Raw genomic sequence first — 110,789 nt, forward strand, 5'->3', positions numbered from 1 at the left:
AAATTTCATCGCTCGACTTGCATGTGTTAGGCACGCCGCCAGCGTTCGTCCTGAGCCAGGATCAAACTCTCAATAAAAAGTTTAATCTTTTAGCTCTTAAAACTTACTTATAAAAGAATTGCTGGTTTAAGTTTGCTTATATATTATTCTGTTCAATTTTCAAAGACCATTTTTTCTTATCGCCTTCAATCGACTTCTTTATGTTATCACTGTTTTGATTACTTGTCAACAACTTTTTAAAAACTTTTTTTATTTTTTTGAGTTGTTGTGTTTCGCATCAGCGACGAGATTTATATTATCATGATATACAATAATATATAATTTAATATGTTTCATTTTTTAAAATTATTATAATATTACTTCTATTTTCTATTTTTATCTATCTTTTTTATATAAAGATACGCCAGGCAAAGAGTATTGCAAGTTGAATGTATTTATATGTATTTGTTTACTTTTATAAGTAAATAATTTAAATTTTTTATATTCTTTCTATCTATATTTTTATATTTTAACTGATTATAATCTAGATTTTATTATTTCTTAGCTCTATTTTTAATAGCTTAAGTTTTTAATTACATCTTTTTTCTATACTATATAAACTATAATATATTTAATTTTTATCAATATAAGTTGTTATAATTATTACTTTAACTATATCTTATTATCAAATTTTATTTTTGTCGTTTAAGAAAAATTCTCTTATCAATTATCGTATATAAAAATCTTTATTATAAAATTTAACTTTTAATAGAATGGAAATTATTTTCTTATATTAATAATTTTCTTTATATCTATTAAATTAGCTCTCAAACTTAATTTTAGATTATACTTATATATCCAATATTAAAGCTATTACTTTCACTCTCCAACATTTAGATACTTTAAAAATTTATATACTTACACAAAACAAAGTTATTTATATTTAAATTTTATTATTTATAAAAAAAGACCACTTGATTTTCATCAGTGGTCCTTTTTAAATTTATTTTTCTGTATCTTCATCCATAGCTCTATTTAATAATTCATCTAAAGATGAATTATTTGATGAATCATTGTCTTCTTCATTAATTGATATTTGTGAATTTTCTAGTGAAATTTGTTCTTCTTTCTCATCAGATTCTTCATTACCAGTAATTTTAGCTATTGTTACAACTTGCTCTTCTTCAAGAGTTCTCATAAGCTTAACTCCCATAGCAGCTCTACCTGTAATAGATATATCAGAAACATTTATTCTTATTGCAATACCGTTTGAGTTTATAAGCATAAGCTCATCATCACTCTTACAAACTGTTGCGCCTATGACTTTACCTGTTTTTTCTGTAATTTTGTAAGTGATAAGACCTTTTCCACCTCTATTTTGTACCTTATATTCTGATGTTGGTGTTCTCTTACCATATCCATTTTCACTTACAACTAATAACTCTTCATCTGGAGTAGCTATATCCATACAAACAGCAATATCATCTTCTTTTAAAGTTATAGCTTTAACTCCTGATGCAGTTCTACCCATAGGTCTAACATCAGTTTCATTAAACTTAACTGCCATACCATTTTGAGTAACAACTATTATATCTGCATCTCCTTTAGTCATTTTAACTTTAAGAAGTTCATCACCATCTCTTAATGTTATAGCATTTAATCCATTCTTTCTAAGGTTTTTGAACTCTTCTAGTTTAGTCTTTTTAACTATACCATTCTTAGTTCCCATAAATAAGAATCCACCTTTATAGATATCATTTACTGTTAGAACAGTCTCTATCTTTTCATCAGCTTCTATAGAAATAAGGTTAATTATATTTGTACCTTTTGCTGTTCTACCCGCATCTGGAATTTGGTATCCTCTTAATTTATATACTCTACCTCTATTTGTAAAGAATAGTATGTCTGAATGTGTAGAAGTAACCATAGCATGCTCAACAAAGTCATCTTCCTTAGTTGACATAGCTTGAATTCCTTTTCCACCTCTCTTCTGTGCTGAATAAACATCAGAAGATATTCTCTTAATGTATCCTGAATGAGTAAGAGTTATAACTATTTCTTGCTCTTGAATAAGATCTTCTACATCAATCTCATCTGCATTTGATTCAATAGCAGTTCTTCTCTCATCACTGTATCTTGCCTTAATTTCTAGTAATTCTTCTTTTATTACTGAAAGTAATTTTTCTTCACTTGCTAAAATTGATTTTAGATAAGCAATCTCTTTCATAAGCTCATTGTACTCATCTTCAATTTTATCTCTTTCTAAACCTGTAAGTCTTCTTAATCTCATATCAAGAATAGCTTGACTTTGCTTATCCGAAAGATTAAATTTTTCAATCAATGTATTTTTAGCTATTTCTGAAGTTTTTGAATTTCTAATTATAGAAATAACTTCATCTATATGGTCTAAAGCTATTCTTAATCCTTCTAAGATATGAGCTCTAGCTTCCGCTTTATCTAACTCAAATATAGTTCTTCTTGTTATAACTTCTTTTTGGAAATCAACATAATGAACTAATACTTGTTTTAAGTTAAGAATTTGAGGTTCATTATTAACAAGAGCTAACATAGTTACTCCAAAAGTATCTTGCATCTTTGTATGTTTATATAAAAGATTTAAAACTACATTTGGATTTGCATCTCTTTTAAGCTCTATTACAATTCTCATACCCTCTCTATCTGATTCATCTCTTAGATCTGAGATTCCATTTATCTTTTTATCTTTTACTAAGTCTGCAATACTTTCTATAAGCTTAGCTTTATTAACCTGATATGGTAATTCATTAACAATAATTCTATGTTTATTATTTTCCTCTTCTATATTTGCTAATGCTCTAACTACAATTTTACCTCTTCCAGTTTCATAGGCAGATCTTATTCCTGATTGCCCCATTATAATACCTGCAGTTGGAAAATCTGGTCCTTTTATAGCTGTCATTAATTGAATTATTGATATGTCTGGATTATCAATCAGCATTATAGTACCATCAATAATTTCTCCTAAATTGTGTGGAGGAATATTTGTTGCCATACCAACTGCTATACCTGATGAACCATTGACTAAAAGGTTTGGAAATCTTGAAGGTAGTACTGAAGGTTCTTTCTCTTCACCGTCAAAGTTTGGTATAAAATCTACTGTGTTTTTACCAATATCTCTGATCATTTGCGCTGCTATCTTATTCATTTTCGCTTCTGTATATCTCATAGCTGCTGCACTATCACCATCAACTGATCCAAAGTTTCCATGCCCATCAACAAGCATATATCTCATTGAGAAATCTTGTGCCATTCTTACTAATGCATCATAAACTGATGAATCCCCATGTGGGTGATATTTACCTAAAACTTCCCCAACTATTCTGGCACATTTTCTGTATCCTTTTTCTGGTGCTAATCCAAGTTCATGCATTGAGAATAATATTCTTCTATGAACTGGTTTTAATCCATCTCTAACATCTGGAAGTGCACGACCAACAATTACACTCATGGCATAATCAATGTAACACTTCTTCATTTCGTTTTTTATATCTACGGGTATTACTTTTCCCTCATTAAAACTCATGTACTTCACCTCATAATTAGTACTAAATATCTAGATTACTTACTTTACTAGCATTTTCTTGGATAAATTCTCGTCTAGGCTCAACTTTTTCACCCATAAGAATAGTGAATATTTCATCTGCTGCCATAGCATCTTCTATAGTTGCTTTTAATAGAATTCTTTGTTCTGGATCCATTGTTGTATCCCATAATTGATTTGCATTCATTTCTCCAAGACCTTTGTATCTTTGAATATTAGTAGAGTTATCTTTTCCTCCCATTTCAGCTAAAATAGAATCTAACTCCTCATCTGAATATGCATATCTATCTTTTTTATTCTTAGTTACCTTGTATAAAGGTGGTTGAGCTATATAAACATGACCTCCATCTATAAGTTCTCTCATATATCTATAGAAGAATGTTAATAATAGAGTTCTTATATGAGCTCCATCAACATCGGCATCTGTCATGATTATAATTCTGTTATATCTTATCTTTGATATATCAAAATCTTTTCCAATTCCAGCTCCAAAAGCAGTAACCATAGATCTTATGGTATCTGAATTTAATATTTTGTCTAATCTCTGCTTTTCTACGTTCATTATCTTACCTCTTAAAGGTAAAATAGCTTGGAATTTTCTATCTCTTCCTTGCTTTGCTGAACCTCCAGCAGAGTCTCCTTCTACTATATAAATTTCACATTCTTTAGGGTCTTTTGATGAACAATCAGCAAGTTTTCCCGGTAAAGATGATCTTTCTAAAACAGATTTTCTTGTTAATTCTCTTGCTTTTCTCGCAGCATCTCTTGCTCTTGCTGCCATTAAAGCTTTATCTATTATTGCTTTAGATATATTAGGATTTTCTTCAAGGAATATTCCTACACCTTCACCAACTATAGAATCAACAACACCTCTAACTTCACTATTTCCTAACTTTGTCTTTGTTTGCCCTTCAAATTGTGGTTCACTTATCTTTACTGATATTACAGCTGTTAGACCTTCTCTTATATCATCTCCTGAAAGATTCTTATCATTTTCCTTTAAATGACCAAACTTTTTGGCATAATCATTAAATACTCTAGTTAAAGCTGTTTTAAATCCAACTAAGTGTGTTCCACCTTCTATAGTGTCTATATTGTTAGCAAATGAAAATAAATTCTCATTGTATCCATCATGATATTGAAGTGCGACTTCAACCATGATACCTTCTTTATTTCCTTCAACATATATAGGTTCTTCATGAAGTGTTTGCTTATTTCTATTTAGATAAGATACAAATGATTTTATTCCTCCTTCATAGAAATAATTTTCTGATTTTTCACTTCTTTTATCTGTTAATGTTATGTTTATTCCTTTATTTAAGAATGCAAGTTCTCTTAATCTTTGTGATAATATTTCAAAATCATATATAAGTTCATCAAAGATTTCTTCATCTGGTTTAAAATAAACTGTTGTTCCTGTTTTTTCAGCTGTTCCAATTTTCTCTAAAGGAGTAACAACATTTCCTCTCTCATAAGATTGTTTCCACATTACACCTTCTCTTTTAACTATTACAGAACATTTCTCTGATAAAGCATTAACAACAGAAGCCCCAACTCCATGAAGACCACCAGACACTTTGTATCCGCCGCCTCCAAATTTTCCTCCTGCATGAAGAACAGTCATAATTACTTCTACAGTTGGTTTGTGCATTTTAGGGTGCATTCCTACTGGCATACCTCTTCCATCATCTTCAACAGTTATTGAGTTATCTTCGTTTATACATACATTTATATTTTTGCAGTATCCAGCTAAAGCCTCATCAATACTATTATCAACGATCTCATATACTAGGTGATGAAGTCCTCTAGAACTAGTACTACCTATGTACATTCCCGGTCTTTTTCTAACGGCTTCTAAACCTTCAAGAACCTGTATTTGACTTTCGTCATAACTTTGCTTATTTCCTTCCAACATAGATTCCTCCTATTTTTTATAATTTAACTTTAGATCAAAGGCAATGTTAGTCTTTTAAGGATTGTAATCTAATCCCGTTCTTTTAGTTAAAGTTGATGATGATATTGGTGATAAATATATCTTACTCATCTTATCAACCTCAGCTATAACAAACGACTTTGGTTTATCATCAGTTATTCTTTCAACAAATCCATCTTCTTCTGCCATTCTTAAAAATTGTATTGTATCCGAACTATACATAGTTGTTTGTAAATCAAAAATACCAATAACATCTTTTATAGGAACTACAACATTTTCTCCTAAATGTAAAAACATAAAGAATCCTCCTTTACATCGAAATTACTCCATCTCTAACCTTAAACAATTTAGAATTATTATCTAAATAGTCATCTAAATCCTCTATTCCTGTACATGTAATAATAGTCTGTATCTCACCAATTGAGCTAAGAACATATCTTTTTCTGTTAAAATCAAGTTCTGATAAAACATCATCTAAAAGAAGTACTGGATATTCTCCAGTTATCTCTTTTATTATTTTTAAAGATGCAAATTTCATAGTTAATACAGCAGTTCTTTGTTGTCCTTGCGAACCAAAGCTTTTTGTATCAACATCATTTATTAAAACAGAAAAATCATCTCTATGAGGACCATAACATGTTATACCTTTTTCTAAATCTTTTTTTCTATTTTTTTTCAAAATTTCATAAAAATCATTTTGTACATTTTCATAATTTTTAATAGATGAAATATATTTAAATTCTATTTTTTCTTTCCCTGATGTTATATCATTATGTATTTCAATAGAATGAGTATTTAATTTATTTAAATATTCGATTCTCTTATTAATAATATAAGTTCCAAATGTAGAAAGTTGAATGTCATATATATCTAAAATATCTAAATCTATTTCTCTATTTTTTAATACTATATTTCTTTCATTCATTACTTTATTGTACTGAACTAAATTATAATAATATTTATGGTCAAGTTGGCACAATTCCATATCTATAAACTTTCTTCTTATACCTGGAGAATCTTTTATGATTTTTAAATCTTCTGGTGAAAACATAACAACATTGAATGTTCCAAAGAGTTCACCTATTTTATTTATTTTTACAGAATTTACTTTTACAACCTTTTTACCATCTTTCAAGATATTTATATCAATTTTCTTATCTAATCTATTTCTTCCTACAGAAACACTTATAAAGGCAATATCACCATTCCAATTGATTAACTCTCTATCTCTTGATGTTCTATGAGATTTTGCAAATGCACAATAGTATATAGCTTCTAAAACATTTGTTTTACCTTGAGCGTTATCTCCCATAAATACATTTACGTTTGGACCTAAATTTATTTCTAAATTATCATAATTTCTATAATTTATTAACTTTAGCTTTTTTACATACATTTATAAACACCCATTTAATTATATCATAATAGACGAATAAAAGCTTTTTATATCTTCCCAATAAAGTATTTTAAACAATTTTGTAAGTTTCACCTTCAAATTCCACTATGTCTCCTGATCTTAATTTTTTTCCTCTTTGTGTACAAATCTCACCATTAACTTTAACCATTTCTTCTAAAATATAAATTTTAGCTTCTGAACCTAGTGAAGCAACTCCAGTCCACTTTAAAAAAGCATCTAATTTTATATATTCTGTGTTTATTCTAATTTCTTGCATAATTATTCAAGAATAAAAGAGTACATATTTAATTTTCCAATTTGCATAATTATGCACCCTTTATTCATCCTCCTTTATCTAACTACTCTTACTGGTAATACTAAGTATCTATAATTATCAGCCATTTTTCCTTTTATTATACAAGGAGTAACACTTGATGTCATTTCTAGTATTACCTCTTCATCATCTAATGATTTTAAAACATCTAATAAATATCTTGAGTTAAATGCAATTTGTATTTTATCTCCTTGCAGATTTATATTAACTTCTTCTCTTACCTTTCCCAATTGAGAATTAGAACTTAAAATAATAACCTCATCTTCGATATCTAATTTTATTAAATTGTTGTTACCATCTTTAGCCATTAAAGATGCTCTTTCAATTCCATTTTGTAATTCTTGTTTTTTAACAGTAATAGAGATTTTATGTTCTTGAGGTAAAAGAGATCTATAATTTACAAATTTACCTTCAAGTAATCTTGATATAATTTTAGTTTTATCTAAATTAAATAATATATGATTATTAGTAAATGTTATTTGAACATTTTGATCTACATCTTCTAATATTTTTGATACTTCGTTTAATGTTTTTCCTGGAATTACAACCTCAATATCTATATCTGAATCTAGATATTCCTTCTTTAGTGCTAATCTATATCCATCTAGTGCAATTAAGTTTAAGCTTTTATCTTTTACTTCAAATAAAACCCCTTGAAGTATAGGTCTAGTCTCATCTTGAGCTATTGCAAAAGTTGTAGATTTTATCATATTTTTTAATATGTTTTGAGGTACTTCAATTTTCATATCTTGATTTAACTGAGGTAATTCTGGGAATTCATCAGCTTTCATATATCCAAGATTAAATACTGATTTTTCACATGTTATTTGAATAGTATCATTTTCTAATGTTTCTATTTTTATATCTGAATTAGGTAATTTTCTTATTATCTCTCCAAATATTTTTGCGTCGATAACAACTTTTCCTTCTTCAAGTATATCTGCATCTACTTTTGTTTCTATACTTACATCAATATCAGATCCAATTAAAGTAATATTTGAGTTTGAAGCATTTATGTAAATACCTTCCAAAATAGGCATTGTTGTTTTTCCTGTAATAGCTTTTTGAACTATTGAAATACCTTCTAATAATTTTTGTTTTTCACATATAAATATCATTATGAAATCCTCCTTATTTATTCACAGGTTTTTTTGTGTTTTTTAGTGTAGGTATATATAATTTACTAGTAATAATAGTAATAGGGGCTGTGGATTTGTTGAAAAGTGGTTCTAGCTATTGAAAATACTAAGAAATTTAGAAAAAAATATTGTGGATAAGTAAGTAACTAATTGTGTACCTTATCCACAGTTATTAACAAGCAAATCTTAAGTAAGAGTTATCCACAGTTTATTAAGCATAAATTATATACAGATGTTGATAGATTAATTTTGAGTTATTTTTTTAGTTAATTCTTCTATAGTATGTTGAAGACTTTCATCTCTATTTAAATTATCAGAAATTTTTTCGTAGGCATGAATTACAGTAGTATGATCTCTTCCACCAAACTCTTCTCCTATCTTTGGTAAAGACATATCAGTAAGTTTTCTACTTAAATACATTGCTATTTGTCTAGGATATGAAACATTTCTAGTTCTTCTTTGAGATTTTAAATCTTCTATTCTTAAATTAAAGTAGCTTGCTACTATATCTTGAATAATTTCTATAGTTACATGTTTGCCTTGTTTTTTAGAAATTATATCTTTTAATGCTTCAGAAGCTAAATCAACTGTTATAGACCTATTTGTTAGAGATGAATATGCAATTATTCTAGTTAATGCACCTTCTAATTCTCTAATATTTGATTTTATTTTAGTTGCAATATAAACCATAACTTCGTTTGCAACACTTAAATTTTCTACGTCTGCTTTCTTTTTTAAGATTGCCATTCTAGTTTCAAAATCAGGAACTTGAATATCAGCTATTAATCCCCATTCAAATCTAGAACGTAATCTATCTTCTAATGTAGGAATTTCTTTTGGTGGTCTATCTGATGATAAGATAATTTGTTTATTTGCATCATGTAAGGCATTAAAAGTATGGAAAAATTCTTCTTGAGTTCTTTCTTTTCCAGCAATAAATTGAATATCATCTATAAGAAGTACATCTATATTTCTATATTTGTTTCTGAATTCTTCATTTTTATCATCTTTAATAGCATTGATTAATTCATTAGTGAATTTCTCAGAGGAAACATAAACAACCTTTGATTTTGAGTTATTTTGCAAAATATAATGACCTATTGCATGCATTAAGTGAGTTTTTCCAAGTCCAACTCCTCCATATATAAATAGAGGGTTGTATGCTTTAGCCGGAGCTTCTGCAACAGCTAATGATGCAGCATGAGCAAATCTATTACTATTACCTATAACGAATGAATCAAATGTATATTTAGGATTCAAGTTAGTGCTCATTTCATCAGATGGATTTTGATTTTCTTCTGATTTTTCTTTTTTTATTTTTTGATTAGTTACCGTTTCTTCTGTACTTTGAATTTCTGACGCAACTAAAAACTCTATCTTATAAAGCTTAGAACAACTAGCTTTGATGGAGTTTACTACTAAATCTTTATATCTTTTTTCTAGTATATCTTGAGTAAAGGTATTAGGGACACTAATTTTTATAGTATCTGAAGACATTGATATAGGCTCACAACTTTTTATCCAAGTGTTGAAGCTTACTTCACTCATCTCGCCTTTTATAATACTTAATGTTTTTTCCCATAATTGCTTTAAATCAGAATCCATTTCTTATCCTCCAATCGGATTTTTAAAAAAATTTTTTATTTAAATTTACATAGTAATTTGTGTTAATAACATATTATAAACATAGTTATTAACAATAAACATAATCAGTTAAGTTATGAATATAATTTTATCCACATGTTAATAATTATGTTGAAATAAAATATGTATATAAGTTATCCACAATTAATGGTTAATGAGATATAAACATATAAAAACATACCAAAAACTAGGATAAATCAATATAATTTATCTAAATATCATAAAATATTAATATAAAAGCAACAAGTTATCAACAAGTTTATCAACAGGTGTGGATAACTTCTTATTAATAACAAGTTATCAACAATATATTTAATATGATAACATAAGTGAATAGAGGGATTCAATAAGTTATCCACAAAAAGTAATAAGCTTTTTATTATTTATCAACAATTATCCTTATTCTTGACAGATTAGTAAGAGGTATATATAATGGTAAAGTAAAAAGAAAAGTATAAGTATTTTTCTATAATAAAAATTCGAAGGGGGTGTAGTGCAAATGTTCATGACATACCAACCTAAAAAAAGACAAAGAAAAAAAGAGCATGGTTTCAGAAAAAGAATGAAAACTTCATCTGGAAGAAACGTGCTTAAAGCAAGAAGACAAAAAGGTAGAAAAAAATTAACAGCATAAGGGCCGCATTTTAGTGGCCTTTTTTCTACAATAGTAGGAAAAAAGGAGTATTGAATTACCTATGATATATAGATTAAAAAAAAATAATGAATTCAGACTCGTATATAGAAGAGGAAAATCTCTGGCTAATGATTTATTGGTGTTATACAGATATAAAAATAACAGAAATAAAGATAAAGAAAACCTACCTTATAATAAGATAGGAATTTCTGTTAGTAAAAAAGTAGGAAATAGTGTTGTAAGAAGTAGAAGTAAAAGACTAATATTCGAAAGCTATAGATTAAATAATATAGATTTAAAAAAGGGATATGACTACGTCTTTGTAGCTAGAACAAAAATAAAGGATAAGAATTTTCATGAGGTTGAAAAAGCTATGCTTAATTTGTTTAAAAAGGCAGGTCTATTAAATGAAGAGAATCATAATATGTCTAATTAAATTTTATAGATTAAGGATATCACCTATGTATGCTCCATGTTGCAAATATAGACCAACTTGTTCAGAATATGCACTTCAAGCTGTAGAAAAGCATGGTGCAATAAAAGGAAGTCTTATGGCTATTTGGAGAATATTACGTTGTAATCCTTTTAGCAAGGGTGGTTATGATCCTGTTAAATAAGATATGGGAGGATAGTTTTAGATGCAAAATTTTATTCAGCCAGTAATCAATGTATTTGTAGCAATATTTGATGCAATACATAACTTTATAGTATCTTTAGGTGTTACAGATAAAGGACTTGGTTACGTGCTAGCAGTTATAATTTTAACTGTTATTATAAAAACACTTGTTTTACCATTTAGTATTAAATCGGTTAAGTCAACAAGAAAAATGCAAGAATTTCAACCTATGATAAAGAAGGTTCAAGAAAAATATAAAGGGGACCCTCAAAAAGCAAATATGGAAGTTATGAAAATTTATAAGGAAAATAACATCAGTATGACTGGTGGATGTTTACCAATGTTAATTCCACTTCCTATATTAATGGCTTTATATTGGACATTTTCAAATCCATCAATATCTTCACAAATTAATGGTGTGAGCTTCTTATGGATACCAAACTTAAATGGGCATGATCCTTTATATATTTTACCTATATTATCAGCAATATTTACTTTTATTCCATCATACATGATGACTAAATCAAATCCTGCTGGTGATGCTTCAGGTATGAATATGATGCCAATGAATATTGGGATGGCTGTAATGATGGGATTCATTTCATTAAGATTCCAATCATTATTAGTTATTTACTGGGTAGTAAGTGGAGTATATCAATTAATTCAAACTTATTTCTTAAATGTTAGACCACTTCAAAAGCAAAAAACTGCTCAAGCAATTGAAGAAAAACAAAAAGATGCTTCAAAAGATAAATTTGGTCTTTTAGAAAGTATTGATGAGGCTAACAATAAAAAGAAAAAGAAGAAAAAATAATTCTTAATTTATAATAAGTGAGAGTAGGTGTCTAGGGCAAATGAAATTTATTGAAACAACAGGGAAAACAGTAGATGAAGCTTTAGAAAAAGCGTTAAATGAGCTTAATGTATCTAAGGAAAGAGTTATTATAGATGTTATTGATGAAGGTTCAAAAGGATTTTTAAGTATTATAGGTAGTAAGCCTGCAAAAATAAAAGTAACATTAAAATATGATTATATACGTGAAGCTAAAATATTTACTCAAAATCTTTTAAAACATATGAATGTTAAAGGGACTGTTGATATTTCAGAAGAAAATGATACTGTAAAAATTGATGTATCAGGACCTAAAATGGGAACGATAATTGGATATAGAGGAGAGACTCTGGATTCAATACAGTATCTTATATCATTAGTTGTAAATAAAGATCATGAGATAAACTATAAAAAAGTTATTTTAGATACAGAAAATTATAGAGCAAAAAGAGAAGAAACTCTTAAAAGAGTTGCTTTAAAAACAGCAAGAAAAGTTATTAAAACTGGAAAACCATTTAAGCTTGAACCTATGAATCCTTATGAAAGAAGAATAATACATGCAGCGCTTCAAAATGAAAGTAAAATTTCAACTTATAGTGAGGGAGAAGATCCTTATAGAAAAGTAGTGGTTGCATTAAAATAATACGTAAAAAGAAAGCCATTAAAGGCTTTCTTTTTTTTGCTTTATTTACTATATTTATTATTTTGACTTATTAAGTATATTTCTGTAAAATTGATATTAGTTTGTTAGAGTTAAATGTTTATAAAACGATAAAATAATACATAATTTAAAATAAAGCAAAATTTAGAATATGATAAATATTTAAGGAGGTTAAGATATGAAAGAGTTTGATACTATTTGTGCAATAGCAACAGCTCAAGGTGAAGGCGGAATTGCTATTATAAGAGTTTCAGGAAATAAAGCACTTGAAATTGTTTCAAATATATTTAAACCTAAAAATAAATTTGATATAAAAGCTATGAAGACATATACAATGAAGTATGGAAATATAGTTGATAAAAACAATGATGTAATAGATGAAGTTATTATAAGTTACATGAAAGGACCTAGAAGCTTTACTGCTGAAGATGTTGTTGAAATAAACTGTCATGGAGGAGTTGTTTCTACTAATAGGGTTTTAGAAGAAGTAATAAGAGCAGGAGCAAGACTTGCAGAACCGGGGGAATTTACTAAGAGAGCATTTTTAAATGGAAGAATAGATTTAAGTCAAGCTGAAGCAGTTATAGATATAATAAGAGCTAAAACTGATTTAGCTATGAAGTCTGCAATGATGCAAAGTTCGGGTAGACTTTCCCAGGAAATAAATAAGCTTAGAGAGTATTTATTAAATGTATTAGCTTTAATAGAATATGCTGTTGATTTTACTGAAGATGATGAAGAACCGGATGAAACTATACCAGTTAGAGTTGGAGAGGGATTAGATAAAGCTATATTAGAAATGAATAGACTTTTAAAAAGTGCAAATGAAGGAAAATTAATAAGAGATGGATTAAAAATGACTATAATCGGAAAACCAAATGTTGGTAAATCATCTCTGATGAATGCTTTACTTCAAGAGCAAAGAGCTATTGTTACAGATATTCCAGGAACGACTAGAGATGTTATAGAAGAGTTTATTAACTTAGATGGAATCCCTGTTAAGATAACTGATACAGCTGGTATAAGAGAAACAGAAGATATAGTAGAAAAAATAGGAGTTGAAAGATCTAAGGAAAAGCTAGAAGAGGCTGATTTAGTAGTTCTTATGATAGATACTTCTAGAGCTATAGAAGCTGAAGATAGAGAGATTATTGAAGTTGTTAAAGATAAGAATACAATAGTACTTTTAAATAAGGTTGATTTAGAGGAAAAAATATCAAGAGATGAGTTAAAAGATTTCAGTAATTTCATTGAGATATCTGCTAAAACAGGTTTTGGAATAGAAGATTTAAAAGCAAAAATAAAGGATATGTTCTTTAGTGGGGAAGTTGATAGTGAAAGTTTAATTATCTCTAATAATAGACATAAGCAAGCTTTAATAAGAGCTTTAGAGAATTGTATAGAAGCAAAAGATAGATTAGATAAAAATGAATTCCTAGATTTAATATCTATATATGTAACTTCAGGAATGAAATCTCTTGGAGAAATAACAGGAGCAGAACTTGAAGAAGACTTAGTAAATAAGATATTTAGTGAATTCTGTTGTGGAAAATAGGAGGAAACAAATGAGATATAATGGTGGAAATTATGATGTTGTAGTTATTGGTGGGGGCCATGCTGGATGTGAGGCTGCCTTAGCTTCAGCAAGAATGGGATTAAAAACGCTAATTTGTACTATAAATTTAGAATCAATTGGAATGATGCCTTGTAACCCTAATATAGGTGGAACTGCAAAAGGGCATTTGGTTAGAGAAATAGACGCATTAGGTGGAGAAATGGCTGTAAATATAGATAAAACATTTATCCAATCAAGAATGCTTAATACTTCTAAAGGGCCAGCAGTACATTCATTAAGAGCACAAGCTGATAAACATGCTTATCAAAAAAGAATGAAAAGTGTATTAGAAAGAGAAGATAATCTTTATGTAAGACAAGTAGAGATTATTGATTTAGTAGTTGAAGATGGAACTATTAAAGGAGCAGTTTCAAGAAATGGGGCTGTATTTAATTGTAAAGCTGTTATTTTAGCTACAGGAACATATTTAAAGGCTAAAATAATAATTGGAGATGTGAGTTATTCTGGGGGACCTAATGGATTATCAGAAGCTAAAGATTTATCACAAACTTTATTAGATTTAGGAATAGAACTTAGAAGATTTAAGACAGGAACTCCAGCTAGAGTTAATAAAAGATCTGTAGATTTCTCTAAAATGATAGAGCAAAAAGGTGATGATATAATAATACCTTTCTCATTTATGAATGATAATGTTGATAGAGAGCAAGTATCATGTTATTTAACATATACAAATGAAGAAACTCATAAAATTATAAATGAAAATATAGGAAGATCACCTATTTATAATGGAACTATAAAAGGAATAGGACCAAGATATTGTCCTTCAATAGAAGATAAAGTAATGAGATTCCCAGATAAGGGAAGACATCAAATATTTGTAGAGCCAGAAGGTGATGATTCACAAGAATTATATATAGGAGGGCTTTCATCATCACTACCAGAAGATGTTCAAATACAAGTTATACGAACATTAGATGGATTAGAAAATGCAGAAATAATGAGAGCTGCTTATGCTATAGAATATGATTCAATAAATCCACTTCAATTAAAGCCAACTTTAGAATTTAAACATATAAAAGGTCTTTATGGAGCTGGACAATTAAATGGTAGTTCAGGATATGAAGAGGCAGCAGCACAAGGAATAGTTGCCGGTATTAATGCAGCACTTAAAATAAAAGGCGAAGAGCCTCTAATATTAACTCGTTCAGATGCTTATATAGGAGTTTTAATAGATGACTTAGTTACAAAAGGAACTAATGAACCTTATAGAATGATGACATCTAGAGCTGAATATAGACTATTATTAAGACAAGATAATGCTGATTTCAGATTAACTGAAATTGGACATAAAGTTGGATTAGTAAATGAAGAGAGATATAATAGATATTTAAATAGAAAAGCTAATATTGAAAATGAATTAGAAAGATTAAAGAATTTACAAATAACTAATAAAACTGAAAATAATGAATTCTTAGAAAGCTTAGGTTCAGCTGCATTAAAGAAACCAACAAGATTATATGAGCTTATAAAAAGATCTGAATTAGATTATTTTTCATTAGCGCCATTAGATGAAGAAAGACCAGATTATGATTATAGTGTTGGAGAACAAATAAATATAATAGCTAAATATGAAGGATATATTCAAAGTCAATTAGAGCAGGTTGCTCAATTTAAGAAGTTTGAAAAGAAAATATTACCTAAAGATATTAATTATTATGATGTAAAAGGGCTTAGAACTGAAGCAATGCAAAAATTATCAGATATAAGACCTGTTAGTATTGGTCAGGCTTCAAGAATATCTGGAGTTTCACCAGCTGATATATCAGTGCTTCTAATATATTTAGAAATAGGATATGGAAAAGATAAAGAAAATAAATAGCCCTTGGGAGGATAATATGGAATTTTACAATATAATGAAAACTGCAGCAGATGAAGTAAATGTTGAGTTTAATGAAGAAAAATATGAGAAATTCATAAAATATATGAGACTTGTACAAGAGTGGAATCAAAAGATAAACTTAACAGCTATAACTGAAAATGATGAGTTTATAAAGAAGCATTTTATTGATTGTATAAAAGCGTTTAAAAGTGATGAACTTAAAAATGCAAAGACTGTAATAGATGTAGGGACAGGCGCTGGTTTTCCAGGTCTTCCTATAGCTATTATGAATGAAAATACTGATGTAACGCTTTTAGATTCTTTAAATAAAAGAATTAACTTCTTAAATTTAGTAGTAAAAGAATTAGGACTTAAAAATGTAACTACTATACATTCTAGAGCCGAAGATGGGGCAAGAAAAAAAGAATTAAGAGAAAAATTTGATGTTGCTACATCAAGAGCTGTTGCTAATATGGCAGTTTTATCAGAATTTTGTCTTCCATATGTAAAAGTAGATGGATTCTTTATAGCTTTAAAAGGCCCTGCAATAGATGAAGAACTTTCTGGAAGTAAAAATGCTATTGGAACTTTAGGTGGAAAACTTATAAGAGTTGATGAAACAATTGTTGAAGGAACTGACTTAAATCATAATATTGTAGTTGTCAAAAAAATAAAAGAATGTCCTAAGGCATATCCAAGAAAAGCAGGTAATGTTACAAAGAAACCAATAAAATAATGATAAATATATATAAATTAAAGGCAATATTTCCTATATAAAGATAAAGGGAAATAAAATAGAATGTAGAATTGATATATATATGAAAATAATGGAATTTTATAAGGGATGGGTTGCATAATGAGTAATAATATAATAAATATTAATGTAAAAGAGATAATTCCAAATACATATCAGCCAAGAAAGTATTTTAAAGATGAAGCTTTAGAGGAGTTATCAGAGTCAATAAAAGTGCATGGAATAATTCAACCAATAACAGTTCGAAAAAGAGGAGATTTTTATGAATTAGTTGCTGGTGAGAGAAGATGGAGAGCAGCTAAGCTAGCAGAAATGACAGAAGTTCCTTGTTCAGTTATTGAAATAAGTGATGTAGAATCAGCAGAGATTGCATTACTTGAGAATTTACAAAGAGAAGACTTGAATTTTATAGAAGAAGCGGAAGCATATTACAATTTGATAAATGACCATAAATTTACGCAAGAACAACTTGCAAAAAGAATGGGAAAAAAACAATCCACAATTGCTAATAAATTAAGAATTTTAAAATTAAGTGAGCCTATTAGAGAAATATGTGTGGATAACAATTTAACAGAGAGACATGCAAGAGCGTTGCTTTCTGTGGATAACTCTAAACTTCAAAAAAAGATTTTAAATAAAGTAATTAAAGATAAATTAAATGTAAGACAAACTGAAGAATTTATAAATAAAGAGTTATTAAAATTAGTTGGTAAAGAATTGAACAGTAAAAAGAAAAGTAATATTAAATCAGCCTTTCCTGCAAAATTATATGTAAATAGCATAAAACAAGTTTTTGATAAATTTAATATACCAGCCAAATATGATATGGATGAAAAAGAAGAATATATAGAAATAAAAGTTAAAATTCCAAAAGTAAAAAAATAGTTTATAATAGTAAAGCAACTCTAGTAAAAATAAATAGAGTTGCTTTATTTTTGAGCATTTAAACTAATATTTAAGTTATAGTAAAAAATATCTATTATAAATTTATTAAGAAAGTATTCTTTTGGGAGTTTTAATCTTTTATTATACAAAAAAAATATATATAATATTAAGTATGAGAGGGGGTGTACGGCTCTAGTTTAAAAGGCAGAGCTAATTATGAAAACAATTTGCGTATTTAATCAAAAAGGTGGAGTAGGAAAAACTACAACTAACATAAATTTATGTTCGTATCTAGCTATGTTAGGTTATAAAGTTTTAACTATAGATATAGATCCACAAGGAAATACTACTAGTGGATTAGGTCTAGATAAAAGAAGTCTAGAATTATCAATGTATGATGTAATTACATCAAATGTCTCACTAAGTGAAGTTATTGTACATAGTGATTTAATAAGTAATCTTTATATTGCCCCATCTACAATGGAACTTGCAGGTGCTGAAGTTGAAGTAATAGGCAAAGAAAATAGAGAACGTATATTAAAGGAAAAAATAGAAGAGGTGAGTGATGAATTTGATTTTATATTTATAGATTGCCCACCATCTTTAGGAGTACTTACAATCAATGCACTTTCAGCGAGTAATTCAGTTTTGATACCTATACAATGTGAGTTTTATGCTTTAGAAGGTGTAGGTCAACTTATTAATACTATAAAATTAGTTACTAAATCTCTAAATACTAAATTAGACATAGAAGGTGTAATCATGACTATGTATGATTATAGAACTAATTTAAGTAATGAAGTATACAGAGAAGTTAAGGAATTTTTCAAAGATAAAGTTTATGAAAATACTATACCAAGGAATATAAGATTAGCAGAATCGCCAAGCTTTGGTTTACCAATTATGCTTTATGATGAAAAGTGTAAGGGAGCAGAAGCTTATTCTAAATTAACTAAAGAATTTTTAAAAAGACAATAGTGAAGGGTGAGAGTAAATGAGTAAAAAATTTGGTTTAGGAAAAGGTCTTGGAGCACTTATACCTGAAGAGATTGAAAAAAAAGAAATTAAAGAAGATAAGAAAGATTCTTTAATGATTCCTTTAAATAAAATAAAAACTTATTCAGAGCAACCAAGAAAATTTTTTGATAATGAAAATATAGCTGAATTAGCTGAATCTATAAAAAATCACGGTATTATTCAACCGATTTTATTAAGAAAAAATAAAAGTAATTATATCATAGTTGCTGGAGAAAGACGTTTTAGAGCTGCAAAAATGCTTGGTTTAAAAGAAGTTCCAGCTATAATAAAAGATTTAACAGAAAATGAAGTTCTAGAAATTTCATTAATAGAAAATATTCAAAGAGAAGATTTAAATCCAATTGAAGAAGCAATAGCTTATAAGAAATTATTACAAGAATTTAACTTAACACAGAAAGAATTAAGTAGTAGAATAGGGAAGTCAAGAGTTGCAATAACTAATACAATGAGATTATTAAAGCTTGATGAAAGAGTTCAGCAATATCTAATAGAAAATGTTATATCTGAGGCACATGGAAGAGTGCTATTATCTTTAGAAAATAATGATTTACAATATGAATTTGCTCAAAAGGTTATAGATAATAAGTTATCTGTAAGAGATCTTGAAAGAAGTATAAAATTATTTCTAGAAAATTCTAATAAGCCTAAAAAAGAAAGCAAATCAGTAAATCCTTATGTTAAAGATGTTCAAAATAAATTACAAGATTATTTTGGAACTAAAGTAATCATAGATGATAAAAACCAAAAAGGAAAAATAGCAATAGAATATTATTCAGAGGAAGATTTGAATAGAATTTTAGAATTAATAAACATCTAAATGTTTCTCGTGAAACATAAAGGAAGGACGGAAATAAAAAGTGGAAAATTTAATGAGCACGATTCAAAATGCATTGCCTTATATAGTGATAGTAATGGCAGTCATAGTAATTATATTATTAATACTAGTTATTGCTTTATGGAAAGGACTTAATAAAGTAGAAAAAAGATATAAAAAGCTTATGAGAGGCGTAGATAATAAAAATCTTGAAGAATTAATTGTTAGTGAATTAGGTAAGATAGATAATGCTAAACAAATTGCTGAACAAGCACTTAATACTGCAACACAAGTTAAAAAAGAAATGTTAGAATGTGTTCAAAAAGTTGCTATTATGAGATATAAAGCATTTGATGATGTTGGAAGTGATTTAAGTTATTCAATTGCTTTATTAGATGGTCATAATGATGGAGTTGTATTAACTGGTCTTTATGGTAGATATGATAGTACATGTTATGCTAAGCCAGTTGATAAAGGAATATCAAGATATGAACTATCAGAAGAAGAAAAATGTGTCTTAGATGAAGCCATAAAAAAAGCGATATAATAAAAAACATCTCAATTTTATATTGAGATGTTTTTATTTTTTTGATATAAATTGATTATCTTTTATATAATATCTCCAAGGAAAGTCTTTAGCTTCTTCAGCATAATCTATTCCTATTCTAGTAGTTTCTATTATTTTAAAATTATTCTCTTTAGAATCTTCTATATATATTTCATTACTAGATAACATATCTATAAAATTATCTGATTTATTAATTTGATAGGCCATAGTAAATTTAGCAGGTCCATTAGTTAATGCTTTAATTTGAGATTTAGATAACTCTGAAAAATTCTTTTTAAACCTAATATTACTAATATAATCAAATTCATTTAATGGTTCTACAGAACGAATTAATACACCTTCAGGAATATCTATTTCTTTAGTTATTATGTTAAAGCAATAATAAAGACCGTAAATAAAATAAACATAAGTTATACCAGGGGGTCCATATAGAGGTTCAATTTTAGAGGTTCTTTTTTTACCATAAGCATGACAGGCTTTATCTATTTCACCTATATATGCTTCAGTTTCTGTTATAATACATCTAAGAGTTTTTCCATTTATATTTCTAACTAATATTTTACCTAGAAGTTCTTTAGCTACTATTCTAGCATCTCTTGCATAAAAATCTTTTTTTAATCTCATAAAATATCCTTTCTAAAATGTTTCTCGTGAAACATTTATTTATTAATATTAAATTTCTAACGAGTATCATTAAAATATTATCTAAATATATTTATAAACGTAATTGAATAAAAATATTTATAAAAATTATAAATTATAATTATAATAAAATAAAAATTTATTGATTAAGTTTTAAAATCTAGTTTTAAAATGTTTCACGAGAAACATTTCAATTAAATTATAAACTAAAAGAAGCTAAATATAAATTTAGCTTCTTTTAGTTTCTTGAGGATAGATATTTATTATTTTCTTTAAAGTTTTACTTAATAATTTATCTGCATGTACAAAGCTTTTAAAAATAGTATTTGATAATAACATAACTGTATATAATCTAGTATTTTGCAATACTAGAAATTCAAAGTTTCCGGAAATATTAACTATTCCAGTTAAACTTAAGTCGCCAACTTTAGGTAAATCTTTATTTAAAGCTAATCCAGGAGATAATGGAGTATTTTTTAAATTTATATTACCTATATTAGATATTTTCCCCAAAGAGGCATCTACCGCTATTATAAAAGGATTTTTAAATTTTGAATTTATTTTAATTATATAGTCAGAAAGATTTTTTGCATGTATTGGATTTTCTAAAGTTCCATAAACAAAAAAATTATTTAGATTATATTTTTTTAATTTATCTCCAGATATAGGCCCTAAAGAATCACCAGTACATCTATCTGTACCAATACAAAGAATAATCAATTGTTTATTTTGCTCATAAGGAGTTCTTATATAGTGAAAAATTTCTTCTCCTAGTTCAATATAAGAGTTTTCATTTGTACCATCTATAACTAATAAGTTTTCCAAAAAACAACACCTCCTTTTGAAATTATTTCCAAAAAGGAGGCGATTTAATCATATCATAAATATTAATAAAAATATTTTTTTGCATCACTTAAAATTTTTAAAGCATATTCTATTTCTTCATTAGTATTAAAATAAGATATGCTAAGTCTTACTGAGCCTAAAGGAAATGTTCCTATAGTTTCATGAGTTTTAGGAGCACAATGTAAGCCTGAACGATTGCTTATACCATTTGAATCTAAATAGAAAGATAATTCTGATGAGTCTACATTTTCTAAATTAAACGAAATTGATGTAGTAGAATTGTTACAAGATAAATCACCGTAAACTGTATAGCCTAATTCTAAAAGCCCTGATACAAGCTTTTTATATAAAGTTGTATTATGAGATTTTATATTTTCTAATCCAATTTCGTTTATAAAATCTATTCCTCTTGATAAACCAACAATTCCAGGAATATTTAAAGTCCCACTTTCAAATTTATCAGGTAAAAAAGTTGGCTGATAAATATCGTGAGATAAGCTTCCAGTTCCACCTTCTATGAATGGAGAACAAGCATCATTAAACTCATCTGATATTATAAACCCTCCAATTCCTTGAGGACCTAATAGACTTTTATGACCAGTAAAAGCTAAAGCACTTGCATTTACTTCGTTAAAATCTATTTTAACTGTACCTGCTGATTGTGCAGTGTCAATAATAAAAAATATGTTATGTTTTTTACATATAGCACCTATCTCTTTTATTGGTTGAATGCATCCAGTAACATTTGAGGCATGAGTTAAAACTATTAGTTTAGTATTAGATTTAATTTTGGCTTCAAAATCAGAAGGATTAATAAAAGAGTTTTTATTTGCTTTTACAAATTCTAAATCAATGCCAATAGATTCTTTACATGAAATTAAAGGTCTAATCACAGAGTTATGTTCAATAGAAGAAGTTAATACATGGTCACCTTTTTTTAAAATACCTTTAATTAAAATATTAAGAGATGTTGTTATATTATTAGTAAAAATAACATTTTCAATTTTATCAAAATTAAAAAAATCAGCTATTTTTTGTCTAGCCATTAAAACCTCTTTATTACTAGCTAAACTGTTAGAGCTAGTTGAGCGATTAGCATTTCCACCGACATTTGTTAAGTATTCATATATACTATCAGTAACTATTTTTGGTTTAGGAAAAGTTGTACTTGCATTATCTAAATAAACTTTCATTAAACAAACACCTTTCTAGTCATTATTTTATTATTTAATTATAAATCAAAAGAATTTTCAAATCATCTAATTTACTAAAAACTATATATAAATAATAAATTTAGATATAATATAAATATATTTTAAATGAAAATAAAAAAGGAGACATTATGAAATATTATATTATGGTTTTTAAAAATACACATGATGCAATGGCAGCTGAAAAAGCTTTAGAGGAAAAAGGATATTCATTTAGAATAATGCCAACTCCAACTAGCATAACTCAAAGTTGTGGCATATGTGTGAGATTTGAAAATGAAGAAGAATTAATAAAAGCAAAGAAAGAAGACTTTGAATACAAAAATACTTATTTAAGAGAAGGAAACTCTTATAAAGAAATATAGGTGCATAAAACACCTATATTTCTTTTTTATTTATTTTTAAAAAAATAATATAAAATAAGTTTTGATAATCTTACTCAAAAAGATTTAGGGCTTCTTTTAGGTTAGAAACTATGTAATCAGGATTATATTTAGAAACTTCAGTTTCCTTATTGAATCTATTTATCCAAATAGTATTAAATCCGAATTTAGATGCACCGATTATATCCCATCCATTTGATGAAAAGAAAACAACCTCTTTTAGATTTACATTAAATTTATCAGTTATTATTTTATAAACTTCTTTATTAGGTTTAAATTTTTTTACTTCTTCGACTGAAATAACAGAGTCTAATATATTCTTTAAACCAGAAGACTCTACAGCATTATTAATCATTTTATATGATCCATTTGTTAGTATTACTAATTTTAATCCTTTCTCTTTAAATTTTAGAAGGGTTTTAATTACTTCTGAATAAGGAGATAACTCCATATAAGAACTCATTAAATTAATTTTAAGTTTATCACTAGTTATTTTAAATGTATTACAAGCATAATCTAAAGAGTTAGCAGTGATATCAATAAAATCTGTGTAATCATCCATTATTTCACTAAGGAAACTATATTCTAATTGTTTAGCTCTCCATAAAATAGAAAATTCGTTATATAGTTCTCCAATTTCATCTTTATATTTTTCAGAAGCAGAGTGAACATCAAATAAAGTACCATATGCATCAAATACACAAATTTTTATATTATTTAAGCTTTTCATAATACACATTCCTTTCTATTGATTAAATCTTGGTATAAAATAATTATAATAAGATTATTATTCCATGGATATGGAAATATATTTAAAAGGGGTGAAAAATTTGATTACACCAGATATTAGTGAAGTAGCAGCTATATTTTCAGATAAGTCAAGGGCAATCATGCTTGTAGAATTGTTAGGGGGAGCAAGAACGACTGGAGAGTTAGCTAAAATTGCAAATATTAAACCACAGACTGCTACATATCATTTAAATAAAATGGCTGATAATAAACTTATAATTAAAAATAGGTTTGGCAGAAATTCATATTATAAAATAGCAAGTGAAGATGTAGCTAAAATATTAGAAGCATTACTTCAATTATCAAAAGATCCTAAAATTAAATCTTTAAAAGAAAGTATAAAATCAGAACAAATAAGATTTGCTAGGTTATGTTATGACCATATTGCAGGGAAATTAGGGGTTATTTTATTTAATAAATTAATTGAATTAAATTATGCTAAAGTAATTGGAAATAGTGTATTTTTAACTGAAGAAGGAATTTTAAATTTAAAAAATATTGGCTTTATTATTAATGAAAATAAAGAGTACATAGGAGAACTTTGTAGAGATTGGAGTGAAAAAGCTCATCATGTATCAGGAGCGATAGGAAATATGTTATATATTTCTTTATTAAATTTAGATTTAATAGAAAAGGATCCTGATTCAAGAAAAATAAAATTAAAAAATTCAGGAAAAGCTTTTTTAAAAGAAAATTTTAATATAAATATATAGAGGTTTATATTAAAATATAGTATATGAGAATTTAATGAGGGGGAAAAATGAATAGTTTAATTATAGTGAATGAAGGATTAAAAATAGGATCTATACAAATAAAACCTGAATTTGTTGATAGGATTCTACAAGTATCATTAAAATTTATATTTGTATTATTTCTAATGTTTATTTCAATAAAGATAGGCAAAACAATAATTAAAAAGTTTGTCGAAAATCAAACTAAAGATAAAGGATTAAAATTTGCAATGAGTCCACAAAAGGCAAAGACTATAGGTGAAGTTCTTAAAAGTGTTTTGAAGTATTCTGTATATTTTATAGGAGTTGCAATATTGCTTGAAGAATTATTTGGCGGAATTTCTCTTACATTTGCAAGTATGGGAGGTTTTGCAATAGGATTTGGTGCTCAAAGTTTAGTACAAGATTTGATAAATGGTTTTTTTATTTTATTTGAAGATCAATATGGGGTTGGAGATTATGTTACTATAGGTAAGTTTGAGGGGATAATAGAAACTATTGGGATAAGAACAACAATATTAAAAGATTTTACTGGAGATTTACACTTAATACCTAATGGTAGCATAAAAGAAGTAACTAATCATTCTAGAAATAATATAAGATTTATAGTAGATGTAGAAATAGCATATGAAGAGGATATAGATCATGCTATAGAAGTTATTTCTGAAACTTGCAAAGAATTTGAAGCTAAGTATGAAGAAGTTCCTCAACCAATAGAGATATGGGGAGTAAATAGTCTTGGAAATTCTGGAGTAACAATTAGAGTAGTTGGCTTTAGTATACCTATGCATCAATGGTCTATGGAAAGAAAGTTAAGAAAAGCAATAAAAGAAGCTATGGATAGAGAGAAGATAGAAATTCCATATAACAAAACAGAATTTATTATAAATAAAAAAGTAGAAATGGAGGAAGTTTTTTAAATGGTAGAAAAGTTTGAACTTGGTGATATAGTAGAAATGAAAAAACAACATCCTTGTGGTGAAAAGAGATTTAAGATAATAAGAACTGGAGCAGATGTAAAAATAAAATGCTTAGGTTGTGAAAGAATAATTATGCTTCCAAGAAGCAAATTTGTAAAAGGTGCCAAAAAAATTATCCAAATACAAGAAAATTAATAAAACTATTGAAAAAACAATTATGTAATGATAAAATAAATAATTGTAATCCCTGCTGTGCAAAGCACAGCCGTTAGTCCGAGGGGAGGAGGTGAAAATGATGAGAAAGTACGAAACTATATTTATACTACACCCATCACTAGACGAGGAGGCTGTTAAAGCTAACATCGAAAAGTTCAAAGGTGTAATCGAAAATGGTGGAGGAACTGTTGACAATGTTGATGAGTGGGGTAAAAGAAAATTAGCTTACACTATAGACAAAGTTAACGATGGTCACTATACTTTAGTTGACTTCACAGCTAACACTGAATTACCAAGAGAATTAGACAGAATATTCAGAATTACTGATGGTGTTATGAGACACATCATAATTAAAAAAGAAGCGTAAGAGGTGATATTGTATGAACAAAGTTATACTTATAGGTAGACTTACAAGAGATCCTGAATTAAGATTTGCTGCTGGAACTGGTAACGCTGTTGCTAGATTTTCATTAGCAGTTACAAGACAATTCAAGAGAGATGAAGCCGATTTTATCAATTGTGTAGCATTTGGTAAGCAAGCGGAAACAATAGCACAATATCTTACAAAAGGAAGCCAAATAGCAGTTACTGGTAACATTAGAACTGGTAGCTATGATGCTCAAGATGGTTCAAAAAGATACACTACTGATGTAGCTGTTGAAACATTTGAATTCGTTGGAAGCAAAGGTGGAAACAACACTGAATCATATAACAATGGTTTTGGTGGAAATAATTCTGATAATTCACAGCAATCAAATGATTCATTTGGTTCTGGATTCGATGATGACATGACTCCTGTTGATGACGGAGATATGCCATTTTAATATTTTTCTAGGTAAGGAGGTAAGACAATGAGCAAAGATAATAGAAGATCAGGAAGAATGAGAAGATCTAAGAGAAAAGTTTGCGCTTTCTGTGTTGACAAAGCTGATTCAATAGATTACAAAGATATCGCTAAGTTAAGAAAATTCGTTACAGAAAGAGGAAAAATACTTCCAAGAAGAATTTCTGGAACTTGCGCAAAACATCAAAGACAATTAACTGAAGCAGTTAAGAGAGCTAGAAACATAGCTTTATTACCATTCACAACTGAGTAGTAATATAAATAAGCATGACAATTAAATTGTCGTGCTTTTTTTTATATGCTTTTGTAATAAAATAACATAATTTCCATAAAAATCAGTAAATTCTTGCAATAATAAAGGAAAAAAATTAAAATATACATACAGGATTTAATGGGGTGAGAGAAATTATGAAGAGAAGAGATTTGAATATTATGGTAAATATAAAAATTATAGAAGGATTAAAAGCGCAACTTATAAAAATTATAGGGGATTTTTATGTATTACTTACAAGAGGAAGTAACGTTGCTGAAGAATCTATAATAGATTGTCTATCAGGGGCAATAATAACACTATATGTATTAGCTGATAAATTAGGATATTCCTTATCTAAAGTTGATGATAAGATAAAAGAAAAATTAGAAATAGGTATAAGAGCGGAAGATGAAATTGAAAAAGAAGGAAGAAGCTTAAGTAAGCTTAAGAAGTATATTTCGAACCGAATGGACCAATAATTAAATAGGAGGAGATTAATGAAATTAGATACACCTATTAAAAGAATGATAAAGCCTGTTATATTAATTTTAGGTGCTATAATTTCCTTTATTTTAAATTACTATCAGATAGGATTATTAATTATATTAATATTTTTAATAGATAATTTTTATCAATTAAGTATTTTTTGGAAAAAAGATATGGATGAAAAAAATCTCATTAAAGAAATAGATAATGCTATATCTGATAATTTAGAAGCAAATTTAATAATTCCTATTGCTTTAATAGATGAGCAAGGAAATATTAAGTGGAATAATAGTATGATGAATGAGATAAAATCAGGAGATAATTTAGTTGATAGTAATATTTTGAGTATAGCTAGAGGAATAGATATAGAAAGAATACGAGAATCAACAAATGAAACACATCAAAGGCTTATATTAAATAATAAAGTATATGATGTATATTCTAACAAAGTAGATTACAAAAAGGATTTATTTCTAATATATTTTAATAGTGTTGATGAGTCGAAAGATAAAAAGAAAACAAATGAAAGTATTATGCTAATAGAGATAGATAACATAAGCGAAGCATTAGATACAGTTGAGGAAAATTTAAGACCTTTAATAGTTGCTGAAATAGAACAAAAGTTAAATTCTTATGGAAATAGAATTGAAGCAATGATAAAGAAATATGATAAAAATAAGTATATATTATCAGTTTTAGATAAATATATAGATCAAGAAATTGAATCTAAATTTACTATATTAGAAGAAATATCAAAGATATGCAAAGGAAATAAATTAGAAATAACTCTGAGCATAGGGGTTGGAAGAGGTGCATTAACACCAAATGAAAATTATAAATTTGCAGTTATAGCTAAAGAGTTAGCTCTAGGAAGAGGTGGCGATCAAGTAGTTGTAAAAAATAATGATGATATAAAAATATTTGGTGGCAATAGTAAAGAGATAGAAAAGAGAACTAGAGTTAGAGCGAGAGTTGTTTCTCATGCTTTAAAAGAGCTTATATATGAAAGTGATAATGTATTTATTGTAGGGCATAAAAACTTAGATATGGATTGTTTTGGATCAGCACTGGCACTATCAACAATAGTGAAAAAATTAGGTAAGAAACGTTCAATAGTATTGGGAAATGATACTTTTGCGATACAGCCATTTTTTTCAAAAATTAAAGAATTAGAGGAATATAGTGACCTTTTTACTACTTATGAGAAAGCATATAAAGAGATAACAGATAATTCGTTGGTAATTATAGTTGATGTGCATAATAGAAATTACGTTGGTAATTTAGATTTTGTGGAAAATGCAAAAAGAAAAGTTATAATAGATCATCATAGAAGAAGTACAGATATGGTAGGTGATGCACTTTTAAACTATATAGAAGTTTATGCATCATCTACATCTGAAATGATAACAGAAATAGTTCAATATATTTTGGATAAGCCAAGTGTATCTGTTATAGAAGCAGAAGGGCTTCTAGCTGGTATATATATGGATACTAAAGGATTTTCATTTAAGACTGGAGTCAGAACTTTTGATGCTGCTTCTTTTTTAAGAAGAATGGGAGCAGAAACAACAGAAGTTAAAAAGCTATTTACAGATAATTTAGATGAATTTATACAAATAGCAGAAACTATTAAATCAGCAAAAATAAAAAATAGCACTGCAATTGCTGTAGCACCTAATAATAGTAATACAGTTATAGTAGCAAAATCAGCTGATGAATTATTAAATATAACAGGAATATTGGCTGCATTCGTAGTTTGTGATATAAATGGAGATATTTATATTAGCGCAAGATCTGTTGGTGATATTAATGTTCAAATAGTTTTAGAAAGCCTTGGTGGAGGTGGACATTTGAACATTGCAGGTGTTAAAATATCAGATAAGAGCGTGGATGAAGTTTTAGTAATGTTAAAGGACGCAATCGAAAAATATTTAAAGGTGGGTGAATAACATGAAAGTAATATTATTACAAGATGTTAAGAAGATAGGTAAAAAGGGAGAAGTTATAAACGTATCAGATGGATATGCAAGAAACTTTTTATTTCCTAAGAAATTAGCTAAGGAAGCAACAGATGCTAACTTACACATATTAAATAACCAAAAAGAAAATGAAAGAAAACAAAAGCTTGCAGAAATAGAAGCAGCACAAAAATTAGCTTCTGAATTAAAAGGAAAAGAAGTTAAAATAGAAGCAAAATCAGGAGAAAACGGAAAATTATTTGGAGCTATAACAAGTAAAGATGTTGCTCAAGAAATAAATAAAGTTTACAAAATGAATATAGATAAGAAAAAAATAGTTATGGATACAATAAAAGTAGCAGGTGGATATGAAATAGAAGTTAAATTATATCCAGAGGTTTCAACAAAGATGAAAGTTATTATTGTTCCAAAAGCTTAAGGAGGAATAAACTTTGAAATTAAACGAACAAATAAGATTCCTGCAAGGTGTAGTAGGTGGAGACTTACCAATAGAATCACAAATAAATGTTTTATTTGATATATTAAAAAATGTATTAGATGATGGAGCTATAAGAGCAAGAACAGTTAGACATAAGCTTAAAGATTATGTTTCTTCAAAAAGCTTAGCAGAAAGAGCATATGCTCTTAATATGATTGCATCTGATGGAGCAGGAATAGAAGTAGTACCTCCAGATGACAAAATAAATGAAGTTCTAGAAGATACTATTGTATGGATTTCAGAAGAAATTGCAAAGAAATATGTGCAAAGAGAAATCGAAACAAAAGTTGAAAGAGCTATAATGGAAAAGCAAGAAAAGTATATTGATGAAATGCGTTTATCTATACTTAAAAAGGAAAAAGGTACTGAAAATCAAAAAACAAAGAAAAAATTAGAAGAGTTAGAAGCTTTAGATGCTAAAGTAACTAATAAAAATATAATGAGCTTTTTAAGACCAGATAGTTTTAAAGAAATAATAGGTCAAGAAAGAGCTATAAAATCATTAATATCAAAGTTATCATCACCATATCCTCAGCACATAATTCTTTATGGGCCTCCAGGAGTTGGAAAAACAACAGCAGCAAGAATTGCATTAGAAGAGGCTAGAAAATTAAATTTTACTCCTTTTGATGAAGATTCTAAGTTTGTTGAAGTTGATGGTACAACATTAAGATGGGATCCTAGAGAAATAACTAATCCATTATTAGGTTCAGTTCATGATCCTATATATCAAGGTAGTAAAAGAGATTTAGCAGATGTTGGGGTTCCAGAACCAAAGCCAGGTTTAGTTACAGAAGCACATGGAGGAGTTTTATTTATTGATGAAATAGGAGAACTTGACCATATACTTCAAAATAAACTTTTAAAAGTATTAGAAGATAAGAGAGTAGAATTCTCATCATCATATTATGATCCAGATGATGAAAAAACTCCAGCTTATATAAAATATCTATTTGAAAAAGGAGCACCAGCTGATTTTGTATTAATTGGAGCTACAACTAGAGAACCAAAAGATATAAATCCAGCATTAAGATCAAGATGTACTGAAGTATACTTTGAGCCATTAGGTGTTAAAGATATCCAAGATATAGTTAAAAATGCAGCTAGAAAGCTAGAAGTATCTCTTGAAAATTCTGTACCAGAATTTATTAGTAGATATACTATAGAAGGAAGAAAAGCTGTTAACATACTAACAGATGCTTATGGATATGCTTTGTATAAGAGAAAAATAAAACCTAAAAAGTTAAAAATAACTTTAAAGGATGTAGAAGAAGTAGTATCAATAGGAAGATATTCACCTTTTGAAATAGTTTCTGAAAATGAAGAAAAAGAAATTGGACATATATATGGATTAGGTGTAAGTGGATTCTTAGGTTCTACAATAGAAATAGAAGCATCAGTTTTTGAAGCAAAGAAAAAAGGTGCTGGAACTGTAAGATTTAATGAAACAGCAGGTAGTATGGCTAAAGATTCTGTTTATAATGCAGCATCAGTTATAAGAAAAATAACTGATAAAGATATTAGAGATTACGATATACATGTTAATGTAATTGGTGGTGGAAATATAGATGGTCCATCAGCAGGAGTAGCTATAACAACTTGTATTATAAGTGCATTATTAGGAAAACCAATAAGACAAGATTTATCTATTACCGGGGAAATATCTTTAAGAGGAAAAGTTAAACCAGTTGGAGGTATATTTGAAAAAATATATGGAGCAAGAAGAAAAGGAATAAAACTTGTTTTAGTTCCAGCGGATAATAAAAAAGATATACCAACAGGGTTAACAGATATAGAAGTTAAAGCTGTTAGTACAATAGAAGAAATATTAGAATTAGTATTTTAAAATAAGGGGGACTTTTTTATTTGTAAAAAGTCTCTCTTTAATTTTCATATGGAATAAAACATAAAGTTTTATTATAATAGTATAGTGAAATAATATGTGAAAGGGAGGAGAGAGAATTGGAAGCACCAATAGCAAAGACTTTACCTCAAAGTATAGAAGCAGAACAATCTGTTCTTGGAGCTATGCTTATATCAAGAAATGCAATAGCACCAGCTGCTGAAAAGCTTGAAGAAGAAGACTTCTATAGAGATAGCCACAAAGTTTTATTTAGATCAATAGTTGAGATGTTTAAAAGAGATATGGCTGTAGACTTAGTTACAGTTTTAGAATATCTAAAGTCAACAGATGTGCTTGAAAGAGCAGGTGGAGTTACTTATGTTACAGAAATATCTTCTTCAGTTCCTACTACAGCAAACCTTTCTTCATACATACAAATAGTTCAAGAAAAATCAACATTAAGAAAGCTTATTAGAGCATCTAATGAAATTATAGAAGAAAGTTATAATAAGCAAGGCGAAGTTGAAGGTGTTTTAGATAAAGCAGAAAAAAGAATTTTTGATATATCAGAAAAAAGAACTACTAGTGATTTTGAATCATTGGGAACTGTACTTGAAAGAGGATTTATAGAAATCGAAAGATTATATAATAATAAAGGTGAAGTAACAGGAGTAAGTTCAGGATTTAAAGACTTAGATGATAAGACTTCAGGATTCCAAAAAGGAGATATGATTCTAGTTGCAGCAAGACCTTCTATGGGAAAAACAACATTTACTCTTAATATTGCAGAACATGCTGCTTTAAGAGAAGGAAAAAGCGTAGTTATATTTTCTTTAGAAATGTCTAAAGAGCAACTTGCATATAAATTACTTTGTTCTGAAGCTAATATAGATATGCTTAAACTTAGAACAGGTAACTTAGAACCTGATGATTGGGATAGAATTGCAAGAGCTACTGGACCTTTATCAAAAGCTAAAATGTATATAGATGATACAGCAGGTGTAACTGTAATGGAAATGAGATCTAAGTGTAGAAGACTTAAGATGGAATATGGAATAGATTTAATTATGATTGATTATCTTCAACTTATGTCAGGATCATCAGGATCAGATAATAGACAACAAGAGGTATCAGAAATATCAAGATCTATAAAAGCTTTAGCAAAGGAAATGGAATGTCCTGTAATAGCGCTATCACAGTTATCTCGTGCTCCTGAGCAAAGAGCTGATCATAGACCTATGCTTTCTGACCTTAGAGAATCAGGCTCAATAGAGCAAGATGCTGACGTTGTTATGTTTTTATACAGAGATGAATATTACAATAAAGATACAGAGGAAAAAAATACTGGAGAATGTATTATTGCAAAGCAAAGAAACGGTCCAGTTGGGACTGTTAAATTAGCTTGGCTTGGACAATACAGTAAATTTGCTAATTATGAAGCAATACATCAAGAATAAAATGAGATAATCACAAAATGTGATTATCTTTTTTTAAAATAAAAAAGGAGAAATTTACAATGACTAAGAAAATAGGATTTATTGGATGTGGAAACATGGGAAAAGCTATGCTTGGGGCATTAGTTCAAAAAGAATTTATAGAAAGTAAAAAAATATTAGTTTCTACAAAGAGAGAATCATCAAGAAAAAAAATTGAAGAGGAATATAGGGTTATAGGAAAAGAATCTAACTTAGAAGTAGCTAAAGAATCAGACATAGTTATATTAGCAGTAAAACCTTATATGTATAAAAGTGTTATAGAAGGTATAAAAAAAGAATTAAAAGGAAAAATAATAATAAGCATTGCAGCAGGAATTGATATAGAAGATTTAGAAAATATGTTAGATGAAGATAGTAAAATAGTAAAAACAATGCCAAATACTCCAGCATTAGTTGGAGAAGGTATGTCAGCTATATGCCCTAATAAAAATATAACTGAATATGAATTAAAAGAAGTATGTGATATTTTTAATGTATTTGGTAAATATGAAATATTAGACGAAAAAGATTTCCATGCATTTATAGCAGTTTGTGGTTCATCTCCTGCATATATATTTATGATAATTGAAGCAATGGCTGATGGTGGTGTTAAATTAGGTCTATCAAGAGATAAGGCTTATAAGTTAGCAGCTCAAAGTGTATTGGGATCAGCAAAAATGGTATTAGAAACAGGATGTCATCCTGGAGTATTAAAAGATATGGTATGTTCTCCAGGAGGAACTACTATAGAAGCAGTTGCAGACCTTGAGAAAAATGGCATTAGAAATACTATTATAAGTGCAATTGAAACTTGCGCAAATAAATCTAAAAATATGTAATAAAATTGTTGACAAAATTTTAAAAAGATTCTATAATTAAATCAATGATAATCAATATCAACTGGACAGGGTATTGGTTAACACGAACCACATAGAACACACACATAAATAAAACTCCTCTTAATTTAAAAAATTAAGAAGTAAAACCTTAGAGTTCCACAGGCTCTAAGGTTTTTTTTATAATAAAAATTTAATATAATAATAAAACATCCGAATATTTTATTAAAATTTATAAAAATAATTCGATTTTTCATTGACCTATAACCTCCATTTTGCTACTATTGTTTATGGGAGAGAAAATCCAAAAGAGGTTTATATTTATGATTATTGCGAATAATAATTTATATAATCTAACTCCATAAAATTTAAGAATAGATTATTTAATTGATCTGAAGGAGGCAAATATAATGTCAGCATTTATAGTATTAGGAGCTCAATGGGGAGATGAAGGAAAAGGAAAGATGACAGACTATCTAGCAGAAGATGCAGATGTAGTTGTTAGATTCCAAGGAGGAAATAACGCAGGTCATACTGTTGAAGTTGGAGATAAACAATACAAACTTCATTTAATACCATCAGGAATATTATATGATGATAAAGTTAATGTTATAGGAAATGGTGTTGTAGTTGATCCAAAAGCACTTTTCGAAGAAATTGAATATTTAGAGGGTGTTGGAGTTAAGGTTACACCAGAGAAATTAATGATAAGTGATAGAGCACAATTAATAATGCCTTATCACAAAACATTAGATAGATTAAAAGAAAAAGCTAGAGGTAAAAATGACATTGGAACTACTGGTAAAGGAATAGGACCATGTTATACAGATAAATTTGAAAGATGTGGAATAAGAGTTTGTGATCTTATGCATCCAGAAGTTTTTGAAGAAAAATTAAGAGAAAATATGGAAGCAAAGAATCTTTATATAACAAAAGTTTTAGGTGGAGAAGCAGAAAATTTTGAAGAAACTTTAAAAATGTATCTTGAATTTGGTAAAAAATTAAAGCCTTTCGTAAAAGATACTTCAGTTAAAGTTTATGATTCAATAAAAGAAGATAAAAATGTATTATTTGAGGGTGCTCAAGGAATGCTTTTAGATATAGATTATGGAACATATCCATATGTAACTTCTTCTAATACAACAGCTGGTGGAGTAGTTAGTGGTTCAGGAGTTGGACCTACTATGATAACTAATGCTGTTGGAATAGCTAAAGCATATACAACAAGAGTTGGTAAAGGACCTTTCCCAACAGAATTACTTGATGAAACTGGTGATTGGATAAGAGAAAAAGGTCATGAATATGGAGTTACTACAGGAAGATCAAGAAGATGTGGATGGCTTGATTTAGTAATATTAAAAACTACAGTTAGAGTTAGTGGATTAACTTCACTTGCAGTAACTAAAATAGATACTTTAGCTGGGCTTGATAAGATAAAAGTTTGTGTTGGATATGAATTTAATGGAGAAGTTATAGATTACTTCCCAGCAAGTTTAGAAGATTTAGCAGAATGTAAACCAGTTTATGAAGAATTTGATGGATGGGATGAAAGTGTAGCAGATGCAAGAAGCTATGAAGAGTTACCAGAAAACGCTAAGAAATATATAGAAAGAATTGAAGAATTCACAGGAACAAGAATTTCAATAGTATCAGTTGGTCCTAAGAGAGATCAAACTATGAGAGTTAAAGAACTTTAATTCTGAGTATATTACTTGACTTTATTTGATGTATAAAATATAATCTTATATAGAATAATAATTATGTATTTTTACATTAAGAGGTGAAAGTTATGATAACAAAAGAAATGACTATAGGTGAGGTAATTAAAATGGATCCAACTAGAGCAGAAGTTTTAATGTCTTTTGGTATGGGTTGTATCGGATGCCCATCATCACAAGCTGAAACAATAGAACAAGCAGCTATGGTTCACGGATTAAATATTGATGCTTTATTAGAAGCTTTAAACAACAAATAATATAAATAAAAGAGATGCAAGATAAGCTTTTGCATCTCTTTTTCAATATTAAATATAATGTTAATAAATTTTGTTTTTTAATATAAATATAAACAAATACTGGTATACTTATATATATAAATAAATTTTGAGGAGAAATTAGATATGGATAATAGCTTTACTAAGGATTATGAAGTTTTATATAGAGATGTAGATTACAAATTAAGATGTAAAATAGCTTCATTAGTATATTTTTTATGTGATGTTGGGAACGCACATGCCGAATCAGTAGGAGACACAATAAATTATCAATTAGAGCATGGAGCAGGTTGGGTATTTTATAAATATGATATAAAGATACATAAGTATCCTAACTATAGAGATAAATTAAGCGTAGTAACAATACCAGCAGGGTTTAAAAAATTCTATGCATTAAGAGATTATCTTATTAAGAATCAAGATGGAGAGGTTTTAGTTGAAGCTACAGCTTTATTCTTCTTAATTAATATAGAAAGAAGAAGACCTATGAGAATATTGCCTGAACACTATAAGATGTATGGAGAAGATGGTGATTTAGAAAAAGCTAAAGAGATGGAAAAAATAGAAAAAATGGAAGAAGAACAATTTTCTAAAGAGTTCCAAATAAGATATAGTGATATAGATTCAAATACACATGTTAATAATGTAAAATATGTTGAATGGGCATTAGAGTCTGTACCTAAAGATATAATAAAAGAATTCGATTTAAAAAGAATAAAAATAGTATTTGAAAAAGAAGTAAGCTATGGAAACTCTATTCATGTTGGAGTTCAAGTTAAAGAAGAGGAAGATGGAACAAAGAAGACACTTCATAAAATATATAATAAAGAAGGTGTAGAATTAACTCTTCTAGAATTCCAATGGGAAAAAAATAATTAAAAAACCTTAAGCAATTTTGCTTAAGGTTTTTTATTGATTTTATTATAAAAATATTAAATGAAATTCTATTTTAATACATCTTTTATAGAAGTTGCAGCATTAAAAGCAGAACTCCAAGCCCATTGAAGATTAAAACCTCCACAATCTCCATCAACATCTATAAATTCACCAGCAAAATAAAGTCCTGGTACTAATTTTGATTCTAAAGTTTCTGAGTTTATATCTTTTACATCTATTCCACCCACAGTTACTTGTGCATTTTGGAATTCTTTAGTTCCAGTACATTTAAATTTCCAAGATTTAAGTTTATTAATTAAATCTGATTGGCATTTCCAATCTAATTCACAACATGGAGTATGTATATTAAATATATTAGAAGCTTTAAGTATAGTTGGGATAAGTTTTTTATTTACAACTCCAATTAGAGCATTAGATATACTTCTATTAGAGAACATAGCAAGATGAGTATATAATTCATTTTCTATTTCTTCTTTACTCTTATATGGCATAGAGTCAACTTCTATAATAACTTCATGACCTTTATTTAATGCTCTTGAAGCTGTAGATGAAACTTGAAGAATAGGTGGACCAGATATTCCGTAATCAGTAAATAAAACTTCTCCAACTTCACTTCTAATAACTTTGCCATTAACAGTTAAATTTACTCTTCCATCAAATTTAATTCCTGACATAGCTTTTAAGTGTGGATAATCTAATTTTAATTGAACTATTCCTGGAAGAGGTTTAATAAGTGAGTGACCAAGATTTTCACATAGTTTGTAAGAGGAGCCATCAGAGCCAGTTTTGGAAGCTGATTTTCCTCCACAACACATTAAAAGTTTTCCACAAGAGAATTCTAAAAATTCATCATTGTTTGTGGATAATATAAAGTTTTTCTTTTTGTGGATAGATTTCACTTTACAATTGTTATACACAGGAATATTTCTTTCCTCTATATTCATTCTTAAAATATCCACAACAGAAGAAGCTTGAAGTGATTGTGGATAAAGTTTATTATTTTCTAATTCTGTTATTGGAAGACCAAGAGATAAGAAAAAGTTTCTTGTATCTTCAACAGAAAATTTATTTAATGTATTTTGAAAAAAGTTTTCTCTTGTACTGTGATAATTTATAAAAGGATATTTTATTGAGGCATTTGAAATATTACAACGCCCATTACCAGTAGTAAGAATTTTCTTACCAACACGATCAGTTCCTTCTATTATTGCTACATCTATACCATAATCTTTGGCTAGGATTGCTGACATAAGTCCAGAGGCTCCACCACCAACTATTATTAAATAGTGATAAATCATATTTAAATTTCTCCTTCATTTAAAATGTATTTAAATAAATTCTATCATAGTTAAGTAAATAAAAAATAATTAAAATCGTATTTATATCTATAAAAGAAAAATATTTTTCTTTTATAGATATAAAAAATATTATTTTAAATAAAGAAAGTTAGGTTTACTATGTAATTGAATGGCGTTAATATATAAATAAGTAGAAAAATAAATTATAAAAATCATTAGAAAAAAATATAATTAATAAAAAAATTTTTATACATAATAAAAAATAATGAAAAAGAACATAATAAAATTTATAAAAATTAAAGAAAAATAAAAAATGAGATAAGCCTTGTAAATACTAAGTTTACGAAGATTTTACATAATAAGATTAGTGTTAAAAATAATAAAAAAAAAATATTTTTTAAAAAAAGTGTTGACACTTAAAATGATTTTATGTAATATAGTCTATGTGGTCAGCGCGAAACAAATAAGAGCGCAGAACACAAATGAAATATGGCTCCTTGGTCAAGCGGTTAAGACACCACCCTTTCACGGTGGTATCAGGGGTTCGATTCCCCTAGGAGTCACCATTTTGGTCGCATAGCTCAGCTGGGAGAGCACCTGCCTTACAAGCAGGGGGTCACAGGTTCGATCCCTGTTGTGACCACCATTAAAATTATAATATGGCTCAGTAGCTCAGCTGGTTAGAGTGCCGGCCTGTCACGCCGGAGGTCGAGGGTTCGAGCCCCTTCTGAGTCGCCAATATAATTTTATAAAAAATTAAAACCAATTTGCTGGCATGGCTCAACGGTAGAGCAGCTGACTTGTAATCAGCAGGTTGTAGGTTCGATTCCTATTGCCAGCTCCAATTTAATATGGCTCCTTGGTCAAGCGGTTAAGACACCACCCTTTCACGGTGGTATCAGGGGTTCGATTCCCCTAGGAGTCACCAATTTTTGGTCGCATAGCTCAGCTGGGAGAGCACCTGCCTTACAAGCAGGGGGTCACAGGTTCGATCCCTGTTGTGACCACCATTAAAATTATAATACGGCTCAGTAGCTCAGCTGGTTAGAGTGCCGGCCTGTCACGCCGGAGGTCGAGGGTTCGAGCCCCTTCTGAGTCGCCAATATAATTTATAAAAATATTTTGACAATACTTATCAAAATGCAATTTGCTGGCATGGCTCAACGGTAGAGCAGCTGACTTGTAATCAGCAGGTTGTAGGTTCGATTCCTATTGCCAGCTCCAATTTAATATGGCTCCTTGGTCAAGCGGTTAAGACACCACCCTTTCACGGTGGTATCAGGGGTTCGATTCCCCTAGGAGTCACCAATTTTTAGGTCGCATAGCTCAGCTGGGAGAGCACCTGCCTTACAAGCAGGGGGTCACAGGTTCGATCCCTGTTGTGACCACCATTTTTTTTATATGGCTCAGTAGCTCAGCTGGTTAGAGTGCCGGCCTGTCACGCCGGAGGTCGAGGGTTCGAGCCCCTTCTGAGTCGCCAAAGAAGTAAGATTTAATCTTACTTCTTTTTTTATATAAAATATAAGATTTATTTACATATATAATTAAAGTGAAAAAAGTAAAATAGTAATAATATTTTATATATTTAATAAATATATAATTATAATTTGAAAAAATAAAAGCTATATAAATACTGAAATTTATATAGCTTAATTTTATATTTTAATCTAATTTTAGTTTTATATTTTATTCCTATTTTCTATTTCTCATATTTAATCTACGTTTTTTCTCTATTCTTAAATCATAAGTGTAAAATCTCATAAATTTAAAATTACCTATTAATCTTGAAGATGTACGCCTATCATAACGATCATCTAAATCATCTGCAACTAGATTTGTAGATATAAGCATTTTTTTTCCTAAAAGAAGTTTTTTATTAAGCAAATTAAAGAATTCAGTTTTTGAGAATTCTGTGATTTGTTCAGAACCTAAATCATCTATTATAAGTAAATCACAATTAGTAATTAAATCATCTAGATTTTGATTCTTATTAAATCTTATATCTGCTAAAATTCTTATAAGTTCATCGGCTGTTTTATAAACTACTAAATATCCTCTATCTAATAATTCTTTTGCTATACAATAGGATAGAAATGTTTTTCCTGTACCAGCAGCTCCAGAAAATAATAAATTTACGTCAGTTCTATTGAAGTTAGGAATATACTGAGAAACTATAAAATCATAGATTCTTTGCATATTTTCAAATGGCGTAAATTTTTGAGTTGGATAACTTGGATCTGTTTTATTTGGAAATAAACTTAAATCAAAATCATTAAAATTATATTTTGATAATATGCTTTGTAAATTAGAATCTTTATAATGAAGTTTTATAAGTTTATCTTTAAAGCATTCACAGCGTTTTGTTCCTATGTATCCAGTATCACTACATTTCTTACATCTATAATGAATAGTTAAATATTCAGGAGAATATCCTTTAGATACTAAAGCCTCTAGTTTTTTAGCTCTTAAATCAAAAATTTTATCTCTAAGTTTTTCAACATCTTCTTCAGTTGTAGTAGATTTTAAAATTAATAAAGGAAGTTTAACAGAAAGCTTTTTTATCTCATCATCTATCTCCATTATTTCAGGATGCTTATCTTTTATTTCTTTAATTCTTTCCTTTAAATTTTTATTTTCTATTGATCTTATTTCTTCGTATTCTTTTAATATTTCGGATTGATATCCACTAATCATTAATCATCCCACCCTAATAATTCACGCTCAAGAGCATCATAATCATAATTTTTCTCTCTAAAGTTTTTGATTTTTTGATTTGATTGATTTTGATTTTTGTAAAATGTTTTATTTCCTTGAGCTTTTTTAAAGTTTATATCTTTAAGTTCTATATCAGTAACAGTTCTTATGTTATTTTTATTCCAGTCAGTAAGAATACTATCTATATACTTAAAATCAGCTCTATTTAATCTTTGGAAACATCTATCGCAAGCTTTTTGAATTATTTCCAGTTTAAAGTTATATATAAACAACCATTTTTCTAGCATATCTTCTTGAGGTTTCATTAAATCTGTATTTTTTATACCAAGATATTTTAAAATTTCTTTTATTTTCTTCCACTTATCTTCTTCCTTAGCTATAAGAGTTTGTGCTTGACTTACTGTTCTTACATTCTTTTCATTCCAAGCAGAAGCAACTGTATCCATATATCTAAAGTGTGATTTACCTTTTGAAGCACAATATTCTACTAAAAGTGTTATTAATTCAGTAGTAAATAAGAATTTCTTATTCCATTCAATACATATTTGCATTTCTTTATAATTCAAAGTTCTTGAAAGGATTTTTTCAACATCTTTTAGCATTGATGTTATATCTGGTTCAGTTAAAGAATTTAAGATACTTTCGTCTTCTTCTGATTCAATAGCTTTTTCTGAATCAAGTGGTAAAAATTCTATACTAAAGTTTCCTAATCTATCTAATGGGGATAATTTTATTAATCCTTCTTCATTCCAGTAGTGTAAGGCATTCATTATATCTGATTCTAATAGATTTAGCATTCTTGCCATTATTTCTGAACCTATTCCAGGTTCACCATTCATATTTTGTTTTAGAAGTAGAAGATAAACTTTTACAAATTCTCCTCTAGCTTTTGGCATATACTGTTCTATAAACACATTGCTTACAGGAGTATAATTTAAAGCTTTATTTTTTAATACAAAAGTACTCATTAGTTTTACCTCACAAAATTGCGTATTCTAGATTACTAGTATTCCTAATATTTAAGCTAATTATAACAAAGACATTAAACTATAACAACTTAAAGGAAAAATAAGGAGGTATAAATTGAAAATAAATTGGTTAATTTAAAAAAGTCGATAAAATTTTAAAAAAGGAGATTTAATTAAATGTACTCGAGAAATTTTAAAAACAATATTATTAAATTTGCTATAATAACTGCAATTTTAATAGGAAGTTTAGCGTACTTAAATTCTTTTATGAATGAGAGTATTGCAGTAAATGCTCTAAATAATTATGATAGAAAAACAAATGTTGAGAGCGCTAATAAATCACAAGGAAAAGTTAAAACTGTTAACGGAAAACCACTTATGTTTTTTCATCCAACTTGTGGAGGAGTAGTTACATCTAGCTTTGGAGAAAGATGGGGAAAATTTCATAAGGGGATTGATATAGGAAAAAGTCTTGGAGATGATGTATTATCATGCTTAGATGGGACAGTTAAATCAAAATTCTATGAAAAAGATGGTTATGGAAATATAATAATAATAGATCATGGAAATGGATTAGAAAGCAGATATGCTCACTTAAATGGATTTAACGTAAATGTTGGAGATAAAGTTGAAGGTGGAAGTAAGATAGCAACTGTAGGTAATACAGGAAGAAGCACAGGGCCACACTTACATTTTGAAATGCGAATAAATGATAAGCCTATTAATCCTCAAAATTATATAGGAGAATAACAATAGAGACCAAAAGATATTTATCTTTTGGTCTTAAATTTTTATTTTTCTAAAAGTCTATTTAAATTTATTATTCCGCTACCAACTAAATTTTTATCATATTCTTTAAAGTTTGAACAAGATAAATTAATTAAAGAAATTATATCATCTAATTTTAAAGTAGAATCATATTCAAAAAGTATTGCACATATAGCACAAACAAATGCTACAGATAATGATGTTCCTGAATAGGATTTATATTTGGCATCAATATTTCTAGGATAAACTTTAACACCATTTTTTTCTGAAATATATGATATATCACTATTTAATGTTGATATTTGATCACATGCACAAGCAAAGTTGGGCTTCTTTAGTTTAGAATAGAGTGATTTAGAAGAATACGTATATGGTTTTGATTCTTTAACAGTTGACATACCTGCAACAGTTATACAATTTTTTAATAAAGCTATTCCCATCATTCCAAATTCAGAATTATTTATACTTCCACTTGGAACTACAGGAATAATATTTTTAGATAAAGCATAATCAAAAATATTATTGAAAGAATTAAAAATTCTATGATTATTAGAAAGCATTTCAAATGGTAAACACAGAACTTTTATATTAAATTCATCCGACTTATCAACTAATTGACATATAGAAAAAAGTATATCAGAGGCATAACCTTTTCCTAAAGCATCAAAAGCTTTATAACAAACTATACTACTTTGAGGAGCAATTCCAGTGCACATATTATTAGATGAAACTCCGCTTCCACAAATTATCCCTGCTAAAGCTGTACCGTGTCCATTGTCATCATAAGGAAATTTTTTATGTGATATTACGTCTTCAAAATGTTCTATCTTATTATTAGGTCTAGTTAAATCTATATGAGGATAAACACCACTATCTACAATACCAATAGTTACACCTTTGCCAGAAAATTTTAACTTGGAAGTAAGCTTATGATAGTTATTAGCGTTAGATACACTCATACCACATAAAAATAAGTACTCATCAAAATATATAGATTCAACTTCTGGATATTCAGAAATTGCTATAATTTCTCTCTTACTTAAGTTACAAGAGATTAAATTGCATGGTTTTATTGGATATATTAAAGCATCATTCATAGATGATATTTTTTTTAACACAGATGAAAATAAGTTTTTACATTTTACAAAGACACGATACTTTTTATAAACATTGCTGTTTAATGATAATTGTAAATTGTAGTCAAGCTTGTTTTTAAAATTAAACATAAAAATACTCCTACATTAATTGTTACACTAACATTTTATTAATGAGGAGTAATAAGTGTTAATATTAATTTGTATTAAAATTTTAATGTTTCTCCTATATCAAGAATTTTTACGTTATTATCATTAAAATTTTTTAAAGTATTATATGTTTCATCAAAATTCTCTAGAGATATTTTAAATGTTTTATAATGAACAGGCAGCATATATTTTGCATTCATATTCTTAAACATTTTATATGCTTCTTGAGGAGAACAGTGCATATAACTAAACCTTTCAGGCTTATAACATCCTACAGGCATTATAGCAACATCACATTCTATATTGTTGAATCTATTAGTCATTGCAGTATCTCCTGCAACAAAAACCTTTTTATCACTAGCTTCTACTAAGTATGAATTACTTTCTATATCAATACCAACATAAAATCTTCTACCATCATGCTTAGCTTGAATTGAAGTAACTTTTATAAAATCATCTTCATATGTTTGACCTGGTCTTAGTAAAATAACATTTTTAAATCCAAGGAAGTTAAGGATTTTTTTATATCCTCTAGGAACTATGACAATAGCATCTTTATTTAATTTTTTTAAAGATGGAAAGTGCATATGATCCATATGTCCATGGGAAAGTAAAATATAATCAAATTTTAAGTCTTTAAGTTCAAGAGGTTTATGGACAACTCTTTTAAAAAATCCAAGTCTATTTGATAATACTGGATCTGTAAGTATTAGTTTATCTGATATGTTTATAATAGTTGTTGCATGTCCGTACCAATGAATAGAATCTGTTAATATCTCATCATTTTTTACGACTTCTCTTTCATTAAAGTATTCTTTTATGTTGTTATATGTTAACTTTGATAAAAAGTGTATGTTTTTAAAAAAATTCATTTATAGTCTCCTTAAATAGATTAATGCTTCCATTTAAATACTATAATACCTACTATGATTATTGCAACTCCAATGAATTCTTTTAAGGTAAAATTAATCTTTTTAGCATCAAACCAACCAAAAGCATCTATTAAAGATGCAAGAAGTAATTGTGATACTAATATTATAGAAGTTGCGTAAGTAGTTCCTAATGTACCTATACTTTGCATAACAGTAAAAACTATTACAACTCCTAAGGCACCACCTAATAAATAAATTTTATTTGCAGTACCTAAAGCTTTGAAGCTTCCTTTTCCTAAAAATATAGTTACTATTAATGTCAATATTAGTCCAGTTAATTGAACTATACAGTTTGTTTCCCAAACACCTATTTTATCACCTAATCTAGTGTTAAAAACACCTTGGAGAGCCATAGAGCATCCAGAAATTATTGCAATTATAACACCAATCATTTTTTTATCACCTCCAAAATAGTATTTACAAGATGATAATAAAAAATGTAAAAAAAAAGCTATAAGTTTAACTTATAGCAATTATTAGTATTTATGCTGCGTATTCTTTAAAGGCATTTATTATTTTATTTTCTTCAAATCCTAGTTGTAATCCGATGCTTAAAAAGTCTTCACAAAGAGTTTCAAAGTGATCTTCTGATTTAGATATTATTAAATCATTTATATCTATGTATAAGTTAAGAAATTGATCACTTAAGCAATAGTCACTAGGGGCTACGTCTATTTTTTCTAAAACTTGATCATATTTATTGTCGATACCAATAGAAAGTATTTGTTGAAAACAAGATATATATTTTCTTAAAACTATATCTTCATCAATCTCTAAATCACTATCATTTGTATAAGTGTAACATTTAGTTTCATTTGCAAGATCACTTATTTTTATATGAAGTTCTAAGTTTTTTCTTGCTGTTATTTTATAATTGTTTAGATTTTCATTAATTGAAATATTTGAATCTATATTTCTTTGGATATTAAATAAATCACATATTAACATAAAAAACCCCTCCTGGCTTTACAGACAATCATCTTAATATATTTTACAAAAAGTTTTGATATAAGGAAAGCTGGGAAAACGAATACATGAAAAAAATTTTGAAATTTTCACAAAATTTAAGAAAATCTAATTCTTAATAAGCAATAATATGTGTTAATAGTAAAAGAAATTATCAATTTTAAATAAAATATTGAAATAAAAAAGCTATCTAAAGTAGATATGTAATTAAAATCTGATTTTAGATAGCTATAAATTATATATATTTTTAATTAGAAGACTTTTAATTCGAAATCTTTTAATTTAATTTCATGTTTATTGTGAGGCATTTTCCAAATTTGAAAACCTGTAACTTTAAGAGTTTTTTCTTCAGTGTTAAGAAGAGTTTGATTTTCAGATAATTTTTTCTTTATATCTCTTGGATAATAATTAAAATTAGCTAGAGTTAATGAAAGAACAGTTGCATCAGGGTCTTTTACATTAAAACCATGTAATTTAAGCATATCATTTAGAGAATATAAAATTTTCTTTATATAACCTCTATTATCTAATTTTAAGTTTAATGTTTTGCATTCTTCTGAAACAAAAAGAGTGTTTGTTAACTCAACCTTAAATTTTTTATAAGGTGATAGAACTTTAGATACTACTTCAGTTAATTTTTCAATGTTAGGATTATCTAATATTTCTAATGCAATATAAGGATTAGGAATATTTTTATTAGCTCTAAATTTCTTTGACATTAATTTTTGAGTATCTAGTATTGCTTCGTTAGAAGCTTCATCTAATAATGCAACGATATAATATTTCATATTCAACCTCTCTTAATCTAATTCTTTAAATTTTTAATCCAAACTTTTCTATAAATTATAACATAATACTTAGAATAAAAGAATAGGGGGTAACACTACATGGAAATAAAAGGAAAAATAGTGAACTTTTAAAGTACCAAAGTTCACTAAGTTTACAAAATTGAAATATTAAATTGCTAAATTACTAGGTAAAAGCCTCAATTTTTTTATAAAATCGATAATATATGTAAATAATTAATCTCATTTTTAATAATATAAAAAAAAATATTTCATTAACAAAAGTTTATGATATAATGATAAACGTACATTAAATAATTATGATAGGATTATAATGTGTAAATATCCTATTTTATTTGATGATTTAAAAAATAATTAGATGAAAAAAATAAACGAGATTTGGGAAATTAATCATATATATAATCTTATTAATAAGGGTGAATTGGATGGAAAGATTAGTTATACATGGAGGAAGAAAATTAGAAGGGGCTGTTGAAATAAACGGAGCAAAAAATGCTGCTGTTGCAATTTTACCAGCTGTTGTAGCTGCTAGTTCAGGTAAATGTCTTATAGATAATGTGCCTGATATAGAAGATGTACATTGCCTTGATAGAATTCTTTCAAGTTTAGGATGCGAAGTAAAAAAAATTGATAATAATACATTAGAAATAGATAGCACAAGTGTTAATACAGTTAATGCTTGTACTGAAGATGTTAGAAGAATGAGAGCTTCTTATTATTTTATAGGAGCGCTTTTAGCAAGATTTAAAGAAGCTAAGGTTGAATTACCTGGAGGATGTCCTATAGGAGTTAGACCTATAGACCAACATATAAAAGGTTTTGAAGCATTAGGAGCAGATGTTGTAATAGAACATGGAGCTGTTCACGTAAAAGCTAAACAATTAAAAGGAGCTAACATATTCTTTGATGTTGTTTCAGTTGGAGCAACAATAAATGTTATGATAGCTGCTACTTTAGCAGAAGGTGTTACAACATTAGAAAATGTAGCAAAAGAACCTCACGTAGTTGATGTTGCAAACTTCCTTAACTCAATGGGAGCAAATATTAAAGGTGCAGGAACTGATGTTATAAGAATTACAGGAGTTAAAAAGCTTACTGGTTGTGCATATAGCGTTATTCCAGATCAAATTGAAGCTGGAACATTTATGATAGCTGCTGCAGCAACAAGAGGAGATATAACAATTAAAAATGTTATACCAAAACATTTAGAATCAATATCAGCAAAACTTTTAGAAATGGGAGTTGAAATAATAGAGGGAGACGATAGTGTAAGAGTTAGATATGTTGGTGACTTAAAAGGAGTTAACATAAAAACTATGCCATATCCAGGATTCCCAACAGATGTTCAACAACCAATGTCAACTTTATTATCTGTTGTACCAGGAAGAAGTATAATAACTGAATCAATCTGGGAAAGCAGACATAAGCATATTGATGAGCTTAAAAAGATGGGAGCAAATATCAAAGTTGAAGGTAGAGTTGCTATAATTGATGGAGTTAATTCATTAAGTGGGGCAGTTGTTAAAGCTACTGACTTAAGAGCAGGAGCTGCTATGGTTATAGCTGGATTAATTGCTTCAGGAAAAACAGAAATAACAAGCATTGAACATATAGATAGAGGATATCCTCACATTGAAAATAAATTTAGAAGCTTAGGTGCAAAAATCGAAAGAATAACTGTTGAAGAATAATAAACAACAGGGGGATAAGAAAATGAGATTTTGCTCACTTTATAGTGGAAGTAGTGGGAATAGTATTTTTATAGGTAATGAAAATAACCAAATAATAATAGATGCTGGAATGCCAGGAAAAAAGATAGACGAAGCATTAAAAAAAATAGGTCAAAATCCTAAAGAGTTAAAAGGGATATTTATAACTCATGAGCATTCTGATCATATAAAAGGAGCAGGAATTGTCTCAAGAAAGTATGATATTCCTATATATGCTAATGACAAAACATGGGAAGCTATGGAAAAATCGTTAGGAAAAATAAAAGAACATAATATAAAAATTATGGATAAGAGAAGTACTGTAACAATAGGGGATTTAGAAGTTAAATCTTTTAATATCCCTCATGATGCTATAGCACCTGTTGGATACACTATAAAAAGTGGAGATAAATGTGCAAGTATAGCTACAGATTTCGGAACTTTTACAGAAGAAATAAAAGATAATATAAAAGATTCAGACATTATATTATTAGAGAGTAATCATGATGTTAATATGCTTAAATTTGGACCATATCCATATAATCTAAAAAGAAGAATACTTAGTGAAATAGGGCATTTATCAAATGAAGATTGTGGAGAAGCATTAGTTCAACTTATAAAGTATGGATTAGGAAAAGAAGTGTTCTTAGGTCATTTAAGTGGAACAAATAATCATCCAGATTTAGCTTATCAAACAGTTATTACAACTTTACAAGAACAAGGCATAAAGCTAGGTGAGGACGTTAAATTATATATGGCCAATAGACATGAACCTAGTAAATTAATAAATTTATAAAAAAGTGAGGGTACTAAAATGAGTTTATACACAGATTGGACTGACATGGTAGTTGAATATGTAAAAACTAAAGGAGAAGCAGCTTTCTGGCAAGAATATGGTGCAATTGAAAAAGCTATATACAAAGATTTATTAGGAAAACACACAGAAGTTAAAAAGACTACAATTGCAGAATTATCAAAAGAATATAATACAACAAATGAATTCATTATGGGATTTGTTGATGGTATAAATGATAGTTTAAAAAATTCATATGACTTAGAAACAGTTGATGTTAATACTGAATTAGTACTTGATATGGATTTTGAAAAATTATACTACAATATGTTAGATGCTAAAGCTGATTATCTATACACTTTAAAACAATGGGATTCTATATTCTCAGTAGAAAAAAGAAAAGAGATAACAACTGAATATAGAAAAGCAGGAACAGTAGTTAATGAAGAAAAAATCGGAAGAAATGATCCATGTCCATGTGGAAGTGGAAAGAAATATAAAAAGTGTTGCGGAAAATAATACTTTAATATAAGGAAAGCTCATAATATGATTATGGGCTTTTTTACTATATAATCATGGAAAAATTTCCTATATAAAGAAGTTTAAATAAAATAGTACTTAGGAGGTATTATGTATGGACAAAAATGTTAATTGGATAAATGAAAAGAAAATAGAAAGAACAATAAAAGCTTTAGAAAATAATAATATGAATGGTTGTTTAATAGAGTCAAGAGAAGCTTTAATTAAAAAAATAGAAGAGTTAGTTAATGAAGGTTCTGTTGTTTCTTGTGGAGGATCAATGACACTTGCAGAAGCAGGGATAATGGAACACTTAAGAAGTGGAAGATATGAATTTTTAGATAGAGCAAAACCAGGACTTACACCAGAAGATATAAAGCAAATATATAGAGATACATTTTCAGCAGATGCGTTCTTTACAAGTACTAATGCAATAACAGAAGATGGTGAATTATATAATGTAGATGGAAATGGAAATAGAATAGCTGCAATGCTTTATGGACCAGATAAAGTAATAGTTATATGTGGAATAAATAAAATAGTTAAAAATATTGATGAAGCAATAAAAAGAAATAGATTAATGTCAGCACCAGCTAATGCAAAAAGATTAGATAGAAAAACTCCATGTGCAAAAGTTGGATATTGCATGGATTGTAAGAGTCCAGAAAGAATATGTAAAGAATATTCAGTAATAAAAAGACAAAACTTTAAAGATAGAATACATGTATTATTCTTAAATGAAAACTTAGGATATTAATTGGAGGAATAATGAACATAACACTAATTACAGTAGGAAAACTAAAAGAAAAATATTTAAAACAAGCAATAGATGAATATTCAAAAAGATTAAGTAGATATTGTAAATTGGAAATAATAGAATTAAATGATGAAAAAACTCCAGATAATGCTTCAGAGAAAGAAGAACAACTTATAAAAGAAAAAGAAGGAAAACAAATTTTAAGCAAAATAAAAGAAAATGCTTTTGTAATAGCAATGGATTTGGGCGGAAAAAATCTTACATCAGAAGAATTTTCAAAATTTATAGAGCAAAATGGAGTAATGGGTAACTCTAATATAGTATTTTTAATTGGAGGAAGTCTTGGACTTTCAGATGAAGTTAAAAAGAGAGCCAATTATAAACTTTGCTTTTCAAAGATGACATTTCCACATCAATTGTTTAGAGTTATGCTACTTGAACAGATTTATAGAGGATTTAGGATAATGAAGAATGAACCGTATCATAAATAAATGATGTTTTGGATAGAATTGGATATATAAATGGACGATAGGTGTGCTTTAATTTTTGCAATGAAACTTACAAAAATCTAAAGTTTGAATTTTTGTGGGGTATTTTAATTTTATTTATAGATTCTTCTATAGATTCTTCATTTTTCACTACTTGAGAAAATTAGAATTTGTTTTTCAGAATCTGTAGCATTGAAAAAATTTTTAAAATTATATATAATATAATTATATTAAAATATAAGCATAAAAAATATAAATGTAAAGGTGTTGTAAATATGCGCAAAGAGGTAATTTTTAATTAAATTAACTGAATAAGGATTATTTTTAAAAGTATATGAAAAATCTTGAATAACTCAAGGTTTATTTGTGGTAGAATCAATTATTGATAATATTGATATTACCATGTTTATTTATGTACTCTAAAAATAATCAGTATTATAATGAGCATGTTACATCTTTATTTGCAGCATAGGAAAACCGTGTTCTAAACACGGTATTTTTATGTCTATTTTTGCTATATTTATAGATATGGTATAAGATTTTAATTTGAATAGCTTAATCATAAGTTATATAATTAAAGTTCTATATTTTATGTTTATATTTATGTTATATGATTATGAGGCTGTAAGTGAATTATGTTCATTTACAGCTTTTTTTTGTTTAAGGAGATTATTTTGATGATTTATATATTTAAATATGAAGATTATGAAAAACAAACAAATTTTTTAAGAAATACTAGGATGGTGATGATTAATGGTTAATAAACTTTCAGCATATAAAACTTATTTATTATTTTCAGCTATTACAGCAATGTGTTTTTCGGTAGTATCTACAGTTATGATAGTGTATCACATTGAAATAGTTCATTTAAATCCACTTCAGCTTATAATTGTTGGAACTACTTTGGAATTAGCATGCTTTATATTTGAAATTCCTACAGGCATAGTTGCAGATGTGTATAGTCGTAAACTATCTATTGTTATTGGGGGAGTTTTAACAGGAGTGGGATTTATTTTAGAAGGTTCTATTTCTAGTTTTGTTTTCGTACTTGTAGCACAGATTGTATGGGGATTAGGGTCTACTTTTATCAGTGGCTCGCTTGAAGCTTGGATTGCGGAAGAAGAGAAGAATAAAGATTTAGATGAAATTTATATAAAGGGAGCACAAGCAGGGCAGATAGGAGCATTTATTGGAATAGTACTAAGCACTGTAATAGCTAATTTCTCTGTAAGATTTCCTATTATAGTTAGTGGAGTTTTATTTATAATTCTTGCATTATTTTTATGGTTATATATGCCAGAAAATAATTTTAAACCATCTGTTCCTGGGGATTTAAATACATTCAAAAAGATGGGATATACATTTAAATCTGGTTTTAAATTTGTAAAAAGTAAATCTATAATTATGATTTTACTTGCAGTAACTTTATTTTATGGATTATCAAGTGAAGGTTATGATAGACTTTCTAATGCGCATTTTTTACAAGATACTATACTTCCTAAGCTTGGAAACTTTAAACCAGTAACTTGGTTTGGAATTTTTGGAATTTTAGGAATGATATTTAGTTTTATAGTAATGCATTTTATGGAAAAGAAGCTTAAGAATGAGGATAAGATACAAAACGGAAAGCTGTTATTATGTATAAATATATTTTATATATTATCTATGTTGATATTTGCTATTACAAGAAACTTTAGTTTAATGTTAATAGCTTATTTAGCAACAAATACTTTTAGAACTATAAATGAACCTATATTCAGTTCATGGTTAAATTGTCATATAGATGATAAAGCTAGAGCTACTGTGCTTTCTATAAATGGACAAATAAATTCTTTAGGTCAAATTTTAGGTGGACCGATTATAGGAATCATAGCTACAAATATTTCAGTAAGTATTGGTATAGTATGTACTTCATTATTAGTAGCACCAGTATTAGTGTTATATATTATTTCTATGATAATGGATAAAAAAATATCATGAATATAAGGGATTAAAAATGAAGATAATTTGATTGAACAATACAAGAGGGTTCGTAAATTTTTTTTAGAAATCTTCAAAAACACTTTTAAATTACAATATTAGAATTAGGTTAATTACTATATTAAAAGATAAATTAAATATATATTATTAACTTAGAAAAACAAACTTTTACTTGTATTTATGTATACAAGTAAAAGTTTTTTACTTTCTTAGAAGGGAGAATTATAATGAAAAAGGTTTATTTAAAAAATCAATTAAAAGGATATCCTATAGAAGTAATTAAAAGTATTTCTGAAGCTATGAATATACTTAATGAAAACTATGGAGAAAACAGAGATATAGATAAAAATTTAGGAGGATATGTTTTAGTAGTTGAAAATATAGGTGATGTTAAAGAACTTAAAAATGGAATGTTAAAAGACATATTACCAGAATACACAGATGAGATTATATGTAGTGAAGGAGTTAATTATACTTCTTCACTATGTTTACTTTCTAGCGATTTTTCTGTAGTAGTCATAGCTGATGAAGAACTTTCTAAGATACTTTTAGAATAAGGAGGTGATAGTGTGGCTAAAAAGTTGAAGAGGAAATAATAAAAAGTACTAGATACTGTAATCTTCTAAAACAAGCTAGTTTAAGAGATGAAGATTACACATACTGCATAGAAAGAATCTTTGTAAAGTCAAAAAGAAGGGAAGAAATAAGATTTGCAGTATATAAATATACAGTAAGAGGTGATGATATCTATGTTACAAGAAGTTTAGATGTAACTTAACTAGAATTAATGGAGTTAATAAAAAATCAATTAAAGAGAAGGTATTTTCAGATGAGTTTATAGATATGTTAAAGCAAGAATTAAAGTATCTATTTAATTACAAAATAAAGTAATTAGGTAGCTTTATTTATTTTTAGGAGGATTAAGATGTTTAAGAAAGAGAGCAGATATATAACTAGAGGGGTTAATGAAAAGTTAGATTTAAGATTACAACTTATACTTTGGAATATAATTGATAAGTTAAATGAAGAAGGTAAGGAATTAGATTATTTACAGGTTTTTAGAATTAGAAAATGTGAAGAAGGACTTGTAATTGAACATAGTCAATAAGTACCGGAGTACAAAGAAAAATATGTTCTAACTTTAGAGGACATAGAGATTGATGAAAGTATAAAAGTCTTCGTTATAGATGATAATGAATATTCAACCATGATGTTAGCAGAAGAATATTAGGAGGTAAGAAGATGAAAGGATTAAGCAAAGAGAAAACTTTTGAGTACAGTTCTAAGGAACTACTTGGAGTAATGCGTTTTGATTTTTATGATGGGGGTCTTGCTAACCAATGGAATCCTAGAGACTTAATAATTAAGTTAAATGATAAAAAAGAAATAGAGTCAAAGAAGTTACAAAAAGAACTTAATTACGTTCAATTCGATTTAATAAATACCTTTGATAATGTAGTAAGTTTTTGCAATGGTAGAGGATATGATAATGAACATAGAGTTAAAAATTGCTAAATATGTGATTAAATTAGTTCCTGTTATGGATAGTTATTTATATATTTATGCATATCTAAAGGTGGTGAATTAATTGAGTTTATCAGCAGTCTTAAAGATAATTGGAACAGTATTAGCTCTAACTGATATTGGAATAGAAGCTAATGAATAGTAAAGTATAATGTAAGACAAGAATGGTTTGAAAAAATATGAAGAAATATAAATCCTAATCCAATAATAATTGAGGAAATACACAAGCCTATAATAAGTATACAAATATGGAATAAAGTACAAAAGATAATGGAGTCTAAAGAAGGAAAACTTAAAAGAATATATGATGATGAATGTTCATTAACGAGTATATTAAAATGTCTTGTATTCGGATCTGGAATGGTTATAATGAGAACAACTAATAAACTAGCAATAATATCATATTGTGGTTGTGGAAACTGGAAGAATAAAGATACAGCAGTATGTAATAGTAATTTTATAAGAGTTGATAAAGCTAATGATATGTATTTGGAAAAATATCAGAACTTCTATCGAATGAAAAGATGATAAAAGCTATTGTAAATAATATAAATAAGACTAGAAGAAATAATGTAGAACTATCAAACGAAAGATTAGAAAAGATAGATAAAGAGATACAAAAACTAAAAAATAAGAAATATAAACTAATAGAGTATTTAATCAAGGAAGAAGGAGAGTCAAAGAAGGCTACTCCTTCTTCTTTTGTATTAAAGAATATTGGTATAAATACATTGAGTTTAGATATTGATATATAGAGAATACTATAGTGATAAAACAGAATATTGAGATTGTTATTAAGAATTGTTACGGTATAAGTATAAATGTGATATATACAGAATAAATATAATTTTAGGAGGTATATATATTTAAAAGAAAAGTAGTTATGAATGTTTGATGTAAAAGTAGTCACAAAAAAGTTATAAGTTAACATTAAATAATTATAAGTTTAGTAAATATAGAATTTTAATTTATTAAGGAGGAAAATATGAGGGAGAATAGGCTTACAGGAGATTTTGGTGAATATTTCGTTGCTATGCACTTTAATAGAAATAATTTTCAAACTGATATTATTGATCATACCGGTATTGATTTAATGTGTTATCAAAATGAAAAAAATGTTCAATATGGTATTTCAGTAAAGTTTAGAAATATTGATAATGGAAATAACAGTATTAGAATTCCTACTAAAGAAATAGTAAGATGCTATAATGCTGCTATAAGAAGAGGAGCAGTCCCATGCTATGCTTTTGGTGTTATTAGTAAAGAAATAATTGCTTTTAGAACAATAACTTTAAATACATTGTTGGAAAATCATGGATATATAGGTGTAGAAGATATTAATAATATTAATACAGATTCAATATCTGAAAACATTTCTTTAAAAGCAATTTATGAATGGAAAAATAAATCAAAACTAGATGAAAGTATTTTATCTGTGTTTTATGACAGGATAAAAATAGAAAGGTAAATTGCATAATATATAAATAGAATTGTTAACAAACCTCACTTAGTATCGATACGGAGAACCATATCACAAGTAATTGGTATAGTCTTAAAAAGTAAATTTAAGGTTACTATCTTTTAAGTGAAAAGAGCAGAAAATATATGAAATACTAGAGAGTTAAATTTAACCGCTTATATCTCAAATTCAAAAAAGTATAAATTTAAATATAATTTTAAAATAAACAAAATAAGCATCTAAGAATACTTAATGATAAAATGAGTTTAACAAGTATATAAAATAATGGAGCTATAAATGACCAATATATTAAAATATAAAATTTAAAATAGAGAAGATTCTAGGAGATTAATTAATAAAGTTTTATAAGAGTAGAGTTAAATCTACTCTTTTTATTTATCCAAAAAATTTGTTTATTGTAGGATAAAAAATTATTCTACAACAAACGTATTTATGTTATTAAATATACTAGTATACATATTTAAATATTATTATTTATATTTTTTATTTCATTATAATATTCTTTTGGTGTAACCCCAAATTCTTTTTTAAAAGCACGAAATAAATTATTATAGCTTCCTATTCCACAAATATGAGCAATATCTTTTATAGGCATTCCCTCTTCTATAAGTTTTTTGCATAAATCTAATTTAGTTTTTACTATGTAACGATGTAATGTTAAACCTGTAGTTTTTTTAAATTCTCTTGATATATGAAATTTGCTAACATAAAATTCTTTTTCAAGATGATCAAGAGAAATTTCTTCTGTAATGTGAGTGTTAATATATGAAAAAATATCATCAATTAAAAATGGCTTACTTTTTTTTATTTTTTGTTTTGGTTCTGCATATATACATGACCTTAGTATTAGAACTAAAACTATTGATAACATATTTTTAATATATAGGTTATTAGCAAATTCATGGACTTCTTCTTTTAAGTGCACAAGTTTTTTTAATATATTTTTTATTAGCATAGTAGTTTCTGTATTTGCATCTATTACTGTACATTTAAAAGGAACAGTATTAAAACTTCTAACTAGATCTACTTCTTCATCTGATAATTTATTTAGTAATTCTATTGTTATTGCTAGCTCATATATTATAAGTGATTGCTTTGACTCAGATTCTATATCAATATCATTATTAGGACTTATTAAAATAATATTATCAGTACTACATCTTTGATATTTGTTATCTAATTTTACATAACAATCACCTGAAAATATAAATAATATTTTATAATATTTATTTGATTTAATTTTTTTGCTTGTTATATTATTAAATTTAATTTCACTTACGAAGTAATCTTTTTTATTAATCATTAATCTCCCCTTTCATAACTTACTAGAAAATATATCAATTTTTGTTAATATTATATCAATTTATGAGTATAATTTAATTTTACAATATGAGATAATAAAAATACAAATAAATATTAAAGCTTTTATTAGAGGACTTATTATTTATTTTTATCAATATCAAGGGGTGGAATTTATGCGAAATTTTTCAATGAAAGATAAGATTGGTTATACTTTGGGGGACCTAGGGTGTTGCTGTACCGAACAATTTAGAGCTATGTTTTTAACAGTATTTTACACATTAGTTCTAAAGGTTAATCCTATTCATGTAGGAACAATAATGTTAATAACAAAATTTTGGGATGCTATTAATGACCCTATAATTGGAGCTATTATAGATTCTCGTAAAGCAAAAGCTGGTAAAAAGTTTATACCTTGGATTCGCGCATTCTCAATACCATGTGCAATATTAATGTGTATTGGATTTTTAAACGTTTCTAATTTAGATTATGGTTTAAAGTTAGCTTATATTTTAATTACTTATGTTCTATATGAAGCTATGTATACTTGTGTAAACGTTCCATTTGGATCATTATCAAGTGTTATGACTGATGACACTAATCATCGTACAGATTTATCAAGATATAGAAGTTTAGGCGGAACTATTTTTATGACTATTATAGTTATTGTTGGTCCACTATTTTTATATAAAGATAATGTACCTGTGCCTTCAAACTTTTTATTATTAGCTATTATTTGCGCTTGTGTAAGCGTTTTCTGTCTACAAATTACATCTGTTTGGTGTAAAGAGCGTGTTGAGCTACCTCATGTAGAAAAGGAAAAATTTAATTACTTTGAAGTATTAAAAAATATCTCAAAAAATAAAGCTTTATTAGGAGTTATAATTGCTAGTTTAGTTGGTATGATATCAGCTAGTGTTGTTAATGGATTAAATACTTATTTATTTAAAGATTATTTTGGTAATGTAAAAATCATGGCTGTGTCAGGAATGCTAAGTACAGTTTATTCAATAATTACATTTGTTGGTACTAAATTTGTTGCTAATAAATTCGGGAAAAAAGAATGGTGTATGTATGGAGCTGGTTTTGCTGTAATAGTATATGGAGTTTTATTCTTCTTCCCAATAAGTAACCCTATAATGTTTATAGTAATCAATGGAGTTTGCTATATAGGGGCTTCTGGCTTCCAAATATTAATTTGGGCTATGGTAAATGACTCAATAGATTATCAAGAGTTACAAACTGGAACTCGTAATGAAAGTATAATTTATTCCACATATTCATTCTTTAGAAAGCTTGCTGCTGCTTTAAGCTCAAGTTTAAGTAGTTTTATGCTTGCATTTATAGGATATAATGTACATGCTTCTACACAAACTGCAGAAGTTGTTTCAAAGCTTTGGAAATCTTATACAGGAATTTATTCTGTAGGATATTTAATAGCAATATTAGCATTATTCTTTATATATCCTTTAGGTAAGAAAAAAACTCAAGAGATGTTAGAAGAGTTATCAATTAAAAGAAAGAATATAGAGAAGAGTTATAAAGTAAAACAAAAAATATAAAGAATACTTAATTTAGGAGAATAATAATGATTAAATTAATAGAAATAAAAAATCGTAAAAATAATACATTAAGAGGTGTAATTACTCTTCCTGATAATATAGAAAATCCTATTATAGTATTAAATCTTCATGGATTTGGAGGAAGTATGTCAGGATATAAATATGCTCATACTCATTTATCAAGAGTTCTTGATTCTAATGGATTTGGGTGTGCTAGATTTGATTTTTATGGTTGTGGTGAAAGTGATGGAGAATTTGAAGAAATGACTTTTACTGGTCTTATAGAAGATACTATTGATATATATAACTGGCTAATTGATTCTAAAATAACAACTTCTGATCGAATCATATTATCTGGTCATAGTATGGGTGGTTATGTAGCTTCATGTGTTGCTCCAAAGATACAACCCATTGCTCTAATTTTGATGAGTCCTGGTGCTGGAATGTGGTATGGCTGTAAAGAGCGTGCAGATGAATTGAAAAATAAATCAATACAATATGCTAATATGGAAGGTTTAAAATTTAATATTGATTTTAATTATGATTTATATAACTATGAGCCATTTTCTAGTTCTATGGGTTATGACAAAGATGTTCTAATTATAAGAGGGACTGAAGATAAATTAGTTGATAATCGTACTTGTGAGGCTTATTTAAATTGTTATAACAATAATAAGACAACATATATACAAATTGAAGGTGGAGATCATAATTTTGCAAATATAAAAGCTAAAAGTGAATGTGAGGATGCAATTATTAATTTTTGCAAATCAATTAAAAACAAATAAAATTAGGGGGAATTTATATGAAACTTTTAGAATCAATCAATATAGGAAATATCACATTAAAAAATAGAGTTATGTTTCCTCCATTAACTACTGGTTATGAAGGTAGAGATGGCAGTATAACTCCGCAAAGTATTGAATTTTATGAGAGATTAGCAAAAGGTGGGGTTTCATATATAGTAATAGGTGATGTCTCTCCAATTAATGGTTTCTCTCCTACACCAAAATTATATGATGATAGCCAAATACAAGGCTTCAAAAAATTATGTGATTCAATTCATAAATATGGAGCTAAGGTTTCTGTTCAGATATTTCATCCAGAGTATGACTGTGATGAGATAAATAAGATGGTTGCAAGTGGTGATATGCAAGCTGTAAGAGCAAAACTACATCATGATATGCAGCATTTCGTTAATGAGGTTAGCGAAGAAAGTCTAAAAGATATTATAGATAAAATGTGTAATTGTGCAATTCGTGCTCAAAAAGCTGGAGTTGATATTATTCAAATACATGGTGATAGATTAGTAGGTTCATTATGCAGTACTATATTAAATAAAAGAAATGATAAATTTGGTGGTACTTTAGAAAACAGAACAAGATTTGCTCTACAACTTGTAAAAGCATTAAAAGAAGCTGTTCCTGATATGCCTATTGATTATAAATTCTCAGTTGTTACACCTAAAAGAGGTAAAGGCGGAATAAGCTTAGATGAAGCACCTATATTTGCTAAATGGTTAGAAGAAGCTGGAGTTGATATGCTTCATGTAGCTCAAGCAAACCATACTGGTAATATGGCAGATACTATTCCTCCAATGGGTGTTCAGTCTTATGGATTCTTTGTTGATATTGCATCTACAATAAAAAAATCAGTAAATATTCCAGTTAGTACAGTTGGAAGAATATTTAATCCTAAAATGGCTGAAAGTATTCTAGAAGCTGATAAAGTAGATATGATTGGACTTGGTAGAATTTTACTTGCAGATCCAGATTGGGTTAATAAAGTAAAAGAGAATAAATTAGAGGATATACGTGAATGTATATGTTGTAATAAGGGATGTACAGATAATATTCAAAATCGTAAATTTTTAAGTTGTGTATTAAATGCTGAAAATGGATATGAAGGAACTCGAAAAATCACTGAGGCTACAACTAAGAAAAAAGTTATAGTAGTAGGAGGAGGACCAGCAGGACTTGAGGCTGCACGTGTAGCGAGTTTAAAAGGTCATAATGTTACTTTATTTGATGAAAATACATCTTTAGGAGGTCAATTAAATTTAGCTTGTATTCCTCCTAGAAAAAATGAGATTCGTAGAGCTATTAGATTTTTAACTCATTCTGTAATTTCTCAAAATGTAGAATTACGACTTGGAAAAAAAGTAACTCAAGAAGATATATTAACTTTAAATCCAGATGTGGTATTAGTTGCAGTAGGAGCAAGTAATGTTATACCAAATATAGATGGTTATAATAGAAAAATGGTATGTGATTCATGGAAAATCTTGAATGGAGAACAACAAGTATTTGGTAAGATTGCTGTTATTGGTGGAGGAATGGTAGGATGTGAAGTAGCTGAACTTTTATGTCTTCAAGAAGGAAATAAAGTTTCTATAATTGAAATGGATAATAGTATAGCTAAAGGTGAAAGCAATACAATACTTCCAACTCTAATGGAAAATTTCAAAACAAATAATGTTGAAATTTATACAAATCATAAAGTTAATAAAATAGATAAAGAATATATAATTTGCGAAAATAATAATAATGAAATTAAAATACCTTGTGATTATGTAGTAATGGCAGTTGGTGCCAGACCTAATAGTTTTGATGTTGATAAATTATTAGAAAATAATATTAAAGTTGTTAAAATCGGTGATTGTAAAGATAAAGCATCTGATATTGAAAATGCAATTAAAACTGCTTATGATGCTGCTAATGAAATATAAACTAAATATATAATATAATCCGCTTTTTCATTAAGTTTTGACTTGCTAAATACTTTTAGCAAGGATAAGTCTGATGGGAAAGTGGATTTTGTTTTTTTAAATTCTCTATTAGTACTTTCTAGTATGTTTATTTTATTAATTTATAAATAGATGTAGTGAGTAGGAGGAATAAGTATATAAAATATTGAGAGTTTTATATGAAAACTATTCAAATATTGGTTAATTACAACATTTAATGCATATACTACGATTATTAAAATAAGAAATTAGGTGATTTTAATGGTATACATATATAATTGTTACGGAGGAACTCATTCATCTATTCTGGCAATTGCTTATCATTTAGAAATGCTAGATAAAAATAGAGAACCGACTAAGGATGAAATATTGAATTTACCTAACTTTAATAAATTAGTATATGGAAATCGTGGAGAGCTTTTTTATTATGGTAGAGATAAAGAAGGAAATGATGTCTACTCTATAGGTAGAGGTAGATCAAAGGTTTTAATTCCAGGATTATATAATTTGGCTTCCATGCTTCATAAGCAAAAATTATTAAATGAGAAAATTATATTTTCTAATACATCACCAACAGTTTCATTATCAATGACTTTTGGGGGATTATTTTCTAGATGGCTAAAATTAGATTTTATAGGAGTACCATTGCTTGTAAAAGGAGCTAAAAAATCATATAAGGATATTATAAAACTTGTGGATAATACAAAAAAGGAAGCAAAAAAAGATAAGTCAAAGATTATTATTTTAGATAATAAGGAATTTAAGAAAAAATGATATAATTAAATGGAATAAATTTCAAAAATAGACTAATATTAATTCAAGAAGATTTATTTTTAAGTAGTATTAATAGAATAAAAATAAGAAAATTTATATTAAATATTTTATGGGGGATAAATGTTATGTCGGGGGATAATTTTAATGTTAACTTAGGCTTAAGAGAAGTAGTTGAGTTATTAGATAAAGGAATAGTGAGTGGAAGTTTTACAGGAGAAAGAATAGATTATCACACTGTAAAAGTTGATGAAGTTCATGCTATGGTTGTAATTGTTTATGAAAAACATTTCTATAGAGCAGGAAACAGACTTACTTTAACAGTATGTATAAACAATATTAATGATATTACAAATGTTCATTGTATAGGTGCTGGTGGTGGTCAAGGATTATTTAGATTTGATTGGGGAGCTAGTGATGCATTTACTAGTGCTCCAAGAGAGATATTAAAAAAATATATAATAAAATAAATTTAAATTATTTATAATAATTTGCTATGATTTTTATTATGAAATTTAAAGCATAAATAAAAAGATAATAGTTCATATTATCTGATATTTATCACTAATAAATATCCTAATGTATAGAATGTAGTAAAAAATTTTTTAGGAGTAATTATGATAAACAATCAGAGATATGTTATTTTATCACTTGAATTACATTTGTTTTTTTCAAGAATAATGAAGGAACACTCTTTCTTTTTAGAGGCAGGGTTTACGCCTAAAAACTCTAATTTAGCTAAAGAGGCAGAGCATTATAAAAATCAGTTTGAGAAATTACTAGCAAGAGCAGTAGATGTTAGTTATGGGACAATAAGGCCAAAAGTTTTAGATTCTGGAGAAATTATAACTGATTTTACATTAGGAACTGAGATGAAGACTCAAGACTTTACAGGTATAAAGCTAGATACGAATATAACTAAGAAAGAGTCAGAATTACGTAGTGGGGTAGATCCTAAAGTTAGTGAGGATTTGGTTAGATATGTAGGTTGGCTTAATGCAGGTGCACAAAAACTTCTTAAAGGACTTATTGACTTTAAGCAGAGAGTATTAGAAGATGTTTTATCATGCAAGATATTCACACTTAACTATCCATTGCTTATTGAGCATATATTGCGTGAAGCAAAATTATATCTTTCATTAGTAAATGATCTTGAAAATAGAGTTGACATTGATTCTAAAGATGCTAAAAAAACAGAGTTATTTTGGGATCAGATTATGATGGAACATTCACAATTTATAAGAGGATTACTTGATCCTACTGAAGAGAAATTGATTGATACTGCAGATGAATTTGCTCATGAATTTAAATTATTAATTAAAGAAGCTCAAGCTAAGACAGATGCCACAATGGATAGTGTTACTGATAAGACTTTAAATCAAACTATTAAACTTAAAAACTTTAAGCAAGCAGGTACAGTAGGAATTTATAATTGTAAAATAAGATCTATAATACTTCCACTTCTTGCAGATCATGTATTAAGAGAATCAAATCATTATATTAGATTATTAGAAACTTATGAAAAGGAATAATATAATTCAATAATATTAAAAAAGATAGACTTTAAAAAGTCTATCTTTTTTTGTGAAAAATATATGGAAGATTAAATATTATTAATTTAAAACAAAATAAATATATGGAATAAAAGTTATTTGAGAAATGGAATACTAAGCTTGAGGTGATTTTATGAAATCTGTATGGAGTGAAAATTGTAATTTAAGAAAAAGAGAAGTTTTAAATAAAGATATAGAAACAGATATTTTAGTTATTGGAACTGGAATAGCAGGAATATTAACAGCTTATATGTTAAAGCAAAAAGGAAAAAGTGTAGTTTTAATTGATGCAGTTGGAACAGCAAGTGGAAATACAAAAAATACTACTGCAAAGATAACATCCCAGCATAACTTAATTTATCATAAATTAATATCAGAATTTGGAGAAGAGAAAGCTAGACAATATGCAAAGGCAAATGAACTTGCTATAAAAAAGTACAAAGAAATTATTGAAGAAAGAGAAATAGATTGTGACTTTGAAGAAAAGTCTGCATATATTTATTCTTTAAATGAAACAGATATACTTAAAGAAGAAATAGAAGCAGCAAATAAAGTTGGTATTGATGCAGAATTTGTGGAAGAGGTTAATCTTCCATTCAAAATTGCTGGAGCTGTTAAATTTAATAATCAAGCACAATTTAATCCACTTAAATTTTTAAAAGAGCTTTCAAAGGATTTAGTTATTTATGAAAATACTAGAGCATTAGAAATTAAAGAAAACTTAGTAATTACCAATAGAGGTAATATAACAGCAAATAATATAGTTGTAGCAACACATTATCCAATAATGAATGCACCAGGATATTACTTTTTGAAGATGAATCAAGAAAGATCTTATGTTTTAGCTTTAAAAAATACAAATGATATTGATGGTATGTATATAGATATTGACGAAGAAGGTTATTCTTTTAGGACTTATAAAGATTTATTGCTATTAGGGGGAATAAAGCAAAGAACAGGAGAAAATGAAAGTGGCGGAAGCTATGATAAGTTAAGAAAAGCTGCAAAAGAATTATATCCGAAATCAAAAGAGATGTATCATTGGTCAGCTCAAGATTGTATGACTATAGATGGAATACCTTACATAGGAAGATATTCTGATGAAACCCCTAATATATATGTTGCTACAGGATTTAATAAATGGGGAATGACAAGTTCTATGGTATCAGCAATGATAATATCTGATATGATATTAGAAGAAGAAAATGATTTTTCAGAAATATTTTCTCCAAAAAGATTTGATTTATCATTATCAATAAATAATGTTGCTAAAGATATAGCCAAAACAGCTAAAAACTTTATTGCACAAAATATATATATTCCAAGTAGTAATATAGAACATATTGAAAATGGTCATGGTGGGATTGTAGAATATAATGGAGAAAAAGTTGGAGTATATAAAAATAATGAGGGGAAAGCATTTATTGTATCAACAAAATGTGCTCATTTAGGTTGCCAACTTCATTGGAATGCAGATGAATTAACATGGGATTGTCCATGTCATGGATCAAGATTTGATTATAAGGGAAGATTAATAGGAAGTCCTGCAACTAAAGATATTGTAGAGGATTAAAAATTTTAATAAAAAAATAGTCTTAGATATTTTAAATTTATCTAAGACTATTTTTTATTATTTTGTCATAGCTAATATATCATCTTCTGGAAGTGAAGAATCACAACGAACTTCAATTTCTCCATTTTTTCTAACAATAAATCCTGGAACAGTTACAACATTATATTTTTCTCTAAATGAGCTAATTCCATCATCTGAAAAATCTTCACTATTTACATAGTAAATAGTTCTATTAATTTCATTAGATAATCCACTTAATTTTTTAGCAAATTTACGGCAAAATGGACAAGTCTCTCTACCAATATAAACAATAGCTACTTCTTCATTAGATAATAGGTCATCTGCTTGTGAAGAAGCTACTTTTTTAAATAAACTTACGTCTTCTCTATATGTATCATTTCCAATCATATTTTTTCCTCCTAGGTTTTTTATATATTATATCAAAGCTAAATTACTACATCAAATTGATAGTAATTTAAGCAAAAATATTGATTTAAATATATTTATATTATTAACTAAAACTTTATATCATATTAAATATTTTATTTGAATAAATGATTGGTATTAGAATTTGTAATATAGGTATTGCTTAAAATACTAACAGAATTAATTATTTTAACAACTTCTTTAGGAGATTCAGGTAAATCATTTTCTAACCAAGTTTGAATAATTGCAATACAACCTCCAACAATATACCTTATATAATAGTTTGAATAAGATTTATTAATTTCATCTGAAGCATTATATATATGTTCAAGATCAGCTTTATTAGCAATAAATATTAGTTTATCTAAAAGTGAATTATCTCCTTGTCTGCAAATTAGTATTTTGCATAAGTCTTTATTTTCTTTAATTAATTCAAGAACTTTAAGTAGTAATGAATCATAATATTTTTCAGCTGGTGTTTCAGATATATACTTAACAATTTGAGAAAATAATTCATCTTCCATAGATTGAAGTAAATCATAGGCATCTTTATAATGTGCATAAAAAGTTCCTCTATTAATATCTGCGTTTTTACATATATCAGTAACAGTAACTTGATGGATTTCTCTAGTTTCGAGAAGTTTAAGTAAACTCTCTTTAATAATCTTTTTAGTATATAAAATTCTACGATTTCCCTTTATACCTGCCATATTTAATCTCCTTTATTAAATTAGATAATTTTTATTTATATGTTATTTAGTAGACAAATTTATTTATTGTGTACAGTTAATAACAATAAGAAAATATGTGATTATTGTTTGGTAAATTTTGATAATTTATAATATTATCATATTATTAAATGAACATTTTGTCTATTTAATAACGATGAGTATGTATAAAAGATAGAGTTTATGGGGGAATAAGATGTCGTATATAAAGATTAAAAATTTATATAAAAAATATAAAGTTGGAGAAACGGTAGTTGTAGCTAATAATGGTATTTCATTTTCTATTGAAAAAGGAGAATTTGTTGTTATATTAGGTCCAAGTGGAGCAGGAAAATCAACTGTCCTTAATATTCTTGGTGGAATGGATAGTTGTGATGAAGGAGAAATAATAGTTGATAACACTAATATCTCTAAATTTAATAATAAAGAACTGACTAAATATAGGAGAGATGATGTAGGATTTGTATTTCAGTTTTATAATTTAGTACAAAACTTAACGGCAAAAGAAAATGTAGAACTTGCTACTCAAATATCAAAAAATGCATTAGATGTAGATAAAACTCTTGAATTAGTAGGGCTTGATAAGAGAAAAGATAATTTTCCATCTCAATTATCAGGAGGAGAGCAACAAAGAGTATCTATTGCAAGAGCAGTAGCAAAAAATCCTAAATTATTGCTTTGTGATGAGCCAACTGGCGCTTTAGATTATAATACAGGAAAACAAGTTTTAAAGACACTTCAAGATACATGTAGAAAAATGGGAACAACGGTTATAGTTATAACTCATAACTCTGCAATATCACAAATGGCAGATAGAGTTATTAAGATTAATGATGCAAAGGTTAGAAGTATTGAAATTAATAATAATCCTCTTCCAGTAGAAAAAATTGAGTGGTAGAGGTATAGAGTTATGAGAATTAAGTCATATAACAAATTAACAATAAGAGAAATTTTATCATCAAAAGCAAGATTTGCTTCAATATTAATAATTATTCTTTTAGGAGTTGCTTTTTACTCAGGTATAAAGTCAACTGGACCAGATATGAATAAAGCTATAAATAATTTATATAATGAATATAAACTTATGGATAGTAAAATAGTATCTAATTTTGGATTAGATGATAAAGATATAGAACTAATTAAAAATGATGATAAAATATTAGACTTTTATGCTACGCACAGTTTGGATGTTAATCTTAACAATACAAGTAATATAGTGAAATTTATGGAATATAACAACAAAGATAATATAAATAATTTTATTGTTGTTGAAGGTAGGTTACCTGAAAAAAGTGGAGAAATAGCAATAGATGAAGAGGCATTAAAGATTAATAAAGATATAAAAATTGGACAAGAATATATAATTGATACTGATAAAGATACAATTAAGTCTTTTAATAAGAAAAATTTTAAGATAGTTGGGATAGTAAGAAGTCCAATGTATATAGAAAAAGGTTCTAGAGGAATAACTTCTGTTGGTAAAGGAAGTGTTGATTATTTTGCAGTACTAAATAGTTCGGATATATCAATGGACACATATACAGAGATATATGTAAGATTTAAAAATGTACAAGGACTTGATGGATATAGTAATAAATATAAAGATTTAATGAAAGAAAATAATGAATATCTTGAGAAAATATATTCTGATAGAAAAAAAGAAAAAGTAGAAGAGATAAAGAAAAAATTATCACAACAAATGCTTCAGAGTATGGATAATCCTAATCAAAAGCCTTTAGATTATCAAACAGCAAAAGTTATAGATATAGATAGTTTAGAGTATTATGTTTTTGATAGAACTGATAATCCAGGATATTTAGGATATAAAGATTCAATTGATAGTTTAGATAATATTGCTTCAGTTTTACCTGTATTTTTCTTTTTATTAGCAGTTATGATTTGTTTAACAACTATGACAAGAATGGTCGAAGAAAATAGAGTTGAGATAGGTACTTTAAAAGCATTAGGATATGGAGATTTAGAAATATCTAAAAAATATATAGTATATGCTTCATTGGCGAGTATTTCAGGATGTATATTAGGGATATTAATTGGTTCTACTATACTTCCAATAATAATTAGTAATGCATATGAAAGTTTATATAGTCTACCTAAAATAGATATCTATTATTACAATTCATATATAATTCAGTCAATGATAGTATCAATTTTAAGTACTGTTGGAGCTAGTTTATTTGTTATCAGAGTTGAATTAAGAAATAAGCCATCAGATTTAATGAAGACAAAAGCTCCAAAAATAGGAAAGAAAATATTTTTAGAGAGAATAACACCTTTATGGAGAAAATTAAACTTTAATTATAAAGTTACATTTAGAAATATATTCAGGTATAAGCAGCGTATGATAATGACTATATTAGGAATTTCTGGGTGTATGGCAATACTTGTTACAGGATTTGGACTTAAAGATTCAAATTCAGGTGTTGTTGAAAAGCAATTTGAAAAGTTATGGAATTATGATTTTATGGTAATTCAAGATGAAAATTCTACAGATAAAGAAAATAAAAAATATTATGATACTTTGAAAAATTTATCAGGTTATGAAAATAACTTGAATTTACATCAAGAATCAGTAATATTTAATAAAGAAAATATGAATAATCAAGAAGCAACATTATATGTACCTGAATATAAACAGAATATAAGTGATTTTATAATTTTAAATGATAGAAAATCTAGTGAAGTTTATGAAATATCAGATAGTGGTATTATTATAACTGAAAAATTAGCTAAACTTTTAAATGCTTCTGTTGGAGATTTTGTCTCAATAAAAGATGACAAAAATAATGCTTATGAACTTAAGATAGATAAAATAGTTGAAAATTATATTAGACATTATATTTATATGTCACCAACTTATTATGAAAAAATATTTAAAAAGAAACCTGCATATAATACACAACTATTGAAGTTTAATAAAGATATAGATAATGAAGATGAGATATCATCAAAAATTTTAGAGAGTGAAAATATAATAAATGTTACTTCAACATCTAAGATACAAAAAACTACTGAAGAATCTACTGCCAATATGAATTTGGTTATGATAGTAATAATTGTATCAGCTGGATGTTTAGCTTTTGTAGTTTTATATAACTTAAATAATATAAATGTATCAGAGCGTATAAGAGAATTATCTACGATAAAAGTTTTAGGTTTTTTTGATAATGAAGTTACAATGTATATATTAAGAGAAAATGTTATTTTAACTTTATTAGGAATAGTTACAGGTTCTATTTTAGGAAAAATGCTACATGTATATATAATTTATACATCAGAAACTGATACTATGATGATGTATCCTGATATCTCTATTATAAGTTATATATTATCTGCTTTAATAACTATAATTTTTTCAATAATAGTTATGATTATAATGCATATTAAATTAAGAAATGTTAATATGATTGATGCTTTAAAATCTAATGAATAGGATAATTTTTATATAAGTTAAAAATATAAATAAGTATGATTATTTAAAATAAATTTTTAAATAATATTTATAAGAAAATGTAGAAAATAGCTTTAGGTGCTTTTATAAGTTTCTAAGGCTATTTTTATATTAATATCAAATTTTAAAAAATATAATCAAAAAGCTATAGAAATGCATAATATATATCATAACAAAATTATAGTATAGTTATCAAAATAAAAAGAGGTGATAATAATATGCCGACAATTTCAGGTCGTGTTATATTCGATAGAGATAGAAGCGCTACAATAAATACAGGAGATGCTGGTCTTGCTAATGTTCCTGTTGTATTACAAAATATAGCAACAAATTTTAGACTTGTAGTTCTTACTGATGCAAATGGTAATTATTCATTTATAAATGTTCCAAATGGAGATTATAGAATAGTTGAAGCTTATGGAACTACAGGAGGAGTAGCAACACCAGGAGATTTTAATAATGCAATTCTTGGACCATTTCCAATAGAAATGAATCCACCATTAAGTTTTGCAACAAATCCACCAACTGGAACTACTAATTTAGATTCAGTGACACCAGATACAATTTTAGTTACTTTAGCAGGTATTGATTTAGCAAATGAAAATTTCCTTGATGGACCAGTAATATATACTAGTATAGGGACAATATTAGATCAATGTGCTGTAATTTCAGATGAGAATTTAATTACTGCTGCTAGCAATGGAACGTTTGGATTTTTCCAAGAGGGAACCCCAGCTAATACAGGAGCTCCTGTTGAACCATATCCTGGAGTAACACCAGATTTCACTTATGTATTACCAGATCCAACTAAGTATACTCCTAATGATGGCGAATATACAGTACAAAATATTATGAATAATGCTTTTAGTAACAATATAGGTGCTTGGTGGCGTATTTCAGATCATACAACAGGTAATGAAACTGGAAGAATGATGGTTGTAAATGGATTTAATCCAGGAGCAGTATTTTTTAGAGAAGTAGTATTAGTAGAACCTAATACTAATTATTTATTTAGTTCATGGATTTTAAATCTTTTTAAAGTAACAGGTTATCCAAATCCAGCACTTGGGGTAAGGATATTAGATGAAAATAATAATATATTATATAGTGCGACATTAGGAAATCAAATACCTGTTAATACTAATGCTCCAGAATGGAAAGAAATTGGTACTGTAATTAACTCAAGAGATAATACAAATATAACTGTTGAGTTTTTAAGTGAAGGACCAGCTGCAATTGGAAATGATTATGCTATAGATGATATATCATTAAGAGAAATTGAAGTTCCACAATTTATTCCTGAAAAAAGTGTTAGTGATTCAAATGCAGAAGTTGGACAAGTAGTAACTTATACAATAAACCTAGAAAATACTTGTAATAGTCCTTTAACAGATGTATTTTTTCAAGATATAGTCCCAGAAGGATTAGAATTTTTACCTGGAACTGTAACTGTTAATAGTAATTTAGAAGCAAATGCAAATCCTAATAATGGTTTTAATATACCAAACATTTTAGGAGGAAACACAGCAACAATAACTTTTGATGCTATAGTTACTAATGTGCCAAATATTAATCCAACTCTTAACACAGCTACAATGACTTACTTTTATACGCCAGTAGAAGGAGGAATACCTTCTATAAACACAGTAGATTCTAATACAGTTTCAGTAGAAATTAATGCATCAGCAGATATTTCAGTTATAAAGACAGGAAATCCAAATCCTGTTGATCGAGGGGAGATGTTAAATTTCACAATGGAAGTATCAAATTCAGGGCCTTCAAATGCAGAAAATGTAGTTTTAAGTGACATTATACCTTCTAGTATTATAGGAGCTGAATTTTCCGTAGATGGAGGCTTAACATGGAATCCTTGGACAAGTTCTTATAATATAGGAACATTACAAAATGGAAGCTCCAGAACTATTTTAATTAGAGGAACAGTGAGTTCAACAGCTACAGGAACTATAACTAATACAGCAAGAGTAGCCTCAACAACTCCAGATCCAAATCCAGATAACAACACATCTACAACAAATACAGAAGTAACTTCTTCTTTATCAGCTGATATTTCAGTTATAAAGACATCAAGTCCAAACCCTATATCAATAGAAGAAATATTAACTTATACAATAGTAGTATCAAATTCAGGACCTTCAAGTGCACAAAATGTTATTGTAAATGATAATATTTCACCTAGTATTTCATTAGCAGAATTTTCAGTAGATGGGGGATTAACATGGAATCCTTGGATGGGTTCTTATAATATAGGAATATTACCAAATGGAAGTTCTAGAACTATTTTAATTAGAGGAATAGTAAATTCAACAGCTACAAAATGTATAGCAAACTCTGCTTATGTAACTTCAACAACTCCAGATCCTAATCCTACTAATAATATATCAACTATATGTACAGAGGTTATTAGTGAATGTACTGATTTATCAATTACTAAAAAAGGATTTATAAGTTTTAAAAGATTTGAAAATATAGTGACTTATAAAATTAAAATTTCAAATTTAGGAATGATAGATGCTAATAATGTTGTTTTAGAAGATAATATCCCAGAAGATATTTTAAATGTAAGATTTTCAAATGATGGAGGTAGGACTTGGTTACCTTGGATGGGGTCTTATAATATAGGAACTTTGAGAGCAGGAGCTTGTATAATAATAATTATACAAGGAGTATTAAGTGAAAGATTTGGTAGGAAATTGGTGAATACTGCTAAAGTAACCTCAACAACATGTGATCCAGATTTATCAAATAATACTTCAACTTCAATCATTAGACTTATTGAGTGTAATGATTGTGATAATTCTTGTGGTAGAAGATAGAATTTATTATAGATTACAGTTCAAATGAATGAGAAATAGCAACTTTGTTTTAAAAGTTGCTATTTTTTTATTATTGAATATTAAATTAAATTATCTAATCCATTAACAGTAGCTTGTTCATCTTCATTAACAGGAATTACTATGCATTTTTGTCCATCAATTACTTGAGATTTTATTTGAGGTATTTTTCCAGGTTTTACTTTAAGTATAACGTCATATTCTTGAGAATCTGTATTATTCTCTAAGTTTTCTTCTATATCAGTTTCTGAAGATTCTTCTAAATTTTGATTATCTTCATTAAGTTCTGTAGATAAATTAGTTTCACTATCTATTGCAGTTTCTCTTTTAATTTGTTCAAGTCTAGACTCAAGTATTTCTACTTGTTTTTGAAGTTTTTCTTCTTTTTTTCTTTGTTCATTAGCTTTAAGAACTTTTGCATCAATTAAATTTTCAGCTAAAGGAAGATCATTACCAAAGTTTTCTACATAGGATTTTTCAATTTTAGTAGTAATTTCTTCTGGTACTCCACTTTCTATTAAAAGATTTTGTACATCATCTTTTGTTAAGCTTATAGGTTCGCAATCTGTATCATCATAGATAGCATTATATTCATCTACCATATTATTTAAGTTTTCTTGTATTTCTGAAAAAATTTTATCAGCTTTCTTTTCATCAGCACTAAAGGTATCTTTAATAATTGATTGGAATGTTTCTTTTTGTATAGTTACAGTTTGTTTTGAATAACAACCTAAAACATTTTCCATTAATTCAGGATGTGTATCTTTTGCATTTTTTGTATAGTACATAACAGAATTAACATCTGCGCTACGATCAATAAAAGCAGGAAATACAAAACCGTTAGTTGGAGGATCAACCACCCAATCTCTAATACGAGCTTTTATTTTATTTTCTTCTTCAAAATATCTAAGACCAGGACCTGAAAGAGATACAGGGCATATTGCACATAATACATATTCGTATACTTCTTCAGATTCATCTATTTTTAAATTATCACGAGTTTTAGTAATAACATCATAAGCATCATGGAAAAGAAGTATTAAAAAATTCCCAGTATAATCATAATTATTTATAATAATGTTATAAAAATTATCAAGAAGATTATCATCTTTTAATTGGCTATTTTTAAGCTTCATAAGAGAAATTTGTCTTTCATTTATAAGGTCTTCATTAAGAGGAAATTTAAGTTCTAAAATATTATTATCAATAGTTCCAGATAGGACTTTTTTAGCAATTTCTAAATATTTAAAGTATTCATCTTCATCTAAATTTAGAAAAGTTTCTCTAAATTTTAAAATAATATTTTTTTCTCCATTAACATAACAACCACACATTTTACTGAAGGTGCATTGATCTTTTTTAAAACGTTTTTTTAATTCTAGTATATCTTTTTTTCTCATATATAACCCCCGTAATTTAGTATTTCTATTTTAAGTATGAATACATTATCTTTATTAAGTATAGTATTTTTTTTATATTAGTTAAAGTTTTTATTACATTAATTCAATAGCGAAGTTTTAATAAAAAATAGTATGTTTTATTATTTGGAATAAATGATATGTGAAATTAATTGCCTTCTCTATCATACATTAATAGTATCAAATGATTAAAAATATATGGTACAAAGGATGATGATTATGAAATTTTTTAAAGATTTATGTTTTGAAGGTGAAATTGTAACACCTAACAACATAAATTATGAAAAAGATAGACAAGTATGGAATAGATCAATTCAAAAATATCCTATTGCAATACTGTATTGTATAAGCAGAAATGATGTTATATGTGCATTAAAATTTTGTATTAAAAAAAATATAGACTTTAGAATTAGATCTGGAGGGCATAATTATGAAGGTTATTCTATTGGAAATGATCTTATAGTAATTGATGTTAGTAGAATGAAGAAAATAGCTATAGATGAGTTTAGTAATACAGTAAAAATAGAAGCTGGTGTTCAAAATAGCCAAATGTATGAGTATTTAGGTAAGAGAGGATATCCTTTTCCAGGTGGAACTTGCCCAACTGTTGCATTGTCTGGATTTACTTTAGGAGGGGGATGGGGATTATCTTGTAGGTTATTTGGATTAGGAATAGATAATATATTGGAATTTGAAGTTGTAGATTATAGAGGAAAATTAATTATTGCAAATAAAGATTGCAATAGTGATTTATTTTGGGCTTTAAGAGGTTCAGGAGGAGGAAATTTTGGAATAGTTACTTCATTAACTTTCAAATTGCCTCCAAAGTTAAATAAGGTAACAATATTTAAAATATATTATCCAAAAACTAATCTTTCAGAACAAGCTAATATTATGGATATATTTCAAAATTTATATCAAATATTAGATAGAAGAGTAAATATGAGAGCAAGTTTTTATAATTCTGAAGATGAAGGATTAGCAGTATTTTTTATAGGTTTATTTTATGGAGACCCAGAAGAGTTAAAAAGAATATTAAAACCTTTATTAGTTTTACCAAAAGCTCAAGCAGATTTTGAATATACAACTTTTTTACAAGCTATAAGAGAAGTTGAATCTATTTATCCAAGCAGTGAAAAATTCAAAACTTCTGGACGTTTTGAAGATAGAATATACTCAAAATGTGATTTATTGAGATTAGCATCTTTGATTAAACAAAGACCTATAGGATCTGTTTATGCAGCAGTTACTTTTTATGGATTAGGTGGAGCAGTAAAAGATAAAGGTAAACATGAAACAGCCTTTTATTATAGAGATTCTAATTATATTATAAGTATACAATCAGTATGGGAAAATCCTATTTACGCAGAAGAAAATAAATTATGGGTAGCTAATAGATTAAATTATCTAGAAATTTTAACTAGGGGCTTTTATGTTAATTTTCCATATAGTCCATTAATGAATTATGAGAAAAAATATTATGGTGGAAATGTATGTAGATTAAGATGTGTAAAAGAAAAATATGATCCATATAATATATTCAATTACCCACAATCAATAAAAGAATAAAGTTAAAATTTTCAACTGGATTACAATGAATTTTGTTAGATAAAAAAGTAGCTAAAATTTATTTAGCTACTTTTTTATAAAATTATATAATCAATTTAGTAGTAAAGTCATATAAAAGAGCTTATTTATGCATTGGTAAGTTCTTTAAATATGCTTAAAAATTCACTTTCAACCTTATTAAAATCTACAAATTCAAAAGAAGGATTACTTTTTATTTCTGGTTCAGTATTAAACAGTTTTTCTCCTAATAATGCAATAAACTCATGATATAACATACAGTCATCAACTGAATTAACTTGAAGTTTTTCTTCTTCAGATAAATTTTCAGGTAAAAACTTTTTATATATAGCATTTTGAAGATTTTTTTCAAATCCTAAATAATGTTCAAGATGTTTTTTTACTGGTCTTGTAATATCAGCTAAATAAGCTTCGCTTCCATCATGAAGAAGACAAGCTAACTGAACTTTTTTTGAATAATTTCTCTCTTTAGCTTCTTTTGCACAATTAATAGAATGTTGAGCTACTGAAAAGAAATTTTTAATATGACCATTTGCTCTACACATAAGTGATAGAGAATGAGCAATATCATTAATATTTATACTTTTTTCTTTTGGATTAATTGGTGAAAAGTGTTCTTTAGAATAAGTTAAAATGTAATCTGACATAAATTTCTCCTTGAATTAAATATTAATTGAACATTGAAAAATAATAACATATGAATTAAATAAAGTAAAATAATTATAAGATATTAACAAAATATTATTTGACAATATCACTAATTAGTGATAAATTAAAAATATAAAGTATATAAAAAATAATTAGATAGATTAAAAAATTTAAACAGTGAGATGATACAAATTTTTTTAAATAAATATCACTAATTAGTTATAAATTTTAATATGAAAAGTGCATAAAAGTTTAAAAGGAAGTGAAAAATACTAATGAAAAATTTTAGAAGTATAGAATATATATTTAAAGGATCAAAACCTCATATGGTTGGAGATGGATTTAGAGTTTCACAATACTTTCCAGAGATGATTAATGATGTGAGTCGTTTGTCCCCATTTTTACTATTGGATTATAATATACCACAATATTATGCTCCATCATCAACTAGATTAGGAGTTGGAGCTCATCCACATCGTGGATTTGAAACTGTAACAATTGCTTATGAAGGAAAAGTTGAGCATCATGATAATAAAGGAAATCACGGAATTATAGGTCCAGGAGATGTACAGTGGATGACTGCTGCTTCAGGAGTTATGCATAAAGAATATCATGAAACTGAGTTTAGTAAAAATGGTGGTACTTTACATATGATTCAGCTTTGGGTTAATCTTCCTAAAGATAAGAAGATGACAGAACCTAAATATCAAACTTTATTAAAAGAAAATATGGGAACTTTGAAACTTGATGATGGTAAAGGTGAAGTTAGTATTATTGCTGGTAGCTTCAATGGAATACAAGGGCCTGCTAGTACTTTTACTAAAATGAATATTTACAATGTAAATTTAAAATCTTATGGGAAAATTACTTTAAAAGAAGATAAAACTTTTAATACAGGAATACTTGTTTTAAAGGGAAAAGTTAAAGTAAATGAAAATAAGATATGTGGAGAAAAAGACTTTATTTTATTTAATAATGTAGAAGGAGATATCTTAGTTGAATCAATGGAAGAAGATTCATTATTTATTGTTCTAAGTGGAGAACCAATAAATGAGCCAATTGTATCACATGGACCATTTGTAATGAATACAGTGGAAGAGATATATGAAGCATTTGAAGATTATAGAAATAATAAATTTGGAACTGAAAATTTCTAAAAAAATTTTATAAGTAATAAAAAGGAGAAATAAACATGAGTAAAGTATTATATATTAAAGCAAATATTAAAAATGAAGGTGAATCAAGAACTTTTAAAGTATCTGATAGCTTTGTAGAAGAATATAAAAAGAATAATCCTAATGATGAGGTAATTGTATTAGATTTATATAAAGAAAATATAGATTTTTTAAGACCAGAAGATTTAGGAAAATTATTTGGACCAAAAGATGAAGAAAGTAAAAAGAATCCAATATTAAAATATGCATATCAATTTGCAGAAGCAGATAAATATATAATTGCAGCACCTATGTGGAATTTAAGCATTCCTTCAATATTAAAAGCTTATATAGATTATGTAAGTGTTACTGGAATAACATTTAAATATACTGCTGAAGGACCAGTTGGACTTTTAAATGATAGAAAAGCAGTTCATATAGTATCTAGAGGTGGAGAATATAGTGGTGCTCCATTTGAAATGGGAGATAAATACTTAAGAACTATATTAGGATTTTTCGGAATTAAAGATATAGAAACTATTGCTGTAGAAGGTGTAGATGTAATGGGGGTTGATGTTCAAGCAAAAGTAGATGCTGGAATACAACAAGCTAAATCACTTGCAAAAAATTTTTAGAGAGAAATATGAATATTTAAATTTAAAGTAGTAGATATAAGATCTACTACTTTTTTATTTTGTACTAAATTAAATTTACATTAAATTCTAAAATTGTATTGACTTAGAGTTAACTTCATATGGATAATATTAGTTAATGGATAAAATAAATAATAGGAGAGATAGATATGAGTAGGAAAATTATATTTTTTGATGCTGATGGGACAATTGTTAAAGGACATGGAATGTCAAAATTAACTTTAGATGCATTTAAAAAACTTAGAGAAAATGGGCATATTTTAGTTTTAAGTACTGGAAGAGCTTTATCTGCAATTGACGGTGTTTTAGAGGAGATGAATTTTGAAAATATTATTTGTTCCGCAGGTGGAACAGTTGTAGTAAATAATGAAATTATATATACAAATCCAATGTCAAAGGAAAGTAAAAAAGAATTATTAGATTATTTTGATAAATATAACGCTGTTTATAATATGGAGTCTAATGATTATATTTATATTAAAAAAGGGCAAAAAGAAAAATATATGCGTTTATTTGAGCTACCTAAAAAAGGAGAAGTTTCAGAAGAAGAATATAATGCTATTTTACATAGAAGGGAATGTATATCTAAAAGAACAAAAGAAATTGAAGATACTTCAAATATAGATATTAATAAAATTCATTACTATGGAGCTGATATTTTATATGATAATAATAAGTGTCCATTAGATTATGAAAAAGTAATACAAGATTTAGGTGATAAATATAATTGTGTTTCACTTTCTTTTAGCAAAATGTTTTGTGGAGGAGAAATTTGCGAAAAAGGAGTTTCTAAAAAAGCTGGAATGGCTGTAATTTTAGATTATTTTAATGTAAATAGTGAAGATATATATGCAATAGGTGATGATTATAATGACATTGAAATGATTGACTTTGCTACAACAGGTATAGCAATGGGACACGCACCTGAAGAGGTTAAAAATCATGCTAATTATATTACTAAAGATATAAATAATGATGGATTTTATTACGCAATGAAACATTTTAATTTAATATAAAAGTAGAATTTTAAGTATATAAGATATTTTAAAAATTACATTATGATATTAATAAAGTTAAATATAAAAAAAGAGAACTAAGATTAGTTCTCTTTTTTATAGTAAAATTGTATTTTCATCACATTCTATATTTATATTATTATCATTATAATTTAATTTATCTTTTCTATAAGTCCAATATAAATAGATAAAACATATTAAAATAGAAACGAAAGTAGAAATAGGAGCTGCTAATCCTAATTCATATAAAGTAACACCAGCAGTTTTATTTAATATATAAGTTAATGGAATTCTAACACCAAATGTTGCAATTAAACTATGTATAAGTGAAACAATTGATTTGCCTATTCCACTAAGGTATCCATTCATACAAAATACAAAGCTAACCATAATACAATCAATAGAAAAAGACATTAAATATTGATTTGATGAATTTATAACTTCAATATCATTTGAAAAAATTGATGTTAAAGTTTCAGGATAGAACTGAGAATATAATGTTGCAAAAATACCAAATATTAATGAAAATAGTATTCCGTAATAAAGAACTTTTCTTGCTCTTTTATGCTCACCAGCTCCAATATTTTGAGCAGTCATAGCTGAAACTGCTGAACCAAAAGATATTGGTGGAAGCATTGCAAACATAATAATTTTTCCAACTACTCCAACGGAGGCAGATGCGATTACTCCTATAGTGTTTATTACAGATGTAATAATTAAAAATGATATGTTAACAAAAGCATCTTGTAATGATAATGGAAGTCCAACTAATAATATGTTTTTAACAGATTCCTTATCTAGTTTAAAATGTTTTTTATTAATCTCAAAAGAAAATCCTTTTTTAATCATATTTTTCTCCTATTCTCTTACCAATTAAGACTGTCCCACCCATTGATATACCTAAAATTATTCCTGTTACAGTTTGCATAACTTGGCTTCCGATAGAAACAGCTGAAACTGTAGCAGAATTAGTAAATCTTCCAACAACAAATAAATCAACAGCACCATATAATGCTTGTAATAAACTTGCAAATAAAAATGGAATTGCAAACTTTAATAATGTTGTACTTATTTTACCTCTCGTTAAATTACTCAATTTAATACCACCGTAAATAAATTTTATTGTTTGGGAAATAATTTAGAATATAAATTATAAACAAAAAGCTGAATAAGCAAGTAAGTTATTATTACTATACTATCCAGCATATGATTCTAAAAATTATTATAGCCCTGATGAATAAATTTATTGTACAAATATATTCCAAATCAGTCAATAATTTTTTGGAATATATTTGAGAATATAAAAATAATTTATTAAATCTATATTATAACACTTTAAAAGGATTTATTCCTTTAGCTTTTAATTCATTCCAAATTAAAATACAATATAATAAGTCAAAAATAAAACATAAAAATATAAAAATTCCGATAAAATACCAATTGTCAGGGTGAATTAATATGTAATATATACCTGCTGTTGGTGAAGTTCCAATAAATTTTAATAAAGCAGAATAAAAAGATTGCCCATCAATTGAATAATTATATTTTTTTCTAGAATAAAATGTATTAACAAAGAGAATACTCATTATTGCATTTTGTATATAAGCAATAAATATTGCAACTTCAAAAATGCTATTTCTAAAGAAATCAAATTTAATGAAAAAAGGTGTCCCAATAATCATGATTGTAAAAGAACTTAAAAAAGAACAGATACTTATAAAGAGCCAAAAACATTTTGATATATCATATTCTTGTTTTAAATAGTTATAACTATATAAAAAATAAGTTATAACTATAATTAAATCTAATATAAACCAGATAGGATTTATAATAGCTGAAACACTATCATTAGTCTTATAAATAAATGCAAAAACAAATTCCCAAGAAAAATTTAAAGATAATGCTACTAAAGGAATGCCATATGACTTATCTTTAAATCCTCTATAGATTAATATTACATATACAATTGTCCAACATATTCCACTTATAACTTTTAGCATAGCATAACCTCCTGAATATACTATTAATATTCCCAGTTAATTGACTAAATAAAATAGAATATATTGTAAGAGTTATCATCAAGTATAGTATAATTTTAATGTTTATATTATTTAAGATTATTAACATCTTTTAATAAATCTTCAAGCTTTTCTATAGATACAATTCTTTCATTACATTTATTGCTATCTAAACATATATGAAATCCTATTGATCTATAATAGTCTTCTCCTGATTTATTTGATTTACAGATAGGTGAAACAAATGCTACTTCGTTTTCAGGACCTATATGATTACAAAGCGTACAAACATTAGTATTATTTGAATTAGTATTTGGTAATCTACATGCCATGCCAATTAGCTTACCATTCATATTATAAGCTATAAGTAATTTTCTTATAGAGTAGTCAATCCATCCAAGATACACTTTTGGAGTATTCTGAATTTCTAAATCAGGAAATTTTAATTTTTTTTCTTTTTTAAATAATTTTTTAAGTTGAGCATTTGTTATTTTAGGCATTCCATAAACATAATCATTTAATTTTGATAAATATGGATTAATGTATAGAGAATCAGTTATTCCGTTAATATCAAGTAAATTTTTTTGTTCTTCAGATAAATCTGAAAAAATGCTTAATATTTTTTCATTTAAATATAATTTAGTTGCTTCAACAATTTTTTTATCATTACAGTTTCTTAAAGTATTATTTAAATCGAATAAGCATTTTTTTATATAGTTATAGTCTTGTTTTTTTATGAAAGGATTCATAAAATATAACACCTCTTTTCTAATTTGATATATTAAGAATTAATGCATTGTTTTATTAAATAAAAAATGACTATTATTACTCCGATTTGAAAGCAATAATAATCATCTAAATAAAAATATATTAAATATTAATAATTGTACTATTTAAAGATATTAGTTTAACTTAGATAAGCTTTCATGTGGTAGACACAATGAAAGAATAACATTATTTTAAATAAGCATTCAATCTATTAAATAGTTCTATATTGATTATGAGCGTAATTTCTTTTCTTGATTTACTATTCTTCTTATACTTTTTTCAGATAAATAGTATGTTTGAGCTAGTTCATAAACACTAGATCCATTGAGATATTTTTTATAAATTTCATTATTTCTAATCTTAAGAATATTTTTTATACCACTTTTTTCTCCCCAAGCTTTATGCTCTCCACTTTTTCTAGGTATATAAAGATACTCTCCATCTATATAATCTTGTATTATTTTAAGAATATCATCTGGTAACACATCCTGTGCTTTTATATATTTCATTTTTTTACTCCTTTACTTTTATTAAACTATTAAAGCAAAGAGTACAAAATCTATGTGTTACAGAGCCTAAATCATCTATATAATTTCAGCTAATTTTTACAGATTAGGCTCCAGACAAAGCATAGCTTACTTTTTTGTAGTCTTTGCAAGGAGCAATCTGATTTAGAGATGAATGTATCATAGACCTTCATAAAAAACACCTCCTATATTTTATGATAATTATATTATAATAAATATATATATTAAATAATAGTATAGTTTCGAAGAGATATTATTATAAGGAACTAAAATATAGAAGATTTATAAACTATTAAAATTAGGATTTAATAGGGCCATAAGAATCTTTATCTAATAGTGTTAATGCGAGAGTTAGTTCTTCTATATGTTCTTTTTCATCACTTGTTATTTTAGAAATAAGGGCTATAAGGTATTCGTCAGTTATATTATCTATAAAGAACTCATAAAGCAATATAGCTTCAAGCTCTCCTTTTATAGCCTCTCTTATAGACATAAGTAAATTATGGTTTTTATCTTTAGAATAAGATAAATCGCTATATTTTCCTATGTTCTTAGAAGAAATATTTACTTGGTCTCTAACCTCACATTCAAATTCCTTTTGTTCTTCATCATATTTTCTTAGTGCATCTAAAAACATACCATAATGTTCTTTTTCTTCTTCCATAATGTGATGAAAAATATTTATTGCTTCTTTATTATTAGTAAGTGATATAAAAGTGCTATAGTCATTTATAGCTACTAATTCAGCAATCATCCCCTCTCTTAAAAATGCTACTTTGTCTATAAGGATTCCCTGAGGTTGTCTATTAGTTGTATAACTCATAAAAACTCCTAAAAATTACTTTATAACATCATATGATTTTCAAATTTTATTGTTACTTTAAATTTGTTATAGAGGATACTAAGATAAAAGAATTAAGTCATAATATCCTATTATTTAAAGCATAAATTTAGTATTATAAAATAATTTTAAAATTTAATTATCAATTGAAACGTAATTATTACAGTAAAACTTACCTTTAGGTAAGTTTACTAACCTAAAAGTGCCTACTTGTGATATTTTCAATTGATAAATATAATGAGGACATAGATTAAATTAGTTTTTGGAGGAATGAAATATGAAAGTAGTTGCATTTAATGGAAGTCCTAAAAAAGAAGGAAATACATATAATGCTATAAAAATTGTAGCAGACCAATTAGAAAAAGAAGGAATAGAAGTAGAGATTATACATGTTGGTGATAAAGCAGTAAGAGGATGTTTAGCTTGTGGTGGTTGTTCAAGAAACAAAAACGAAAGATGTGTTATTCAAACTGATGAAGTAAATGATTGGATTCAAAAAATGAAAGAAGCTGATGGAATCATTTTAGGTTCACCAGTACACTACTCAGCAATTGGAGGAACAATGAAATCATTCTTAGATCGTGCATTTTATGTTGCTTCATCAAATGGCGGAATGTTTAGACATAAAGTTGGTGCAAGTGTAGTTGCAGTAAGAAGAGCAGGTGGAATTCCAACTTTCGATCAATTAAATAATTTTATAAATTACTCAGAAATGTTAATGCCAACATCAAACTATTGGAATGTAGCAAGTGGTACAGCTCCAGGAGAAATGCTTCAAGATGAAGAAGGTACACAAATCATGAGAGTATTAGGAAAGAACATGGCTTGGTTAATGAAACTTGTAGAGTATGGAAAAGATGCCGTTAAAGCACCAGAGCAAGAAGAAAAGAAATATATGAACTTTATAAGATAGTATATAAATGAAAATAAGTAGCACTTTTAAAAAGGGCTACTTATTTTTTTATTCTACAATGATATAATTAGAACTTATAATAAATTTAAAAATTAGAGATTTGTAATAATAGATAAAGTTATATTTTAAATAATATTTGAGATGAAGATAATAAAATATAAAATGATAGATATTATTAAGAGTTATTGATAAGATTAATATATAAATTTTATTAGGAGGGGTTGTATGAAAAAAGCTATATTTTTAGATATTGATGGAACTTTAATAGATTGTTTTAATGGAATGACTGAGATTTCACCTAAAGTAAAAACAGTAATTCGCTCATTACAGTCTAAAGGGGATTATGTTTTTATAGCAACAGGAAGACCTTATGCTTTTTTAAGCCAAGCTATATTAGAGTTTGGATTTGATGGATTTATATTAGCAAATGGAGCTCAAGTAATAATTAATAATAAAACTATTTATAGTGATTATCTTAAAAAAGATTTTTTAAAAGATTTAATTTCAAAACTTGAAAAAAATAATATTCAATATATTTTACAAAGTGATAAATATTCATATATAAAAAAAGAGTTTAAAGAATTATACGATTTTTATTATAGAGTAGGGATATCAGGAAGTTTATTAAAAGATACTTACTCACTTGAGGATATAAATGTTTTTAAAATAGAGATGTTATGTCTTGATGAAAAAACATCAAATATATGCTTAGATTTAATAAGTAACAATTCAGATTATAGTCATGTTAATAGTATAGATGTAAAAGCTTTTGAGCTATATTCAAGTAAGAATACTAAGGCAACTGGAATATTAAAAGCATTAGAATATTTAAAAGTAGACATTAAAAACAGTTATGCTTTTGGTGATGGAAAAAATGATATAGAAATGTTATCAACTGTAGGATGTGGAATTGCTATGGGAAATGCTTGTGATGAAGTAAAAAAATATGCGAAAAAAATTACTGATACAGTTCATAATGATGGGGTAGCAGTTGGAATTGAAAAGTATGTTATTTAATGGGTATAAAGGATATAGTTTATATCTTTAAAATTTATATTTTTTTGATATAATTTAAACTAGAAAAGCTTAGTTCGGGCAACACTAAGCTATATAAGATTAAACCAAAAGTAAATATCTTTAATTTTAATATTAAAGATAGTCGCTTTCACAACACTCTTTTGTTTTAATGAATTTTTATAAAAAGCACTGTCTTTCTTGGATGGAAGACGGTGCTTTTTTATAAATAAAATTTAATAGGTTATTACCTATTAAAAATATAAAATAATAATATTTTACCTATACTTAAATGTGCCTTATAATAAAATTGTAATAGAGATTACAGATTATAAAAAATAAATTTGAATTTATATTTTATTAGAATACGAGTAGATAAAGATGAGCAGAAAATTAAAAGAAGGTGCGTAGTATGATGAAATATTTTGATAAATTAGAGAATTATCCTATAGCAATAAGTGGTACGTGCTTAGCATTTATAACACTTAGCAATAGTTTAGCAATAAAAGGTATATATTTCGTAAAACCAATAGCAATAGCCTTAGCAGTAGGTATGTTAATATTAATGGTTGGAAAATTTATAAAAAATCCAAGAAAATTTTATAGTGAAATGAAAGATCCAGTTTTAGGTACATTTTTCCCAACAATAGGAATGGTAACTTGGCTAGTAGCAAATTACTTTTATCCTGTACTTCCAAGAGTTTGTACTACTTTATGGTTAGCTGGAGTAGTATGGCATTACTTTATAGTAGTTTTATACACTTATTTAAGAATAAAGGAAAGAAATTTCAAAAATATAGTTCCTACAGCATTTATAGTTTATACAGGGATGATAACAGGAACTGTAGCAAGTAAAGGAATAGTTGGAGTTGAACCAATAGCTAAATTTATGCTTATGTTTGGATTTATTTTCTACACAGCATTATTACCAATGGTTTTATATATAGTATTTAGAAGTGAAAAGATGGAAGATCACAGAATACCAACTGTAGGTATAATATGTTCACCAGCTCCACTTGGAGTAGTTGGAATGTTAACTTTATACACAAATCCAAATAAAATAATGTTATGGTGGCTTATAATAACAGGATTAATATTATTACCAGTTGTTTATAGTTATATATATAAATTATTTAAATTAGGATTTAAACCAACATATGCTGCATTTACATTCCCATTAGCAATAGCAACATTATCAGGTTTTAAATTAGGAGCTTACTTTAGCAGAATGGGAGAAATGAAATTAGCATCTTTATTCACTTTCTTAGGAAATGTAGAAATTTTTATTGCAACTTATGTAGTATTATTTGTGCTAATAAATTTCTTAAAGTTATTTATAAAAGCAATAGATCCAAGATTAGAAACAAAAATAGAAAAAGATATAGAATATATAAACGAATCAATAAAAGAAGAGGTTTGTTAATTAAAATAAAAGTGCCTATATTTTATAATAGGCACTTTATTTTTATTAATTATTATGTTTTACATTTTTACTTATTAAATCCATAAAATTATCAGGAGTAACAACTCTAACTTTAGGATTATCATTTAATTTATCAATAACATTTTTAACATTATTCATTGTATTACTCCATACATGAATATAAACAAAAGTATATGAGTTTATATCATTTTTGTTTGTAAAACCTTTATTTACTCTATCATTTATGTTTTCAACTAAGGTACTTTCATCTTCTAATCCACCCCACAACAAATCACGACATGATACAACAGGTTTATTATTTGACCATACAGTTTTTCCTTGGTAAGCATTATTTAGATTATAGTTTAGATAAAATAAACCATCTATATTACTATGTTTAGTATATTTATCCCATAGACTAACATCATCTAAAGATTCATCATCAAGAATTAAAACATAATTTTGGTCACAGTTTTCCATATAATTATTTAGAATTTTAGTATAACTATCTAAATTATTTCTAGGAAATTTGCTTGGGAACATATATCCATTTCCAGAGGGAGGAACTAAAAAATAATCTGAGTATTTTAATGAACTAGCATTTTCATAATATCTATTAAAAACAGTAGGAGCTAAATAATATAATGATGGACTTAAAGACCAACCTAAATTAAAATATCCTCTATGAGCAGAGCCAAACCATTTTTTATTACTATAATTACTTCCAAGTAGCCATTGTTGGTTATCTCCATCAGACATAATAAATGTTACATAATGAACCCCATCTTCATCTATATAATTATTTGTTTTTTGTTTTTGTGGATTAGAGGGAAATGCACTAAGAACAGATAAATTATAAGACCAATCAGATGCGATTACATCAACTCCATATTTAGAAGCTATTGATACGTTTGTATGCTCATCAGGTCCCCATCCTAAACAATGAGAATTTTTGTCCATTGAAGAAAAAATCTTTTTTCTTAATGTATCATCTTTTACATCATCTTCATAAAAAATAAGTGATTTAGACATTATTGCGTAATCTCTTAATGAAGCAGATTTTTCAGGAGAAAGTTCTATAACAATAGAATGATTAAGACCTGAATTCCATAAATTATTATATCCCCACTTTTTATCTGTATTTCTACAATCGCCAATTAAAGTTTTTATGCCATAGTCTTTAACCTTGCTTTCTAAAGTTTCATCAATAGCTATAGAGTTCTTTAGAGAAGCAAGAGAACACGCGTTATTAATAGAATGAATATTTTTCTGATTATATAAAACATATCCATTTGCATAATTGCCAAACTGATTTAAGATCTCCCATGGATTTTTAAATTTTTTATATTTAACTTTATAGTTATTTTTCAAATCTTTAAGCCATATATAATAATCTGGATCATTTGAAGGAAGTATATAAATTTGTGTGCTAGATTTATTTGATATTAATCCTTGAAGAGTAGATATCATTGTTCTTTCTTCTTTAGTCATATCATTTTCTGATATTACGCATAAATTTTTTGGAACTATTGGATTTTTTATATATGAATTTTTAGTTTTTATAGTATCAGATAAAACATTATTAGAAGCCACTTTGAATTCATCTGATTTACATTTATTATAAAAATTACTTAAGAAATCATGACGTCTTTTATTAAAAAAATATTGAGCATTAGGTTTACTTATTTTGGATAGTATAACTTGACGAGTAATAATATCATCTAAGGGAACTTTTTTACAATTTTTCATAATATCATACATTATCATAAATGTAGTTGTTCTTCCTATACCAGCTTTACAATGAAAATGAAGCCAACTATTTTTAGGCTGATATTTAACAAAATTAACAAAGGAATTAACCATTTCATCAGAGGGCAATCCACCATCAGTTACTGGAATTCTAACATAAGAAATTCCTTTATTATTTACTAACTTACATTCATTTTCAACTTTTTTAGGAATAACTTGTTTTTGAATATTTTTATGAGCATAATAATTTAAAGGTTCATCAAGCTTTATTGATTGTAATTTCTGATTTTCATCACATATAATTTCTTGTAAATTCAAACCGGCATTTGCATTATTTAATTTATTTTTCCAACTTATAGCCATTCCATTTACAAATCCATGCGATTCTTCTCTTAAATCAATATCAATAATATTATATTTTTTTCCTATTGAATCTTTAATTAATGAAAGTGTACTTTCAGTAAATTGAGAACTACCTGAAATGTTCAATTCATTAAGTCCGGTTAAATTCAGATTAGGATTTTTGCTAAGGTCAACAGTATCTGTACTTTTACGGAAATGTTTATTTAGCTTATCTGTAGAAGCAGAATCTAGAACTAATCTTACATCATCATATGCAAACGTAGGAAGTGAAAATCCTAGCAAACATATAATTGTTAATGAAATAAGTAAAAAAGATTTTATATATTTTTTCATTAGAATTTACTCCTTTTATCAAATTTAAATATATTTTAGTTTGGCTATAGAGATGAGGTTTATTCATATATTTTAGATTACTTATGATGCAGTTATAAAATTAATAATGCAATATTATAGATTAGGAATTCAGTATATTAGTGCTATGATTCCTAAATCATAAGAAAATAAATAATAATTAAAAAATGTACTTTTATGAAAATTTTAAAAATGCATTTTTTAATTTATAAAGTATATATAAAAGATAAATTGTACAAACTATTCTTGAGGTGATATTTATGGCTAAGAAAAAATTTAAAAAGAAACACATAAATCATAACCCACAGGTAGAAAGCGCAAAATCACTTTCAGGTGAACCTAAGTCAAATGGAACTGAAAGAGATATGACTAAATTCTCTTAAAGAGTAAAAGGTATGTATTTTTTATACATACCTTTTACTCTTTATAATAAATATAATTATTTTTTATGAATTAAAATGAGGGTGTAAAACTTAAATTATATTTTAAATGATATAATATAGGAAAATTATAATAACTTAAGAATGATATATTAAAAGGGGATAATATTATGATAAGAAAATTGAGAAATGAAGATATAGAAAAAGTTATGAAAATATGGAAAGATAGTACGATTAAAGCACATGACTTTATTAGTAAAGAATACTGGAAAAATAATTATGATGTAGTTAAAAATACATATATACCTATGTCTGAGACTTTTATATATGAAATAGAAAATAAAATAAAAGGTTTTATAAGTGTAATAAATAATGAATTTATAGGAGCTTTATTTGTAGATATTAATTGTCAAGGCTTGGGTGTAGGAAGTGAACTAATAAATTATGTAGTTAAAGAGTACAATAAATTAAGCTTAGCTGTTTATAAAGAAAATAAAAATGCTGTTGAATTTTATATTTCTAAAGGCTTTAAAATAATTAAAGAGCAAAGAGATGAAGAGACTGGAGCTATAGAATATATAATGAGTATATAAATTTAGAATTTAACTTAGATTTATATAGAACTTTTTAGATATAAATAAATGAAAAAGCATTCTGAAACAGTTTTGCTTTTTCATTTATTTTAAAATTTCAATTAAAATAGATTTGGAGTTTTATTTTTTTTCCATGTAAATTGTAATTTTGTAAGAAGTTTTTCATCTGTAATAGTATGAAGTGTAATTACTTCTTCATCTGAAACTTCTTTTACTTCACTAGATACATGAACTGTACTTCCAATATTAGTTTCCTTTTTAAATAAGACTTTAATATTAGATAGGTCATATTCATTTAGAATATATTTAGGTAAAGTATCAATAGACATTTCCATATATTTTACGTTATTAACATGATTATTTGAATCAATATCACTGTAACTTATAGTATAGTCTTTTGAATATTCTTCATTTTCTAAAGATATTAAATCATCTAATGGTGGACACTCATCTAATTCACGTTCTAAGCCATATACTTCACATTGGTCAGGAGTTATTTTCATTGGACGTCTTTTTTCAATATCAATTATTATTGCAATAGAAGTTGCTTCAGCTATAACTTTATTTTCAGAGTTTCTAATAGTATAACCTCTATAACCATAGAATTTTTTGTAACCTAAAACACGAGTATCAACGCTTATAGTATCTCTAAATTTAGGATATTCGTATATATTTATATCGTATTTTAAAAGTACCCAAACACAATTATTATGTACAAATCCTTCTTCAGTTTCTCCTAAAGAATCAGATTGAGATATGACTATATCCCATAAATAATTTGCTAGAGTTGAAAATTTACATTGATGTCTAGCATCAACATCATAAATATTTATTTTATAATCTTTTTTAAATGCATTGTTCAAAATTTTTCCTCCTTTATAGACTTTTATTTATAAATATTAACTAAATTCTTAAATAATATTATAAACTTTAAGTTTATTATCTCAAAATTTTTTTTAGAATAAAATGTAAATTTTACGTTTCTGTAACAAAAATTAAACTTTTATATAAAATTTATGTGATATTCTTACATTATAAATAAATATGTAATTTTTTTGTTAGGGAGGCATTAAAATGAAAACAAAGGTAATAATTTCTATTGTGGCTGCATTAGTAATTGCAGGAGGAATTTCAGCTCATGCAACTACTAGTGCAGTTAACAATAAAGCTTTAACGGCAAATAAAATTAAAACTTTACAAATTGAAAATTTAGATAATAAAAATATTAAGGTGAATAACATTAGTTCAAATTCTAATGTTAAAGCAGCTGATATTACAAAATTAAGTAAGCAAGTAAGAGAAGATGAAGGAGCTGAATCTATTAATAATAATATTGAAGAGGTTAATAATGTAAATGGAAAGATAGGCTATGTAACTAATATAGCTGTAAATAGTGAACCAGAATTTATAGTACCAACAGATAATGGTAACTCAAGATATGTTATAAATAATGGAGTTAAAGTTACTATTTTAGGTGAAAAAGGTGATTATTATAAAGTTAAACAAAATGGTGAATTCTATGGATATATAAATAAGAAATATATAACTTTTACTGATAATCAAAATGATATTCACCCAAATGATAATGCGATAATTTCAAAATACTTTGGAAATTGGGTAGTTAGTAAACAAATAGGAAGTACTGTAGGTGAAGTTGGAAAATATAATTCATATGAAGGACAAAAATTAATAATGACAGATAAGTTATATTCATTTATGGGAAAAGTTATCAAAAATCCTCAATACTATATTTATAATATGAGTGTAAATTCATATTTTGGAGATTCAAAATATAATAAATTAGAAAATGTTACTGTTAATAAATTTGGTGAATTACAAGTCTTAGTTGTATTACCTCAAAACGAAAAAATTACAAATAGAGTATTCAATGATAAATTCCCAGCAGATCGTGTTTTAATAGCAGGAAATAAAGTAATAACTTATGGTGGTGGATTAGGAAATTCATCTATTAATGAATGTGTTAGAGAAAATTAAAAAAACATAATAAATAAAAAGCATTCTATTTAAAGAATGCTTTTTATTTAGCCAAAATTGATTTAATATCTGATAAACTTCTGATTATATTATATTCTCTATGTTTAATTTTATTATAAATGTATGATTTATAATCTTCACATAATAGGAATGAAGTTATACCAAGTTTTTTGGCAGCATCACAATTTTTTATATTATCATCTACAAAGATTGCTTCATTAGGAGAAAGACTATATTCATCAATAGAAGAAATATGAAAAGTATTTATATTATTTATATTTTTCTGCGAAGAAGTATTTAATATTTTAAAACAATTTTTAAAACTAATCTTTTTAAAAATATTTTTTAATGATGTACAGTTATTTGAGTTTGATTTTGGGTGATAATTCTTGCTCAATTCGGGAAATAATTTAAAAGTGTCATTAAAAAATTTATAATGGTTATACACATAATCCACATTAATAGAATCTATTTTTTCAAATTTTATTTCTAATTGTGGAAAATTCTCTCGTAGTATTTTATAGTAATAATTAAATTGTTCAAAATTTTCTTTTTCATATATTATCAAAGATTCATTAAATTCGGGGTCTATGCGTTTTGGGAAAGATAAATTTCTTTGATATTTCTCCTTTGAATTAAAGTTATTTTTATTAATGTATTTAAAAAAATTTGGAGCTATAAACCAATGCCCTGTAGGTGAAATGTTTAATACCCTTTCAGGATTAAATAATATAGCTTTAATTTTATTTTTATCAAAAGTATTTGATTTACTCACTTAGTGTTCCCCCATAAAGCATTTAAAATATAAAATCTTAGTAATTTTGATATTATGGTAATATAATATTAGATTTATTACAATAACTATATAGAAATATAAAATCTAATTGAAAATTATAAAATATATACTTGAATATTATTCAAGTAATTTATTTATATATTAATTTGGAGGTATAGCCTTGAGAAAAGAACTTAGCGAATTAAAGGAAATAAAAAAGACTATTGAAAATAAATTAGAACATATAAGAAATGAAAAAGATAATTGTGATAAAAATACTATAAAGGCTTTGAAAAATGATATATTTCAAAAGACATCTAAGACTTTTATATATAATTTAAAAAAATTAATTCAAATAGAGGGTACACAAAAACATTTGGCTAGAAAGATAGGAGTATCTGAAGATTTACTTTCAAAATATAAGAGTGGAGAAGCTTTTCCCTCTATAGAAACTTTAATATATATTTGTGAAATATATAAAATAAAAATAGAAAATCTTATAAGTATTCCTTTAACTGCTATAGATGTAGAAAATTTAGAGAATAATTTAAATATTAAAGAAGATTTATTTGAAGAAAAATACTACACTTATTTCTTAGTGACTAATATAGGCAGAGAAGGTGGAATACACGAAGGTATAATTGAAATATTAAATGATAATGTTACTTTTAAAATTTTATCAAGAGGCGGAGATATAGTTAAATGTTTTAAAGGAAATTATAATACATCTGATAAACTTATTTATTTTTCATTACAAAGTGCTGAAGATGGAATTACTAACATAACTATGATTAAACCTAATGTAAATAAAAATAAATATACATGTGGATTAGCAATGCTTATGCTTCCATCTGATGCTAATAGTAAACCATGCGCTCAAAAGATATTATTTAGCAAAATAAAGCTAGATAGATCTTTGTATAATCATAAATTAAAAGAGTTTTTAAATTTTTCAGTAAGTGAAAATGAATTTGGAAATATAAAACTATCAAGAGAAGAAGATGAAAAAGTTTATAACTTTATAAGAAAACTAATTTAAATATAAAAAAGACTTATGCTATTTGAATTTTTGCATAAGTCTTTTTATATACGTAATTTATTTAATTTTATAATCCGATAATACAATTTCTAAGCCTCCATATTCTTAAAGTTAAGCTTAGAATTAGCAAACTTTATCGCTATTTATGTAGTATCCAAATACCCCTGTTAAAACTGCTTCTAAAATTAATAAAATTCTATTCATTTCTTAGTCCTCCTAAATATCTTTTGTTTGTTTTCTATGATTTAATTTTACTTAGAAAAACCAAAACTACATATCGAAGTATCTTTCAATAAGCTTACAAATTTGAAATATACGAATTAAATTGAATATTTTATATGGTAAAATTTTTATAGGGCAATGTTTAGATTTAATAAAAAGTATTTTTAAAGCTAAAAATCAAGTAGAAGTTTTATTTAGTTGAGGTTAGGGATTATGAAAAAGAAGTTGATAATTATAAATGGAGTAATGGGTGTTAGAAAAACAACAATTAGCAAAAAGTTATATAGAGAACTCGAAGGATCTTTTTGGCTAGATGGAGATAATTGTTGGATTATGAATCCATTTAAAGTAACAGAAGAAAATAAAAAAATGGTATTAGAAAATATAACATTTATATTGAATAATTTTATAAGTAATTCAAATTCAAAATATATAATATTTAATTGGGTTATACATACTGATGAAATAATGGAGGATATAATTAAAAAGCTAAATACTACTAATTTAGATATATATAAAATAACGCTTATGTGTTCTAAAGAAAATCTTTTAGAAAGAATATCAAAAGATATAAAGTTGGGTATAAGAGATGAAGAGAATATAAAAAGAAGTTTAGATAAATATGAATTATATCAGTCAATGAATACAATAAAAATTGATACAACTAATAAAAATATAAATGAAATTATCTTAAAAATAAAAGATGTAATAAGTTAAGAGAGTATAATAGTTTAATTATAAATAATAGATTGGAGATAGATTTATATGCACTTTAAGAGAATAACTTCAAAAAAAGATATTTATTTCGATAAATTAATGGAAATATATAATTATAGTTTTCCAGAGTTTGAAAAAAGGACTTTGAATGATCAGGTAGAAGTTTTAAAAAATGATAATTATAAATGTACTGTAGTTTGTGAAGAGAATATTTTAATTGGAATAATACTTTATTGGGAATTTGAAAACTATAAATATGTTGAACATTTAGCTATTAATAAACATTTTAGAGGTAAAAACTATGGATCAAAGATTTTAAAAGAGTTTTGTAGTGATAATAAAATTATTATTTTAGAGATAGATCCACCAATAGATGAAGTATCAATTAAAAGGCTTAATTTTTACGAAAGATTAGGATTTGTTATGCAAGAATTTAATCATATACATCCACCTTATAGAAAAATATATAAGGGACACAATTTAAAAATTATGAGCTTCAATAGAGAATTATTAAAAGAAGAATATGATACATTTAATAAATTTCTTAAATATGAAATAATGAAGTATTCAGAATGTAACAATTAGGGGAGAGAGAAATGATATTTAGAGAAACAACTAAAAAAGATATAAAAAATGTAATGGATATTATAAATGCAAGTAAGGAATATCTTAAGAAAAATAATATAAATCAATGGCAAAATGGATATCCAAATGAAGAGGTTATTTTAAATGATATAAAAAATGGAGAGGCATTTATTCTTTTAGATAATGAAAACACTATTATTGGAACTATAGCAATATCATTTAGAGGGGAATCTACATATGATAAAATTTATGAAGGAAAATGGCTTACTAATAGTGAATATGCAGTTATACATAGGATTGCTATTAAAGATGATTTAAAAGGAAGAGGAATATCAAGAGAGATATTAAAAGAGGCAGAAAAGCTATGTTTAAATAAAAATATAAATAGTATAAAAATTGATACTCATGAAGAAAATTTGTCTATGCAAAGATTTTTAGAAAAATCAGGTTTTAAATATTGTGGAATAATTTATTTAAATAGTGGGCTAGAATGTGGAGAAAAGAGAATAGCTTTTGAAAAATTAATATAATAAAAAAATAGTATGTACTGAGTAGAAATATCAATTACATACTATTTTTTATCTGTTAAATTTTCAGCTATAAGGCCTTTCTCTGGATTATAGCCAACAATATACTCAGGAGATGATGGTGAATTTATTTTAAATTTATTAGAGTTTTTATCTAATACAATAAATTCGCCTTCTGGTTCAGGTATAAATACATCTTGAATCTGAGTTAAAGAAACATTTAAAAGAATAGAAAACTCATTAAAGAAACCATTTTTTTCTTTTTTGATAACATCTTTTTCAATTTTTATGTGATTTAATTCGCAAGATATAGGATTAGGTTTTTTGTGATAGTAAAACTTAAAGTCAATAGTATCTAAAATAGGTGAATGATTTAATTTTATTTCCAAACACTCATTAATAGGAATATTTAGAGTTAGTGACTTTATAGAATTTGTAATAGTGGTATACTTTAATGTTTTATTAATTAATCCACTAATGAGTAATGTAGAGTCTCCATCAAAATCTAATGGATTTAATGACAATTTATTTATATTTTCTAACACATCAATATAAGAAGGATCAAAAGGAATATTTGTAGTTTTAGATAGTTTTATAGTAATTGTCCCAAGTACTACAGGAGCTTTAATAACTAATGATCCAGGTTTACCTAATGTTACGAAATACTCACAAGTAGCAGTAGATTTAGTTCTAGCGTTCATATATAACTCCTATAAAATATAAATTATTATAAATATATTCAAAAGAAAGAAATTAAATAACAAATAATTAAAAAGATATATAAAATAAAAAAAGGAGTGCCGAAAAATCAACACTCTTTTTTATCTAAAATTTAAATTACTAGCAAATATTTTCAACTGCAATAGCTGTCATTTGAGCTGAAACAGATACACCAGCACCTAATAAAGTAGCATTTGTTATTTGAACAGTATAAGTTTCACATCCGCAACAATTTGAGCAATCACAGATTTGGAATGAGAATGAAGTAGTTGCTAGCCCAGCAGGTAAAATTTCAGAGAATGTAAATGATTCACCTACAGGATTAGTACATCCATTACAACATTTAAATACTGTAAAAGTTAAAGTAGTTAATAAACCAACTGGTACATTTATTATAAAATTGAAGTTAAGAAGAACTGTAGGATTACATAATTCTCTAGTATCTATAGTAATACTACCTACAGGGTAAGATGTTGGTAAAAGTACACCAGCAGCTATTAAAGGTAATGGACCAACAGATCCTCTAGCACATTTTAATAAAGCTTTTCCTGGCATTGGACCACAAGGGCAAGGTTTTTTTACTACATAACATTCTTCATAGCATTGTTTTTTTTCGCTTTCGCATTCTCTTAAACAGTTTTGGTTTTCTTGTATCATTTTATAAATTCCTCCGTAAACTTAAATAGTTTTTTGTTAATCAAATTTTTATCTTTCAGTATAATATATTTTATGTAAAAGGATGGAAAATGTGATATATGATTTAGAGGAAAACAAAGTTTTTATTCTTTAGAGAAAATATTTTATAAATAAAATAAGTTATCAAATTATTATTTAATTCGATAACTCATTTTAAAGACTATATATCTATCATTAATTTAAAATACTTATAATTTTAAAGTATACAATTAGATGATTAATTAACAAATATTTTCAACTGCAAGAGCTGTAATTTGACCAGAAATTGAAACACCAGCACTTAATAAAGTAGCATTTGTTACTTCAACTGAATAAGTTTGGCATCCACAACAATTTGAACAATCGCAAATTTGGAATGAGAATGATTTATTTGCAAGTCCAGCAGGTAAAATTTCAGAGAATGTAAATGATTCACCTACAGGTTGTTTACATCCATCACAGCATTTAAATACTGTAAAAGTTAAAGTAGTTAATAATCCAAGTGGTACATTTATTAAAAAGTTGAAGTTAAGAAGAACTGTAGGATTACATAGTTCTCTAGTATCTATAGTTACACTACCTAAAGGATAAGTTTGAGGTAAAAGGACACCAGCAGCTACTAATGGAAATGGTCCAGCAGCTCCTCTAGAGCATTTTAATAAAGCTTTTCCTGGCTTTGGAGCACAAGAACAGGATTTCTTAACTATAAAGCATTCTTCATAACAATGTTTTCTTCTAGGTTTTCTGCATTCGCAATCATAATCTTCATAGTAGTGTTTTCTTTCAACTTCTTTACATTCGCAATCACAATCATTTAAATAATGTTTATTTTCTTCTATCATTTTCATATTTTCCTCCATAAATTAAAATACATTCGTTAAATAAAATTTTTTATTTTTATAGCAATTTATATTAATTAGTAAAAATTTTTTTATTTAATAATCTAAAATATTAGGTAGCTCTAAAGTTAGAGATTATTTTTAACAAAAGTTTTCAACAGCAAGAGCTGAAAGTTGTGCAACAATTGATACACCAGCACCTAATAAAGTAGCACTTGTTACTTCAACTGAATAAGTTTCGCATCCACAGCAATTTGAGCAATCGCAAATTTGGAAAGAGAATGATTTATTTGCAAGACCAGCAGGTAAAACTTCAGAGAAAGTAAATGATTCACCTACAGGTTGTCTGCATCCATCACAGCATTTAAATACTGAGAAAGTTAAAGTAGTTAATAATCCAACTGGTACATTTATTAAAAAGTTGAAGTTAAGAAGAACTGTAGGATTACATAATTCTCTAGTATCTATAGTTACACTACCTACAGGATAAGTTTTTGGCAAAAGAACATTTGCAGCTATTAAAGGTAATGGACCAACAGCTCCTCTAGCACATCTTAATAAAGCTTTTCCTGGCTTTGGAGCGCAAGAACAAGATTTTTTAACTATAAAACATTCTTCATAGCAATGATTTCTTCTAGGTTTTCTACATTCGCAATCATAGTCTTCATGACAGTGATGTTTTTCAGGCTTTCTACATTCATAATCATAATCATTATCATAGCAATGTTTTCTTTTTGGCTCTTTACATTCACAATCATCTAAATAATTTTTATTATCTTCTATCATTTTTATAAAATCCTCCATAAATCTAAATACATTTGTTCAACAAAGTTTAATTTTTTTCTTATAGTACATTGTATAAATTAGTAGAAAAAATGTGCTATGATAAATGCTTTTATTCAACAAAATTTTTTATTATTCTATGATATGAGATATAAATATTAATAAATTTACTAATGTTAGATAATATATAGAGAGATAAAATCAAGAATTATAGGGAATAAATAATATAGTCTGAATAATATAGTATTTTTTAGGCGAAAAGTTTTTTATTATTTATAAAATAAAAAATTATTTCTTTACCTTTAAAATCTTTATTATTTTAAAGATTTTTTATATAATTCTAAAATTATATTATCTTAATAAATAAAATTTTTTTAATTTAATTTTATTTATTATTGAAGATATATTTATGTTTAAATAAACTTGTTATAATCTTAATAAAACAGAGATTACTGTTTTATTGAGTGTATAATAAGTGGTTTTATTTTTATTGTTATATTATTTTTATAATTGTTTATAGAGTATATTTTATAAAATTTTTTATTAATTTATAAATTTCAATGTGTTCTAGCTTCTATAGAATTGTAATAACTTAAATATTTTAAAATGATACTTTAAAATAAAATTTGTTAGAAACAAATTTTATAGAGTTATGTTTTGAATATAACTCAGTATTAATCATATTTAAATTTTAAGTTATAATTTTTAATAAAATAAAAAAACCTATAGTTTTATCTATAGGTTTTTTAGTGTTTAGTTTACTGTTTTAGTTGATATTATATCAGATCCTGTTCCTAAAACATTTTTAATGATTACATCTCCAACTTTTATAGGAAGTGTAATAGAAACAGAATTGATTTCCTTCATTACATCAAATATCATTCCTTTAGGAATTGGGATATTTGTTTTAACTGGTATAACCATATTAGAACAGTTATCTATTTTAACTGTTGAGGTAACGATTCTTGTTGGATTTTTAACTTCATTTAATCCATAAACTTCTCCTCTTTTACATGTATTTCCTTTTACTGTTTCTTTCTCTGTATCTACAGTAAGATGACATCCTCTAGGACAAACTATACAAATTAATTCTTTTTCCATGATTATTCACCATCCTCTAATGAAATTGTTAAAGCACCTTTTGCATTCATAAGGTTATTTTTTAGGATTGATATTCTTTCCATTTCAGCAGGAGCAACATGTTGCTTTTTAAAGCTTTGAATTATATTACCTTCTGAATCTCTAACAACTATAACTTTATTTTTAAATACATTACGAACTCTCATGAATACTCCAAGGTTTCCATCAAGAGATTCAATTTCAAATTTTTGAGGTACTGTATAACTTATATTTTCTCCATTTTTAATTTCTACAAATTTATTTAATCTTTTTTTACCTTGAATATATTTTGCTGCATTTTTACCAGCATTTTTTGATTCTTCAGTAACAAAGTCAACTAAGTCATGAACATGTACAACATTTCCGCAAGCAAATATACCTTCTTTATTTGTTTCCATACTTTCTGAAACTATAAGTCCATTGGTTCTCATATCTAATTCTACACCTGTACTTTTAGAAAGTTCATTTTCAGGAATTAATCCAACAGAAAGTAATAATGTATCTACATCAAAATCTATTTCAGTTCCTTTTATAGGATTTTTATTTTCATCTACTCTAGCTATAGTTACCTTTTCGAGTCTCCCATCTCCTTTAACATCTACAACTGTATGAGAAAGGTATAATGGAATATTATAATCTTCTAAACATTGAACTATATTTCTTGTTAATCCATTTGAGTATGGCATAAGTTCTACAACAGCTTTAACTTTGGCTCCTTCAAGAGTCATTCTTCTAGCCATTATAAGTCCAATATCTCCAGATCCAAGAATAAGTACTTTTTTACCAACCATATATCCTTCCATATTTATAAATCTTTGAGCAGCACCAGCAGTAAATATTCCAGAAGGTCTATCACCAGGAATACTTATAGCTCCTCTTGTTCTTTCACGGCAACCCATAGCAAGTACAATTGCTTCAGCTTCAAGAGTAATATATCCTTTTTCAGAATTTATTGCATGAACAGTTTTATTTTGAATCATTAAAACCATAGTATCTAGCATAACTTCAATTTCAGTTTCTTTAACTAAATCTATAAATCTTCCAGCATATTCAGGGCCAGTAAGTTCTTCTTTAAAAGTATGAAGTCCAAATCCGTTATGAATACATTGGTTTAATATACCTCCAAGTTCTTTATCTCTTTCGATAATTAATATATTTTTAACACCATTTTTATAAGCCTCATGTGCAGCAGCTAAACCAGCTGGACCTCCACCTACAACTATTAAATCATATTTCATAACTGATACCTCCTACTTTGTTTTTCCAACGATTATATATGAATTGTTTTTATCTAAAAGAACATCTTCTATATTCATTCCAGTTTCACGAGCTATTATTTCTTGAACTCTAGGTCCACAGAATCCACCTTGACATCTTCCACATCCAGGTCTACATCTTCTTTTAACACCATCAATTGTCCTAGCTCCAAGTGTTCTATTAATGCTATCTACTATCTCACCTTCAGTTATATATTCGCATCTACAAATAATTCTTCCATATCTATTATCCTTCTTAATTAATTCAGCTTTTTCACTTTGAGAAAGGTTAATGAAATGTATTTGCTCTCTAGTTTCCTTAAAATTATCTTTTGGATTTAATTTAAGTCCTGCTTGTCCCATCATTTTTACAACATCAACTGCTATTGCTGGAGCAGATGTTAGGCCAGGAGATTTAATACCTGCAACATCAACGAAACCTTTAACATCTTTTGCTTCTTCAACTATAAAATCAGGATTATCTGCTACAGCACGAAGCCCAGCAAAATTTCTTATATTTTCTCTAAAATTAATTTTATTAGTAGTTCTTAGTGAAGTTTCTCTAATTTTATTTAATCCTTCTGATTCAGTAGAAACTGAGTCTTTATCATCTATATCAATAGCATTTGGACCAACTAAAAGATTTCCATGGACAGTAGGAGTAACTAGAACTCCTTTTCCTAATTCAGATGGACATTGAAAAATAGTTTTTTCTACTAAAGATCCTTGACTTTTATCTAAAAGGAAGTATTCACCTTTTCTTGGAGTAATTTTATAAGCCTCATTGCAGATTAAATTGTGAATACTATCAGCATGAACTCCTGCAGCATTAACTATAAATTTGGATTCTACTATATCACCATTTTCAAGTGTAATTTTAAAGTGATTATCTTTAGTTATTTTAACTACTTTAGAATTTAATCTTAATTCACCGCCGTTATCAATAGCATTTTCAGATAAAGCTATAGTAAGTTCATATGCTCCAACTATTCCTCCAGTAGGGCAGAATAGAGCTGCTTTAATATCAGGATTGATATTTGGTTCCATCTCTAAGACTTCTTCTTTATTTAGCATTTTTATTCCTTCAACTTTGTTAGCTAATCCTCTTTTATATAAAATATCTAATTCTTTCATATCTTCTTCATTAAAGCCTATAATAAGTGAACCATTTCTTTTAAAAGGAACAGATAAATCTTTACAAAGCTTATCAAACATTTTATTTCCTTCAACATTATATTTTGCCATTAATGTACCTGGTTCTGGGTCATATCCAGAGTGAACAATTGCCGAATTTGCTTTAGATGTTCCCATAGCAACATCATTTTCTTTTTCAAGTGTAACTACATTTAGATTATATTTAGTAAGCTCTCTAAAAATTGAACCTCCTATAATTCCTGAACCAATAATTGCAACATCATAAATCATTTATATCGCTCCTTCGTATTAAAATAAAAAGAGCCAACTCAAAAAAGACATAACAATGCCCTTCTTGTGTTTAGCTCTAATCTTCTCTTCTACACAAAAATAAAATTTTCTTATTAACTTACGTTAATTATAACACATATCTGAAAACATTTCCATAAATTTTTTAAATTAGTCATCTAAAGCCCAATCTTTAGATCTTTCAACTGCTTTTTTCCATTTACTATAATATCTATTACGGTCTTCTTCATTAACTTTTGGCTCAAATTCTTCACTAGCAAACCAAAGTTTGGATATTTCTTCTTTATCTTTCCAATATCCAACTGCTAAACCAGCAAGATATGCTGCACCAAGTGCTGTAGTTTCAGTTATTATAGGTTTTATAACTTTTTTACCAACAAGGTCAGATTGGAATTGCATTAAGAATAAGTTTTGGCTTGCGCCTCCATCTACTTTAATACAGTTAATATCATATCCAACATCATCAATCATAGCTTCTAAAACATCTCTAGTTTGATAGGCAATTGATTCAAGGGCTGCTCTTATTAAATGATTTCTATTAGCACCACGAGTTAATCCAACTATTGTACCACGTGCATACATATCCCAATGAGGTGCACCAAGTCCAACAAAAGCAGGAACTATATAAACTCCCCCATTATCTTTAACTTTTGTAGCAAAATATGCAGTGTCACTAGAATCACTTATAATTCTTAGTTCATCTCTAAGCCATTGAATAACAGCTCCCCCTACAAATACAGATCCTTCTAGTGCATATTGAACTTTTCCATTTAATCCAATTGCAATAGTTGTTAAAAGACCATTTTTACTTTGAACTAAATTTTCTCCAGTATTCATTAATAGAAAACATCCAGTTCCATAAGTATTTTTAACATCTCCTTTGTTAAAGGCAGCTTGTCCAAATAAAGCAGCTTGTTGGTCTCCAGCAATACCTGAAATAGGAACTCTTATTCCACCTTTAGAACCTAAATTAGCATATCCATATATACATGAAGAATCTTTAACTTCCGGAAGCATTTGTTTTGGAATATCTAAAATTTCAAGTAGCTTATCATCCCATTGTAAAGTCTTTATATTAAAAAGCATAGTTCTAGATGCATTAGTATAATCTGTTACGTGAACTTTTCCATTAGTAAGTTTCCAAACAAGCCATGTGTCAACTGTACCGAATAATAAATCACCTTTTTCAGCTTTTTCTCTAGCACCTTCTACATGGTCAAGAATCCATTTAATTTTTGTTCCTGAGAAATAAGCATCTAAAACTAATCCAGTATTTTCTTTTATATATTCTTCATATCCATCAGATTTTAATTTATCACAAATATCAGCAGTTCTTCTGCATTGCCAAACAATTGCATTATAAACAGGTACTCCAGTATTTTTGTCCCAAACAATAGTAGTTTCTCTTTGATTTGTTATACCTATAGCTGCAATATTTTCTTGAGTTATATTTGATTTTGCCATAACTTCTTGTAAAACACTATATTGGGTTGCCCAAATTTCCATAGGATCATGTTCTACCCAACCTTCTTTTGGATAAATTTGATTAAACTCTTTTTGGCTAACTCCAAGAATATTTTGTTCATTATCAAATATTATTGCTCTTGAACTTGTTGTACCTTGATCTAATGCCACTACATATTTTTTCATATTAATCACCTCATAAGATTTTTTTACATGTACCAAATAGCTTCTTTTGTTGTAGATATACAAGTTGCTCCAGATTTTAGAGCACTCATAACATCTTCTTTATCAGATATTAAACCACCAACAATTAGTGGCTTATTTATAGTTTTAGAAAGTTGATCTATTATTTTAAATAATAGACCAGGTAGCATTTCAACTGCATCACATTCATCTACTAAATGATTTTGTATACCTTGAAAAGAAAGGCTATCTAAAATAAATACTCTCTGAATTGCTATAAGTCCTAGTTTTTTTGCTGATCTTATTGTCTGAGGCTTTGTACTTATGATGCCATTAAAACTTGTTTTTTCTTTTAAATATTGCAAAGCTATTTCTCTATTTGTTAAGCCATCCACTAAATCAATGTGTAATATTCCTATTTTATTATGAGCAGATATTTTTTTTGAAATAGATACAATATCTAAGATATTACCGAAAAGAACAAAAATTACATTAACATCAGTTTCTAATGCCTTATCCAATTGGTCATTATTTTTTACAGCAGCTACTACTGGATTTTCTTCAAGTACTCTTCTAAAATTAATCATTAAAATAGCCTCCTTTAGACTGTGAATATATTGTTTTTATAATTATTTAAATATTACTGTGAATAAAACTGTTCCTACAATTCCTCCAAGTATTGGAGCTATAATTGGAATCCAAGAATAAGCCCAATCAGAGTCACGTTTATTTTTTATTGGAAGTAAGAAATGAGCAAGTCTAGGACCAAAGTCTCTAGCAGGATTAATTGCATATCCAGTAGGACCTCCTAATGAAAGTCCAATTACCCAAATTAAAAGTCCTATAGCTATTGGTGAAATACCAGCAGCCATTTTAGAAGCTCCTATTCCCATAATTCCAAACATTAAAATGAATGTTCCTATAAACTCTGTTATAAAGTTCCACTTATAATCTCTTATAGCTGGCATTGTGCAGAAAATTCCTAGTTTTGAATCTTTATCTTCAGTTTCTTCAAAATGCTTGTAATAAGTTAAGAATACCAAAACAGCACCTAAAAATGCACCTATAACTTGTGCAATTATATAAAAAGGTACTTCAGACCAAGGCATGTCTCCTATTACAGCTAAAGAAATAGTTACAGCAGGATTAAATTGGGCACCACTTATAGAAGCAAATATAAATACTGGTATTGCAACAGCAAAAGCCCAACCTGTAGTAATAACAATTAAACCTGAATTATTCCCCTTAGTTTTCTTTAGTAAAACATTGGCTACAACCCCATCTCCTAATAGTATTAGAATCATTGTTCCAATCATTTCTGCTAAAAATTTTTCTACCATAAACATTCACCATCCGATATATTAAATTTTGTTTAGAAATAGTTTATAAAAATTAAAAGAGCTAAACAAAATGGAGCAATAAAAAAAGACTCCCTCGTGTTTAACTCTAAATAATCTCTACACAAGTTAAATATATATCAATATATAAATAATTTACATTTAAAATTATAACAGTTTATGTAATTGTTTTCAATACAAAAGGTTAAATTTTCTAATTCTATTTTAAGAACCACTGATTAGAGAAACTTATTAAGAAGTGGTTCTTTATAAAAAGATATTACGAACATATAATAAATCATGTCAAAATAATAAAAAGGAAAGTGATTAGAAATGAGAATTGGAGTATTAATGGGAGGAATATCGACAGAGAGAGAAATCTCTTTAAAATCAGGGGAAGAAATATTAAAAAATATAAATAAAGATAAATATAAGGAAATAGTTCCAATAATAATAAATAAAGAAAGTGATGTAATAGAAAAGGCTAAAGATATAGATTTTGCACTTCTTGCACTTCACGGAAAATTTGGAGAAGATGGAACAGTACAATCTATATTAGAAGGAATGGGTATACCTTACAGTGGTTGTGATGTAAAAACAAGTGCAATATGTATGAATAAAGCACTAACTAAGAAATATATAAAAAGACATGGAATAAATACAGCAGATTGGATAGTTGTAAAATCAGTTGAGGAAATAGATTATGATATGATTGAAAAAATGACATATCCAGTATTCATAAAGCCAAATAACGGAGGCTCAAGTGTGGCAACATTCTTTGTTAAGAGTGAAAGTGAAGTAGAAAATGCTGTTAGAGAGGGTCTTAAATGTGATAAAGAAGTAATAATAGAAAAGTTTATAGAAGGTGAAGAAATAGCGAGCTTTGTTTTAAATGGGAAAGTTTATCCTACAATTTCAATAAAAGCAAACAAAGGCAAGTTTTTTGATTATGCTTCAAAATATGAAGAAGGTGGAGCAGTTGAAGAGGTAATAAAAATTGATCCTTTTGTTCAAGAAAAAATAAATAAAATTTCAGAAAAAACTTGGAATGCATTAGGTTGCAAGAGCTATTCAAGAATTGATATGATAGTAAGTGATGGAGAACCATACGTACTAGAAGTCAATACTTTACCAGGAATGACAAAATCAAGCCTTATTCCTAAAAGTGCCAAAGCTAGTGGTATGGAATATAGTGAGTTGATAGATAATATAATCAGATATTCACTTAATTAGGAGTTGAAATGATTTGATTTTTTCTAGCTTAGAGTTTAATAATGAAGAACCAATATATAAACAGATAGAGAAATATATAAAAAATATGATAGACAATAAGCTAATAGCAGGTAATGGAAAGTTACCAGCTACTAGAGAACTTGGACGTATTCTAGGAGTTAGTAGGAATTCGGTAATAACAGCCTATGAAAATCTAGAATCAGAAGGAGTTATATATACAATTAAGGGAAAAGGAACCTTTGTAACTCCAATAGAAATTAATGAAGAAGAAAAATGGAATATCCCATGGAATGATAAATTAAATGAATATGGTAGGTTAGCAAATGAATTAGATATCGTGAAAAGTGAAATACCATGGGAAAAAGGAATAATATCTTTTAAAAGCATATCACCAGATGGAGAATTATTTAATATAGATGATTTTAAAAAATCATTTTTAAATAGAATATCAATGGAAGAACACAAAATTTTAAATTATGGATATGCAAAAGGATATAAACCATTAATAGATTATTTATTAAAATATATGCAAAATAAAGGCATAGATACAAAAGGAAAAGATATATTAATAACAAATGGTTTTACTGAAGCATTAGAAATGATGCTTTCAGCGTTTACAAAACCAGGAGATAGCATAATATGTGAAAATCCAACTCATAATACAGCTATAAAAATAATGAAGGCTCAAGGATTAAACATTATTGGAGTTAGTATGAATGAGGATGGACTATGTCTAGAAGAACTAAAAGAAAAGCTCAAATTAGAAAAAGTTAAATTTGGATATCTTATACCTTCATATCATAATCCCACAGGGCTCGTCATGAAAGGGGAAAAAAGACATGAAGTGTATAGGTTGTTTAAGGAAAGTAATGTTCCAATTATAGAAGATGGTTTTAATGAAGAATTACTTTATAATAGTACACATCTATCTCCTATAGCATCTTTTGATACTGGGGGGAGTGGTGTAGTATATTTATCAAGTTTTTCTAAAATTCTTTTTCCAGGAATGAGAATAGGTTGGATACTTGGGGAAAAGAATTTAATTGATTTATTACAAAGTGTTAAAAGGTGTAAAAATATTCATACATCCTTTTTAGATCAAGGGATACTTTATGAGTATCTAAGTGAAGGTTATTTTGATAAGAATATAAAAAAAGTAAAAAAGATATATAAGGAAAAATATAAGTTTGCTTTAAAATGCATAAAAAAATATATTAATCCTAAAATATTGTGGGGAGAGGGTGGCCTTCACATATATGTAGGATTAGATAATATAAACAGCAGAGAATTGTTAGAAAGATGCTATAAAAAGAAAGTTATATTTATGCCAGGAGATATATTTTCAATAGATAATGCATCTGATAATGCATTTAGATTAGGATTATCTAGAGTGAATTTAGAAGAAATAGAAAAAGGTATAAAAATAATAGGAGAAACAATAACCGAAATGAGAAGAGAAAATGAAATAGCATTAGAATAATAGTTATATGTTATAATAAAATATATTTTTTAGTGCAGGAGGTGAATTTGTTGTAAAATATCATATTTTACAACAAAATTAATATGTTTACTCATGAAGAATTAATGGTAATAAAAGAAGCAGTTAAAATTGCTGATGCAGAATATATAAGATTAATAGAATTAAATAAAAAAGATAAAAATAGATTAGTAGCTACTAACAGAAAACAAAAAAAATTATGGCTATTAGAAAATAAGCTAAACAAATTAATAGAAGAAACAAAATAATAGGCTAATAAAGAGCTTTCTTAATTTTAAGGAAGCTCTTTATTTATTTTAATAAGAATTATTTATGTTTATTTTATATATAAAATAAGCATACTAAATTTATAAAATGAGAAGAGGTGTGTTTATGAAAATATTATATATAATAGCTAATTCAAAGAGTGAAGAGGAATCATCAAGTAGAAAAGTATCTAGAGAGTTAATTAATATGTTAATGAAATTTCATCCTGAGTCTAAATTAGAGGAATTGAATTTATATGAAAATAAAATACCTAGATTAGAAGCAAGATATTTTGAAAGTAGAAACTGCATAGTTCAAAGAAAAGATTCATTAACACAAGAAGAAAATGATAATGTAGATAGAATTAATGAATTAGTAAATCAGTTCATAAGTGCAGATGTGTATATAATAGCAGCTCCACTTTGGAATATGTCTTTTCCATCTCCTTTAAAAGAATATTTAGATTGTATAATTCAACAAGGAAAAACTATTGATATTTCTGAAAAAGGAGTAAAAGGTCTATTGGGTGATAAAGAAAGAAGAATGATTTATGTTCAATCATCTGGAGGACATTTACCTATTATATTAAAAAATAAAATGAGTCAAGGAATAAAATATGTAGAGGACTTAATGAATATTATAGGTATTAAGAAGTTTGAAGAATTATTAGTAGATGGAACTGGATTCACAGTTGAAAGTAAAAGAGAGGCAGAAGAGAAAGCAATAGCAAAAATTTTACCTTTATTAAAAAGTTTTAGAAAGTAATTAAATAGTATTTATAATATTAGAAATTTAATAATCTAAGTAAAATAAATTTATATAAATAGTCTAAAAGAGAATTAACAATATAATTCAAATTCATAACTAAAAGTTTTATAATAATAAATAAAAATCTAAAAAATAGTAAGGTGATGAAATGGAATTATATAAAGTTTATGTAAGTTATAAAGAATTAAATAAGGAATATGTAGAATATATAGAAGGCATACTTGATAAAAAGATACAAGACAATAGTGATATTAAAATTACTGAGAAGCTAAACAAGTTTAAAAATGCTTTCGAAGAATTAAAAGTAAAGAGTGATGAGATAGATATAGATGAAAAAGATAAAGAAAATCTAAAAGATTTGCAATATTTAATAGTAGATGCTATTTTTATTTCATATGATTTGATAAATTTCTATACTAATAATCATATTGAAAGATTTAAAATGAGAATAACAAATTACATAAATAAAATTAGAAGAGTGGAGCATAATTTAATATAACTTAAATTTATTATTTTAAAATTTTATGGGTATATTAAAATTGATTAGATTCTTTATTGTGTCCTTTAAATATTTCGGGAGGATTTTAGCTTGATTAAAATATAGCCTAAAATCCTCTTTTATATATGCTAAAAACTTTTTTAAAATTAGAAATTTAAATATATTTTTAAAGACACTTTTCCTAGTGTATCAATATATTAAATTTAAAGAAAATAAGAGAAAATGAAAGAAAAATAAAAATAATTCGTTTATATACATATAGATAAATGAAAAGTGTCGAATAATATGAGTATAATAAATCGTGTCGGAAGCGAGGAAACGACTTCTGAAACAAACAAATCGCCAAAAGCGATGAGTAAAAATGGTCTTTGAAAATTGAACAGAATAATATATAAGCAAACTTAAACCAGCAATTCTTTTATAAGTAAGTTTTAAGAGCT

The 110,789-nt window shown here is 26.9% G+C and carries 113 protein-coding genes and 11 tRNA genes; 81 read left to right on the forward strand and 43 right to left on the reverse strand.

The features are described from left to right. Positions 1-982 precede the first annotated feature (982 nt). From gyrA to dnaA, 7 genes are all read right to left on the reverse strand, one after another. Positions 983-3,541 (reverse strand): DNA gyrase subunit A, encoded by a 2,559-nt coding sequence (gene gyrA / locus HMPREF1092_RS13025; RefSeq protein WP_002599130.1) that lies wholly within the window; start codon positions 3,539-3,541, stop codon positions 983-985. Between the two features lie 22 nt (positions 3,542-3,563). Continuing rightward, complete coding sequence (gyrB, locus tag HMPREF1092_RS13030; RefSeq protein ID WP_002599131.1) at positions 3,564-5,474, reverse strand: DNA topoisomerase (ATP-hydrolyzing) subunit B; 1,911 nt, start codon at positions 5,472-5,474, stop codon at positions 3,564-3,566. Between the two features lie 54 nt (positions 5,475-5,528). Continuing rightward, positions 5,529-5,789 (reverse strand): extracellular matrix regulator RemB, encoded by a 261-nt coding sequence (remB, locus tag HMPREF1092_RS13035; RefSeq protein ID WP_002599132.1) that lies wholly within the window; start codon positions 5,787-5,789, stop codon positions 5,529-5,531. A gap of 13 nt (positions 5,790-5,802) precedes the next feature. Next, positions 5,803-6,888, reverse strand: a complete 1,086-nt coding sequence (gene recF / locus HMPREF1092_RS13040; protein WP_002599133.1) for a DNA replication/repair protein RecF — start codon at positions 6,886-6,888, stop codon at positions 5,803-5,805. Positions 6,889-6,958: 70 nt separating this feature from the next. Then, a complete protein-coding gene (yaaA, locus tag HMPREF1092_RS13045) occupies positions 6,959-7,165 on the reverse strand; it encodes a S4 domain-containing protein YaaA (protein ID WP_002599134.1) in 207 nt (68 codons plus the stop codon). A gap of 74 nt (positions 7,166-7,239) precedes the next feature. After that, positions 7,240-8,340, reverse strand: coding sequence for a DNA polymerase III subunit beta (gene dnaN / locus HMPREF1092_RS13050; protein WP_002599135.1), 1,101 nt, complete (start codon positions 8,338-8,340; stop codon positions 7,240-7,242). A 264-nt stretch (positions 8,341-8,604) separates the two neighbouring features. Continuing rightward, a complete protein-coding gene (dnaA, locus tag HMPREF1092_RS13055; RefSeq protein WP_002599136.1) occupies positions 8,605-9,966 on the reverse strand; it encodes a chromosomal replication initiator protein DnaA in 1,362 nt (453 codons plus the stop codon). 538 nt (positions 9,967-10,504) lie between these two features. On the opposite strand from dnaA, the gene rpmH reads away from it, so the two are divergent. The 12 genes from rpmH (at position 10,505) to HMPREF1092_RS13115 (ending at position 20,241) form a co-directional block, all read left to right on the forward strand. After that, positions 10,505-10,639, forward strand: coding sequence for a 50S ribosomal protein L34 (gene rpmH / locus HMPREF1092_RS13060; protein ID WP_002599137.1), 135 nt, complete (start codon positions 10,505-10,507; stop codon positions 10,637-10,639). A 61-nt stretch (positions 10,640-10,700) separates the two neighbouring features. Beyond that, positions 10,701-11,075, forward strand: coding sequence for a ribonuclease P protein component (gene rnpA, locus HMPREF1092_RS13065; protein WP_002599138.1), 375 nt, complete (start codon positions 10,701-10,703; stop codon positions 11,073-11,075). Further along, complete coding sequence (yidD, locus tag HMPREF1092_RS13070; RefSeq protein WP_040413737.1) at positions 11,047-11,256, forward strand: membrane protein insertion efficiency factor YidD; 210 nt, start codon at positions 11,047-11,049, stop codon at positions 11,254-11,256. Before rnpA ends, yidD begins: the two co-directional genes overlap by 29 nt. A 21-nt stretch (positions 11,257-11,277) precedes the next feature. After that, entirely contained in the window at positions 11,278-12,069 is a 792-nt protein-coding gene (gene yidC, locus HMPREF1092_RS13075) for a membrane protein insertase YidC (RefSeq protein ID WP_002599140.1), read from the forward strand. A gap of 40 nt (positions 12,070-12,109) precedes the next feature. Then, complete coding sequence (gene jag, locus HMPREF1092_RS13080) at positions 12,110-12,730, forward strand: RNA-binding cell elongation regulator Jag/EloR (protein WP_002599141.1); 621 nt, start codon at positions 12,110-12,112, stop codon at positions 12,728-12,730. A gap of 196 nt (positions 12,731-12,926) precedes the next feature. Beyond that, positions 12,927-14,303 (forward strand): tRNA uridine-5-carboxymethylaminomethyl(34) synthesis GTPase MnmE, encoded by a 1,377-nt coding sequence (gene mnmE, locus HMPREF1092_RS13085; protein ID WP_002599142.1) that lies wholly within the window; start codon positions 12,927-12,929, stop codon positions 14,301-14,303. 10 nt (positions 14,304-14,313) lie between these two features. After that, the gene (mnmG, locus tag HMPREF1092_RS13090) at positions 14,314-16,203 is read left to right on the forward strand and encodes a tRNA uridine-5-carboxymethylaminomethyl(34) synthesis enzyme MnmG (protein WP_002599143.1); all 1,890 of its coding nucleotides are present in this window, start codon (positions 14,314-14,316) and stop codon (positions 16,201-16,203) included. 16 nt (positions 16,204-16,219) lie between these two features. Next, positions 16,220-16,939 (forward strand): 16S rRNA (guanine(527)-N(7))-methyltransferase RsmG, encoded by a 720-nt coding sequence (rsmG, locus tag HMPREF1092_RS13095; RefSeq protein ID WP_002599144.1) that lies wholly within the window; start codon positions 16,220-16,222, stop codon positions 16,937-16,939. Positions 16,940-17,059: 120 nt separating this feature from the next. Continuing rightward, positions 17,060-17,842, forward strand: a complete 783-nt coding sequence (noc, locus tag HMPREF1092_RS13100; protein WP_002599145.1) for a nucleoid occlusion protein — start codon at positions 17,060-17,062, stop codon at positions 17,840-17,842. A 216-nt stretch (positions 17,843-18,058) separates the two neighbouring features. Beyond that, positions 18,059-18,820: a ParA family protein gene (locus HMPREF1092_RS13105; protein ID WP_002599146.1), complete on the forward strand. Its 762-nt coding sequence runs from the start codon at positions 18,059-18,061 to the stop codon at positions 18,818-18,820. 16 nt (positions 18,821-18,836) lie between these two features. After that, a complete protein-coding gene (locus HMPREF1092_RS13110) occupies positions 18,837-19,697 on the forward strand; it encodes a ParB/RepB/Spo0J family partition protein (protein WP_002599147.1) in 861 nt (286 codons plus the stop codon). 40 nt (positions 19,698-19,737) lie between these two features. Beyond that, the gene (locus HMPREF1092_RS13115) at positions 19,738-20,241 is read left to right on the forward strand and encodes a DUF4446 family protein (protein ID WP_040413739.1); all 504 of its coding nucleotides are present in this window, start codon (positions 19,738-19,740) and stop codon (positions 20,239-20,241) included. Positions 20,242-20,274: 33 nt separating this feature from the next. Here HMPREF1092_RS13115 and HMPREF1092_RS13120 read toward each other — a convergent pair whose 3' ends face one another. From HMPREF1092_RS13120 to HMPREF1092_RS13130, 3 genes are all read right to left on the reverse strand, one after another. Continuing rightward, entirely contained in the window at positions 20,275-20,886 is a 612-nt protein-coding gene (locus tag HMPREF1092_RS13120) for a DNA-3-methyladenine glycosylase (RefSeq protein ID WP_002599149.1), read from the reverse strand. Between the two features lie 246 nt (positions 20,887-21,132). Continuing rightward, complete coding sequence (yyaC, locus tag HMPREF1092_RS13125; protein WP_002599150.1) at positions 21,133-21,729, reverse strand: spore protease YyaC; 597 nt, start codon at positions 21,727-21,729, stop codon at positions 21,133-21,135. A gap of 62 nt (positions 21,730-21,791) precedes the next feature. Continuing rightward, complete coding sequence (locus HMPREF1092_RS13130) at positions 21,792-22,943, reverse strand: aminotransferase class V-fold PLP-dependent enzyme (protein WP_002599151.1); 1,152 nt, start codon at positions 22,941-22,943, stop codon at positions 21,792-21,794. Between the two features lie 149 nt (positions 22,944-23,092). Here HMPREF1092_RS13130 and HMPREF1092_RS13135 point away from each other — a divergent pair, with 149 nt between their 5' ends. Next, positions 23,093-23,326 (forward strand): putative Se/S carrier protein, encoded by a 234-nt coding sequence (locus HMPREF1092_RS13135; RefSeq protein ID WP_002599152.1) that lies wholly within the window; start codon positions 23,093-23,095, stop codon positions 23,324-23,326. A gap of 70 nt (positions 23,327-23,396) precedes the next feature. Here HMPREF1092_RS13135 and HMPREF1092_RS13140 read toward each other — a convergent pair whose 3' ends face one another. Next, positions 23,397-24,074 carry a haloacid dehalogenase type II gene (locus HMPREF1092_RS13140; protein ID WP_002599153.1) on the reverse strand — a complete coding sequence of 226 codons (678 nt, stop codon included), beginning with the start codon at positions 24,072-24,074 and terminating at the stop codon, positions 23,397-23,399. A 100-nt stretch (positions 24,075-24,174) separates the two neighbouring features. On the opposite strand from HMPREF1092_RS13140, the gene HMPREF1092_RS13145 reads away from it, so the two are divergent. From HMPREF1092_RS13145 to HMPREF1092_RS13215, 15 genes are all read left to right on the forward strand, one after another. Then, a complete protein-coding gene (locus tag HMPREF1092_RS13145) occupies positions 24,175-24,846 on the forward strand; it encodes an ArsR/SmtB family transcription factor (protein ID WP_051070328.1) in 672 nt (223 codons plus the stop codon). 47 nt (positions 24,847-24,893) lie between these two features. Then, on the forward strand, positions 24,894-25,784 hold the full coding sequence (locus HMPREF1092_RS13150; protein ID WP_002599155.1) for a mechanosensitive ion channel family protein: 891 nt from the start codon (positions 24,894-24,896) through the stop codon (positions 25,782-25,784). Then, entirely contained in the window at positions 25,785-25,979 is a 195-nt protein-coding gene (locus HMPREF1092_RS13155; RefSeq protein ID WP_002599156.1) for a DUF951 domain-containing protein, read from the forward strand. A gap of 100 nt (positions 25,980-26,079) precedes the next feature. Continuing rightward, positions 26,080-26,367, forward strand: coding sequence for a 30S ribosomal protein S6 (rpsF, locus tag HMPREF1092_RS13160; RefSeq protein WP_002599157.1), 288 nt, complete (start codon positions 26,080-26,082; stop codon positions 26,365-26,367). Positions 26,368-26,380: 13 nt separating this feature from the next. Further along, positions 26,381-26,824, forward strand: a complete 444-nt coding sequence (locus tag HMPREF1092_RS13165) for a single-stranded DNA-binding protein (protein ID WP_002599158.1) — start codon at positions 26,381-26,383, stop codon at positions 26,822-26,824. Between the two features lie 27 nt (positions 26,825-26,851). Next, positions 26,852-27,097, forward strand: a complete 246-nt coding sequence (gene rpsR, locus HMPREF1092_RS13170) for a 30S ribosomal protein S18 (protein WP_002599159.1) — start codon at positions 26,852-26,854, stop codon at positions 27,095-27,097. Positions 27,098-27,252: 155 nt separating this feature from the next. Next, positions 27,253-27,576: a MazG-like family protein gene (locus HMPREF1092_RS13175; protein ID WP_002599160.1), complete on the forward strand. Its 324-nt coding sequence runs from the start codon at positions 27,253-27,255 to the stop codon at positions 27,574-27,576. An 18-nt stretch (positions 27,577-27,594) separates the two neighbouring features. Beyond that, complete coding sequence (locus HMPREF1092_RS13180; RefSeq protein WP_002599161.1) at positions 27,595-29,532, forward strand: DHH family phosphoesterase; 1,938 nt, start codon at positions 27,595-27,597, stop codon at positions 29,530-29,532. Position 29,533: 1 nt separating this feature from the next. After that, the gene (gene rplI / locus HMPREF1092_RS13185; protein ID WP_002599162.1) at positions 29,534-29,980 is read left to right on the forward strand and encodes a 50S ribosomal protein L9; all 447 of its coding nucleotides are present in this window, start codon (positions 29,534-29,536) and stop codon (positions 29,978-29,980) included. Between the two features lie 13 nt (positions 29,981-29,993). After that, a complete protein-coding gene (lonC, locus tag HMPREF1092_RS13190; RefSeq protein WP_002599163.1) occupies positions 29,994-31,886 on the forward strand; it encodes a Lon family ATP-dependent protease in 1,893 nt (630 codons plus the stop codon). A 116-nt stretch (positions 31,887-32,002) separates the two neighbouring features. After that, positions 32,003-33,340, forward strand: a complete 1,338-nt coding sequence (locus HMPREF1092_RS13195; RefSeq protein ID WP_002599164.1) for a replicative DNA helicase — start codon at positions 32,003-32,005, stop codon at positions 33,338-33,340. Between the two features lie 59 nt (positions 33,341-33,399). After that, positions 33,400-34,197: a pyrroline-5-carboxylate reductase gene (proC, locus tag HMPREF1092_RS13200; protein WP_002599165.1), complete on the forward strand. Its 798-nt coding sequence runs from the start codon at positions 33,400-33,402 to the stop codon at positions 34,195-34,197. A gap of 407 nt (positions 34,198-34,604) precedes the next feature. Beyond that, complete coding sequence (locus HMPREF1092_RS13205) at positions 34,605-35,891, forward strand: adenylosuccinate synthase (RefSeq protein WP_002599166.1); 1,287 nt, start codon at positions 34,605-34,607, stop codon at positions 35,889-35,891. Positions 35,892-35,983: 92 nt separating this feature from the next. Then, positions 35,984-36,169, forward strand: a complete 186-nt coding sequence (locus tag HMPREF1092_RS13210; RefSeq protein ID WP_002599167.1) for a DUF1858 domain-containing protein — start codon at positions 35,984-35,986, stop codon at positions 36,167-36,169. Between the two features lie 144 nt (positions 36,170-36,313). Further along, positions 36,314-37,066: an acyl-[acyl-carrier-protein] thioesterase gene (locus HMPREF1092_RS13215; protein ID WP_002599168.1), complete on the forward strand. Its 753-nt coding sequence runs from the start codon at positions 36,314-36,316 to the stop codon at positions 37,064-37,066. Positions 37,067-37,131: 65 nt separating this feature from the next. Here the strand turns inward: HMPREF1092_RS13215 and HMPREF1092_RS13220 are convergent, their stop codons facing one another. Continuing rightward, on the reverse strand, positions 37,132-38,382 hold the full coding sequence (locus HMPREF1092_RS13220; RefSeq protein WP_002599169.1) for a BaiN/RdsA family NAD(P)/FAD-dependent oxidoreductase: 1,251 nt from the start codon (positions 38,380-38,382) through the stop codon (positions 37,132-37,134). Positions 38,383-38,873: 491 nt separating this feature from the next. On the opposite strand from HMPREF1092_RS13220, the gene HMPREF1092_RS13225 reads away from it, so the two are divergent. The 11 genes from HMPREF1092_RS13225 (at position 38,874) to HMPREF1092_RS13275 (ending at position 39,862) form a co-directional block, all read left to right on the forward strand. After that, positions 38,874-38,948, forward strand: a tRNA-Glu gene (locus HMPREF1092_RS13225). A gap of 4 nt (positions 38,949-38,952) precedes the next feature. Further along, positions 38,953-39,028, forward strand: a tRNA-Val gene (locus tag HMPREF1092_RS13230). 15 nt (positions 39,029-39,043) lie between these two features. Next, positions 39,044-39,120: transfer RNA gene (locus HMPREF1092_RS13235), tRNA-Asp, on the forward strand. A gap of 31 nt (positions 39,121-39,151) precedes the next feature. Further along, positions 39,152-39,226, forward strand: a tRNA-Thr gene (locus tag HMPREF1092_RS13240). A gap of 9 nt (positions 39,227-39,235) precedes the next feature. Next, positions 39,236-39,310: transfer RNA gene (locus HMPREF1092_RS13245), tRNA-Glu, on the forward strand. Between the two features lie 6 nt (positions 39,311-39,316). After that, positions 39,317-39,392: transfer RNA gene (locus HMPREF1092_RS13250), tRNA-Val, on the forward strand. Positions 39,393-39,407: 15 nt separating this feature from the next. Continuing rightward, a tRNA-Asp gene (locus tag HMPREF1092_RS13255) sits at positions 39,408-39,484 on the forward strand. Between the two features lie 47 nt (positions 39,485-39,531). Further along, positions 39,532-39,606: transfer RNA gene (locus HMPREF1092_RS13260), tRNA-Thr, on the forward strand. 9 nt (positions 39,607-39,615) lie between these two features. Further along, positions 39,616-39,690, forward strand: a tRNA-Glu gene (locus HMPREF1092_RS13265). Between the two features lie 7 nt (positions 39,691-39,697). After that, positions 39,698-39,773, forward strand: a tRNA-Val gene (locus HMPREF1092_RS13270). Positions 39,774-39,785: 12 nt separating this feature from the next. Continuing rightward, a tRNA-Asp gene (locus HMPREF1092_RS13275) sits at positions 39,786-39,862 on the forward strand. A 212-nt stretch (positions 39,863-40,074) separates the two neighbouring features. Here HMPREF1092_RS13275 and HMPREF1092_RS13280 read toward each other — a convergent pair. Together HMPREF1092_RS13280 and HMPREF1092_RS13285 are read right to left on the reverse strand one after the other, a co-directional pair. After that, positions 40,075-41,076 (reverse strand): ATP-binding protein, encoded by a 1,002-nt coding sequence (locus HMPREF1092_RS13280; RefSeq protein WP_002599170.1) that lies wholly within the window; start codon positions 41,074-41,076, stop codon positions 40,075-40,077. After that, the gene (locus HMPREF1092_RS13285) at positions 41,076-42,065 is read right to left on the reverse strand and encodes a DnaD domain protein (RefSeq protein ID WP_002599171.1); all 990 of its coding nucleotides are present in this window, start codon (positions 42,063-42,065) and stop codon (positions 41,076-41,078) included. Before HMPREF1092_RS13285 ends, HMPREF1092_RS13280 begins: the two co-directional genes overlap by 1 nt. 177 nt (positions 42,066-42,242) lie before the next feature. On the opposite strand from HMPREF1092_RS13285, the gene HMPREF1092_RS16610 reads away from it, so the two are divergent. Then, positions 42,243-42,815: a M23 family metallopeptidase gene (locus HMPREF1092_RS16610; protein ID WP_002599172.1), complete on the forward strand. Its 573-nt coding sequence runs from the start codon at positions 42,243-42,245 to the stop codon at positions 42,813-42,815. 41 nt (positions 42,816-42,856) lie between these two features. On the opposite strand, the gene HMPREF1092_RS13295 is transcribed toward HMPREF1092_RS16610, so the two are convergent. From HMPREF1092_RS13295 to HMPREF1092_RS13315, 5 genes are all read right to left on the reverse strand, one after another. Beyond that, positions 42,857-44,059, reverse strand: coding sequence for a S8 family serine peptidase (locus tag HMPREF1092_RS13295; protein ID WP_002599173.1), 1,203 nt, complete (start codon positions 44,057-44,059; stop codon positions 42,857-42,859). A gap of 74 nt (positions 44,060-44,133) precedes the next feature. After that, on the reverse strand, positions 44,134-44,949 hold the full coding sequence (locus HMPREF1092_RS13300; protein WP_002599174.1) for an MBL fold metallo-hydrolase: 816 nt from the start codon (positions 44,947-44,949) through the stop codon (positions 44,134-44,136). Positions 44,950-44,969: 20 nt separating this feature from the next. Continuing rightward, entirely contained in the window at positions 44,970-45,401 is a 432-nt protein-coding gene (locus HMPREF1092_RS13305) for a DMT family transporter (RefSeq protein WP_002599175.1), read from the reverse strand. Positions 45,402-45,492: 91 nt separating this feature from the next. Then, positions 45,493-45,957 carry a dUTP diphosphatase gene (locus tag HMPREF1092_RS13310; protein WP_002599176.1) on the reverse strand — a complete coding sequence of 155 codons (465 nt, stop codon included), beginning with the start codon at positions 45,955-45,957 and terminating at the stop codon, positions 45,493-45,495. 269 nt (positions 45,958-46,226) lie between these two features. After that, complete coding sequence (locus tag HMPREF1092_RS13315; RefSeq protein ID WP_002599177.1) at positions 46,227-46,763, reverse strand: hypothetical protein; 537 nt, start codon at positions 46,761-46,763, stop codon at positions 46,227-46,229. Between the two features lie 443 nt (positions 46,764-47,206). On the opposite strand from HMPREF1092_RS13315, the gene HMPREF1092_RS13320 reads away from it, so the two are divergent. The 12 genes from HMPREF1092_RS13320 (at position 47,207) to HMPREF1092_RS13375 (ending at position 56,019) form a co-directional block, all read left to right on the forward strand. After that, positions 47,207-48,472, forward strand: coding sequence for a UDP-N-acetylglucosamine 1-carboxyvinyltransferase (locus HMPREF1092_RS13320; RefSeq protein WP_002599178.1), 1,266 nt, complete (start codon positions 47,207-47,209; stop codon positions 48,470-48,472). A 22-nt stretch (positions 48,473-48,494) separates the two neighbouring features. Further along, positions 48,495-49,286 (forward strand): MBL fold metallo-hydrolase, encoded by a 792-nt coding sequence (locus tag HMPREF1092_RS13325; protein ID WP_002599179.1) that lies wholly within the window; start codon positions 48,495-48,497, stop codon positions 49,284-49,286. 18 nt (positions 49,287-49,304) lie between these two features. Continuing rightward, positions 49,305-49,802 carry an SEC-C metal-binding domain-containing protein gene (locus tag HMPREF1092_RS13330; protein WP_002599180.1) on the forward strand — a complete coding sequence of 166 codons (498 nt, stop codon included), beginning with the start codon at positions 49,305-49,307 and terminating at the stop codon, positions 49,800-49,802. Positions 49,803-49,917: 115 nt separating this feature from the next. Beyond that, the gene (locus tag HMPREF1092_RS13335) at positions 49,918-50,559 is read left to right on the forward strand and encodes a lactate utilization protein (RefSeq protein WP_002599181.1); all 642 of its coding nucleotides are present in this window, start codon (positions 49,918-49,920) and stop codon (positions 50,557-50,559) included. Positions 50,560-50,570: 11 nt separating this feature from the next. Further along, the gene (gene rlmH, locus HMPREF1092_RS13340; protein ID WP_002599182.1) at positions 50,571-51,050 is read left to right on the forward strand and encodes a 23S rRNA (pseudouridine(1915)-N(3))-methyltransferase RlmH; all 480 of its coding nucleotides are present in this window, start codon (positions 50,571-50,573) and stop codon (positions 51,048-51,050) included. Between the two features lie 750 nt (positions 51,051-51,800). Beyond that, positions 51,801-53,027 carry a tetracycline efflux MFS transporter TetA(P) gene (tetA(P), locus tag HMPREF1092_RS13345; protein WP_002599183.1) on the forward strand — a complete coding sequence of 409 codons (1,227 nt, stop codon included), beginning with the start codon at positions 51,801-51,803 and terminating at the stop codon, positions 53,025-53,027. Between the two features lie 227 nt (positions 53,028-53,254). After that, entirely contained in the window at positions 53,255-53,584 is a 330-nt protein-coding gene (locus tag HMPREF1092_RS13350) for a hypothetical protein (protein ID WP_002599184.1), read from the forward strand. Positions 53,585-53,952: 368 nt separating this feature from the next. After that, entirely contained in the window at positions 53,953-54,135 is a 183-nt protein-coding gene (locus tag HMPREF1092_RS17590) for a DUF960 family protein (protein ID WP_002599185.1), read from the forward strand. 134 nt (positions 54,136-54,269) lie between these two features. Next, positions 54,270-54,542 carry a hypothetical protein gene (locus tag HMPREF1092_RS13360; protein ID WP_002599186.1) on the forward strand — a complete coding sequence of 91 codons (273 nt, stop codon included), beginning with the start codon at positions 54,270-54,272 and terminating at the stop codon, positions 54,540-54,542. 279 nt (positions 54,543-54,821) lie between these two features. Next, positions 54,822-55,079 (forward strand): hypothetical protein, encoded by a 258-nt coding sequence (locus HMPREF1092_RS13365; protein WP_002599187.1) that lies wholly within the window; start codon positions 54,822-54,824, stop codon positions 55,077-55,079. Next, positions 55,076-55,306, forward strand: coding sequence for a hypothetical protein (locus HMPREF1092_RS13370; protein WP_002599188.1), 231 nt, complete (start codon positions 55,076-55,078; stop codon positions 55,304-55,306). The genes HMPREF1092_RS13365 and HMPREF1092_RS13370 overlap by 4 nt, the downstream gene beginning before the upstream one ends. A gap of 230 nt (positions 55,307-55,536) precedes the next feature. Then, the gene (locus tag HMPREF1092_RS13375; RefSeq protein ID WP_002599189.1) at positions 55,537-56,019 is read left to right on the forward strand and encodes a hypothetical protein; all 483 of its coding nucleotides are present in this window, start codon (positions 55,537-55,539) and stop codon (positions 56,017-56,019) included. A gap of 472 nt (positions 56,020-56,491) precedes the next feature. On the opposite strand, the gene HMPREF1092_RS13380 is transcribed toward HMPREF1092_RS13375, so the two are convergent. After that, positions 56,492-57,334: a helix-turn-helix domain-containing protein gene (locus HMPREF1092_RS13380; protein ID WP_002599190.1), complete on the reverse strand. Its 843-nt coding sequence runs from the start codon at positions 57,332-57,334 to the stop codon at positions 56,492-56,494. Between the two features lie 172 nt (positions 57,335-57,506). Here HMPREF1092_RS13380 and HMPREF1092_RS13385 point away from each other — a divergent pair, with 172 nt between their 5' ends. The 7 genes from HMPREF1092_RS13385 (at position 57,507) to HMPREF1092_RS13415 (ending at position 65,535) form a co-directional block, all read left to right on the forward strand. After that, positions 57,507-58,892, forward strand: coding sequence for an MFS transporter (locus HMPREF1092_RS13385; RefSeq protein ID WP_002599191.1), 1,386 nt, complete (start codon positions 57,507-57,509; stop codon positions 58,890-58,892). 26 nt (positions 58,893-58,918) lie between these two features. Continuing rightward, the gene (locus HMPREF1092_RS13390; RefSeq protein ID WP_002599192.1) at positions 58,919-59,680 is read left to right on the forward strand and encodes an alpha/beta hydrolase; all 762 of its coding nucleotides are present in this window, start codon (positions 58,919-58,921) and stop codon (positions 59,678-59,680) included. 17 nt (positions 59,681-59,697) lie between these two features. Further along, on the forward strand, positions 59,698-61,620 hold the full coding sequence (bilR, locus tag HMPREF1092_RS13395) for a bilirubin reductase, long form (RefSeq protein WP_002599193.1): 1,923 nt from the start codon (positions 59,698-59,700) through the stop codon (positions 61,618-61,620). A gap of 279 nt (positions 61,621-61,899) precedes the next feature. Beyond that, complete coding sequence (locus tag HMPREF1092_RS13400) at positions 61,900-62,412, forward strand: DUF3189 family protein (protein WP_002599194.1); 513 nt, start codon at positions 61,900-61,902, stop codon at positions 62,410-62,412. 125 nt (positions 62,413-62,537) lie between these two features. Beyond that, positions 62,538-62,879 carry a DUF6054 family protein gene (locus HMPREF1092_RS13405; protein ID WP_002599195.1) on the forward strand — a complete coding sequence of 114 codons (342 nt, stop codon included), beginning with the start codon at positions 62,538-62,540 and terminating at the stop codon, positions 62,877-62,879. Between the two features lie 147 nt (positions 62,880-63,026). Further along, on the forward strand, positions 63,027-63,941 hold the full coding sequence (locus HMPREF1092_RS13410; RefSeq protein WP_002599196.1) for a DUF2935 domain-containing protein: 915 nt from the start codon (positions 63,027-63,029) through the stop codon (positions 63,939-63,941). A gap of 154 nt (positions 63,942-64,095) precedes the next feature. Then, complete coding sequence (locus HMPREF1092_RS13415; protein WP_002599197.1) at positions 64,096-65,535, forward strand: FAD-dependent oxidoreductase; 1,440 nt, start codon at positions 64,096-64,098, stop codon at positions 65,533-65,535. 57 nt (positions 65,536-65,592) lie between these two features. Here the strand turns inward: HMPREF1092_RS13415 and HMPREF1092_RS13420 are convergent, their stop codons facing one another. Together HMPREF1092_RS13420 and HMPREF1092_RS13425 are read right to left on the reverse strand one after the other, a co-directional pair. After that, positions 65,593-65,943, reverse strand: coding sequence for a DUF6568 family protein (locus tag HMPREF1092_RS13420; protein WP_002599198.1), 351 nt, complete (start codon positions 65,941-65,943; stop codon positions 65,593-65,595). Between the two features lie 134 nt (positions 65,944-66,077). Further along, on the reverse strand, positions 66,078-66,671 hold the full coding sequence (locus tag HMPREF1092_RS13425; RefSeq protein ID WP_002599199.1) for a TetR/AcrR family transcriptional regulator: 594 nt from the start codon (positions 66,669-66,671) through the stop codon (positions 66,078-66,080). A 214-nt stretch (positions 66,672-66,885) separates the two neighbouring features. Between HMPREF1092_RS13425 and HMPREF1092_RS13430 the strand changes: the two genes are divergently transcribed. From HMPREF1092_RS13430 to HMPREF1092_RS13440, 3 genes are all read left to right on the forward strand, one after another. After that, on the forward strand, positions 66,886-67,587 hold the full coding sequence (locus tag HMPREF1092_RS13430) for an ABC transporter ATP-binding protein (protein WP_002599200.1): 702 nt from the start codon (positions 66,886-66,888) through the stop codon (positions 67,585-67,587). A 12-nt stretch (positions 67,588-67,599) separates the two neighbouring features. Then, positions 67,600-70,140, forward strand: coding sequence for an ABC transporter permease (locus HMPREF1092_RS13435; RefSeq protein ID WP_002599201.1), 2,541 nt, complete (start codon positions 67,600-67,602; stop codon positions 70,138-70,140). A gap of 236 nt (positions 70,141-70,376) precedes the next feature. After that, a complete protein-coding gene (locus HMPREF1092_RS13440; protein ID WP_002599202.1) occupies positions 70,377-72,992 on the forward strand; it encodes an SdrD B-like domain-containing protein in 2,616 nt (871 codons plus the stop codon). Between the two features lie 80 nt (positions 72,993-73,072). On the opposite strand, the gene HMPREF1092_RS13445 is transcribed toward HMPREF1092_RS13440, so the two are convergent. Continuing rightward, complete coding sequence (locus tag HMPREF1092_RS13445) at positions 73,073-74,410, reverse strand: DUF4317 domain-containing protein (RefSeq protein ID WP_002599203.1); 1,338 nt, start codon at positions 74,408-74,410, stop codon at positions 73,073-73,075. A gap of 237 nt (positions 74,411-74,647) precedes the next feature. Here HMPREF1092_RS13445 and HMPREF1092_RS13450 point away from each other — a divergent pair, with 237 nt between their 5' ends. After that, on the forward strand, positions 74,648-75,997 hold the full coding sequence (locus HMPREF1092_RS13450; RefSeq protein WP_002599204.1) for an FAD-binding oxidoreductase: 1,350 nt from the start codon (positions 74,648-74,650) through the stop codon (positions 75,995-75,997). A 125-nt stretch (positions 75,998-76,122) separates the two neighbouring features. Here the strand turns inward: HMPREF1092_RS13450 and HMPREF1092_RS13455 are convergent, their stop codons facing one another. After that, the gene (locus tag HMPREF1092_RS13455) at positions 76,123-76,662 is read right to left on the reverse strand and encodes a hypothetical protein (RefSeq protein WP_002599205.1); all 540 of its coding nucleotides are present in this window, start codon (positions 76,660-76,662) and stop codon (positions 76,123-76,125) included. A 276-nt stretch (positions 76,663-76,938) separates the two neighbouring features. Between HMPREF1092_RS13455 and HMPREF1092_RS13460 the strand changes: the two genes are divergently transcribed. The 3 genes from HMPREF1092_RS13460 to HMPREF1092_RS13470 all read left to right on the forward strand — a co-directional run bounded on the left by HMPREF1092_RS13460 (position 76,939) and on the right by HMPREF1092_RS13470 (position 79,486). Next, entirely contained in the window at positions 76,939-77,820 is an 882-nt protein-coding gene (locus tag HMPREF1092_RS13460; protein ID WP_002599206.1) for a pirin family protein, read from the forward strand. A 35-nt stretch (positions 77,821-77,855) separates the two neighbouring features. Further along, a complete protein-coding gene (locus tag HMPREF1092_RS13465; protein WP_002599207.1) occupies positions 77,856-78,452 on the forward strand; it encodes an FMN-dependent NADH-azoreductase in 597 nt (198 codons plus the stop codon). A 167-nt stretch (positions 78,453-78,619) separates the two neighbouring features. Further along, positions 78,620-79,486, forward strand: coding sequence for a Cof-type HAD-IIB family hydrolase (locus HMPREF1092_RS13470; RefSeq protein WP_002599208.1), 867 nt, complete (start codon positions 78,620-78,622; stop codon positions 79,484-79,486). Positions 79,487-79,582: 96 nt separating this feature from the next. On the opposite strand, the gene HMPREF1092_RS13475 is transcribed toward HMPREF1092_RS13470, so the two are convergent. The 6 genes from HMPREF1092_RS13475 to HMPREF1092_RS13495 all read right to left on the reverse strand — a co-directional run bounded on the left by HMPREF1092_RS13475 (position 79,583) and on the right by HMPREF1092_RS13495 (position 83,622). Continuing rightward, positions 79,583-80,335: an MATE family efflux transporter gene (locus HMPREF1092_RS13475; RefSeq protein WP_002599209.1), complete on the reverse strand. Its 753-nt coding sequence runs from the start codon at positions 80,333-80,335 to the stop codon at positions 79,583-79,585. Further along, the gene (locus HMPREF1092_RS17595; protein ID WP_002599210.1) at positions 80,328-80,582 is read right to left on the reverse strand and encodes an MATE family efflux transporter; all 255 of its coding nucleotides are present in this window, start codon (positions 80,580-80,582) and stop codon (positions 80,328-80,330) included. Before HMPREF1092_RS17595 ends, HMPREF1092_RS13475 begins: the two co-directional genes overlap by 8 nt. Before the next feature lie 229 nt (positions 80,583-80,811). Continuing rightward, positions 80,812-81,486 carry a transmembrane-type terpene cyclase gene (locus HMPREF1092_RS13480; protein ID WP_002599211.1) on the reverse strand — a complete coding sequence of 225 codons (675 nt, stop codon included), beginning with the start codon at positions 81,484-81,486 and terminating at the stop codon, positions 80,812-80,814. Positions 81,487-81,593: 107 nt separating this feature from the next. Beyond that, the gene (locus tag HMPREF1092_RS13485; RefSeq protein ID WP_002599212.1) at positions 81,594-82,253 is read right to left on the reverse strand and encodes a FusB/FusC family EF-G-binding protein; all 660 of its coding nucleotides are present in this window, start codon (positions 82,251-82,253) and stop codon (positions 81,594-81,596) included. A gap of 249 nt (positions 82,254-82,502) precedes the next feature. Next, complete coding sequence (locus HMPREF1092_RS13490) at positions 82,503-82,781, reverse strand: CD3324 family protein (RefSeq protein WP_002599213.1); 279 nt, start codon at positions 82,779-82,781, stop codon at positions 82,503-82,505. Between the two features lie 316 nt (positions 82,782-83,097). Beyond that, positions 83,098-83,622, reverse strand: a complete 525-nt coding sequence (locus HMPREF1092_RS13495; RefSeq protein WP_002599214.1) for a hypothetical protein — start codon at positions 83,620-83,622, stop codon at positions 83,098-83,100. Between the two features lie 295 nt (positions 83,623-83,917). Between HMPREF1092_RS13495 and HMPREF1092_RS13500 the strand changes: the two genes are divergently transcribed. The 3 genes from HMPREF1092_RS13500 to HMPREF1092_RS13510 all read left to right on the forward strand — a co-directional run bounded on the left by HMPREF1092_RS13500 (position 83,918) and on the right by HMPREF1092_RS13510 (position 86,990). Next, positions 83,918-84,553 carry a flavodoxin family protein gene (locus HMPREF1092_RS13500; RefSeq protein ID WP_002599215.1) on the forward strand — a complete coding sequence of 212 codons (636 nt, stop codon included), beginning with the start codon at positions 83,918-83,920 and terminating at the stop codon, positions 84,551-84,553. A gap of 225 nt (positions 84,554-84,778) precedes the next feature. Beyond that, on the forward strand, positions 84,779-85,570 hold the full coding sequence (locus HMPREF1092_RS13505; protein WP_002599216.1) for a Cof-type HAD-IIB family hydrolase: 792 nt from the start codon (positions 84,779-84,781) through the stop codon (positions 85,568-85,570). 409 nt (positions 85,571-85,979) lie between these two features. Next, positions 85,980-86,990, forward strand: coding sequence for a TDT family transporter (locus HMPREF1092_RS13510; protein WP_002599217.1), 1,011 nt, complete (start codon positions 85,980-85,982; stop codon positions 86,988-86,990). Positions 86,991-87,035: 45 nt separating this feature from the next. Here HMPREF1092_RS13510 and HMPREF1092_RS13515 read toward each other — a convergent pair whose 3' ends face one another. Beyond that, positions 87,036-89,435 carry a GxGYxYP domain-containing protein gene (locus HMPREF1092_RS13515; RefSeq protein WP_002599218.1) on the reverse strand — a complete coding sequence of 800 codons (2,400 nt, stop codon included), beginning with the start codon at positions 89,433-89,435 and terminating at the stop codon, positions 87,036-87,038. 278 nt (positions 89,436-89,713) lie between these two features. Here HMPREF1092_RS13515 and HMPREF1092_RS17705 point away from each other — a divergent pair, with 278 nt between their 5' ends. Together HMPREF1092_RS17705 and HMPREF1092_RS13520 are read left to right on the forward strand one after the other, a co-directional pair. After that, on the forward strand, positions 89,714-89,836 hold the full coding sequence (locus HMPREF1092_RS17705) for a CPC_1213 family protein (RefSeq protein WP_002599219.1): 123 nt from the start codon (positions 89,714-89,716) through the stop codon (positions 89,834-89,836). A 167-nt stretch (positions 89,837-90,003) separates the two neighbouring features. Continuing rightward, positions 90,004-90,426 (forward strand): N-acetyltransferase, encoded by a 423-nt coding sequence (locus HMPREF1092_RS13520; RefSeq protein WP_002599220.1) that lies wholly within the window; start codon positions 90,004-90,006, stop codon positions 90,424-90,426. Positions 90,427-90,527: 101 nt separating this feature from the next. On the opposite strand, the gene HMPREF1092_RS13525 is transcribed toward HMPREF1092_RS13520, so the two are convergent. Further along, positions 90,528-91,289, reverse strand: coding sequence for an acyl-[acyl-carrier-protein] thioesterase (locus tag HMPREF1092_RS13525; RefSeq protein ID WP_002599221.1), 762 nt, complete (start codon positions 91,287-91,289; stop codon positions 90,528-90,530). A 211-nt stretch (positions 91,290-91,500) separates the two neighbouring features. Between HMPREF1092_RS13525 and HMPREF1092_RS13530 the strand changes: the two genes are divergently transcribed. Beyond that, positions 91,501-92,421, forward strand: coding sequence for an SH3 domain-containing protein (locus tag HMPREF1092_RS13530; RefSeq protein WP_002599222.1), 921 nt, complete (start codon positions 91,501-91,503; stop codon positions 92,419-92,421). 43 nt (positions 92,422-92,464) lie between these two features. Here HMPREF1092_RS13530 and HMPREF1092_RS13535 read toward each other — a convergent pair whose 3' ends face one another. Beyond that, on the reverse strand, positions 92,465-93,196 hold the full coding sequence (locus HMPREF1092_RS13535; protein ID WP_002599223.1) for an HAD hydrolase-like protein: 732 nt from the start codon (positions 93,194-93,196) through the stop codon (positions 92,465-92,467). Between the two features lie 223 nt (positions 93,197-93,419). Between HMPREF1092_RS13535 and HMPREF1092_RS13540 the strand changes: the two genes are divergently transcribed. The 4 genes from HMPREF1092_RS13540 to HMPREF1092_RS13555 all read left to right on the forward strand — a co-directional run bounded on the left by HMPREF1092_RS13540 (position 93,420) and on the right by HMPREF1092_RS13555 (position 96,289). After that, entirely contained in the window at positions 93,420-94,235 is an 816-nt protein-coding gene (locus HMPREF1092_RS13540; RefSeq protein ID WP_423219194.1) for a helix-turn-helix transcriptional regulator, read from the forward strand. 435 nt (positions 94,236-94,670) lie between these two features. Beyond that, positions 94,671-95,174 carry an AAA family ATPase gene (locus HMPREF1092_RS13545; protein ID WP_002599225.1) on the forward strand — a complete coding sequence of 168 codons (504 nt, stop codon included), beginning with the start codon at positions 94,671-94,673 and terminating at the stop codon, positions 95,172-95,174. Positions 95,175-95,222: 48 nt separating this feature from the next. Then, positions 95,223-95,759, forward strand: coding sequence for a GNAT family N-acetyltransferase (locus HMPREF1092_RS13550; RefSeq protein ID WP_002599226.1), 537 nt, complete (start codon positions 95,223-95,225; stop codon positions 95,757-95,759). An 11-nt stretch (positions 95,760-95,770) separates the two neighbouring features. Beyond that, positions 95,771-96,289, forward strand: a complete 519-nt coding sequence (locus HMPREF1092_RS13555; protein ID WP_002599227.1) for a GNAT family N-acetyltransferase — start codon at positions 95,771-95,773, stop codon at positions 96,287-96,289. 41 nt (positions 96,290-96,330) lie between these two features. Here the strand turns inward: HMPREF1092_RS13555 and HMPREF1092_RS13560 are convergent, their stop codons facing one another. The 10 genes from HMPREF1092_RS13560 to HMPREF1092_RS13605 form a co-directional block, all read right to left on the reverse strand. Then, complete coding sequence (locus HMPREF1092_RS13560) at positions 96,331-96,987, reverse strand: hypothetical protein (protein ID WP_002599228.1); 657 nt, start codon at positions 96,985-96,987, stop codon at positions 96,331-96,333. A gap of 139 nt (positions 96,988-97,126) precedes the next feature. Next, the gene (locus HMPREF1092_RS13565; RefSeq protein ID WP_002599229.1) at positions 97,127-97,663 is read right to left on the reverse strand and encodes a DUF4489 domain-containing protein; all 537 of its coding nucleotides are present in this window, start codon (positions 97,661-97,663) and stop codon (positions 97,127-97,129) included. A gap of 260 nt (positions 97,664-97,923) precedes the next feature. Next, complete coding sequence (locus tag HMPREF1092_RS13570) at positions 97,924-98,529, reverse strand: DUF4489 domain-containing protein (RefSeq protein ID WP_002599230.1); 606 nt, start codon at positions 98,527-98,529, stop codon at positions 97,924-97,926. Positions 98,530-98,661: 132 nt separating this feature from the next. After that, positions 98,662-99,306 carry a DUF4489 domain-containing protein gene (locus HMPREF1092_RS13575; RefSeq protein WP_002599231.1) on the reverse strand — a complete coding sequence of 215 codons (645 nt, stop codon included), beginning with the start codon at positions 99,304-99,306 and terminating at the stop codon, positions 98,662-98,664. A 750-nt stretch (positions 99,307-100,056) separates the two neighbouring features. Further along, complete coding sequence (locus tag HMPREF1092_RS13580; protein ID WP_002599232.1) at positions 100,057-100,404, reverse strand: DUF1667 domain-containing protein; 348 nt, start codon at positions 100,402-100,404, stop codon at positions 100,057-100,059. 2 nt (positions 100,405-100,406) lie between these two features. Further along, positions 100,407-101,660 (reverse strand): NAD(P)/FAD-dependent oxidoreductase, encoded by a 1,254-nt coding sequence (locus HMPREF1092_RS13585; protein WP_002599233.1) that lies wholly within the window; start codon positions 101,658-101,660, stop codon positions 100,407-100,409. A gap of 12 nt (positions 101,661-101,672) precedes the next feature. Further along, positions 101,673-103,103: an NAD(P)/FAD-dependent oxidoreductase gene (locus tag HMPREF1092_RS13590; protein WP_002599234.1), complete on the reverse strand. Its 1,431-nt coding sequence runs from the start codon at positions 103,101-103,103 to the stop codon at positions 101,673-101,675. 168 nt (positions 103,104-103,271) lie between these two features. Further along, a complete protein-coding gene (gene glpK / locus HMPREF1092_RS13595; RefSeq protein WP_002599235.1) occupies positions 103,272-104,771 on the reverse strand; it encodes a glycerol kinase GlpK in 1,500 nt (499 codons plus the stop codon). A 23-nt stretch (positions 104,772-104,794) separates the two neighbouring features. Continuing rightward, positions 104,795-105,355, reverse strand: coding sequence for a glycerol-3-phosphate responsive antiterminator (locus HMPREF1092_RS13600; RefSeq protein ID WP_002599236.1), 561 nt, complete (start codon positions 105,353-105,355; stop codon positions 104,795-104,797). Between the two features lie 42 nt (positions 105,356-105,397). Next, on the reverse strand, positions 105,398-106,108 hold the full coding sequence (locus tag HMPREF1092_RS13605) for an MIP/aquaporin family protein (protein WP_040413747.1): 711 nt from the start codon (positions 106,106-106,108) through the stop codon (positions 105,398-105,400). 330 nt (positions 106,109-106,438) lie between these two features. Between HMPREF1092_RS13605 and HMPREF1092_RS13610 the strand changes: the two genes are divergently transcribed. The 5 genes from HMPREF1092_RS13610 to HMPREF1092_RS13630 all read left to right on the forward strand — a co-directional run bounded on the left by HMPREF1092_RS13610 (position 106,439) and on the right by HMPREF1092_RS13630 (position 110,349). Beyond that, positions 106,439-107,338: a D-alanine--D-alanine ligase gene (locus tag HMPREF1092_RS13610; protein WP_002599238.1), complete on the forward strand. Its 900-nt coding sequence runs from the start codon at positions 106,439-106,441 to the stop codon at positions 107,336-107,338. 16 nt (positions 107,339-107,354) lie between these two features. Beyond that, the gene (locus HMPREF1092_RS13615; protein WP_423219195.1) at positions 107,355-108,818 is read left to right on the forward strand and encodes an aminotransferase-like domain-containing protein; all 1,464 of its coding nucleotides are present in this window, start codon (positions 107,355-107,357) and stop codon (positions 108,816-108,818) included. 83 nt (positions 108,819-108,901) lie between these two features. Beyond that, the gene (locus tag HMPREF1092_RS13620; protein ID WP_002599240.1) at positions 108,902-109,084 is read left to right on the forward strand and encodes a hypothetical protein; all 183 of its coding nucleotides are present in this window, start codon (positions 108,902-108,904) and stop codon (positions 109,082-109,084) included. Between the two features lie 124 nt (positions 109,085-109,208). Next, on the forward strand, positions 109,209-109,847 hold the full coding sequence (locus tag HMPREF1092_RS13625; protein WP_002599241.1) for an FMN-dependent NADH-azoreductase: 639 nt from the start codon (positions 109,209-109,211) through the stop codon (positions 109,845-109,847). A 151-nt stretch (positions 109,848-109,998) separates the two neighbouring features. Next, complete coding sequence (locus tag HMPREF1092_RS13630; protein WP_002599242.1) at positions 109,999-110,349, forward strand: hypothetical protein; 351 nt, start codon at positions 109,999-110,001, stop codon at positions 110,347-110,349. The last annotated feature ends 440 nt before the right edge of the window (positions 110,350-110,789 follow it).

Origin of the sequence: Clostridium thermobutyricum, from assembly GCF_000371465.1 — a bacterium.
Taxonomy (GTDB): Bacteria; Bacillota; Clostridia; order Clostridiales; family Clostridiaceae; genus Clostridium; species Clostridium thermobutyricum.

Bases quoted from the DNA above. Each gene is read 5' to 3' on its own strand.
- gyrA (WP_002599130.1), bottom strand. From the start codon at position 3,541: ATGAGTTTTAATGAGGGAAAAGTAATACCCGTAGATATAAAAAACGAA.
- gyrB (WP_002599131.1), bottom strand. From the start codon at position 5,474: ATGTTGGAAGGAAATAAGCAAAGTTATGACGAAAGTCAAATACAGGTT.
- remB (WP_002599132.1), bottom strand. From the start codon at position 5,789: ATGTTTTTACATTTAGGAGAAAATGTTGTAGTTCCTATAAAAGATGTT.
- recF (WP_002599133.1), bottom strand. From the start codon at position 6,888: ATGTATGTAAAAAAGCTAAAGTTAATAAATTATAGAAATTATGATAAT.
- yaaA (WP_002599134.1), bottom strand. From the start codon at position 7,165: ATGCAAGAAATTAGAATAAACACAGAATATATAAAATTAGATGCTTTT.
- dnaN (WP_002599135.1), bottom strand. From the start codon at position 8,340: ATGATATTTATATGTGAAAAACAAAAATTATTAGAAGGTATTTCAATA.
- dnaA (WP_002599136.1), bottom strand. From the start codon at position 9,966: ATGGATTCTGATTTAAAGCAATTATGGGAAAAAACATTAAGTATTATA.
- rpmH (WP_002599137.1), top strand. From the start codon at position 10,505: ATGTTCATGACATACCAACCTAAAAAAAGACAAAGAAAAAAAGAGCAT.
- rnpA (WP_002599138.1), top strand. From the start codon at position 10,701: ATGATATATAGATTAAAAAAAAATAATGAATTCAGACTCGTATATAGA.
- yidD (WP_040413737.1), top strand. From the start codon at position 11,047: ATGAAGAGAATCATAATATGTCTAATTAAATTTTATAGATTAAGGATA.
- yidC (WP_002599140.1), top strand. From the start codon at position 11,278: ATGCAAAATTTTATTCAGCCAGTAATCAATGTATTTGTAGCAATATTT.
- jag (WP_002599141.1), top strand. From the start codon at position 12,110: ATGAAATTTATTGAAACAACAGGGAAAACAGTAGATGAAGCTTTAGAA.
- mnmE (WP_002599142.1), top strand. From the start codon at position 12,927: ATGAAAGAGTTTGATACTATTTGTGCAATAGCAACAGCTCAAGGTGAA.
- mnmG (WP_002599143.1), top strand. From the start codon at position 14,314: ATGAGATATAATGGTGGAAATTATGATGTTGTAGTTATTGGTGGGGGC.
- rsmG (WP_002599144.1), top strand. From the start codon at position 16,220: ATGGAATTTTACAATATAATGAAAACTGCAGCAGATGAAGTAAATGTT.
- noc (WP_002599145.1), top strand. From the start codon at position 17,060: ATGAGTAATAATATAATAAATATTAATGTAAAAGAGATAATTCCAAAT.
- HMPREF1092_RS13105 (WP_002599146.1), top strand. From the start codon at position 18,059: ATGAAAACAATTTGCGTATTTAATCAAAAAGGTGGAGTAGGAAAAACT.
- HMPREF1092_RS13110 (WP_002599147.1), top strand. From the start codon at position 18,837: ATGAGTAAAAAATTTGGTTTAGGAAAAGGTCTTGGAGCACTTATACCT.
- HMPREF1092_RS13120 (WP_002599149.1), bottom strand. From the start codon at position 20,886: ATGAGATTAAAAAAAGATTTTTATGCAAGAGATGCTAGAATAGTAGCT.
- HMPREF1092_RS13130 (WP_002599151.1), bottom strand. From the start codon at position 22,943: ATGAAAGTTTATTTAGATAATGCAAGTACAACTTTTCCTAAACCAAAA.
- HMPREF1092_RS13135 (WP_002599152.1), top strand. From the start codon at position 23,093: ATGAAATATTATATTATGGTTTTTAAAAATACACATGATGCAATGGCA.
- HMPREF1092_RS13140 (WP_002599153.1), bottom strand. From the start codon at position 24,074: ATGAAAAGCTTAAATAATATAAAAATTTGTGTATTTGATGCATATGGT.
- HMPREF1092_RS13150 (WP_002599155.1), top strand. From the start codon at position 24,894: ATGAATAGTTTAATTATAGTGAATGAAGGATTAAAAATAGGATCTATA.
- HMPREF1092_RS13155 (WP_002599156.1), top strand. From the start codon at position 25,785: ATGGTAGAAAAGTTTGAACTTGGTGATATAGTAGAAATGAAAAAACAA.
- rpsF (WP_002599157.1), top strand. From the start codon at position 26,080: ATGAGAAAGTACGAAACTATATTTATACTACACCCATCACTAGACGAG.
- HMPREF1092_RS13165 (WP_002599158.1), top strand. From the start codon at position 26,381: ATGAACAAAGTTATACTTATAGGTAGACTTACAAGAGATCCTGAATTA.
- rpsR (WP_002599159.1), top strand. From the start codon at position 26,852: ATGAGCAAAGATAATAGAAGATCAGGAAGAATGAGAAGATCTAAGAGA.
- HMPREF1092_RS13175 (WP_002599160.1), top strand. From the start codon at position 27,253: ATGAAGAGAAGAGATTTGAATATTATGGTAAATATAAAAATTATAGAA.
- HMPREF1092_RS13180 (WP_002599161.1), top strand. From the start codon at position 27,595: ATGAAATTAGATACACCTATTAAAAGAATGATAAAGCCTGTTATATTA.
- rplI (WP_002599162.1), top strand. From the start codon at position 29,534: ATGAAAGTAATATTATTACAAGATGTTAAGAAGATAGGTAAAAAGGGA.
- proC (WP_002599165.1), top strand. From the start codon at position 33,400: ATGACTAAGAAAATAGGATTTATTGGATGTGGAAACATGGGAAAAGCT.
- HMPREF1092_RS13205 (WP_002599166.1), top strand. From the start codon at position 34,605: ATGTCAGCATTTATAGTATTAGGAGCTCAATGGGGAGATGAAGGAAAA.
- HMPREF1092_RS13210 (WP_002599167.1), top strand. From the start codon at position 35,984: ATGATAACAAAAGAAATGACTATAGGTGAGGTAATTAAAATGGATCCA.
- HMPREF1092_RS13215 (WP_002599168.1), top strand. From the start codon at position 36,314: ATGGATAATAGCTTTACTAAGGATTATGAAGTTTTATATAGAGATGTA.
- HMPREF1092_RS13220 (WP_002599169.1), bottom strand. From the start codon at position 38,382: ATGATTTATCACTATTTAATAATAGTTGGTGGTGGAGCCTCTGGACTT.
- HMPREF1092_RS13280 (WP_002599170.1), bottom strand. From the start codon at position 41,076: ATGATTAGTGGATATCAATCCGAAATATTAAAAGAATACGAAGAAATA.
- HMPREF1092_RS13285 (WP_002599171.1), bottom strand. From the start codon at position 42,065: ATGAGTACTTTTGTATTAAAAAATAAAGCTTTAAATTATACTCCTGTA.
- HMPREF1092_RS16610 (WP_002599172.1), top strand. From the start codon at position 42,243: ATGTACTCGAGAAATTTTAAAAACAATATTATTAAATTTGCTATAATA.
- HMPREF1092_RS13295 (WP_002599173.1), bottom strand. From the start codon at position 44,059: ATGTTTAATTTTAAAAACAAGCTTGACTACAATTTACAATTATCATTA.
- HMPREF1092_RS13300 (WP_002599174.1), bottom strand. From the start codon at position 44,949: ATGAATTTTTTTAAAAACATACACTTTTTATCAAAGTTAACATATAAC.
- HMPREF1092_RS13305 (WP_002599175.1), bottom strand. From the start codon at position 45,401: ATGATTGGTGTTATAATTGCAATAATTTCTGGATGCTCTATGGCTCTC.
- HMPREF1092_RS13310 (WP_002599176.1), bottom strand. From the start codon at position 45,957: ATGTTAATATGTGATTTATTTAATATCCAAAGAAATATAGATTCAAAT.
- HMPREF1092_RS13315 (WP_002599177.1), bottom strand. From the start codon at position 46,763: ATGAAATATTATATCGTTGCATTATTAGATGAAGCTTCTAACGAAGCA.
- HMPREF1092_RS13320 (WP_002599178.1), top strand. From the start codon at position 47,207: ATGGAAAGATTAGTTATACATGGAGGAAGAAAATTAGAAGGGGCTGTT.
- HMPREF1092_RS13325 (WP_002599179.1), top strand. From the start codon at position 48,495: ATGAGATTTTGCTCACTTTATAGTGGAAGTAGTGGGAATAGTATTTTT.
- HMPREF1092_RS13330 (WP_002599180.1), top strand. From the start codon at position 49,305: ATGAGTTTATACACAGATTGGACTGACATGGTAGTTGAATATGTAAAA.
- HMPREF1092_RS13335 (WP_002599181.1), top strand. From the start codon at position 49,918: ATGGACAAAAATGTTAATTGGATAAATGAAAAGAAAATAGAAAGAACA.
- rlmH (WP_002599182.1), top strand. From the start codon at position 50,571: ATGAACATAACACTAATTACAGTAGGAAAACTAAAAGAAAAATATTTA.
- HMPREF1092_RS13350 (WP_002599184.1), top strand. From the start codon at position 53,255: ATGAAAAAGGTTTATTTAAAAAATCAATTAAAAGGATATCCTATAGAA.
- HMPREF1092_RS17590 (WP_002599185.1), top strand. From the start codon at position 53,953: ATGTTTAAGAAAGAGAGCAGATATATAACTAGAGGGGTTAATGAAAAG.
- HMPREF1092_RS13360 (WP_002599186.1), top strand. From the start codon at position 54,270: ATGAAAGGATTAAGCAAAGAGAAAACTTTTGAGTACAGTTCTAAGGAA.
- HMPREF1092_RS13365 (WP_002599187.1), top strand. From the start codon at position 54,822: ATGGAGTCTAAAGAAGGAAAACTTAAAAGAATATATGATGATGAATGT.
- HMPREF1092_RS13370 (WP_002599188.1), top strand. From the start codon at position 55,076: ATGATAAAAGCTATTGTAAATAATATAAATAAGACTAGAAGAAATAAT.
- HMPREF1092_RS13375 (WP_002599189.1), top strand. From the start codon at position 55,537: ATGAGGGAGAATAGGCTTACAGGAGATTTTGGTGAATATTTCGTTGCT.
- HMPREF1092_RS13380 (WP_002599190.1), bottom strand. From the start codon at position 57,334: ATGATTAATAAAAAAGATTACTTCGTAAGTGAAATTAAATTTAATAAT.
- HMPREF1092_RS13385 (WP_002599191.1), top strand. From the start codon at position 57,507: ATGCGAAATTTTTCAATGAAAGATAAGATTGGTTATACTTTGGGGGAC.
- HMPREF1092_RS13390 (WP_002599192.1), top strand. From the start codon at position 58,919: ATGATTAAATTAATAGAAATAAAAAATCGTAAAAATAATACATTAAGA.
- bilR (WP_002599193.1), top strand. From the start codon at position 59,698: ATGAAACTTTTAGAATCAATCAATATAGGAAATATCACATTAAAAAAT.
- HMPREF1092_RS13400 (WP_002599194.1), top strand. From the start codon at position 61,900: ATGGTATACATATATAATTGTTACGGAGGAACTCATTCATCTATTCTG.
- HMPREF1092_RS13405 (WP_002599195.1), top strand. From the start codon at position 62,538: ATGTCGGGGGATAATTTTAATGTTAACTTAGGCTTAAGAGAAGTAGTT.
- HMPREF1092_RS13410 (WP_002599196.1), top strand. From the start codon at position 63,027: ATGATAAACAATCAGAGATATGTTATTTTATCACTTGAATTACATTTG.
- HMPREF1092_RS13415 (WP_002599197.1), top strand. From the start codon at position 64,096: ATGAAATCTGTATGGAGTGAAAATTGTAATTTAAGAAAAAGAGAAGTT.
- HMPREF1092_RS13420 (WP_002599198.1), bottom strand. From the start codon at position 65,943: ATGATTGGAAATGATACATATAGAGAAGACGTAAGTTTATTTAAAAAA.
- HMPREF1092_RS13425 (WP_002599199.1), bottom strand. From the start codon at position 66,671: ATGGCAGGTATAAAGGGAAATCGTAGAATTTTATATACTAAAAAGATT.
- HMPREF1092_RS13430 (WP_002599200.1), top strand. From the start codon at position 66,886: ATGTCGTATATAAAGATTAAAAATTTATATAAAAAATATAAAGTTGGA.
- HMPREF1092_RS13435 (WP_002599201.1), top strand. From the start codon at position 67,600: ATGAGAATTAAGTCATATAACAAATTAACAATAAGAGAAATTTTATCA.
- HMPREF1092_RS13440 (WP_002599202.1), top strand. From the start codon at position 70,377: ATGCCGACAATTTCAGGTCGTGTTATATTCGATAGAGATAGAAGCGCT.
- HMPREF1092_RS13445 (WP_002599203.1), bottom strand. From the start codon at position 74,410: ATGAGAAAAAAAGATATACTAGAATTAAAAAAACGTTTTAAAAAAGAT.
- HMPREF1092_RS13450 (WP_002599204.1), top strand. From the start codon at position 74,648: ATGAAATTTTTTAAAGATTTATGTTTTGAAGGTGAAATTGTAACACCT.
- HMPREF1092_RS13455 (WP_002599205.1), bottom strand. From the start codon at position 76,662: ATGTCAGATTACATTTTAACTTATTCTAAAGAACACTTTTCACCAATT.
- HMPREF1092_RS13460 (WP_002599206.1), top strand. From the start codon at position 76,939: ATGAAAAATTTTAGAAGTATAGAATATATATTTAAAGGATCAAAACCT.
- HMPREF1092_RS13465 (WP_002599207.1), top strand. From the start codon at position 77,856: ATGAGTAAAGTATTATATATTAAAGCAAATATTAAAAATGAAGGTGAA.
- HMPREF1092_RS13470 (WP_002599208.1), top strand. From the start codon at position 78,620: ATGAGTAGGAAAATTATATTTTTTGATGCTGATGGGACAATTGTTAAA.
- HMPREF1092_RS13475 (WP_002599209.1), bottom strand. From the start codon at position 80,335: ATGATTAAAAAAGGATTTTCTTTTGAGATTAATAAAAAACATTTTAAA.
- HMPREF1092_RS13480 (WP_002599211.1), bottom strand. From the start codon at position 81,486: ATGCTAAAAGTTATAAGTGGAATATGTTGGACAATTGTATATGTAATA.
- HMPREF1092_RS13485 (WP_002599212.1), bottom strand. From the start codon at position 82,253: ATGAATCCTTTCATAAAAAAACAAGACTATAACTATATAAAAAAATGC.
- HMPREF1092_RS13490 (WP_002599213.1), bottom strand. From the start codon at position 82,781: ATGAAATATATAAAAGCACAGGATGTGTTACCAGATGATATTCTTAAA.
- HMPREF1092_RS13495 (WP_002599214.1), bottom strand. From the start codon at position 83,622: ATGAGTTATACAACTAATAGACAACCTCAGGGAATCCTTATAGACAAA.
- HMPREF1092_RS13500 (WP_002599215.1), top strand. From the start codon at position 83,918: ATGAAAGTAGTTGCATTTAATGGAAGTCCTAAAAAAGAAGGAAATACA.
- HMPREF1092_RS13505 (WP_002599216.1), top strand. From the start codon at position 84,779: ATGAAAAAAGCTATATTTTTAGATATTGATGGAACTTTAATAGATTGT.
- HMPREF1092_RS13510 (WP_002599217.1), top strand. From the start codon at position 85,980: ATGATGAAATATTTTGATAAATTAGAGAATTATCCTATAGCAATAAGT.
- HMPREF1092_RS13515 (WP_002599218.1), bottom strand. From the start codon at position 89,435: ATGAAAAAATATATAAAATCTTTTTTACTTATTTCATTAACAATTATA.
- HMPREF1092_RS17705 (WP_002599219.1), top strand. From the start codon at position 89,714: ATGGCTAAGAAAAAATTTAAAAAGAAACACATAAATCATAACCCACAG.
- HMPREF1092_RS13520 (WP_002599220.1), top strand. From the start codon at position 90,004: ATGATAAGAAAATTGAGAAATGAAGATATAGAAAAAGTTATGAAAATA.
- HMPREF1092_RS13530 (WP_002599222.1), top strand. From the start codon at position 91,501: ATGAAAACAAAGGTAATAATTTCTATTGTGGCTGCATTAGTAATTGCA.
- HMPREF1092_RS13545 (WP_002599225.1), top strand. From the start codon at position 94,671: ATGAAAAAGAAGTTGATAATTATAAATGGAGTAATGGGTGTTAGAAAA.
- HMPREF1092_RS13550 (WP_002599226.1), top strand. From the start codon at position 95,223: ATGCACTTTAAGAGAATAACTTCAAAAAAAGATATTTATTTCGATAAA.
- HMPREF1092_RS13555 (WP_002599227.1), top strand. From the start codon at position 95,771: ATGATATTTAGAGAAACAACTAAAAAAGATATAAAAAATGTAATGGAT.
- HMPREF1092_RS13560 (WP_002599228.1), bottom strand. From the start codon at position 96,987: ATGAACGCTAGAACTAAATCTACTGCTACTTGTGAGTATTTCGTAACA.
- HMPREF1092_RS13565 (WP_002599229.1), bottom strand. From the start codon at position 97,663: ATGATACAAGAAAACCAAAACTGTTTAAGAGAATGCGAAAGCGAAAAA.
- HMPREF1092_RS13570 (WP_002599230.1), bottom strand. From the start codon at position 98,529: ATGAAAATGATAGAAGAAAATAAACATTATTTAAATGATTGTGATTGC.
- HMPREF1092_RS13575 (WP_002599231.1), bottom strand. From the start codon at position 99,306: ATGATAGAAGATAATAAAAATTATTTAGATGATTGTGAATGTAAAGAG.
- HMPREF1092_RS13580 (WP_002599232.1), bottom strand. From the start codon at position 100,404: ATGGAAAAAGAATTAATTTGTATAGTTTGTCCTAGAGGATGTCATCTT.
- HMPREF1092_RS13585 (WP_002599233.1), bottom strand. From the start codon at position 101,660: ATGAAATATGATTTAATAGTTGTAGGTGGAGGTCCAGCTGGTTTAGCT.
- HMPREF1092_RS13590 (WP_002599234.1), bottom strand. From the start codon at position 103,103: ATGATTTATGATGTTGCAATTATTGGTTCAGGAATTATAGGAGGTTCA.
- glpK (WP_002599235.1), bottom strand. From the start codon at position 104,771: ATGAAAAAATATGTAGTGGCATTAGATCAAGGTACAACAAGTTCAAGA.
- HMPREF1092_RS13600 (WP_002599236.1), bottom strand. From the start codon at position 105,355: ATGATTAATTTTAGAAGAGTACTTGAAGAAAATCCAGTAGTAGCTGCT.
- HMPREF1092_RS13605 (WP_040413747.1), bottom strand. From the start codon at position 106,108: ATGGTAGAAAAATTTTTAGCAGAAATGATTGGAACAATGATTCTAATA.
- HMPREF1092_RS13610 (WP_002599238.1), top strand. From the start codon at position 106,439: ATGAGAATTGGAGTATTAATGGGAGGAATATCGACAGAGAGAGAAATC.
- HMPREF1092_RS13620 (WP_002599240.1), top strand. From the start codon at position 108,902: ATGTTTACTCATGAAGAATTAATGGTAATAAAAGAAGCAGTTAAAATT.
- HMPREF1092_RS13625 (WP_002599241.1), top strand. From the start codon at position 109,209: ATGAAAATATTATATATAATAGCTAATTCAAAGAGTGAAGAGGAATCA.
- HMPREF1092_RS13630 (WP_002599242.1), top strand. From the start codon at position 109,999: ATGGAATTATATAAAGTTTATGTAAGTTATAAAGAATTAAATAAGGAA.